Annotated in this window: 93 protein-coding genes, 4 tRNA genes and 1 pseudogene (1 of these 98 cut by a window edge); 60 read left to right on the top strand and 38 right to left on the bottom strand. The window is 47.4% G+C overall.

The window, feature by feature from the left end; all coding sequences use genetic code 11:
• Positions 1–1,069, top strand: partial view of an ABC transporter permease gene (locus tag ACYVB1_RS07605; protein WP_460922328.1) — the end only. Its footprint begins 1,508 nt before the window's first position; the window shows 1,069 of its 2,577 coding nt (coding positions 1,509–2,577); its start codon lies off the left edge, out of view; the stop codon is at positions 1,067–1,069.
• A gap of 237 nt (positions 1,070–1,306) precedes the next feature.
• On the top strand, positions 1,307–2,140 hold the full coding sequence (locus ACYVB1_RS07600) for an SDR family NAD(P)-dependent oxidoreductase (protein ID WP_460922326.1): 834 nt from the start codon (positions 1,307–1,309) through the stop codon (positions 2,138–2,140).
• A gap of 208 nt (positions 2,141–2,348) precedes the next feature.
• Here the strand turns inward: ACYVB1_RS07600 and ACYVB1_RS07595 are convergent, their stop codons facing one another.
• From ACYVB1_RS07595 to ACYVB1_RS07585, 3 genes are all read right to left on the bottom strand, one after another.
• Positions 2,349–2,711: a CoA-binding protein gene (locus ACYVB1_RS07595; protein ID WP_460922324.1), complete on the bottom strand. Its 363-nt coding sequence runs from the start codon at positions 2,709–2,711 to the stop codon at positions 2,349–2,351.
• Positions 2,712–2,840: 129 nt separating this feature from the next.
• Positions 2,841–4,424 (bottom strand): NAD(P)/FAD-dependent oxidoreductase, encoded by a 1,584-nt coding sequence (locus tag ACYVB1_RS07590; protein ID WP_460922322.1) that lies wholly within the window; start codon positions 4,422–4,424, stop codon positions 2,841–2,843.
• 215 nt (positions 4,425–4,639) lie between these two features.
• Positions 4,640–5,605 (bottom strand): tryptophan 2,3-dioxygenase family protein, encoded by a 966-nt coding sequence (locus ACYVB1_RS07585; RefSeq protein ID WP_460922320.1) that lies wholly within the window; start codon positions 5,603–5,605, stop codon positions 4,640–4,642.
• Between the two features lie 380 nt (positions 5,606–5,985).
• Here ACYVB1_RS07585 and sdaAB point away from each other — a divergent pair, with 380 nt between their 5' ends.
• Genes sdaAB through ACYVB1_RS07565 form a run of 4 tightly spaced genes read left to right on the top strand, consistent with a single transcriptional unit; the run spans position 5,986 to position 10,538 of the window.
• Positions 5,986–6,663 carry an L-serine ammonia-lyase, iron-sulfur-dependent subunit beta gene (sdaAB, locus tag ACYVB1_RS07580; RefSeq protein WP_460922317.1) on the top strand — a complete coding sequence of 226 codons (678 nt, stop codon included), beginning with the start codon at positions 5,986–5,988 and terminating at the stop codon, positions 6,661–6,663.
• Positions 6,664–6,675: 12 nt separating this feature from the next.
• On the top strand, positions 6,676–8,139 hold the full coding sequence (locus tag ACYVB1_RS07575; RefSeq protein ID WP_460922315.1) for a TolC family protein: 1,464 nt from the start codon (positions 6,676–6,678) through the stop codon (positions 8,137–8,139).
• Positions 8,140–8,142: 3 nt separating this feature from the next.
• Complete coding sequence (locus ACYVB1_RS07570; protein WP_460922313.1) at positions 8,143–9,528, top strand: efflux RND transporter periplasmic adaptor subunit; 1,386 nt, start codon at positions 8,143–8,145, stop codon at positions 9,526–9,528.
• Between the two features lie 20 nt (positions 9,529–9,548).
• Positions 9,549–10,538 carry an NAD(P)H-dependent glycerol-3-phosphate dehydrogenase gene (locus ACYVB1_RS07565; RefSeq protein WP_460922311.1) on the top strand — a complete coding sequence of 330 codons (990 nt, stop codon included), beginning with the start codon at positions 9,549–9,551 and terminating at the stop codon, positions 10,536–10,538.
• A gap of 51 nt (positions 10,539–10,589) precedes the next feature.
• Here ACYVB1_RS07565 and ACYVB1_RS07560 read toward each other — a convergent pair whose 3' ends face one another.
• Positions 10,590–11,123, bottom strand: a complete 534-nt coding sequence (locus ACYVB1_RS07560; protein WP_460922309.1) for a hypothetical protein — start codon at positions 11,121–11,123, stop codon at positions 10,590–10,592.
• 287 nt (positions 11,124–11,410) lie between these two features.
• Here ACYVB1_RS07560 and ACYVB1_RS07555 point away from each other — a divergent pair, with 287 nt between their 5' ends.
• Together ACYVB1_RS07555 and ACYVB1_RS07550 are read left to right on the top strand one after the other, a co-directional pair.
• Positions 11,411–11,803 carry a (deoxy)nucleoside triphosphate pyrophosphohydrolase gene (locus ACYVB1_RS07555; protein WP_460922307.1) on the top strand — a complete coding sequence of 131 codons (393 nt, stop codon included), beginning with the start codon at positions 11,411–11,413 and terminating at the stop codon, positions 11,801–11,803.
• Positions 11,804–11,861: 58 nt separating this feature from the next.
• A complete protein-coding gene (locus ACYVB1_RS07550; protein WP_460922305.1) occupies positions 11,862–13,259 on the top strand; it encodes a methyltransferase RsmF C-terminal domain-like protein in 1,398 nt (465 codons plus the stop codon).
• 149 nt (positions 13,260–13,408) lie between these two features.
• Here ACYVB1_RS07550 and ACYVB1_RS07545 read toward each other — a convergent pair whose 3' ends face one another.
• The 4 genes from ACYVB1_RS07545 to pdxH are packed head-to-tail and all read right to left on the bottom strand — an operon-like array spanning position 13,409 to position 17,188.
• The gene (locus ACYVB1_RS07545) at positions 13,409–14,593 is read right to left on the bottom strand and encodes a class I SAM-dependent rRNA methyltransferase (protein ID WP_460922303.1); all 1,185 of its coding nucleotides are present in this window, start codon (positions 14,591–14,593) and stop codon (positions 13,409–13,411) included.
• A 55-nt stretch (positions 14,594–14,648) separates the two neighbouring features.
• A complete protein-coding gene (locus tag ACYVB1_RS07540; RefSeq protein ID WP_460922301.1) occupies positions 14,649–15,227 on the bottom strand; it encodes a Maf family nucleotide pyrophosphatase in 579 nt (192 codons plus the stop codon).
• Positions 15,193–16,491, bottom strand: a complete 1,299-nt coding sequence (locus ACYVB1_RS07535) for a DUF1015 domain-containing protein (RefSeq protein WP_460922299.1) — start codon at positions 16,489–16,491, stop codon at positions 15,193–15,195. The genes ACYVB1_RS07540 and ACYVB1_RS07535 overlap by 35 nt, the downstream gene beginning before the upstream one ends.
• 46 nt (positions 16,492–16,537) lie before the next feature.
• On the bottom strand, positions 16,538–17,188 hold the full coding sequence (pdxH, locus tag ACYVB1_RS07530) for a pyridoxamine 5'-phosphate oxidase (protein ID WP_460922297.1): 651 nt from the start codon (positions 17,186–17,188) through the stop codon (positions 16,538–16,540).
• Positions 17,189–17,443: 255 nt separating this feature from the next.
• Between pdxH and ACYVB1_RS07525 the strand changes: the two genes are divergently transcribed.
• The 8 genes from ACYVB1_RS07525 (at position 17,444) to ACYVB1_RS07490 (ending at position 24,734) form a co-directional block, all read left to right on the top strand.
• On the top strand, positions 17,444–18,013 hold the full coding sequence (locus tag ACYVB1_RS07525; protein WP_460922295.1) for a YqgE/AlgH family protein: 570 nt from the start codon (positions 17,444–17,446) through the stop codon (positions 18,011–18,013).
• Positions 18,014–18,044: 31 nt separating this feature from the next.
• Positions 18,045–20,252 carry a DUF349 domain-containing protein gene (locus ACYVB1_RS07520; RefSeq protein WP_460922293.1) on the top strand — a complete coding sequence of 736 codons (2,208 nt, stop codon included), beginning with the start codon at positions 18,045–18,047 and terminating at the stop codon, positions 20,250–20,252.
• Positions 20,253–20,384: 132 nt separating this feature from the next.
• Positions 20,385–20,460: transfer RNA gene (locus tag ACYVB1_RS07515), tRNA-Thr, on the top strand.
• A gap of 56 nt (positions 20,461–20,516) precedes the next feature.
• Positions 20,517–20,589, top strand: a tRNA-Thr gene (locus ACYVB1_RS07510).
• A gap of 493 nt (positions 20,590–21,082) precedes the next feature.
• Positions 21,083–21,529 carry a hypothetical protein gene (locus ACYVB1_RS07505; protein WP_460922291.1) on the top strand — a complete coding sequence of 149 codons (447 nt, stop codon included), beginning with the start codon at positions 21,083–21,085 and terminating at the stop codon, positions 21,527–21,529.
• Complete coding sequence (locus ACYVB1_RS07500) at positions 21,520–21,966, top strand: hypothetical protein (RefSeq protein ID WP_460922289.1); 447 nt, start codon at positions 21,520–21,522, stop codon at positions 21,964–21,966. The genes ACYVB1_RS07505 and ACYVB1_RS07500 overlap by 10 nt, the downstream gene beginning before the upstream one ends.
• Before the next feature lie 162 nt (positions 21,967–22,128).
• On the top strand, positions 22,129–23,316 hold the full coding sequence (locus ACYVB1_RS07495; RefSeq protein WP_460922287.1) for a sensor histidine kinase: 1,188 nt from the start codon (positions 22,129–22,131) through the stop codon (positions 23,314–23,316).
• A gap of 251 nt (positions 23,317–23,567) precedes the next feature.
• A complete protein-coding gene (locus tag ACYVB1_RS07490; protein WP_460922285.1) occupies positions 23,568–24,734 on the top strand; it encodes a hypothetical protein in 1,167 nt (388 codons plus the stop codon).
• Here the strand turns inward: ACYVB1_RS07490 and ACYVB1_RS07485 are convergent.
• Complete coding sequence (locus ACYVB1_RS07485; protein WP_460922283.1) at positions 24,731–25,768, bottom strand: ion channel; 1,038 nt, start codon at positions 25,766–25,768, stop codon at positions 24,731–24,733. The two genes, ACYVB1_RS07490 and ACYVB1_RS07485, sit on opposite strands and share 4 nt — an antisense overlap.
• A 127-nt stretch (positions 25,769–25,895) precedes the next feature.
• Here ACYVB1_RS07485 and ACYVB1_RS07480 point away from each other — a divergent pair, with 127 nt between their 5' ends.
• Positions 25,896–26,918: a metal-dependent hydrolase gene (locus ACYVB1_RS07480; RefSeq protein WP_460922281.1), complete on the top strand. Its 1,023-nt coding sequence runs from the start codon at positions 25,896–25,898 to the stop codon at positions 26,916–26,918.
• Between the two features lie 44 nt (positions 26,919–26,962).
• Here ACYVB1_RS07480 and ACYVB1_RS07475 read toward each other — a convergent pair whose 3' ends face one another.
• Positions 26,963–27,694, bottom strand: coding sequence for a hypothetical protein (locus ACYVB1_RS07475; RefSeq protein ID WP_460922279.1), 732 nt, complete (start codon positions 27,692–27,694; stop codon positions 26,963–26,965).
• Positions 27,695–27,885: 191 nt separating this feature from the next.
• Here ACYVB1_RS07475 and ACYVB1_RS07470 point away from each other — a divergent pair, with 191 nt between their 5' ends.
• From ACYVB1_RS07470 to ACYVB1_RS07455, 4 genes are all read left to right on the top strand, one after another.
• Positions 27,886–28,656, top strand: a complete 771-nt coding sequence (locus tag ACYVB1_RS07470) for an SDR family oxidoreductase (protein ID WP_460922277.1) — start codon at positions 27,886–27,888, stop codon at positions 28,654–28,656.
• Positions 28,657–28,786: 130 nt separating this feature from the next.
• Positions 28,787–29,029 (top strand): hypothetical protein, encoded by a 243-nt coding sequence (locus ACYVB1_RS07465; protein WP_460922275.1) that lies wholly within the window; start codon positions 28,787–28,789, stop codon positions 29,027–29,029.
• Positions 29,030–29,109: 80 nt separating this feature from the next.
• The gene (gene gyrA, locus ACYVB1_RS07460) at positions 29,110–31,680 is read left to right on the top strand and encodes a DNA gyrase subunit A (RefSeq protein WP_460922273.1); all 2,571 of its coding nucleotides are present in this window, start codon (positions 29,110–29,112) and stop codon (positions 31,678–31,680) included.
• Positions 31,681–31,752: 72 nt separating this feature from the next.
• A complete protein-coding gene (locus ACYVB1_RS07455; RefSeq protein WP_460922271.1) occupies positions 31,753–32,886 on the top strand; it encodes a tetratricopeptide repeat protein in 1,134 nt (377 codons plus the stop codon).
• 660 nt (positions 32,887–33,546) lie between these two features.
• On the opposite strand, the gene ACYVB1_RS07450 is transcribed toward ACYVB1_RS07455, so the two are convergent.
• On the bottom strand, positions 33,547–35,196 hold the full coding sequence (locus tag ACYVB1_RS07450; RefSeq protein ID WP_460922269.1) for an NADP-dependent glyceraldehyde-3-phosphate dehydrogenase: 1,650 nt from the start codon (positions 35,194–35,196) through the stop codon (positions 33,547–33,549).
• 323 nt (positions 35,197–35,519) lie between these two features.
• A complete protein-coding gene (locus ACYVB1_RS07445) occupies positions 35,520–35,747 on the bottom strand; it encodes a helix-turn-helix domain-containing protein (RefSeq protein ID WP_460922267.1) in 228 nt (75 codons plus the stop codon).
• Between ACYVB1_RS07445 and ACYVB1_RS07440 the strand changes: the two are divergent.
• The 4 genes and pseudogenes from ACYVB1_RS07440 to ACYVB1_RS07425 form a co-directional block, all read left to right on the top strand.
• A pseudogene (locus tag ACYVB1_RS07440) lies at positions 35,701–36,714 on the top strand (aldehyde dehydrogenase family protein); the annotation flags it as partial. The gene ACYVB1_RS07445 and the pseudogene ACYVB1_RS07440 sit on opposite strands and share 47 nt — an antisense overlap.
• Before the next feature lie 64 nt (positions 36,715–36,778).
• On the top strand, positions 36,779–37,141 hold the full coding sequence (locus tag ACYVB1_RS07435) for a DUF779 domain-containing protein (protein ID WP_460922265.1): 363 nt from the start codon (positions 36,779–36,781) through the stop codon (positions 37,139–37,141).
• Between the two features lie 311 nt (positions 37,142–37,452).
• Entirely contained in the window at positions 37,453–38,190 is a 738-nt protein-coding gene (locus tag ACYVB1_RS07430; RefSeq protein WP_460922263.1) for a DUF421 domain-containing protein, read from the top strand.
• A gap of 30 nt (positions 38,191–38,220) precedes the next feature.
• Entirely contained in the window at positions 38,221–38,913 is a 693-nt protein-coding gene (locus ACYVB1_RS07425) for a YetF domain-containing protein (protein WP_460922261.1), read from the top strand.
• A 278-nt stretch (positions 38,914–39,191) separates the two neighbouring features.
• Here the strand turns inward: ACYVB1_RS07425 and ACYVB1_RS07420 are convergent, their stop codons facing one another.
• Positions 39,192–39,596 carry a phage holin family protein gene (locus ACYVB1_RS07420; protein WP_460922259.1) on the bottom strand — a complete coding sequence of 135 codons (405 nt, stop codon included), beginning with the start codon at positions 39,594–39,596 and terminating at the stop codon, positions 39,192–39,194.
• Between the two features lie 69 nt (positions 39,597–39,665).
• The gene (gene msrA, locus ACYVB1_RS07415; RefSeq protein ID WP_460922257.1) at positions 39,666–40,346 is read right to left on the bottom strand and encodes a peptide-methionine (S)-S-oxide reductase MsrA; all 681 of its coding nucleotides are present in this window, start codon (positions 40,344–40,346) and stop codon (positions 39,666–39,668) included.
• Between the two features lie 114 nt (positions 40,347–40,460).
• On the opposite strand from msrA, the gene ACYVB1_RS07410 reads away from it, so the two are divergent.
• The 5 genes from ACYVB1_RS07410 (at position 40,461) to ACYVB1_RS07390 (ending at position 48,089) form a co-directional block, all read left to right on the top strand.
• A complete protein-coding gene (locus ACYVB1_RS07410) occupies positions 40,461–41,279 on the top strand; it encodes an aminotransferase class IV (RefSeq protein ID WP_460922255.1) in 819 nt (272 codons plus the stop codon).
• A 515-nt stretch (positions 41,280–41,794) separates the two neighbouring features.
• Positions 41,795–44,905: a M4 family metallopeptidase gene (locus tag ACYVB1_RS07405; RefSeq protein WP_460922253.1), complete on the top strand. Its 3,111-nt coding sequence runs from the start codon at positions 41,795–41,797 to the stop codon at positions 44,903–44,905.
• Between the two features lie 377 nt (positions 44,906–45,282).
• Positions 45,283–46,125, top strand: a complete 843-nt coding sequence (locus ACYVB1_RS07400; protein ID WP_460922251.1) for a prephenate dehydrogenase — start codon at positions 45,283–45,285, stop codon at positions 46,123–46,125.
• A 113-nt stretch (positions 46,126–46,238) separates the two neighbouring features.
• Positions 46,239–46,955 carry a 3-ketoacyl-ACP reductase gene (locus ACYVB1_RS07395; protein WP_460922249.1) on the top strand — a complete coding sequence of 239 codons (717 nt, stop codon included), beginning with the start codon at positions 46,239–46,241 and terminating at the stop codon, positions 46,953–46,955.
• Positions 46,956–47,270: 315 nt separating this feature from the next.
• On the top strand, positions 47,271–48,089 hold the full coding sequence (locus ACYVB1_RS07390) for a DUF2382 domain-containing protein (RefSeq protein ID WP_460922247.1): 819 nt from the start codon (positions 47,271–47,273) through the stop codon (positions 48,087–48,089).
• A 108-nt stretch (positions 48,090–48,197) separates the two neighbouring features.
• Here the strand turns inward: ACYVB1_RS07390 and ACYVB1_RS07385 are convergent, their stop codons facing one another.
• Both ACYVB1_RS07385 and ACYVB1_RS07380 read right to left on the bottom strand, forming a co-directional pair.
• Positions 48,198–48,476, bottom strand: a complete 279-nt coding sequence (locus ACYVB1_RS07385; RefSeq protein WP_460922245.1) for an Rdx family protein — start codon at positions 48,474–48,476, stop codon at positions 48,198–48,200.
• Positions 48,477–48,525: 49 nt separating this feature from the next.
• Positions 48,526–51,069: a family 20 glycosylhydrolase gene (locus ACYVB1_RS07380; RefSeq protein ID WP_460922243.1), complete on the bottom strand. Its 2,544-nt coding sequence runs from the start codon at positions 51,067–51,069 to the stop codon at positions 48,526–48,528.
• 405 nt (positions 51,070–51,474) lie between these two features.
• Here ACYVB1_RS07380 and ACYVB1_RS07375 point away from each other — a divergent pair, with 405 nt between their 5' ends.
• Positions 51,475–52,647, top strand: coding sequence for a Gfo/Idh/MocA family protein (locus ACYVB1_RS07375; RefSeq protein WP_460922241.1), 1,173 nt, complete (start codon positions 51,475–51,477; stop codon positions 52,645–52,647).
• A gap of 214 nt (positions 52,648–52,861) precedes the next feature.
• Here the strand turns inward: ACYVB1_RS07375 and ACYVB1_RS07370 are convergent, their stop codons facing one another.
• Positions 52,862–53,539, bottom strand: coding sequence for an MBL fold metallo-hydrolase (locus tag ACYVB1_RS07370; RefSeq protein WP_460922239.1), 678 nt, complete (start codon positions 53,537–53,539; stop codon positions 52,862–52,864).
• A 124-nt stretch (positions 53,540–53,663) separates the two neighbouring features.
• The gene (locus tag ACYVB1_RS07365) at positions 53,664–54,458 is read right to left on the bottom strand and encodes a thymidylate synthase (RefSeq protein ID WP_460922237.1); all 795 of its coding nucleotides are present in this window, start codon (positions 54,456–54,458) and stop codon (positions 53,664–53,666) included.
• Between the two features lie 177 nt (positions 54,459–54,635).
• Here ACYVB1_RS07365 and ACYVB1_RS07360 point away from each other — a divergent pair, with 177 nt between their 5' ends.
• From ACYVB1_RS07360 to ACYVB1_RS07345, 4 genes are all read left to right on the top strand, one after another.
• A complete protein-coding gene (locus ACYVB1_RS07360; RefSeq protein ID WP_460922235.1) occupies positions 54,636–56,891 on the top strand; it encodes an efflux RND transporter permease subunit in 2,256 nt (751 codons plus the stop codon).
• A 63-nt stretch (positions 56,892–56,954) separates the two neighbouring features.
• Positions 56,955–57,527 (top strand): hypothetical protein, encoded by a 573-nt coding sequence (locus ACYVB1_RS07355; RefSeq protein WP_460922233.1) that lies wholly within the window; start codon positions 56,955–56,957, stop codon positions 57,525–57,527.
• A gap of 207 nt (positions 57,528–57,734) precedes the next feature.
• Entirely contained in the window at positions 57,735–59,678 is a 1,944-nt protein-coding gene (locus ACYVB1_RS07350; RefSeq protein ID WP_460922231.1) for an AAA domain-containing protein, read from the top strand.
• 148 nt (positions 59,679–59,826) lie between these two features.
• The gene (locus tag ACYVB1_RS07345; RefSeq protein WP_460922229.1) at positions 59,827–60,339 is read left to right on the top strand and encodes an FKBP-type peptidyl-prolyl cis-trans isomerase; all 513 of its coding nucleotides are present in this window, start codon (positions 59,827–59,829) and stop codon (positions 60,337–60,339) included.
• A gap of 259 nt (positions 60,340–60,598) precedes the next feature.
• Here ACYVB1_RS07345 and ACYVB1_RS07340 read toward each other — a convergent pair whose 3' ends face one another.
• Complete coding sequence (locus ACYVB1_RS07340) at positions 60,599–61,183, bottom strand: acyl carrier protein phosphodiesterase (protein WP_460922227.1); 585 nt, start codon at positions 61,181–61,183, stop codon at positions 60,599–60,601.
• A 143-nt stretch (positions 61,184–61,326) separates the two neighbouring features.
• Between ACYVB1_RS07340 and ACYVB1_RS07335 the strand changes: the two genes are divergently transcribed.
• Together ACYVB1_RS07335 and ACYVB1_RS07330 are read left to right on the top strand one after the other, a co-directional pair.
• Positions 61,327–61,827 carry a pyridoxamine 5'-phosphate oxidase family protein gene (locus ACYVB1_RS07335; RefSeq protein WP_460922225.1) on the top strand — a complete coding sequence of 167 codons (501 nt, stop codon included), beginning with the start codon at positions 61,327–61,329 and terminating at the stop codon, positions 61,825–61,827.
• Positions 61,828–62,008: 181 nt separating this feature from the next.
• A complete protein-coding gene (locus tag ACYVB1_RS07330; protein WP_460922223.1) occupies positions 62,009–62,758 on the top strand; it encodes a DUF3291 domain-containing protein in 750 nt (249 codons plus the stop codon).
• Between the two features lie 39 nt (positions 62,759–62,797).
• On the opposite strand, the gene ACYVB1_RS07325 is transcribed toward ACYVB1_RS07330, so the two are convergent.
• Complete coding sequence (locus ACYVB1_RS07325; protein WP_460922221.1) at positions 62,798–63,454, bottom strand: DsbA family protein; 657 nt, start codon at positions 63,452–63,454, stop codon at positions 62,798–62,800.
• Positions 63,455–63,677: 223 nt separating this feature from the next.
• Between ACYVB1_RS07325 and leuS the strand changes: the two genes are divergently transcribed.
• A complete protein-coding gene (leuS, locus tag ACYVB1_RS07320; protein WP_460922219.1) occupies positions 63,678–66,449 on the top strand; it encodes a leucine--tRNA ligase in 2,772 nt (923 codons plus the stop codon).
• A gap of 165 nt (positions 66,450–66,614) precedes the next feature.
• On the opposite strand, the gene ACYVB1_RS07315 is transcribed toward leuS, so the two are convergent.
• The 3 genes from ACYVB1_RS07315 to ispG all read right to left on the bottom strand — a co-directional run bounded on the left by ACYVB1_RS07315 (position 66,615) and on the right by ispG (position 69,840).
• Positions 66,615–67,124, bottom strand: coding sequence for a MarR family winged helix-turn-helix transcriptional regulator (locus ACYVB1_RS07315; protein ID WP_460922217.1), 510 nt, complete (start codon positions 67,122–67,124; stop codon positions 66,615–66,617).
• A gap of 419 nt (positions 67,125–67,543) precedes the next feature.
• Entirely contained in the window at positions 67,544–67,708 is a 165-nt protein-coding gene (locus ACYVB1_RS07310; protein ID WP_460922215.1) for a DUF6728 family protein, read from the bottom strand.
• 158 nt (positions 67,709–67,866) lie between these two features.
• The gene (gene ispG, locus ACYVB1_RS07305) at positions 67,867–69,840 is read right to left on the bottom strand and encodes a (E)-4-hydroxy-3-methylbut-2-enyl-diphosphate synthase (protein WP_460922213.1); all 1,974 of its coding nucleotides are present in this window, start codon (positions 69,838–69,840) and stop codon (positions 67,867–67,869) included.
• A 325-nt stretch (positions 69,841–70,165) separates the two neighbouring features.
• Between ispG and ACYVB1_RS07300 the strand changes: the two genes are divergently transcribed.
• Entirely contained in the window at positions 70,166–70,546 is a 381-nt protein-coding gene (locus ACYVB1_RS07300; RefSeq protein WP_460922211.1) for a hypothetical protein, read from the top strand.
• Positions 70,547–70,683: 137 nt separating this feature from the next.
• Here the strand turns inward: ACYVB1_RS07300 and ACYVB1_RS07295 are convergent, their stop codons facing one another.
• Entirely contained in the window at positions 70,684–72,876 is a 2,193-nt protein-coding gene (locus ACYVB1_RS07295; protein WP_460922209.1) for a glutamine synthetase III family protein, read from the bottom strand.
• 651 nt (positions 72,877–73,527) lie between these two features.
• Here ACYVB1_RS07295 and mtaB point away from each other — a divergent pair.
• Both mtaB and ACYVB1_RS07285 read left to right on the top strand, forming a co-directional pair.
• Positions 73,528–74,847 (top strand): tRNA (N(6)-L-threonylcarbamoyladenosine(37)-C(2))-methylthiotransferase MtaB, encoded by a 1,320-nt coding sequence (gene mtaB, locus ACYVB1_RS07290; protein WP_460922207.1) that lies wholly within the window; start codon positions 73,528–73,530, stop codon positions 74,845–74,847.
• Positions 74,848–74,915: 68 nt separating this feature from the next.
• Positions 74,916–75,527 (top strand): OmpH/Skp family outer membrane protein, encoded by a 612-nt coding sequence (locus ACYVB1_RS07285; RefSeq protein WP_460922204.1) that lies wholly within the window; start codon positions 74,916–74,918, stop codon positions 75,525–75,527.
• Positions 75,528–75,615: 88 nt separating this feature from the next.
• Here the strand turns inward: ACYVB1_RS07285 and ACYVB1_RS07280 are convergent, their stop codons facing one another.
• Positions 75,616–76,857, bottom strand: coding sequence for an ABC transporter permease (locus ACYVB1_RS07280; RefSeq protein WP_460922202.1), 1,242 nt, complete (start codon positions 76,855–76,857; stop codon positions 75,616–75,618).
• Positions 76,858–76,990: 133 nt separating this feature from the next.
• On the opposite strand from ACYVB1_RS07280, the gene ACYVB1_RS07275 reads away from it, so the two are divergent.
• Positions 76,991–78,256, top strand: coding sequence for an asparagine synthetase B (locus ACYVB1_RS07275; protein WP_460922200.1), 1,266 nt, complete (start codon positions 76,991–76,993; stop codon positions 78,254–78,256).
• Positions 78,257–78,366: 110 nt separating this feature from the next.
• Here ACYVB1_RS07275 and ACYVB1_RS07270 read toward each other — a convergent pair whose 3' ends face one another.
• The 3 genes from ACYVB1_RS07270 to lpxK form a co-directional block, all read right to left on the bottom strand.
• Positions 78,367–78,972 carry a MiaE family protein gene (locus ACYVB1_RS07270; RefSeq protein ID WP_460922198.1) on the bottom strand — a complete coding sequence of 202 codons (606 nt, stop codon included), beginning with the start codon at positions 78,970–78,972 and terminating at the stop codon, positions 78,367–78,369.
• A gap of 41 nt (positions 78,973–79,013) precedes the next feature.
• Entirely contained in the window at positions 79,014–80,969 is a 1,956-nt protein-coding gene (locus ACYVB1_RS07265; protein ID WP_460922196.1) for a putative porin, read from the bottom strand.
• Positions 80,970–81,037: 68 nt separating this feature from the next.
• Complete coding sequence (lpxK, locus tag ACYVB1_RS07260; protein WP_460922194.1) at positions 81,038–82,096, bottom strand: tetraacyldisaccharide 4'-kinase; 1,059 nt, start codon at positions 82,094–82,096, stop codon at positions 81,038–81,040.
• 75 nt (positions 82,097–82,171) lie between these two features.
• Here lpxK and ACYVB1_RS07255 point away from each other — a divergent pair, with 75 nt between their 5' ends.
• The 11 genes from ACYVB1_RS07255 to groL all read left to right on the top strand — a co-directional run bounded on the left by ACYVB1_RS07255 (position 82,172) and on the right by groL (position 94,668).
• Entirely contained in the window at positions 82,172–83,272 is a 1,101-nt protein-coding gene (locus ACYVB1_RS07255) for a Nif3-like dinuclear metal center hexameric protein (RefSeq protein ID WP_460922192.1), read from the top strand.
• 3 nt (positions 83,273–83,275) lie between these two features.
• Positions 83,276–84,007, top strand: a complete 732-nt coding sequence (locus tag ACYVB1_RS07250; RefSeq protein ID WP_460922190.1) for a zinc ribbon domain-containing protein — start codon at positions 83,276–83,278, stop codon at positions 84,005–84,007.
• Between the two features lie 156 nt (positions 84,008–84,163).
• Positions 84,164–85,528, top strand: a complete 1,365-nt coding sequence (locus ACYVB1_RS07245; protein ID WP_460922188.1) for a tetratricopeptide repeat protein — start codon at positions 84,164–84,166, stop codon at positions 85,526–85,528.
• 201 nt (positions 85,529–85,729) lie between these two features.
• Positions 85,730–87,019 carry an anthranilate synthase component I family protein gene (locus ACYVB1_RS07240; RefSeq protein ID WP_460922186.1) on the top strand — a complete coding sequence of 430 codons (1,290 nt, stop codon included), beginning with the start codon at positions 85,730–85,732 and terminating at the stop codon, positions 87,017–87,019.
• A gap of 242 nt (positions 87,020–87,261) precedes the next feature.
• Positions 87,262–88,692, top strand: coding sequence for a tRNA (N6-isopentenyl adenosine(37)-C2)-methylthiotransferase MiaB (gene miaB / locus ACYVB1_RS07235; protein ID WP_460922184.1), 1,431 nt, complete (start codon positions 87,262–87,264; stop codon positions 88,690–88,692).
• 102 nt (positions 88,693–88,794) lie between these two features.
• Positions 88,795–90,090 (top strand): sigma-54 interaction domain-containing protein, encoded by a 1,296-nt coding sequence (locus tag ACYVB1_RS07230; RefSeq protein ID WP_460922182.1) that lies wholly within the window; start codon positions 88,795–88,797, stop codon positions 90,088–90,090.
• Positions 90,074–90,601, top strand: a complete 528-nt coding sequence (gene lptE / locus ACYVB1_RS07225; protein WP_460922180.1) for an LPS assembly lipoprotein LptE — start codon at positions 90,074–90,076, stop codon at positions 90,599–90,601. The genes ACYVB1_RS07230 and lptE overlap by 17 nt, the downstream gene beginning before the upstream one ends.
• A gap of 30 nt (positions 90,602–90,631) precedes the next feature.
• The gene (locus ACYVB1_RS07220; protein WP_460922178.1) at positions 90,632–92,050 is read left to right on the top strand and encodes a hypothetical protein; all 1,419 of its coding nucleotides are present in this window, start codon (positions 90,632–90,634) and stop codon (positions 92,048–92,050) included.
• Position 92,051: 1 nt separating this feature from the next.
• Entirely contained in the window at positions 92,052–92,444 is a 393-nt protein-coding gene (gene secG, locus ACYVB1_RS07215; protein WP_460922176.1) for a preprotein translocase subunit SecG, read from the top strand.
• A gap of 261 nt (positions 92,445–92,705) precedes the next feature.
• Entirely contained in the window at positions 92,706–92,996 is a 291-nt protein-coding gene (gene groES / locus ACYVB1_RS07210) for a co-chaperone GroES (RefSeq protein ID WP_460922174.1), read from the top strand.
• A 37-nt stretch (positions 92,997–93,033) separates the two neighbouring features.
• Positions 93,034–94,668: a chaperonin GroEL gene (groL, locus tag ACYVB1_RS07205; protein ID WP_460922172.1), complete on the top strand. Its 1,635-nt coding sequence runs from the start codon at positions 93,034–93,036 to the stop codon at positions 94,666–94,668.
• 199 nt (positions 94,669–94,867) lie between these two features.
• On the opposite strand, the gene ACYVB1_RS07200 is transcribed toward groL, so the two are convergent.
• Complete coding sequence (locus ACYVB1_RS07200) at positions 94,868–95,458, bottom strand: hypothetical protein (protein WP_460922170.1); 591 nt, start codon at positions 95,456–95,458, stop codon at positions 94,868–94,870.
• 288 nt (positions 95,459–95,746) lie between these two features.
• On the bottom strand, positions 95,747–97,192 hold the full coding sequence (locus ACYVB1_RS07195; RefSeq protein ID WP_460922168.1) for a peptide MFS transporter: 1,446 nt from the start codon (positions 97,190–97,192) through the stop codon (positions 95,747–95,749).
• A 603-nt stretch (positions 97,193–97,795) separates the two neighbouring features.
• Between ACYVB1_RS07195 and pckA the strand changes: the two genes are divergently transcribed.
• The 3 genes from pckA (at position 97,796) to ACYVB1_RS07180 (ending at position 101,133) form a co-directional block, all read left to right on the top strand.
• On the top strand, positions 97,796–99,409 hold the full coding sequence (gene pckA, locus ACYVB1_RS07190; RefSeq protein WP_460922166.1) for a phosphoenolpyruvate carboxykinase (ATP): 1,614 nt from the start codon (positions 97,796–97,798) through the stop codon (positions 99,407–99,409).
• Positions 99,410–99,686: 277 nt separating this feature from the next.
• Positions 99,687–100,403 carry a 16S rRNA (uracil(1498)-N(3))-methyltransferase gene (locus ACYVB1_RS07185; RefSeq protein WP_460922164.1) on the top strand — a complete coding sequence of 239 codons (717 nt, stop codon included), beginning with the start codon at positions 99,687–99,689 and terminating at the stop codon, positions 100,401–100,403.
• Positions 100,404–100,509: 106 nt separating this feature from the next.
• Complete coding sequence (locus ACYVB1_RS07180) at positions 100,510–101,133, top strand: DUF4159 domain-containing protein (RefSeq protein ID WP_460922162.1); 624 nt, start codon at positions 100,510–100,512, stop codon at positions 101,131–101,133.
• A gap of 344 nt (positions 101,134–101,477) precedes the next feature.
• Here the strand turns inward: ACYVB1_RS07180 and ACYVB1_RS07175 are convergent, their stop codons facing one another.
• Positions 101,478–101,996, bottom strand: coding sequence for a hypothetical protein (locus ACYVB1_RS07175; protein ID WP_460922160.1), 519 nt, complete (start codon positions 101,994–101,996; stop codon positions 101,478–101,480).
• Positions 101,997–102,531: 535 nt separating this feature from the next.
• Between ACYVB1_RS07175 and smc the strand changes: the two genes are divergently transcribed.
• Positions 102,532–106,068, top strand: coding sequence for a chromosome segregation protein SMC (gene smc / locus ACYVB1_RS07170; RefSeq protein WP_460922158.1), 3,537 nt, complete (start codon positions 102,532–102,534; stop codon positions 106,066–106,068).
• A gap of 130 nt (positions 106,069–106,198) precedes the next feature.
• Here the strand turns inward: smc and ACYVB1_RS07165 are convergent, their stop codons facing one another.
• From ACYVB1_RS07165 to ACYVB1_RS07145, 5 genes are all read right to left on the bottom strand, one after another.
• Positions 106,199–106,753 (bottom strand): 1-acyl-sn-glycerol-3-phosphate acyltransferase, encoded by a 555-nt coding sequence (locus tag ACYVB1_RS07165; protein ID WP_460922156.1) that lies wholly within the window; start codon positions 106,751–106,753, stop codon positions 106,199–106,201.
• A 100-nt stretch (positions 106,754–106,853) separates the two neighbouring features.
• The gene (locus ACYVB1_RS07160) at positions 106,854–107,480 is read right to left on the bottom strand and encodes a hypothetical protein (RefSeq protein ID WP_460922154.1); all 627 of its coding nucleotides are present in this window, start codon (positions 107,478–107,480) and stop codon (positions 106,854–106,856) included.
• Positions 107,481–107,729: 249 nt separating this feature from the next.
• Positions 107,730–108,494 (bottom strand): patatin-like phospholipase family protein, encoded by a 765-nt coding sequence (locus ACYVB1_RS07155; protein WP_460922152.1) that lies wholly within the window; start codon positions 108,492–108,494, stop codon positions 107,730–107,732.
• A 3-nt stretch (positions 108,495–108,497) separates the two neighbouring features.
• Positions 108,498–109,340, bottom strand: coding sequence for an MBL fold metallo-hydrolase (locus ACYVB1_RS07150; protein WP_460922150.1), 843 nt, complete (start codon positions 109,338–109,340; stop codon positions 108,498–108,500).
• Positions 109,341–109,874: 534 nt separating this feature from the next.
• On the bottom strand, positions 109,875–110,825 hold the full coding sequence (locus ACYVB1_RS07145; RefSeq protein ID WP_460922148.1) for an acetyl-CoA carboxylase carboxyltransferase subunit alpha: 951 nt from the start codon (positions 110,823–110,825) through the stop codon (positions 109,875–109,877).
• A 221-nt stretch (positions 110,826–111,046) separates the two neighbouring features.
• Between ACYVB1_RS07145 and ACYVB1_RS07140 the strand changes: the two genes are divergently transcribed.
• From ACYVB1_RS07140 to ACYVB1_RS07130, 3 genes are all read left to right on the top strand, one after another.
• A tRNA-Asp gene (locus ACYVB1_RS07140) sits at positions 111,047–111,120 on the top strand.
• Between the two features lie 57 nt (positions 111,121–111,177).
• Positions 111,178–111,251 (top strand) — tRNA-Asp (locus ACYVB1_RS07135).
• A gap of 90 nt (positions 111,252–111,341) precedes the next feature.
• Positions 111,342–112,505 carry a glycosyltransferase family protein gene (locus ACYVB1_RS07130; protein ID WP_460922146.1) on the top strand — a complete coding sequence of 388 codons (1,164 nt, stop codon included), beginning with the start codon at positions 111,342–111,344 and terminating at the stop codon, positions 112,503–112,505.
• Between the two features lie 220 nt (positions 112,506–112,725).
• Here ACYVB1_RS07130 and ACYVB1_RS07125 read toward each other — a convergent pair whose 3' ends face one another.
• Both ACYVB1_RS07125 and ACYVB1_RS07120 read right to left on the bottom strand, forming a co-directional pair.
• Complete coding sequence (locus ACYVB1_RS07125; RefSeq protein ID WP_460922144.1) at positions 112,726–113,469, bottom strand: glycosyltransferase family 2 protein; 744 nt, start codon at positions 113,467–113,469, stop codon at positions 112,726–112,728.
• A 67-nt stretch (positions 113,470–113,536) separates the two neighbouring features.
• A complete protein-coding gene (locus ACYVB1_RS07120; RefSeq protein WP_460922142.1) occupies positions 113,537–115,261 on the bottom strand; it encodes a carbamoyltransferase family protein in 1,725 nt (574 codons plus the stop codon).
• Positions 115,262–115,343 lie beyond the last annotated feature (82 nt).

Genomic DNA, 115,343 nt, shown 5'->3' with positions numbered 1-115,343 from the left:
GATTGCAACACTTTTTCTCATGCAGCGGCTATTGTTGAGCGAAGTAGCCATAGCCGGCAGTGAGAATCAGCCAAACCTTGTCTTGTTTGATATCCAGAATGCCCAGAAGGAGCAGGTAACTCAACTGACAAGAGAGCAGGGGCTGCCAATATTGCAATTGGTTCCGGTAGTAACCACGCGTATAGATGAAATAAAGGGTTATTCCGCTGCTGATGTGCGTAAGGACACCACTCTTGGCATATCAGAGCGTGCGTTTACGAACGAGATAAGGGTTACGTACCGCGACACGCTGATTGATTCTGAAAAAGGTGTTGGCGGAGAATGGAAAGGAGTTGCCGCCGCTGGTGAGGCTGTGCCTATTTCTTTAGAAGATCGCTATGCCGACAGGCTGGAAGTGGCGGTAGGGGATACTATCGTGTTTAATGTGCAGGGAGCGATTATTCCGACCGTAGTGGCACACTTGCGTGAAGTAGAGTGGAACCGCGTACAGACTAATTTCAGGGTTGTTTTTCCAAAGGGTGTGCTGGAGGAGGCTCCACAGTTCCATGTTCTCATGACACGCACGCAGTCAGATGAACAGTCTGCGCAGTTTCAGCGGACAATGGTACAGCGCTTCCCCAATGTGTCGGCCATTGACCTGGATTTGATCCTGCGCACCTTAGATGACATCTTAGGGAAAATATCCTTCGTTATCCGCTTCATGGCGCTTTTCAGCATCAGCACCGGCCTCTTGGTTTTGATTGGATCCGTGAACATCAGCAAATTTCAGCGGGTACAGGAGAGTGTGTTGTTGCGTACTCTCGGGGCCAGCCGAAAACAGATATTGTCTATCAATGCGTTTGAGTACCTGCTGTTGGGAGCATTGGCGGCAGGCACAGGTATCATTCTGGCACTAGGCGCGAGCTGGGCGCTTGCTGTATTCAGCTTTGAGGTGCCGTTTGTTCCTGATCTGGCACCACTTCTTCCTATTTTCCTGGGGATAACTGCTCTGACGGTATTTATCGGTATGCTGAACAGCCGTGGTATTTTGAATCGCCCACCCCTCGAAGTGCTGCGCCGGGAAGCATGATTGTGCAGAACCAGTAACAGCTTCGCAGGAAGAGAAAAGTATATAAAGGGAAAGGCCAGGCGGAGATGCTGGCCTTTCCCTTTTTTCGTTCCAGGCTACCCTGCTTTAGAAAAGAGTTAATGCAATTTGATGTGTCAGGTAAGGCAAGGCAACAGGTTTGGCTGAAGGCAACCCATTTGATGTTTCATTGGTAAACATAAGCAACTGCACCTGATGGGCAGAACAAAAACATTAACTATGAAAGCAATGGAAGAAAACAACAAAGGAAAAACAGTATTGATCACAGGGGCCTCCAATGGCTTTGGGATGGAGTTTGCCAGGCTTTTCGCTAAAGATGGCTACAACCTCATACTCGTAGCCCGAAGCACCGACAGGATGAGAAAACTGGCTTACCAGCTACAGGACGAATACCAGCTAGAACATGTGTGCGTAGTTACGTCTGACCTGGCAAGACCGGAATCACCCCGGGAAGTATACCAGGAGGTGAAGAAGAGCGGCATTCAGGTAGATGTTTTGGTCAATAATGCCGGTGCAGGCGTACATGGCTTTTTCTACGAAACGGACCTGGAGCGAGAGGAGGCAATTATTCAATTGAACGTGAACACGCCAGTCACTCTCACTAAACTTTTCCTCCAGGACATGAGAATGCGTGACGAAGGTAAAATTTTAAATGTTTCCTCCATAGTAGGGGAAGTACCATCTCCTCTCATGGCCGTGTACGGTGCAACAAAAGCCTTTTTACTTTCCTTTTCAGAAGCGCTTTCTAATGAACTACAGCATACCAATATAACTGTTACTGCCTTATTGCCGGGTGCCAGCAACACCATGTTTTTCCGCAGAGCAGGTGCTGCTCACACGAATGCTGCGCATGGACCTCTTTCAGAACCGGCAGAAGTGGCACAGGTAGGCTATGAAGCACTGATGAAAGGGGAGACCAAAGTAGTTTCAGGAATGATGAACAAAGCGCAAAGTACGGTATCTAACGTCATACCGGATGATATTACCGCTGCGGGCATGCGCAAGATGATGGAGGAGAGGGAGGACGACGAACAATACCATGTTGAAACCTGATATCCGAGGTTCCAAAAAACAGAAAGCCTGTCCGCAATCAATCCCTGCTGACAGGCTTTTTTATGGCTGTTGCTATAAAACGAAAGAAGGGACCTTGCCTTAAGGTCCCTTCCTTGTAGCATAGACAACAAATGCCATCTGCTATTTTATTCCTTATACGCGCAGGAATACTGCAGGTTGTTCAGTTTTAAAAAATATTTTCGCGAATTTAATAGTTATCTGTGGCCAGCATCACAAGGGTGCAATGGTGCAGCGTTTCTATATTGGCTGCCTCTGCCATCTGCTCAAATTCACGATTCTCTGTACCTGGATTAAAGATAATGCGCTTTGGTTTCAGGTTCAGGATATAATCGTACCAGGATGGCTGGTTCTGCGGTCCCACATACAGCGTCACTGTATCTACATCCTCAATGGGTTCGGATTTATCATGAATGATTTTCTTTCCGCCCACTTCTCCTTTCTTTATACCTACCGGTACCACCTCGTACCCGTGCTGCTGCAGCCTGTGAACGGCTTTGTATGCATAACGAGCCGGGTTATCGGAGGCACCTAATACAACTGTCTTTTTCATATGTAAAACGTTTTAAACCTAGGTTCACAAGTTTCTATACATAGTTTTACCTATCTGTGACCTAAATAGTTGGTGTTTTAAACTGCTTCGACTACTAAACCAAGGGAAAATGCGCTGGCAAAGCCGTGCTTATTTATTCAACCTGACTCCAGCCTTTTGGGCTGCCATTTCGGCACAACGTTCTCCGTCCATAGCAGCAGACACAATGCCTCCCGCATAGCCGGCTCCTTCGCCACAAGGGAACAAGCGCTTTACCTGCACATGCTCCAGCGTTTCCCTGTCTCGCGGAATACGTACAGGGGAGGAGGTACGGCTCTCTACCCCCACAATCTGTGCTTCGTTAGAGAGGTAGCCTCTCATTTTGTTTCCGAAAGCTTTAAACCCTTCGCGCAGGCGATAGCTCATATCCTCGGGGAAAAGCTCGTTCATATCTACCGGCACCAGGCCTGGCTGGTAGGATGTATCCAGCAGGGCACCTCCTGTTTTTCGGCGCGTAAAGTCCTGGAGTAGCTGGGCTGGCGCTGCCTGAGTGCCTCCTGCCATCTGGCAGGCTTTCTGCTCCAGGGCCTGCTGCATACGTAAACCGGCTAATGGGCCATATTTCTCCAGCTCCATATCCTCCAGTTCAATAGCCACTACAATGCCCGAGTTAGAGAAGCGTGAGTCGCGGCGGCTCGGCGACATGCCGTTTACCACTACCTCGCCAGGTGCTGTTGCCGAAGGTACAATAAAGCCACCGGGGCACATACAGAAGGAGAAAATACCGCGCTGTCTGTTGTTATAATGTGTCTGTTGCACCAGCGCATAAGACGAAGCAGGTAAATAAGGGCCCCTATCATCGCACTTATACTGAATGCTGTCGATAAGACTTTGCTGGTGTTCCACCCGCACGCCCATGGCAAATGGCTTGGCCTCTACGGTGATATCCTTCTGTTGCAACAGTTCAAATATGTCGCGGGCGCTGTGTCCTGTCGCCAGAATTACGGACTCGCCTGTATAAGCCTGCCCGTCCTGCGTTACTACGCCCCGCATCTCACCCTGCTCCAGAATGAAATCTGTCACACGCTTGTCAAACAGCACTTCGCCACCGGCATTCCGGATAGTCTCGCGAATGGCTTCAATTATCTTCGGAAGCTTGTTTGTGCCAATGTGTGGATGGGCATCGAACAGAATGTCAGGAGTAGCGCCATGCTGCACCAGTATTTGCAGGATACGCTGCAGGTCGCCACGCTTTTTAGAGCGGGTGTACAGCTTACCGTCAGAATAAGTACCGGCACCCCCTTCGCCAAAGCAGTAGTTAGAATCAGGATTTACAGTGTGTTCTTTGTTGATGGCGGCCAAATCACGGCGGCGGCTGCGCACATCTTTTCCTCGCTCCAGCACAATGGGCTTCAGGCCTAGTTCAATGCAGCGCAAAGCAGCAAATAAACCGGCAGGGCCAGCACCTACTATCACCACAGACTTGGCATTCGTCACATCAGGGTAATGGTACTGGGGCGAGATAATATCAGTGGGAGGATTGTCTAAATATACATCTGCCCGAACGCGTACCTGTACTGCTCGTCCACGCGCATCGATAGAGCGTTTGATGCGGTGCAGAAATTTTACATCTTCAGGCTTAACGCGGGCACTTTTCAGAATTTCGTGCTCTAATTGCTGCGCATCAAACGCAACCTCTGGCGCTAACACCAGATCAAGTTCTTTTTTTCTCATGTAATTTTTGGGTAAGGGATTTATCCTTAAACCGGGTTTATTTGTAGATGAATTATGCTGTGTAAGAACACGGTACCACTGGTTGTAGTTCGTTTTTCTTCGTTACAATCAAGGCAGGTACAGATATTTAGGTAGAAAGGGTTTTTAGATTCAAATATAGTTTAGCAAAAACAACCAGTAACCCCAAAAGGCTACTACAAAAATGGCTGCTTCATTTAAATATCATCCTTCAGCACTTTGTCTACCCATCCTTTGCCCCATTCTTCCACTTCTTGTGGGGACCACAGTTCGGGATAGAAGATGCGCTTCTGGAAGCGGGGTGGCAGGTACTTCATCCAGTTGGTACCTCCTGTAGCCGCTATTATCTCCGGGTCCTTTTGCAGATAACGTACGGCAGACTTGTAGTGCATCAGAGGCCAGTTGACATTCACATTGGTATCGAGGGTGCGCAGGGCATTCGTGATTTTAGGGTTCTGCTGATCTGCCACAGGAAGCCGCTTGTATACTGCCCAAACATTTTTGTGCTCATACTCCTTTGCAAACTGAATGAGCTGAGACGTGTATTTTTCCTCAAAACGGAGCAGTGTCAGGGTTTTACTGCCCGATGCTACCTCTGTGGCGCCTTCTTTCCAGTAAATGCAGCCAATCATTTCTTCCTGGGTGCTTTGTAAGCCCAGCGCCGCCCGTTTTGCTTTGTCCACAAGATTCCGCAGATCGGTTGAGGCAATTTCAATCATGCGGTACTGCACAGACTGGAAACCACTGGCCGGCATCAGGGCCATCCGGAAGTGAAGGAACTGCTGCGGGTCCATGCCCTCCACCATCACATCGAATGAGCTTATCAGGTTATCGAAGTAGCGGTTAATGCGCTTGATGCGGCGCAGGAACCATTCAGCTGTTATTTCCCTATCGTCCCCGATTTGCCTGTATTCCTCCAGGCAGAGCTTAAAGTAAAGCTCCGTAATCTGGTGGTACATGATAAAAATCTTCTCGTCCGGAATATTGGTGCGTGGGTTCTGCAGGCTCAACAAGGAGTCGAGGTGAATATAATCCCAGTAATTCAGGAAGTCGGTGTAATACAGGCCTTCCAGGTAAGCCGCCAGGTTCTGGCCAAGTGGTACGTATTTCTCCTCCAGCCGCTTAAGCTGCTCCAGCACTTCTGGGTCAAAGCTGTGCTCCATTCAAAGCTGATTTGTGGTACGTGATGGTTTAAGAACACAAAGTACGTAAATCTCATCTTTGTCACCCAGCCTGTTTCTAAATTATTTCTGTTAGGCACATACAAATGTTCTAAGGCAGAGGCAACCCAAAGAGGTAAGTTTGCATCTTAGATGTCAGCAGCGTTTGGCACATAGGGCTTATGTTGCTATAAACCTTCCTGGTTCAGACAGCTATCATACATAACAAGGCTCACTCTGTGCTTTGGTGGAGGCTGTTTCAGATTTTGTAGATGGAAAACTGCTGTTGGTAGAATTAAATCTAAATACATGCTTATTTAAAGCAAAATTCTTAGTTTCTTGCTAAATTTGATTTATGCGATATTTTTTACGGTAACACCATTATGGCTGAAAAAAGCAGCGTTTTTGATATGATTGGACCTGTCATGATTGGACCTTCCAGCTCTCATACGGCAGGTGTAGTTCGCATTGCGAGGGCTGCTATCCGTTTGCTTGGTGCCGCCCCGGAAGAGGCAATAATAACCTTTTACAATTCCTTTGCCCGCACATACGAGGGGCACGGCAGCGACCGCGCTATTATAGCTGGTCTGCTTGATTTCAAGACCGACGACAAGCGCATTAAGGATGCTTTTGCACATGCAGAGGAGCGCGGGCTGAAATATACCTTCCGGTCAGTTGGCAATGCCTCCACCATGCACCCTAACACCATCAAGCTCAACCTGAAGGGTAGTGGCCGGGAGGTAGAGGTAATCGGGCAGAGCCGTGGTGGTGGGGTAATAAAGATTGTAGAGGTAGATGGCTTTTCAGCTAATTTTTCGGCCACCCTCCATACGCTGATTATTGATGCTGAGGATGTAACAGGCAGTATTGCTTTTATCGCTTCTGTTCTGGCGCATGACGAATGTAACATTGCCACCATGAGCGTGTCCAGGAAAGGTAAAAATGAACTCGCCCGCCAGTTTATGGAAATGGATTCAGGCATCAAACCCATTACACTGGAATACCTGAGGCAGTTGAACTGGGTAAAGAACGTGATCTATATTCCGAATATCGACCTATAATGAATGTGTACTATGAAAAAAAATTCTAAGAAACTGCTGCTGGTCATTGGCCTGTCCTTGTCGGGCATGGCTGGAGCTATGGCACAGCAGCAGGGCGGAGGAAACGACAACGTCTGGTCGTTAGAGGAGGCTGTGAATTATGCCAAGGCAAACAACCTGCAGGTAAAACGAAGCAAGTTAAATAGGCAGTTTACCCAGGCAGACCTCACCCAGTCAAAATTTGGGCGCCTACCGTCCATCAACGGAGGCTCTTCCTACAATTTTAACTACGGTACCTATGTCGATCCGACTACATCAGAACTTCGCTCTGAGGAAAGCCGGACGAACAACTGGCAGTTAAATGCTAGTGTACCTCTTTTTGCGGGATTCCAGCAGGTAAATGCCATCAAGCAAAATGAGATTGAATTGCGGGCCAGTGAACAGGAAGTGCTTTCAGCACAGAACGACGTTACCCTGCAGATTATTAACTCCTACCTGAACATCCTCTTTGCTGATGAACTTATAAAAATTTCGCAGCAGACAAAAGACTTAACACAGCAGCAACTCGATAGAACCCGGATTCTTTTCAAAGCCGGCAGCGTGGCAGAAAATGCTGTGCTGGACCTCGAATCTCAGTTAGCAGCGGATGATCTGGAATTAATAAATGCGAAGAATCAGCGCGATATCTCCAGGCTCTCGTTAATGCAGGTGTTAAATCTGCCTGCCTCGGAGGATTTCAGTATAGTGGTGCCTGAAATTCCAGAGCCTGACAAAGACCCTGTGCTGGTAAATTCACAGCAGGTATATGAAGTGGCCCTGCAGACGCTGCCAGCCATACAGGGAGCAGATCTTCGGGTGCTAAGCGCTGCAAAAGCCCTCGATATCGCAAGAGGTGCTTACTACCCGCGGCTTTCCATGTTTGCCAGTTACAACACCTTTTATTCCAGTGCCAGGGACTTCCGTTTTCCTGAGGAAGGTGCTTTGCAACCGACACCCATCGGCTTCACAGACTCTGAAGGAACAAATCCTTTTATCATTTATACGCCTACAACTACCTTCAGAAGAGAAACATATGAATACCTGGACCAGCTAAGGGATGGCGTTGGTAAGAACTTTGGCTTCTCACTGCAGGTTCCTATTTTTAACGGACTGCAGGTACGCACAAACGTGCAACGGGCCAAATTACAGCAGCAGGATGCTCAGATCAATGCGGATATTGCCCGCAACAACCTGCGCCAGACCATTGAACAAGCCTATGTAGATGCTGTAGCATCTCAACGCCGGTATGCATCAGCCAGAGAGCAGCTAAGGGCTGCTGAGAAAAACTATAGCAATGCGCAACTAAGGCTAAACAGTGGTGTCATCAATACTGTGGACTTTAACATTATTGCCAACAATTACCGTGCTGCTCAGTCCAATCTTGTACAGGCTAAGTATGAGTACTTTTTCAAATTAAAGGTCCTGGATTTCTATCAAGGAGAAGATATATCTTTCTAAAACATGGCTAAAAAGAAATCGAAGCTAATCCCTATTCTCATTGCAGCGCTGGTATTCGTGCTTGTCGGAATTGTTGTCGCTAAAAAAGCAGGATGGATTGGCAAGGAAGAGGGTACAGAAGTGGTGCTTGCGGAGGCAAAAAGAACTGAAATTGTAGAAAAAGTAAGTGCATCCGGCAAAATTCAGCCGGAAACAGAAGTTAAAATAAGCCCGGACGTGTCGGGTGAGATAATTGAGTTACATGTGGAAGAAGGCGACTCTGTAGTGAAAGGCCAGTTGCTGCTTCGCATCCGCCCTGATAACTACCAGTCGATGGTGGATGCACAGGAAGCTTCTGTGAATACACAGCGTGCGAACCTGGCACAATCAAAAGCCAGGCTGGCGCAGGCAGAGGCCAATCTTGTACAGGTAGAGCAGAATTATGAGCGCAACAAGCCTTTGTTTGATCAGAAAGTCATTTCAGTGTCGGAGTGGCAGCAGATTAAGGCCAACTATGAGTCAGCACGCCAGGAAGTAGCGTCGCTGCGCCAAAGTGTTCGCGCCGCTGAATTTAATGTACAAAATGCCCTGGCTTCCCTGAAAGATGCCCGTGAAAACCTGAACAAGACAACTATCTATGCACCCGTAAGCGGTACGGTGTCGAAATTGAACGTGGAGCAGGGCGAGCGCGTGGTAGGTACATCGCAGATGGCCGGAACAGAAATCATGAGCATCGCAAACCTCAACAACATGGAGGTGCGTGTGAATGTAAACGAGAACGACATCATCCGTGTAGAGCTTGGAGATTCAGTTATAGTGGATGTTGACTCCTACGCCAGCCGTGACGAAAAATTCAAAGGGGTGGTGACAGCTATCGCCAATACTGCCAAGGATGCCACCACCCTGGAGGCTGTAACAGAGTTCGAGGTGCGTATCCGCCTGCTCAATGACTCTTATAGCCACCTTACTGCCCAAACAAGACGTCCTTTCCGCCCTGGCATGACGGCCTCTGTTGACATTATCACAGAACGTAAACCTAATGTTTTATCTGTACCTTTGTCTGCGGTTACCACACGTTCGCCGAATGCACCTAATTCCAATTCTGACGCAGAAGGAGATGATGAGGAAGAGTCACAACAGGAGCAGAACAATGCACCGGCACCACCTGCACAGGTGCAGGAAGTAGTTTTTGTTTATGACAGCAGCACCAACACTGTTCAGTCTGTTAATGTAAAGACCGGCATCAGTGATTTTGAGAATATCGAGATCATCAGTGGTATCGAACCGGGCCAGAAAATAGTCGCAGGTCCTTTCAGGGCAGTGTCGCAGACGCTGAACGACGGAGCCAAAGTAGCAGTGAAAGACGAAAACTCACTGAACAAACAGGCAATTGCCGCAGATACTCAATAGGAATAACCTAAAACATTAACTTGGAAAAAGTAGCAGTATTGGGGGGAGGTAGCTGGGCTACAGCCATTGTAAAGATTCTCTCAGAAAATCAATCACAGGTACACTGGTGGATGCGCAACACAAACGATGTGCAGCACCTGAACAATTACAAACACAATCCACGTTACCTCAGCCAGGTATCGTTTGATTTAGATTATGTAAAGCCTTCTTTAGATATACAGGCAGTGCTTGCTGCCGCTGATTGGGTTGTTCTGGCAGTGCCAGCCGCATTTGTGCGGCTGGCACTTGCTGATTTAGCGGAAGACGCCTTTGAAGGCAAGGTGGTGATATCGGCCATAAAGGGAATGATCCCTGTAGAAAACATTCTGATCACCGATTATGTGGAGCGGCGTTATCATGTGCCCAATTCGCACCAACTGGTCATTGCAGGGCCTTGCCATGCCGAGGAAGTGGCTTTAGAAAAGCAATCCTACCTGACCATCGGTTCCCATGATATGACCACGGCCGAGAAGTTTTGCACGCTGCTCCGTAACCGCTATGTTAAAGCGAACCCGCTCGACGACCTGGATGGGATAGAGTATTGCGCCGTGATGAAAAATATCATCGCCATGGCCTGCGGCATTGCCCGTGGCCTGAACTACGGTGACAATTTCCAGGCGGTGCTGGTATCAAATGCCATGTTTGAGATTGAGCGCTTTCTTGATGCCATCATGCCCATTCACCGCGATTTAAGTGGTTCGGCTTATTTAGGTGATTTACTCGTAACCGCCTATTCGCAGTTTAGCCGCAACCGCACCTTTGGCAACATGATTGGGCGTGGCTATACTGTAAAGTCGGCCCAGGTAGAGATGAACATGGTAGCAGAAGGTTACTATGCCGTGCAGAGTATCTTTGAACTAAACAAAAAGCTGAAGGTGGATATGCCAATCACCAACGCGGTCTACCATGTGCTATATGAGCGTATCGCGCCAGCCATGGAGTTTGAAATCCTGAAAGACAAATTTAAATAGGCAAAGAAAACCATAATTTGAAATTATGGAAGTATAGCTATAGCACCTTCGTTACACTGCGGAGGTGCTTTGACTTTTAGTTTTACCCTGGCGGATTAAAGTATAGTCACCCAACCCCCTGTATACCGACATGACGGTTACCGCCCCTGCCAGCAAAACGGCATGTAAGGAAAAAATAAGAAGGTACTCCTGGTATGGCAACTGCTCTACTTCTCTTAGCCGGAACAGAAACAAGGTGAGGCATGCAACTAAAAGTCCAGCCAAGCCGAGCATAAAAGCCCTGTGAAGGAGATGCTGTGGCAGCCGGTCAACAAGCGTCTGGCTTTTGAGGTGCCAGTGCAGGGGCAGCACCTTTCTTTTTTTCAGGGCTATGTGAGTCAGTTTGGTAGAAATAAGGTTGAGTATAAAGCCCAGTGCAAAGCTGAAGGTTAACAAATCGATAGCCATACTTTTCTGTCCCAAGACAGGTACCACTTCCGCATGATGCTCCAGTACCTTCATCAGCAGCACACTCAGCAGGGCTGTTGCCAAAACTGACCAGCCACCAATGCGAAAAAGAAACCTGTAGTTGATACTGATAGCCATTAGTCATCAATTGCCACTGTTGTCCTGCAATAAAGCTTATCCTGTTCTAAGATAAGTTCTTCTAAGGTAATGACCAACATGATTGTTTCCATAAATTATTTTGCGTGCTGCCCTATCTCTTGTGCATGAAGCATTTTCCCCTCGCTCTCAACATACATGCCTGCTTCAGAAAGGTAGCGTCAGGTAAATAAATCATTTAGTTATGTGGCCGTAAGTGTAGTTGAAAGCTTTATCATCGGGCTTACTATCAGATTCAGTCCATCATATTAATTAGAAATTTTTTTTACATGTTAAAGGTAACTTGTGCCATCATAGAAAAAGGAAACCGGGTGCTGGTAACGCAGCGGAGTGCAGCCATGCGGGAACCACTGCTGTGGGAGTTTCCGGGAGGTAAGGTAGAACCGGGCGAAACAGAGGAAGAATGTCTGGTGCGTGAGATCAGGGAAGAACTGCATTTAGAAGTAAAGCCTTTGCAGCGAATGACTCCTGTGTTGCACCGTACGCCTATTAAAGCTATTGAGCTAATTCCCTACATTTGTACAGTTGAAGGAGGTGAGATACGGTTGCTGGAGCATTGTGCTTTCGAATGGACAGTGTACGATAACCTGCGTATGTATGAATGGTGTTTACCAGACTTGCCTGTTGTAGAAGAGTACCTCCGGCTGAAGAAGGTTAATTGAACACAGTTGCTTATCAAGCCTATTTTCGTCTACATCAAAATAGGCGTACCTTTACCAAATGATGCAGTTACCCATCTCTTTCACAAATCGCATGCAGCGGCTACTGGGCCGTGACTATGATAATTTTGTAGCCGCACTGCAGCAAGCACCGCCTGTAAGCGTACGCCTGAATCCAGCGAAAATCTCTTTCAGACCTGGTTTACCTAAAGTGCCCTGGACTGAACATGGCTATTATTTAGCTGAGCGACCTTCCTTTACATTGGACCCGCTGTTGCATGCCGGCACTTATTATGTGCAGGAGGCTAGCTCTATGTTTCTGGAGCAGGCACTCAAGCAAACAGTAAACCTGGACCAGCCGCTGCATGTCCTGGATTTATGTGGCGCTCCGGGAGGGAAATCAACGCACCTGGCCAGCCTTATTTCCCCTGACAGTTTTCAGGTATCGAATGAAGTTATCAGGAGCCGTGCCTCTATACTGGCAGAAAATGTGGCCAAATGGGGAAGCGGGAATGTACTGGTTACGAGCAACGACCCAAGAGATTTTGGCAGGCTGCCCGGCTTCTTTGATGTAATGGTGGTTGATGCACCGTGCAGCGGTGAAGGCATGTTCCGGAAAGATCCACAGGCAGTAAACGAATGGTCGGAAGAGAATGTGAATTTGTGCGCGCAGCGCCAGCAGCGTATCCTGATGGATGTATGGGATTCCCTGAAGCCGGGCGGCATCCTGATTTACAGCACCTGCACCTGGAATGAGCAGGAAAACGAAGAGAACATTGCCTGGCTTGTAGAGCAGGAACAGGCAGAGACACTGAAGCTGAGGCTGCAGCCAGAGTGGGGCGTAATGCCTACACAGTTAAGGGGAGTAGAAGGTTACCGTTTCTACCCACACCGTATCCAGGGGGAAGGCTTCTTTATGGCGGTTATCCGCAAAGCAGGTGAAGCTGAAGCAGCAGCCCCTCATGGTAAGAAGAAAAAGAATAAGCTGAACCTTGCCGGAAAAAAGGAGCAGGCACTGGTGCAGGACTGGCTCTTAAACCCGGAAGAATTTGCATGGATACAGCACGGGGACATTTTATCTGCTATACCTGCTCACCACATTGAGTCCGCTGATACGGTGCTACAGAACCTGTACGTAATTTATGCAGGTACCGAAATAGCCGAAGTGAAAGGAAAAAAACGGAAGCCACTGCAAGGGCTCGCGCTGTCGCAACACCTGAATAAAACTGCTTTCGGAACGGCTGAACTGGACCTGGAGCAGGCGCTGCGCTACCTCCGCAAAGAAGACATCAGTTTAGGCACCCATGGCAACGACTGGGTGCTGCTCCAGCACAGGAACACACCCCTTGGCTGGGCAAAACAGGTGGGCAACCGCATGAATAACTATTATCCGAAGGAATGGCGCATCCGGATGGAACTGCCGCAGGAACTGCCTGCTTTTCATTTACTAAGGGAGTGATCTGTAACGCCGCACTTACCAATTTGTAATTTAAAACGCAGTAAGGAATCAGTCTTTTTTGCAATTCGGGCAACAGGACAGACTTCTCACTGCGTTCGAAATGACAGGACAGGGTTTGTAGCCTGTTTCGCTTGAAGCTATTATTAACTCTACTCTACAAACAAGACCAGGCCCTTCAGGTACTCACCCTCCGGATGGAAGATGGAGATAGGGTGGTCGGCGGGCTGGGAGAGGTGGTGCATGATTTTAATGTTGCGGCCTGCCTCAATGGCCGCTGCCATCACCGTGTTGTTGAAGAGGTATTTATCCACCACCTGCGAGCAGGAAAAGGTAAAGAGAATACCGCCCGGTTTTATTTTTTTCATTGCCTCCGCATTCAGGCGCTTATAGCCCATCAGGGCATTGTGGCGCACTTTCTGGCTTTTAGCAAAAGCGGGTGGGTCCAGTATAATAACATCATACAGTTCCTCTTTTCCCTTCAGGAACTCAAAAGTATCCACCGCAAAAGCCTCGTGCCGTTCCGGTGCCTGGCTCAGTTCTCCGTTCCTGACAGTTATCTCTATCGCTTTTTTAGACACGTCCACAGAATGAACTTCTTTGGCCCCTGCATTCAGGGCATACACAGAGAAACCGCCGGTATAGCAGAAAGTATTCAGCACCGCTTTGTCTTTTACATAGCGGGCCAATAAATCACGGTTTTCACGCTGGTCAATAAAAAAGCCGGTTTTCTGGCCGCTTTCCCAATCTACAAAAAACTGATTCTCGTTTTCTGTAACCACTACGCCACCTGTAGACGCGCCGTAGAGGTAGCCGTTTTCAGCCGCAACCGGTGCTTTAGCCGGTAGCGATTCAGCACTTTTATCGTAAATGGCCCGCAGCCTGTCGCCATAAATTTCCTGCAGCGCTTTGGCTATATGCTCCCGCACACGGTACATGCCCACTGTGTGGGTCTGAATCACAGCAGTGTCTTTGTAAAAGTCTACTATCAGACCTGATACACCGTCACCTTCAGCATATACCAGGCGGTAAACATCGGTATGTGGATTTTCAACCAAGCCCAGACGAACACGATAATCATAAGCCTGCTGCACTTTTCCTTTCCAGAAGGCAAAATCCGGGTTTACCTGCTCAAAAGAGAAAACACGGACTGCAATAGAGCCGGGTGCGTAATGGCCCATTGCCAGGTACTCATTTTTACTTGAGTACACTTCCACTATATCACCCTCTGCCGGTTCCCCGTCTGCTTTTCTGATAGCCCCTGAAAACACCCATGGGTGCTGGCGCTTTAATGAATGCTCCTTTCCCGGAGCTAAATATAATTTGATAAAAGACATGCTTGAATGTGCTAATGTTGTAATGTGCTAATGCGTTGGCCTTCCAATGTTGGAGCTAAACAATTACTCCTAACGTGCTCAGTTGCTCATATAGTTTCTGTACAGGCAGGCCCACCACGTTAAAGTATGAGCCTTCTATGCGTTCTATGCCCACCATGCCAATCCACTCCTGGATGCCATAGGCACCAGCCTTATCAAAAGGCCTGTAGTTGTTTATATAGTAATCGATTGCTGCCCCGGACAGGGGTTTGAAGTAGACCCTCGTGGTATCATGGAAAACCGTTTTCTGCTCTTTCGTGCTTATACAGACACCCGTAATTACTTCGTGTGAAGTACCTGACAGCGCTTTGAGCATTTCAAAGGCCTCTTCATAATCAGCTGGCTTGTTCAGGATTCGCTCCCCGAGGCAAACAATGGTATCTGCGGTGATAAGCACCTCGTTCTCCAACTCATCCTGGTACGCGTCTGCTTTATGCGAGGCAAGATATTCGGCTACTTCAGCACGCTTCAGGTGTTCCGGGAAATCCTCGTTTACTTCCTTTACTTTTATCTGGAACTCTAATCCAAGTTCTGCCAGCAGTTCTTTGCGGCGGGGAGAATTAGAGGCAAGCAGCAGGGGCCGTGATAAATTCATCTTCTTTGATAGAGCTAAATAAGAAACCACAAATAACCTTTGGGTAGAAAAAAGTAGACTTTTGGGGCATGATGGCACCGCTATGGCAAACACGCTTTACCTGTTCCATAGAAATCTCGTTCGTAATAAGCGCCAGCCTTGCCTCGCCTGTATCCACCTGCCGGATGCAGGAGGTAAAGTTGCGTACGTAGCTTAAGTCCTGAAAGTCGCGTTGTGCTTTCCGGTATATGCCCAGCACTTTCTCGAAGACAAAATAATGCATCACCGTCAGGTCCAGGTCCTTTACTTCCTGCGGAAAGTTCCAGTCAATTTGTTTGTGCACTTCCGGCTTCAGCCTCAGTTTGTAGGCGTTCCCACTCAAAAATAAACCAAAAGCCCATTGCTTGCCGGCAATTACCTCGTTCAGCTCCAGCGGTTCTTCTTTAGGCGTTATAGTAAAATAAGCGCTGAGCTTTTCCAGGAACTCCTCATCCGTCATGTGCAGGTTTTTCAGCACCCGGTGAGTTGGCAGAATGCGTAGGTCGTCGTGCTCTGAATTAGTCAGGTACATGAGGTGGTAGTTGTAAGGCTCCAGCCCGGTATGTGCAGGATTCTGTGCCGTCCTTTTTTTGCGGTATTCTAAGGACCCCTCATAGCGGTGGTGGCCATCGGCAAGCAGAATCTGTTTTTCCTGAAGTGTCTCCACAAAGAGCTTGATAACAGCATGATCATGAATCACGGCCAGTACATCCCTAACTCCCTGGTAATCTTCCGTCTCATAAAGTGGTGTCCGGATGCTTTCATCCATGTAGGGCTCCAATATGAAAGCCTCATCCGAATAAAGCCCGTGCGTGGGACTAGTATGCATTTCTGTTTCCTCCAGCAGCGCAATCCGATCATTCACAGCAGATGGAATCGTGTTTTCGTGGCGCAATAAAACACCTTCTTTCCAATCGTAGGCCTTGATGTTGCAGATAAAACCTTTACGCACGTATTCCTTGTCGCTTCCTGGCAAACGGAAGTACTGGTAGTACACATAGATACCCGGCAGATGGTCCTGCAGCAGTACTCCTTTTTGTTTCCACTGCTGCAGGGTATGTGCCGCCTCCTGCGCCGGGTGCTCGCCAAGCGGTACGGAAAGGTGAATACTGTTGATAGGATTGCGGTACAGGGCCTGCCGCTGTTTTTCAGAAACCACATCAAACAAGGGTGCGGTCAGTTCATCTATGCTGCCGGAAAGGGAATCGTTATAGCGCCAGGCGCGGAAAGGGAGTATTTCAGCCATTCATGAGGTTTTGTTAGGTATAGATGGAGTCAGCATGGTGCTCCTCTCAGGGGGCCAGGCGCTTGATCTGCCAGATTTCTTCCTGCCTTTCATACACAATGCGGTCGTGCAGGCGGTTGGGCCGGCCCTGCCAGAACTCCAGCCGATCCGGCTGCAGCTGATAGCCTCCCCAATGCGGGGGGCGTGGTATCAAATCGGCCGCAGCATACTGCTCTGTATATTTCTTATCTTCTTTCTCTATCACTTCCCGGCTCTCTATTTCTTTGCTTTGTGGGGAGGCCCAGGCACCAATTTGGCTGCCTTTCGGGCGGCTGTGGAAATAGGCATCCGATGTTTCAGGTGCCACTTTCACCACCTTGCCTTCTATCCGCACCTGGCGCTCCAGGGCAGGCCAGAAAAAGGTAACAGCGGCAAAAGGCCTTTCTTTTAATTCCTGTCCTTTACGGCTATCGTAGTTTGTGAAGAAAGTCAATCCCTCTGCAGAAACATCCTTCAGCAGTACGACACGGGCAGATGGGCGTCCGGCAGCACTTACAGTAGAAAGCACCATGGCAGTAGGTTCCTCTACCTTCGACTGAATAGCCTCCTCCAGCCACACCTGAAACTGATCAATCGGGTTCTTTGAAACAGAGCTTTCCGAAAGAGCCTGCCTGGAGTAGTTTGTTCGGATATCTGCAAGGTTTTGTGTCAGCGCCATAGTTTTAGATTGAAATCAAAATTAGAAAATTATCTGCTGCCATCGAATTTAATTGTGCCGCAAGGGCAGCCAGATACCCAAAAGTAGGTATTTACGACACTTTAGGGCACAAATTTACACTCTTCGACATGTTGGTTTATCTGAATTCGACCATATTTGCTGCATTGCGTAAGAATGATAAAAGCCTTACTTTAAAGAAATCAGTGTGGTTGAAAGCCTGATGTACTTTTAGAACTTAACAGCGCAGGATAATTGATGGAAGATAAAAGTTTAATTAAGCCGCAAAACGGCAGCTTACTCATCTCAGAGCCTTTTCTGGGGGATCCGAACTTTGAGCGGACGGTAATTCTTGTGTGCAGCCACGATGAAGTGGAGGGAACATTCGGCCTGGTACTGAACCGTACCTCTAACCTGAAGCTGTCGGATGTGATAGATGTATACAATGATGCTTTTGATGCGGATTTAGGAGTGGGAGGGCCTGTGCAATACAACACCCTGCATTATGTGCACCGCCTGCCTGACCTGCCACAGGCAGTAAAGCTGGATGATGGCCTGTACTGGGGTGGTGACTTTGAGTTGCTCCGCACAATGATTGGAGCCGGACTGGTAAATACGGAAGATATTAAGTTCTTTTTGGGATACTCCGGATGGACGGCAGGCCAGTTGCAGGAAGAAATTGATAAAAATGTTTGGATTGTGAACAATGATGCTGCAAATAAATTATTTAATTTGGATTCTGATACCCTTTGGCGCAGTGTGCTGCGCGAAATGGGAGGAAAATTCAAGGTGCTTTCCAATTACCCTACAGACCCGCGCCTGAACTGACTACGCTTTACTTGTATTAAAGACTGTTGACATGACAACTGAAAATAACCAAATGGACACTACCGGATCAGAAGAAAACAAGCCTGTAAACCAGCAAAACGCCAGCACGCCCAACAGCATTCTGGAACAAAGGCTTGCTGAGATAAACGCCCGCAACAAGAGCCAGCAACAGCCGGAGGAAGCTGCACCGAAAGAAGAGCAGCCGGAGATGAAGCCTAACCTTACATCTGAAGCTGAAGCTGATGAGGTGGAAGGCAGAACAGAAGCTTTTGTAGAAACTATCGCGGGTACAAATGACCCGGCAGATGCAAATGAAGCTGCGGCTATGCAGGAAGTTTCTGCACCGGAAGAACTAAATGCTTCTGCGGAAAAAGACCCTGTGAAGCAATACGCGGGAGAGACCGATGCTACTGCAGAACTTGAAGCAGCTACGCCGGAGTTGCTGGATAAGCCTTCCCCGGCTGGTACTGCAGGTACTAGTGCTACTGATCAGCACCATGACGACGAAGACGAAGAGGAGGGAGAGGCTGCAGATTACAGCCAGTTGTCTTTGGATGAGATCCGGCAGCAGTTGCAAACTGTGCTGAAAAGTGGCGATGCTATGAAGCAAAACAGGGTAATCAACGAGCTGTACCGCCACTATGATCAACGATTCCAGGCAGAGCGTGAAGAAGCTTTGGAAAGGTTCAAAAAAGAGGGAGGCACCGAAGATGACTTCGCATATAATACTTCCAAGGAGCACCAGGACCTGGAAAAGCTTCTTTCCGCTTACCGCGAGGCAAGGTATCAGCAGCGCCAGAACGTAGAAGAGCAGCGCCAGCGTAACTTTGAGCGCAAGGAACAATTACTAAGCCTGTTACGGCAGCTGGTGGAGTCTGCTGAAACCAAGAACAGCAGCGAAGAAGTGAAGAAGCTGCAGGCAGAGTGGAAGTCTATAGGACCAGTGCCAGCCGGCGAAGCCCAGGCACAGTGGGATTCTTACCATGCCCTGCTCGACATATTCTACAACAACCGCAGCATGTTCTTCGAAATGAAGGAGCTGGACCGCAAACGTAACCTGGATGCCAAGTTGCACCTTGTGGAGCGCGCGGAAGCTCTTAAAGATGAACAGTCCATCAACAAGGCGCTGCAGGAGCTACGGCACCTGCACGAAGAATGGAAAAACATAGGCCCGGTGCCAAATGACCAGCGCGAGCCGGTTTGGGAGCGCTTTATACAGGCTTCTGAGCAAGTGCACGAGCGACGCCGTGCTTATCATGGCGAGCGCAACCAGCGGGAGTCGGAAAACCTGGTAAAAAAACGGGCACTGCTGGAGCGCCTGCAGGAGTTTGCGAACTTCAAAACAGAGCGCATCAACGAGTGGCGCGATAAAACAGACGAAATCCAGAAGCTGAAAGAAGAATGGGAGGCTGCAGGCCTCGTGCCGAAGGAGCACGCCGAAGAAGTGAACAAGACGTTCTGGGGCAACTATAAAGCTTTTTTCCAGCATAAAAACCAGTTCTTCAAAGCCTTGGATGAGCAAAAGATGCAGAACCTGCGCCTGAAAACAGAACTGTGCGAAGAAGCCGAAAGCCTGAAGGACAGCACAGACTGGAACACAACAAAAGAGAAACTGATACAGCTGCAGAAAAAGTGGAAGACCATTGGCCGTGTACCGGACAAGCATTCTGATAAAATCTGGCAGCGTTTCCGGTCAGCATGTAATGAGTTCTTTGACAAAAAGCAGGCAACCGAGCAAAGCAAAAACGCTGAACTGGAAAAACTGTCATCTGAAAAGCTTGATCTGTGCGACCGCATTGCAGAAAAACTGGCCACCCCAAATGCCATAGGTTCCGTGGCAGAATATGAGGGGTTTGCGGCAGAGTGGAGAGCCCTAGATACGGATACAAGACGCAGCAGCCCAAAAGTAGAAGAAAAGTTTCTGGCCCTGATGGAAAAGTACCTGGACCGCGTGCCGTCCATAAACCCGGAGGAACGAAACAAACTGCTTGTGAAACTACAGGTAGAGAGAATCAAACATAGTCCGGATGCAGCCCAGAAGCTACAGCAGCGTGAGCAGCACATACGCCGTGAGATAACACACCTGCAAAACGACATACAAACATTGCGCACCAACATCGAGTTTTTTGGCCGTTCCAAAAATGCCGACAAACTGCGCCAGGAGTATGAGGGTAAAATTGCAGATGCACAAAAGCGCATTGATCAGCTGCAGCACCAGTTACAAGCGTTCAGGGGGTAAAAAAATTTCCCTCTGAGGCTCAAAACCTTAACAGTTTCTGAAGATTTTTTTTAGAATAGCTGTTGCATGCTACAAATCTTCGCCATACTTTTGCAACGCTTTAGAACAATAAAGCACAACAAAAAAGTGTAAGCCTCCTTAGCTCAGCTGGTAGAGCAACTGACTTGTAATCAGTAGGTCGCTGGTTCGATCCCGGCAGGGGGCTCCACTCCAAAAAGCAGAAGTTTGTACTTCCTCTGCTTTTTAGTAAAACATAAAGTACAGGCCTCCTTAGCTCAGCTGGTAGAGCAACTGACTTGTAATCAGTAGGTCGCTGGTTCGATCCCGGCAGGGGGCTCTTAATGGAAACCACTTACACTGAAAGGAGTAAGTGGTTTTTTTGTGTCTGATGTATTTTGTAATCACTAGCCCTCCCATATAAAGCAGAAGCAAATCGAGTAGCAACAGATACCTTTCTACTGGATTAATCCCGTTTTAAAGTTCCCCTGTTAACCTTACTGGTTTCGGTTACCGTATGCTGCATAGATAATTTGTTGCCGCATTTATAATTCTTTGCATAAATTTATTTGTATTAAATTTTAATATTATCTTAACCTGTCATTGACTTTGATATAGGTATAAACCTGTTTACAGGCGAAAATACAAAACGAATGCAGCAAGTAGTCCATCCTTGAAAGTACTGTGTTATTGTGTTGCTATGCAGGGGGGGGGCAGTAGAAGGATAACTAAACGATAGAAAAAATTAGTCGTTCTTTTTATAGGCAAAGGAGGAGAAAGGGCAGCGCTAGCTTGAATCTTCTCAATTGTGACGGTATTTAACATGTTGAATAATGAGGTCAGGAATTATCCTTTTGTGTTTCTGCTTCCTTTTTTTTGTAGACCTGCAGGCACAAAAGAAAGATGTTCAGGTTATTCAACTAAAACAGTTCCCCGCAAATGGTGTGTTGCTGGATAGCGGGTGGAAATACAGCCCGGGTGATGCTCCGGAAGGGGCTGACCCAGCCTTCGATGACAGGAACTTGCATCCTGTAGATCCCACAAAGGACATTTTGGGCCTGCCTCAACTCTGGCAAAACAATGTAGTTTGGTTTAGACTGCGTTTTTCTGCGGATAGCTTGCTGCGACAACAGACATTGGCTTTACTGGTGGAGCAGAGAGGTGCTTCAGAAATATATCTTAATGGTAATCTACTTCAACGGCTTGGCCAGTTAAGTCATGTGCCGGAAGAAGTGAAAGCAATTTTAAACCCAGAGGATACCTTCTGGCCTTGCCATTAAGTGAAGATTCTGCGCAGGTATTAGCTGTTCGGTTTGCGCTGCAGAAAAACCTCCCTTACCTGCAGTTTGGAGATGCCATCAACCCGGCACTTCGAATAAGGGTAAATGAAGTTAGTGCAGCAGTTCAAAATTCAAAATCCATAGATTTAACCATTACCCCTTTTGAGTACTTCCGGGCCGGCTTCTTTTTCATTCTGGCTGTGCTTCACTTTGCCTTCTTTTGCTTTTACCCGCCGCAACGCGCCAATTTGTACTTTTTTCTTTATTCGTTTCTTTCCGCTTTGTCATCATCAACAGGCCACCTCGCTTACAACGTGATGAGCATTGAAACGAAAATGCATGTGCTCATTTTTACTTTAGCTGTTGGGCTGGTGCTAAATCATATTTTTTACATAGCAGCCCTTTATCATCTCTTCACATTCAGAAAAGGAACCTAGTTCTGGACGCTGATCTGTGTGCTTGTTTTAGCGTTTCCACTTAGTTTCTGGCTTTACCACCAGGCAGGGCTTATTATGAAGGCGGTCTTTTTCCTTGTTTCCCTGGAGTCCATCAGAATCACAGCTTTAGCAGTTAAAAGAAAAAAGCGTGGGGCCAAAATTATGGCTGTAGGTGCTATCGGTTTTTTTATCTTCTATTCTGCTTTCTCAGCTATAGCTGCAGGATATGTACCTGCCGGCCCGAACTTGCTCTTTGGTATTCTGGCTTTCAACTTGAGCGTTTTAAGCTTTCCTTTGTCCATTTCGTTGTTTTTGGCTTTAGAGTTTGCCTATACCAGTCGCTCACTGGCTACTAAACTGGTGGAAGTGCAGGAATTGTCTGCGAAAACCCTAGCTCAGGAACTCGATAAACAAAAACTGATTACAGCCCAGAACGAAACACTGGAACGGCAGGTAGTTGAACGCACTGCCGAAGTTGTGGCCCAGAAGGAAGAGCTGCACACAACGCTAGAGCATCTAAAAGCCACGCAGTCCCGACTCATTCAGTCCGAAAAGATGGCCAGCTTAGGGGAACTGACTGCGGGCATCGCGCATGAGATCCAGAACCCACTGAACTTTGTAAATAACTTTTCAGAAGTAAGTGCTGATTTGATCCTGGATCTCGAGCAGGAGGTAGACACTGATCACAAGCAAGAGGTATTAGCCATTGCTGCGGACCTTCGACAAAGCCTACAAAGGATACACCTCCACGGTCAGCGAGCCGAGGCCATCGTCAAAAACATGATGCAGCACTCCCATATTTCTACTGGAAGTAAACAAGCCGTTGATTTGAATACGCTTGTGGAAGAATACCTGCGACTGGCTTATTACAACCAGCGGGCAAAAGACCAGAATTTTGAATGCACATTCGATACCTCTCTGGACCAGCAGCTTCCAAAAGTGGTGGTGCCGCAGGAACTGGGGAAAGTACTGCTCATCCTCTTCAACAACGCTTTCTATGCTGTGCAGCAAAAAAAGCGGATTTCTAAGGGCTTTATTCCAAAAGTTAAAACAAGCACCCGCCTGATGGAAGGCAAAGTGGAGATAGTTGTGTGGGACAATGGCACAGGCATCCCTTTTAATGTAAAAAGTAAAATTTTCCAACCCTTCTTCACTACTAAGCCCACTGGCCACGGTACTGGTCTGGGCCTCTCGCTAAGTTATGAATTCATCACCAGGGGGTACGATGGAGGGGAACTTATTGTAGTCACGGAGGAAGGAGAATGGACAGAATTCACCATTAAGCTTCCCAAAGTAACTTTAGCCGAGGAACTGACCTCCACCGGTTCTGCTCCGGCAGAGGCTCTTTAGTAAAATGACTGCTGCTATAGCTGCAACCATTTGAAATAAAGCATATTTAGCATGCAAAGCCTGTGATGCGCTCTTGTCATTGTTCATCCGATTGCTAAGATTCTTTCTGTTTTACTTCAAGTGTATTGTGAGATTACAGTCAAACATGTTATCAGCCTTGCCTCCAGTACTTCTGATGCTATGGCAGGTGCCCTCTTCCTTTTCTTGGAGATAATAGCGTACTTTGCGGTTCTACTCCCAAAGTGAAAGCTATGCAACTGATAGAGGTAACTACCCCTGAACTGGCACAGGAATTTTTAATGGTGCAGGTCAGGCTCTACAAAAAGGATCCAAATTATATCCGCCCGCTAGACAAAGACATCGACAACGTTTTTGACCCGAAGAAAAATAAGCTTCTCCGCCAGGGGGATGCAGTGCGCTGGCTGTTGCAGGATGACAAGGGGAAATACATTGGCCGTGTCGCTGCCTTCATCAACAGGAAAACAGCGAACAAATATGACCAGCCTACCGGTGGTATGGGCTTCTTCGACTGTATAAACGACCAGGCGGCTGCTAACATGCTGTTGGATGCCTGCCGTGATTGGCTGAAGGAGAAAGGCATGGAGGCCATGGATGGCCCTATCAATTTAGGAGAAAGAGACAAGTGGTGGGGAGTGCTGATCGATGGCTTTCATAAGCCCACCTACTGCATGCATTACAATTACCCGTACTACAAAGACCTGCTGGAAAACTATGGCTTTGAGCTCTATTTCCGCCAATATACCTATTACCGCACTGTGGAGGATCCGCTTGCTCCGGAGTATTATGAAAGAGCACAGCGGATTCTGAAAGACGAACGCTACAGCTTCCGGCACCTGGACAAGAAAGACTTAAAGAAATACACAGAGGATTTCCGGAGGGTGTACAACAAGGCTTGGGTAAAGCATGAGGGAGTGAAGGAAATGAGCGAAGCTCAGGCTACTGTCATCATGAACACACTGAAGCCTATCCTGGACGAACGTATCATGTGGTTTGCGTACTTCGAAGAAGAGCCTGTGGGCTTCTTTGTCATTATACCTGAACTGAACCAGTTGTTCCAGTATGTGAACGGGAAGATGGATTTTTGGGGTAAGTTAAAGTTCGTGTTTCACCGCTGGCGTGGAGCCTGCAAGACCATGCACGGCATCGTGTTCGGTATTGCACCTGAACACCAGGCAAAAGGGGTGGAGGCAGCCATTATTGTAGCTGCGGGTAACTTTATCCAGGGTAACCCAAGCATCCCGTACCATGACCTGCAAATGAACTGGATAGGGGACTTTAACCCTAAAATGATGAAGGTGGTGGAGCAGATTGGCGGCCGTATCTACAAAACCCATGCGACTTACCGGTACCTCTTTGACAGAACAAAAGAGTTTAAGCGGATGCCAATCATCCATTAAAGCATAGAAGGTAGGTCCATGTCTTTTCCAAGAACAGGAGCCGATATTTCTTTCCACTCCCAGCCATTGTACTCCACCATGTACTTCAGGGCGCGGCGGCGTTTGCTGAGTTGTTCTAACTTAGTCATATCAGGCTTCAGCAGCGGGAAGTCTGCCTGCTGCAGCTCATCAACATGAATGGCAGGCACATCGCTTTTATCCGGTTTGATATAAAGTGAAGTAAGGGAGCCTATAAAGGTTGTAATGGCTTTGCGTAGCGGAACCAAATACTCATCACCCGGGCGCATGTGCTCTGGAACATAAATCAGGATGAGGGTGATGGCTTCATCGAGCGCTGCCAGGTTGGGCAGGAGAGAAGCCTCCTTGTCCTCGTGCTGGAAGTAGTGCAGTACCGGGTAAGACAAATGCATCTGCCCCTGATGCACAATCTCTTGTGTGAGATTGTGAAACTGATCCTCCAGTTTCTTTAGGTTCTCACCGTTCCAGTTGTTTAACAAAATACGCTGTGGGCTGTTGCCAATGGAGGCAATCTGTATGCTGAGCGCTCTGCGCTGAGTAACAGCTGACAGTACAGGCACCATATAGGTAATGGCGATGGTAATAAACATGAGTCCTGTAAACGATATAAATGCCGTGTAAATACTCCAGCCGTCTGTACCTGCTTTAAAATCACCATTTCCTAAAGTGGAAAGGGTGTAGCCAGTAAAATAAATGCGCTCCATCGTATTAGCTGGAAGCAGGGTAGAGGAAGTGATGACCGAGTCCTTATCAGAAGAATAAATGAGAATGTTCCCCACCCACAGCAGTACCACCCAGGTGATAAGGATGGAAAAGACTATTGCCAGCCCTGCTCCTGTCAGGGGTGCTCTTTTTTTTGTAAAGCGGCCGAAAAAATAAAACGTTCTCCAGACAGCCAGTGTCACGGGTCCACTGATGAAGCTGGCGCCGCGTGGGGCAAAAGTGGTGTAGAGCAAATCGAAAGCAGTACAGCAAATGATGATCACACCAACTAGCAAGTAAATAATTGATATCATGAAGGGGGTGCATTATGTATGACAGCCATGTGGCATTTACTATGGAGTTTATACTTTTGCAGGCTGTTGCGGGTTTCCCAGGAACAGCTGTTGACACTTTTCACGCTTTAGATTGAAATATCTTACCATGGATTCACTGACGCACATAGTAATGGGGGCTTCCGTAGGGGACGTGTTGGCAGGCAGAAAGCTTGGCAACAAGGCTATGATCTGGGGCGCAATTGCCGGCACCATTCCAGATTTGGATACGCTGGCAAACCCCTGGCTGGACACAGTGGAGCAGTTAAGCTTTCACCGTTCTCTGACGCACTCACTGCTATTTGCCATACTTGTGTCACCGCTGCTGGGCTTGCTGCTTCGGCGGATGTACCGGCAACAGGATGTAAGCTTCCGTACCTGGACGCTGCTTTTCTTTTTTGGTATTACCACACACAGCTTGCTTGACAGCTTTACTACCTGGGGTACTCAGGTGCTGTGGCCTTTCAGCAATTATGGTTTTGCTTTCTATAATCTTTTTGTGGTGGATCCCTTCTTCACAGTTCCTTTTCTCTTATGCGTGCTGGCAGCTGCCTTTTATGCACGGCACAAGCCAACCAGGCGACGCCTTGTTTATGCAGGCCTCGGCATCAGCTCTGTTTATATTCTTTTTTCCTTCGTGGCCAAGGCTGCTGCAGACAATATCTTCAGGAAAAGCCTTCAACAGCAACAGATAAGCTATCTTTCTTTTATCAGCAAACCCACTCCGATGAATACCATCTTCTGGTCTGCCACTGCGAAAGATGAAAAAGGGTTTTACAACGGGTTTTACTCGTTGCTGGATGAGGATGAAACAGTAGCGTTTGACTTTGTGCCGCAGCAGGCTGAACTTCTGCAGCCCTATCGTGGCCACCCTACATTGGAGCGACTGCTGGAGATTACGAAGGGCTATTACGCAGTTGTGCCTTCAGATGAGGCAGGAGTACTGATACGGGACCTGCGCTTCGGCAAGTTTGATGGGTGGCGGGAACAGGGAGGGCAGTATGTGTTCGTGTACCATGTGTGGCAGGATGAGCAGGGGCAACTGAAAGTAGAGGAGATAAATAACAGGCCTAAGATAGACGCGGCTTACCTGAAGTCTTACCTGCAGCGCATCAGGGGTATAAAAGGATAAGGCGCCTGTTAAAGCGCCTTATCCTTTATTGTTCATCTTTTTTTCTAGAGCGTCTCATAATAAGCCAGCGCTTTTGCCCATCCTTCCCCGGAATTAAGGTTTAAATTGTTGGAGGCGGCATAATCCTGCACCTTGTCCTTTTTATCTGGCAAGGCCTTCAGCAGGCTTTTCTTATTGAGTTTCACCTTGTTTACAGTCTTATCAGAACCTATCAGGTAAAAGCTTTGGGAATCTACCAGTTCATCGTATGTTTTTCCTGAACTATACGCACCCTTGAAATCTGCTTTTACAAAAGCTTTTTCAGGCACCATCACCAGTTGCACCTTTTCTCCCTCATGAAGTACAACCACAAACTGGCTCAGGAGTTTTACATCCTGAGTAGCTAAAGCAGGAACCTGCTTAAAAGTATATCCCTTCTTCGTTTTACTGTCTGTTAAAACAAAGCTGTCTACTTTAGATGGATTTAAAACAAATTCTTTTTCGTCATCGCTCCGGTACAAGAGCACATTTTCGTAGACATTGTATTTCACATCCACATTACGGTAAACAGTGTTTTTGTTCGTGATGGTGGCTTTGTTCCAGTCCTCACGGAAGAAAGGAGTGCCTTTCACCCCTTCGTACCTGTTGTCATAAGTGCGCACCATGGTCGCATTCATGCCGTTTCCTAATTCTGCTAAATTGCGTTCAGCATCAAGACCAACGGGAGTGGAAGCAGATTGAGCAAAGGCTACCTGAGAGGCCAAAGCCAGGGGGAGGAGGAGCGCAAATTTAGTCATAACAAAACCTGATTAAAGTGGTGAACAAGGGTCAATTCAGAAGATATACATGCTGCAATGGTCCCATTAATTTACTTAAAAATAATCTGGAAATTAAAAAATCAGCAGCAAATTATATCCTTAATTTAGAAAGCGTCATTTCAGTTCAATTTACGTTCTTATAACTATCATTAAACATTTAAAATTTTAATATGGCACAAAACAGATGGTCACTATCTGGTAAAAAAGCAGTTGTTACGGGAGGTTCAAAAGGAATAGGTGCAGCTATTGTAGACGATTTCATTGCCTTGGGGGCAGAAGTATTGGCGGTAGCACGAAAAGAAGAGGACCTGAAGCGCCTGAAAGAGCAGTACCCGGAGCGTCTATACACTTTTTCTGCTGACGTTAGTAGCCCGGAAGGCCGACAGGCACTGGCAGACCAGGTAGCGGCGCAATGGGGAGCACTTGATATACTGGTAAACAATGCAGGCACCAACGTCAGAAAGCCCACCGCGGAATACACTGCAGAGGAGTATGACTACGTCATGAACACGAACCTCCGTTCAGCTTTCGAGTTGAACCGCACCTTATACCCCCTTCTTCAGAAATCCGGGCAAGCCAACATTATACATGTTTCATCGGTGGCAGGTTTAGTGCACGTGCGCACTGGCAGCATTTATGGCATGACAAAAGCAGCCATGAACCAGCTGACGCGGAACCTTGCCGCTGAGTGGGCAAAAGACGGCATAAGGGTGAATGCGGTGGCTCCCTGGTACATCAGCACACCGCTGGCCCAGACCGTACTCCAGAATCAGGACTTTTACGATGCGGTTGTCAGCCGCACCCCCATGCAGCAGGTGGGTAAACCAGAGGATGTTGCCGGTGCTGTTTCTTTTCTTTGCATGCCCGCTGCAGCCTATATTACGGGGCAGACAATGGCAGTAGACGGGGGCTTTACCATCAATGGCTTCCATCCTTTGTAGGCGAAATGCGGCCGTTCCCCTGGCAGAAAGTACATCTATTTTTGCTGGATATTTAAAGCAAAAATGATTACTTTTGTATGATATGGAATTGAGAGCCTGCTGTAGTAGCAGGCTCTTTTAACCTTTACCTATGGCTACAACCAGATTGCTGTTTATTGTCCTTATTGCGTTTTTCTCTGCTACTTTATTTTCCTGTAAACCGGCTTGCCCTATTGCCTCCTGCCAGGTGCGCATGGTGCATCCGCATGGCGAGCAGGAATTCAGAGGGCAGCCTATCTGGAAAAAACAAAACCCCAAAATGGGGCAGAAGCTGCCTAAAACTTCCAAGGAAACAGTTCCTAACAGAAACGATAAAAGCATAAATAAGAATTAGCCTATATAGCTGTTAAGGCATTTTTGCCTAACTTGCCTGAATTTAACAACCAACCTAATTACAAAATTAAGACTTTAGACATGATCGAAGGCGAACGAATAATACCGATCAACATTGAAGACGAAATGCGTGGTGCGTATATCGACTATTCAATGTCTGTTATCATTTCAAGAGCCTTACCTGACGTTCGGGATGGACTGAAGCCTGTGCACCGCCGCGTGCTTTACGGTATGTCCGAACTGGGGGTATCTTATAACAAAGCGTATAAAAAATCGGCTAGGATAGTAGGAGAGGTGTTGGGTAAATACCACCCACACGGAGACTCTTCTGTATATGAAACCATGGTGCGAATGGCCCAGGAATGGTCGTTGCGCTACCCGCTGGTAGATGGCCAGGGTAACTACGGCTCTATAGACGGTGACTCCCCGGCGGCGATGCGTTATACGGAGGCACGCCTGAAGCGTATGGCGGATGAACTGCTCGCCGACCTCGACAAGAACACTGTTGACTTTGTACCCAACTTCGATGACTCCCTGAAAGAGCCATCAGTTATGCCAGCCAAGTTTCCGAACCTGTTGGTAAACGGTACTTCTGGTATTGCGGTAGGTATGGCCACAAACATGGCACCGCACAACCTGACAGAGGTGGTGAACGGCACCATTGCCTACATCGAGAACAAAGACATCACGATAGCTGAACTGATGCAGTACATTACTGCTCCAGACTTCCCGACAGGCGGTATTATCCATGGCTACGATGGTGTTAAATCCGCTTTCGAAACAGGCCGTGGCCGGGTGCTGATGCGTGGGCGTGCCAACTTCGAAACTACACCTTCCGGTAAGGAGCAAATCATTATTACCGAGATACCTTACATGGTAAACAAGGCTTCGTTGATTGAGAAAACGGCAGCGCTTGTTAATGAAAAGAAAATTGAAGGCATTGCGGACTTACGTGACGAGTCTGACCGTGATGGTTTACGCATTGTGTATGACCTGAAGCGTGATGCGATTCCGAATGTGGTGCTAAATAACCTGTACAAGTACACCGCACTGCAGTCTTCTTTTGGTGTAAACAACGTGGCGCTGGTAAAAGGCCGCCCAATGACACTGAACCTGAAGGAGCTGATCCACTACTTTGTGGAGCATCGGCACGAGGTTGTTATTCGCCGCACACAGTATGAACTGGATGAAGCGAAGAAGCGGGCTCACATCCTGGAAGGATTACTCATAGCGCTGGATAACCTGGATGAGGTGATCAACCTGATTCGTTCTTCACGTGATCCGGAGATTGCACGCAATGGTTTGATGGAACGCTTTGGCTTGTCTGAAATACAGGCTCGTGCTATTCTGGACATGCGTCTGCAGCGTTTAACTGGTCTGGAGCGTGACAAGATTCAGCAGGAATACCAGGAAATCATGAAGCTGATCGACCATTTAACAGCCATTCTGAATGATGAAGGCCTGCGTATGCAGATCATCAAAGATGAACTGACAGAGATCAGAGACCGCTACGGAGACGAGCGCCGCACCAGCATTGAGGCCAGCACCGGCGATATCTCATATGAGGACATGATCCCGGAAGAGAACATGGTCATCACCATCTCGCATGAAGGCTATATCAAACGTACCTCTCTGAGCGAGTACCGCAGCCAGAGCCGCGGAGGTGTAGGCTCAAGGGGAGTAGCTGCATCTAAGGAAAATGACTTCACAGAGCACCTGTTTATTGCCAATACGCACCACCACATGCTGTTCTTCACAGAATCTGGCCGTGTGTTTTGGTTAAAAGTATACGAGTTGCCGGAAGGAGGGAAGACCTCTAAGGGCCGTGCTATCCAGAACCTGATCCAGATTGAGAAAGAGGACACAGTACGTGCGGTGCTGAATGTGCGAGACCTTAAAAACGAGGACTATGTGCTCAACCACAACCTGGTGTTCATTACTGAGCAGGGAACAATCAAAAAGACTGCCCTGGAAGCTTATTCACGCCCTCGCACAAACGGTATCAATGCCATCTCCATCAACGACGGTGACCGCCTGCTGGATGTGCAGCTGACAAATGGCAGCAGCGAAATTATTATAGCGCTGGAGTCTGGCAGAGCCATTCGCTTTAATGAAAGCCAGGTTCGTGCTATGGGACGTAACGCTGCTGGCGTTCGCGCCGTAACACTTGGCGGACCGGATGACAAGGTAATTGGTATGGTTTGTGTTACAGATGAGAACACAGAACTGCTGGTTGTCTCGGAAAACGGTTTTGGCAAACGCTCGCTCCTGGATGAGTACCGCATCACAAACCGTGGCGGTAAAGGCGTAAAGGCCATGAATATAACGGACAAAACCGGTAAGTTGATTGCTATCAAAGGGGTGGTGGATACAGACGACCTGATGATTATCAACCGTTCAGGTATCACTATCAGGCTCCGTGTAGCAGATCTCCGTGTTATCGGAAGAGCCACGCAGGGTGTCAGGTTGATCAAGCTCAATGAAAACGACCAGATTTCCTCAGTAGCAAAAGTTGAAATGGAGAATGAGGATGAAATGGTGGAAACTGTATTAGAGCAGTCTGAACTGAATCCGGAAGACTCGCTTCAGCCAGATAAAATGATTGATCCGGTAAGCGAAGACGATGAGCCGGAAAACACCGAAGAAGTTTAAGTTTAGCGTAAACGAACTAATTTCCAATTATTTAACGTTACACAAACAATCACAAACCATTCAAATATAAGTATGAAGAAAGTACTTTTGACAGCCTTAGCAGCCGCAAGCATATCGGTAGCAAGTGCACAAAACTCGGCCGTAAACAGCGCCATCTTGAACCACAAGAACGGTACGCTGGATAAAGCCCAGGAAAGTATCAATCAGGCCATCGAACACAAGAAAACCAAAGACAAAGCTAAAACCTGGTTTTACCGTGGTGTCATTTACCAGGATATGATCGGCAACCCGGTGTATGGTAAATTGGCAGATGACAATACACCAATTGTTGTACTGGAATCTTTTGACAAAACTGTAGAGTTGGATGGTCAAAATGGTGAGTTTGCCAAGCAGGTGCCTGCCCGTAAAGAGCAGTTGTACGGCCAGGTGCTGAACCAGGCGGTAGAGTTCCACAACAACCAGGATTGGGAAAACGCCATTGCAAAATATAAGCTGGCAAGCAAAATAAACCCAACAGATACAACAGCAGTTCTTTATGCTGCTTATGCCTCTACAGCAAACCAGGATTATCCGGCTGCCATTGGTTTCTATGACAACCTGATTCAAATGGGCCACACAACGGAGGATGTTTACAAAAACAAAATTCAGTTGATGCAGGCTACAGAAGCTTCTGATGAAGAAGTAATGAAGGCTCTGGCTGCTGGTTTAGAGAAACAGCCAAACAGCGTTTACCTGATGCAGGAAGAGCTTCGTTATTACCTGAAGAACGACCGTGGCGATGAAGCAATGGAGAAACTTGACAAAGCTATTGCAGCAGACCCTAAAAACGCCAGCCTTTTAGCAGTGAAAGGTAACCTGTTGGAGCGCAAGAAAGATATGGAAGGTGCTACAGCAACTTACAAGAAAGCCCTTGAAATAGAGCCAAACAACTTTGATGCAAACTACAACCTGGGTGTGTTAGAGTTCAACAAAGGTGCTGATGTAAACAACAGAGCGGCTAAAATGGACTATGCTACATACCAGAAGAAAGGTAAAGCCCTTGAAGCTGAAGCAAAGAAGCATTACCAGGCAGCAGTTCCTTATTTTGAGAAGGCGCTTGAAATTCAGCCGAAAGATCAGGCTACAATGCAAAACCTGATTAAGCTGTACACGCGTTTAGAGCGTAAAGCGGATGCTGAGAAAATCAGTGCCAGGATGAACAACTAGTTTCCAATTAGTCTATATGGAAAAAGGAAAGCAGGCATTGCTTTCCTTTTTTTGTTTTTAGCACATCATGTTAATCAAGGAAGGGAAGTATGAAAGCAGCAGCAATACGAAGATAATCCAAGGCCTGTACAGAAGATATTTTACACCTTATTTAACATAATATAAATTATAAGACTTATAATATACGATGTAAAACATCTATTTTAAGTGTCACTCATAATATACTTTATGTTAAGTAGCGACAAGTGTCGCAGGTGCCACAATCAGGAAGTTTGCTTTTGTATAAAGTACAGAATAACAACGATGCTGAGATACAACGTTAGTAAACTTATTTTGATTATCTCGTAAGTTTTCATTCCTGCAAAATCAGAGCAGACAAGCTCTATAATAATTGCAGTAAGCAGAAACAAATAAAGCAGAACTGACGGTAAGGTTATCTTCATGATTCTTAAGTTCTTTTTACAGGAAATTTTTCATATAAGCTGCTCCTTATAAAAACCTTACAAGTTCCCACGGGTAAAGTTGCAGGCAAATACATTTTTCATTAATTTTTTATATCATCCAATGAAACAATATAAGCTTTATTGGTTTATTAAGATAAAAAAGGAGTCGCAGCATACAGCCACGACTCCTTTTTTATTAGGTACTCAACTCTGTTTTTTAGAAGATATACTTTGTACTCAGGAAGTTAGAATTTCCTTCGTTCACAATCTCGTTGATGAGATGCTTGTTGTTCTCATTCAGTTTTGTAGCCACCAAAGACCGGATGGAGAAAGAACGCAGCGCATCCACTACAGACAAAGTACCTTCGGCACTGTCTTTACGGCCGGTGAAAGGGAACTTATCCGGGCCGCGCTGGCACTGGCAGTTAATGTTCACACGGCTCACCTGATTCACCAACGGATCTATCAAAGCGGCTGTCTCAGTGGCATCGTTGCTGAAGATGCTGACCTGCTGCCCATGCGTCGATTCAATCAGGTACTGGATTGGCTCTTCCAGGTCATCAAATGGTACCACCGGAATAACGGGCCCAAACTGCTCTTCGCGGTAAACTTTCATTTTTTGTGTTACCGGGTAAAGAATGGCAGGATAGACAAAGGATTCAAAAGAAACACCTCCTCCTCTATTCACCACAGCCGCACCATGTGCTTCTGCATCATCTATCAGGTCTTTGAGATAGGCTGGTTTGTTAGGCTCTGGCAGTGGCGTCAGGGCCACCCCTTTCTCCCATGGCATACCTATTATTAACTTACCTACCGCTTCAGTTAATTGCCCCAGGAACTGATCTACCTTAGAACGATGCACAAAAATAATCTTGAGGGCCGTACAACGCTGCCCGTTGAAAGAAAGCGCACCCAGCACCGTCTCAGAAACAGCCAGGTTTACATCCGCATTCTCCGTTACAATAGCGGCATTTTTAGCGTCCAGGCCCAGTATGGCTCGCAGCCTGTTTACCTTTGGGTGAAGTTTCTTTAACTCATCAGCCACTTTGCTGGAGCCAATCAATGTTAGCACATTTATTTGCCCCGACTGCATTAAACCCGGTACAATGGCATTACCGCGTCCGTAAATGGTATTCACAACGCCTTTTGGGAAACACGCTTTAAAGGCCTCCAGCAGCGGGTAGTGCAATAGCGTACCATGCTTTGGTGGCTTAAATAGCAGGGTATTACCCATAATAAGAGCCGGAATCAAAGTGGTAAAAGTCTCGTTCAGCGGGTAATTGAAAGGCCCCATACACAGCACCACGCCCAGCGGGGAACGGCGTATCTGCGCCACAATGCCCTGCTCTATCTCGAAGCGGGAAGAATCCCGATCCAGGTCTTTCAGCGCATCGATGGTGGCATAAATATATTCAACGGTTCTGTCAAACTCTTTTACAGAATCCGCCACAGACTTACCGATCTCCCACATGATGAGCTTCACTACAATGTCTTTCTGCTCAATCATTTTATGTGTAAACTGCTCTACACAGCGGATTCGGTCCTGCACACTCATGGTAGGCCATTGCCCCCGCCCATTGTTATAAGCTGCTACTGCAGCATCCAACGACTCCATTGCCTCCTTTTCTGTGCAAATGGGGTAAGTGCCAATAACTTTGCGTTTATAACCTTCAGGTGTTTTCACAGCCACCGGAGAATAGACTGTATGCACAGCACCCTCCCACTGCTTCATTTCTCCGTTGGATAAATATTCACGCTGATGAATTTCCTGTGTCAGCTTAAATTCTTCCGGAATCTGATTTTCCTCAACAAAAATTGATTTTACCTGGTCTTCAGTTGCATTCTCTGCAAAGTCAGTTACACTCATTGCACATTTATTTGGGTTTCGATATTTTGTAAGACAGCTTCCTGTCTCTGGTCCGCATACTTTTAAACTCTTGTGTTACGAGTTCCCGAGTCACCACCTTAGAGCACATAAGACTGCCAAAGCTTTACAAAACTAGTGCATTATTTTAAAAAAATAAAATAAACAGACAATTTCGCTGAAATATTTATAATGATGCAAGTATAACATCATCATTCTGCTAACGAGTGTTCGTTATGCTATATAGCAAAAAGCAAGAAATGTACGGCACAAAATTGAGGAGAGGTGGAATGATTCTTCTTAAGGCAACAAGTCAGAAAAGCGCTTTAGCTTATGCCAGTGTTTTGCAGCTGATAGGCTTTTGGTGTAAGCCCTACCTGGTTTTTGAAGGCCCGGATAAAGTAGTTGAGGTTCTGGAATCCTGCCATGTAGCAGGCTTGCGTAACTGAATTAAGCGGATCTTGCAGATGCTTTTTTGCCAGCCGAATGCGCTCTTTGAGGATGTAGATGGCTACCTGGAAAATGGCTCCGGCGCTGGCTGCCGGATGCTGCATTGTGATGAAGCCGGCGGAGCAAACACCTACCAGCATCATGGTGCTGATGGAGCTTATCAAAGACATCCTACCTGCCGGTGTACTGAACATAGTAACCGGCTTTGGACCCGAAGCAGGCAAACCACTTGCACAGTCTCCGAGAGTTGCCAAAGTAGCCTTTACAGGCGAAACAACTACAGGTCGCCTGATTATGCAGTATGCTTCTGAGAACCTGGTGCCGGTGACGATGGAGTTAGGAGGCAAGTCCCCTAATATCTTTATGCCTAGTATTGCCGATGCAGACGATGAGTTTTTTGATAAATGCGTGGAAGGCGCTGTCATGTTTGCCCTGAACCAGGGGGAGGTCTGCACCTGCCCTTCGCGAATACTCGTGCACGAAAGCATTTACGATCGCTTTATGGAGCGTGTCATTGCGCGCACGGAAGCCATCAAAGTGGGGCATCCTCTTTCTGAAGATACCATGATTGGTGCCCAGGCATCTAACGACCAGTTTGAGAAGATTCTTTCTTATATGGACATAGGCAAGCAGGAAGGTGCCGAAGTGCTGACAGGTGGCGGTGCAGCCGGCCTCAACAGCGGCCTGGAGAATGGCTATTACATTAAACCCACCATATTCAAAGGCAACAATAAGATGCGGGTGTTCCAGGAAGAAATCTTCGGCCCCGTTACCTCTGTCACCACGTTTAAAACAACAGAGGAAGCCATCGAGCTGGCGAACGATACCTTGTATGGCCTGGGTGCCGGCCTCTGGACCCGTGATGCGCACGAGATCTATCAGATTCTGCGTGCCATACAGGCTGGCCGTGTGTGGGTAAACTGCTACCACGCTTATCCGGCACACGCTCCGTTCGGTGGTTATAAAAAGTCCGGCTTTGGCCGTGAGAACCACAAGATGATGCTGAATTATTACCGCCAGATCAAGAACATGCTCATCTCCTATAACAAGAGCAAATTAGGTTTCTTTTAATCGTTTTGTATAACAGAAGCCCTGCAGCAAAACTGCAGGGCTTTCTTTTTTAGACAGAAAAATAATGGAGATAAAACGCGTAGAGGTTACAGATAAAGCCAAAGAAGTAATAGACCAGTTGCGGGACAGGCACGGCCCGCTGATGTTTCACCAGAGCGGCGGTTGCTGTGATGGTTCAACACCCATGTGCTTTGAAGATGGTGAGTTCCGCGTAGGCGAAAGTGATGTGCTGCTCGGAGAGGTACATGGTTGTCCGTTCTACATTGCCCGTGACCAGTATGAGTACTGGAAACATACGCAACTAACCCTTGATGTGACGCCAGGGCGGGGTTCCAGCTTCTCGCTGGAGATACCTCTGGGCCTGCGTTTCCTGATCAGGTCCAGAATGTTCTCAGAAAAAGAAATGGCTGAACTACAGCCTTTGTAACAAGAGACAATTGAGAAAGTGTAGAATTAAGTACCCCCCTGCATCAAATCCTGCACAAAGCGTGCAGGATTTTTTGTTTTCAGAGGCTTAGTAAATCAAGTTGTATAAAAACTTCATATTCTTCAATTCCCTTTGGTTCGCTTTTGCATAAGCCTGAAAAACAAAGCAGTATGAAGTGATTTTACGTGTTTACCTCCAGTGTTTACCGTTTTATATCTTCAACGTTACAACTTTCGTTTCGTAAAAATTCCAGTTGCTGCTGCCTCTCAAAAACAGCAGCAAAAAGTCTACATATACTTTTCCTTAAGTTGATGAAGAAAGAAGAGATTCACTTGTGGGACTGGCAACGGATCCTGATAGGTGATACGCATTGGGAGTTTATGGGGGAAATATTTGTGCGCACCATCCTCATCTATATTATTCTGCTTCTTGTGCTGCGGCTGCTAGGCAAGCGCATGAGCGCTCAACTAAGCATTACAGAAATGTCTGTCATGATTACGCTTGGTGCCATCGTAGCGGTGCCCATGCAAATACCGAATCGTGGTATGTTGCCAGCCATTGTTGTGCTAATCTGCACACTTCTCTTTCAGCGAGGCCTTAACTGGCTAGCTTTTAAATACCGAAAAATTGAGGAGATAACACAAGGGAACATAAGCCTTCTGGTGTCGGAGGGGTGCCTGGAGCTAGACGAAATGAAGAAAGCCTCTGCTTCACGGGAGCAGGTTTTCGCGGTGCTACGCAAAAGTGATATACAGCACCTGGGCCAGGTAAAACGACTTTACCTGGAAGCCAGCGGCAGATTCAGCCTCTTCAGGAACGTGGATCCAAAGCCTGGCCTTAGTGTGTTGCCAAAGCAGGACGAGGAACTATTGGCGAATCAGCCAAAAGACAATTACCAATATGCCTGCAACAGTTGCGGCAAGACAGAGAAAAAAGAGCACACCCCCAACCATGTTTGCGGGCGCTGCGGCGCTGACAGCTGGTCACGCGCTTTTAATACAATTCCTGCCAACCACAATGAATATACATTGAAGGAAGCAGCTGAATAGAAATTTTATTCAAAACAGCAATACAGTAAGATGAAACCAGAAGACATTGACATAACAGATTATATGCGCATTATTCTGGGGGATGTTCCCTGGAGCTTTCTGATTGAGGTCATTTTCCGGATCGGGTTTATATATATCCTGCTCATGGTGTCGATGCGGATAATGGGGAAACGCATGGCTTCTACGCTCAGCAACAACGAACTGGCCTCCTTGGTGTCGTTAGCTGCAGCGGTGGGAGTACCCATGCTGGCTCCGGAAAGAGGCATGCTGCCTGCCCTGATCATTGCAGTGATAGTGGTGGGAATACAGCGGCTGATTGCCTACTACACCTACAAAAGCAGCAAACTGGAGTTTGTGGTTTTAGGCGATATAAGTGTATTGGTAGAAGACGGCAAAATGCTACTCGATGTGATGAAACTGAACCGAGTGACACCAGACAGGCTTTTCGCAGAATTCAGGAATGCGGGTATAACCAACCTGGGAAAAGTGAGGAGATCTTATTTTGAGGCAACGGGAGAATTTACTAATTATATATACGAGAACCCAAGACCCGGCCTGTGCATCCTGCCAGAATGGGACGAAGGGTTCAGAGCAGAACAACAGGAGCCTCAAGGTATCTACGCCTGCAACACCTGCGGCAATATAATAGAAAAAGAGAAGGATAAAGATTGGCCCTGCAGCAATTGTGGCCAGAAGAAATGGATAAATGCTATCGTGAGCTAAACAATCAGAAGTATTACCAGCCTTACAGGCACAGTTGTTTGCTTCTAAAGCTAAAAGTGGTTTTATACCAATGCTATTTGATTCGTGCATCCTCGATTTTACACATCTGAAGCAGATGCATATCTCTTCTGGATGTAGTTTGAAGATTGACTGCAGAACGATTTAATGGGCAGTATTAAATTGGTAATGGAATCGTAGAAATAGGTTAACAGTCAAGAATAAAAAATGTCCTGCACCAGTAAGTGCAGGACATTTTTTTAATTCCTATGCAGCAAATACTATTTAGCTGCCATGTATATTTCTGTTTGCTGTGGTGCTGACTCCAGCATGGCATATTCTTCATTTCCTCCCCTTATCCAGCTAACTGCCGCAATGGCAAGCGCTGTAACAAGCGCAATAATCAGGGCAGGAAGAAAACCATCTACTTTAAAATTACCCACTAATTTGTCTACCAGTTTTATCATCAAGGCCACTACAAACAAACTTACAATGGCTTCGAGTAAGAAAAAGGTAAAAAGGTTTAGTAAGCCGCTCAGCAGCCATCCGAGCGTTGCATTGAAAATTGCAATCAGAAAGGCCACCCATAGTGCTGTCCAGAAACTTTTGACATGTACGCTGGACATTGCATAAGCCAGAATCAGAATGACGCCAGCCGTTACAAACAAGTTTATTATGAATTCCATAGTGTTATTTTATTGTTTAACTATAGAACCCTATTACGGAACCACTGCTGTTTTTGATGGGAAAAAGTATCAGTCGCGGTATTCAGGCTTCAGTCTGTTCCGGTAATTTGCCTCGAACTTTTTTACTTTAGGCCTTGCCACCGACACAACATAAGGGTCTGTAGGATTGATGCGGTAATAGTCCTGGTGGTACTCCTCTGCTTCCCAGAACTTCTTGAAAGGCTGTATTTTTGTGACGATATCATCCCGATACACGCCTGCTTCGTCTAATTCCCGCACATAGTTTTCTACGATGTTCTTTTCTTCGGGAGTGCGGTAAAAAACCACAGAACGGTACTGCTTGCCGTAATCCGGCCCCTGCCGGTTGAGTGTCGTCGGGTCGTGGGTGGCAAAGAAAACCTCCACCAGTTCCTGGTAAGAAATTTGTTCCGGATCGTAGTACACCTGTACTGCCTCCGCATATTCTGTCTCGCCTGCACTTACTTCACTGTAAGTAGGATTTGCTTTTTTGCCACCGGAATAACCAGAAATAACAGCGTTAACCCCCTGCAGGCGTTCAAAATAAGCTTCCGTGCACCAGAAACAGCCGCCGGCAAAAGTAGCTTTTGCCAAGCCTGCGGTGTCTTCCGGCACCAGCGCCTGGTGGGTTTCACTTGCAAAGCTGCTGGCGTAGCGATCGGTGCTGCCTTCAGTACAAGAGGTAAAAATAAAAATGAGGGGTAAGAGGAAGTGAAGTTTGTATACAGTCATAGGGAAAGGCTAGGGTTCAACATTCTTATTTACGACAACACGGTTTCGGCAGATTTAGTTTGTACAGGTGTTCTGGCTACCTATCTTTGGCTGTAAAGATACATCAACTCAAACATGCAACTGCTGTATAACAACCACCTGTTACACGAAAATGATGTAAGGCTGCCGCTTTCCAACAGGGCGTTTCAGTACAATGATGGTTTCTTCGAGACTATCATCATCCGGCAGGGCCGCTTGTGCTTTTGGGAAGATCATGTGCAGCGTATGCAGGAAGCAGCCGCTGCACTACAGCTAGTGCTTCCATCCTTTTTCTCTTCACCTGCCTTCTATGAAAGACTTCTGGAACTGGCAACACTACAGCAGGCGCGGGCGTATGGCCGGCTAAAACTAAAAGTGTGGAGAGCCGGCGCAGGTATTTATACACCCGAAACAAACCAGGCGGACTGGCTGGCAACTGTACAACCGGCCGCACCACTGCCTGAATTGCCCCTGCAGGTAGGCTTGTGCCGGCAGGTACGAACGCAATACTCTCCTCTCTCCCATTTCAAAGGCCCGCATGCGCCTTTATACGTTCTGGCAGCAATAGAGAAAGACAAGCGGAATTTAAATGACATGCTGCTGCTCGACCTTCAAAACAATGTGTCAGAGTTTACTTCCGCCAATTTGTTCTGGGTAAAAGATAATGCGCTCTTCACTCCTGCCCTGGAAACCGGCTGCATTAACGGCGTGTTACGGCGCAACATCCTGCGGTGGTGCCGGCAGCACCACATAAAACTAACAGAAGCATTAGCCGACATCGAACAAGTTTATCATGCAGAAGCTGTTTTTGCTGCTAATGTAACCGGCATCCGGAAAATTGCCAGCATAGAAGATGTTTCCCTGCCCACGCAACACCCTCTTTTAAATAAACTAAGCCAGGCTTTACTAGCGTAAAGTTCCTTCTAATTCTTTCCTTTTGTATCCCTGAATTAAAAAAATACCTGCCAGTCCCATTCAAACAAAATTATTTTTCCGGTTCGCAAAATATTTTTTCATCCCTCCCAAGCATCCCTCCTTCAATAACTAATTCATTATGAATGCCTTAGTTTTAGCTTATACTCTCTATGTAAGTTCCATTTTAGATTAATTTTTATATTCCTTGAATAAATGTAAATAAAGACTTAAAGTTGCAACAAACTTTATTCAACCTGGGGCGTATTAAGCTCACAGGCTATATAACACAACATGAATATTAATCTGCTGTTTCTTTGAATTCAGCGCGGGGAATTTTAATACCGTTGTTTTAGTAACCTTCCTATTCCATCCATACCAGCTGGATCTGTCACCTGCTTAAGGTGATGGCCATGCCTCTTCGCTAAAGGTAGCTTCTAGCTACGCTGTAGTACTCCTATCTAAACACATAACCAATACTGCCTCAGTTTTTATTTTTCATTTTAATACCTATTCGTATGAGGAAATTTTACGTGTTTGCCTCCCTTTTCTGGGGTGGTCTTGTATTTAGCAACGAAGGATTTGCGCAGCAGGAGCGTGTGAAGGAAAGGCTGGAAGATGCCTCTGGGGCTCCTACCTTCATCAAATTCAATCCTAATGGCAGAGAGACTCATCGGGCAGAACAGGCCAGTAAGGTACTGAGTACCTACCTCGACCTGCAGGCTGAAGAGGAAATGAAGCCTGTAAGGCGGGAAACTGACAAAGAAGGTTTTCTGCACCAGCATTTCGAACAGTACTATAAAGGAGTACGGGTGGAGTATGGCAGCTATAACGTGCACAGTAAGAACGGCGTGGTGCAGTCGATCAATGGGGAACTTAAAAAAGTTGAAAAGCTGAACACGAATCCTGCCTTAGCAGAAAAAGCAGCTTTGCAGAAAGCCTTGGCCTTTGTAGGAGCACGTGAGTACATGTGGCAGGACCCGGGACAGGAAGCCTGGATAAAAAAAATGGAGAACAACCCAAAGGCCACTTTCCACCCTAAAGGCGAACTTGTTATCGTCAATAATTACCTCACTACCTCAAAAGAAGAACGTGAGCAGCCGGTGCTGGCCTGGAAGTTTAACATCTATGCCCAGGAGCCACTGAGCCGCGACTACATTTACGTGGATGCGCAGACGGGCGAAGTCGTGCACAAAGATGCCATCATCAAACATGCGGCAACAGCCGCATCGGCAGCTACCCGTTACAGCGGCACACAAACCATTACCACAGACAGCAACAGCGGCAGCTACCGTCTTCGCGACTATTCAAGAGGCAATGGTATTGAGACCTATAACTGCAAAACCAGCACCAGCTACAATACGGCAACCGATTTTACGGATGCAAACAACAACTGGACAGACAGTGAGTACAACAACACCGCCAAAGACAATGCAGCCCTCGATGCACACTGGGCCGCGCAGAAAACATACGACTACTTTAAAAGCCGCCACAACCGCAACAGCTACGACAATGCCGGAGCCAAGATAAAAAGCTACGTGCATTATGATAAGAGCTATGAAAATGCTTTCTGGAATGGCTCTGTGATGACGTACGGCGACGGTGCGACACGCTTTGATGCCCTGACCAGCCTGGACGTAGGTGCGCACGAAATTGGCCATGCCGTTTGCTCCAGCACAGCCAACCTGGTATACAGCAACGAATCCGGTGCCCTGAATGAAGGCTTGTCAGATATCTGGGCTGCAGCGGTAGAGCAATATGCTGCTCCCACTAAAGCTATCTGGTTGATCGGTGAAGACATTGACAAGCAGCGTCCTGCGCTGCGCTCTATGAGCGACCCTAATTCAGAAGGCCAGCCCGATACATACAAAGGCACCCACTGGTACAGCGGTACCGGCGATAACGGCGGGGTGCACACTAACAGCGGAGTGCTTAACCACTGGTTTTACCTGCTGACAGTAGGTAAATCTGGCACAAACGATCATGGCTCCAGCTACAGCGTTTCCGGCATAGGCATGACGGATGCAGCGAGGATAGTGTACCGCATGGAAACAGTTTACCTCACGTCAAACTCCGGCTACACTGATGCGCGTACTTATGCTATACAGTCAGCAGCCGACCTTTTCGGTGAAGGCTCTAACCAGGTGATTCAGACCACGAATGCCTGGCATGCCGTTGGTGTGGGTGGTAAGTACGGTGAAATTGCCTACTGCGCCTCTAAAGGAAACAGCACATCTGATGAATGGATAGCTGGTGTAAAAATAGGTAGCTTCAGTAATACCTCCTCTGCTGCCGGTTACTCCGACTTTACCGGTACAACAATCAGCCTGGCTGCAGGCGGCACTTATGCCCTTACCCTTACCCCTGGTTATTCTGCAAGAGCTTATAATGAGTACTGGAAAATCTGGATAGACTATAACAAAGACGGAGATTTTGATGATGCCGGAGAACTAGCATTCGACGCAGGCAAACTGTACAACACTGCAGTATCCGGAAACCTGGTCATTGCTTCGGCAGCATCCGGAACAACCCGTATGCGTGTATCTATGAAATATAACGGCGCTCAAACAGCCTGCGAGACCTTCAGCTACGGCGAAGTAGAGGATTACACTGTCAGCTTTACAGCACCTGTATCCTGTGCAGTTCCAGGCAGTCTGTCAGCTGCAAATATAAGCGCTACGTCTGCCACCTTATCCTGGGGAGCGGTTTCAGGAGCAGGCAGCTACAACGTACGCTTCAGGGCTACAGGCACCTCTACCTGGACAACTGGAAGCACCAAAGGAACTTCTACCAGTGCAAGCGGCCTTACAGCCAACACGAAATATGAATTCCAGGTCAGCACCGTTTGCTCCGGAAGCAGTTCCGCATATTCTGCATCAGCGACATTTACTACCACAGCGGCCACTGTTACATACTGTGCCTCTAAAGGAAGCAACGCCAGCTACGAGTGGATAGACTTAGTTGAGTTTGGAGGTTTCAAAAATGCTACTGGCAACGATGGGGGCTACAAAGATTTTACCAGCCTTACCGCCAGTGTACCCCGCGGCGCCAGCAGCACTATCTACATCAGCGCAGGCTTTTCTGGCACCGCCTACACCGAGTATTGGAAAGTGTGGGTAGACTTCAACCAGGATGGTGACTTTGAGGATTCCGGTGAACTGGTGGTAAGCGGCTCTTCCTCCAGCAGTGGAACCTTAAGTGCTGCGGTTAATGTGCCTTCCACCGCTTTATTAGGCAAAACCCGCATGCGGGTTTCGATGAAGTATAACGCAGCGCAAACAGCCTGCGAGACCTTCAGCTACGGCGAAGTGGAGGACTACAGCGTGAATATTACAAACACTTTGCTAAGCGCTGTTTCTTCCCAGAGCATAGAGGCAAATACTTTAGGAAACGAAGTAGCACAGGATGTAATCGTGTATCCTAACCCTGCCAGCAGCTACATCCGGGTATCAACACCTGCGAAAGAGGCCAGTATGAGAGTGCTTAATATGACAGGTGCAGCCTTGCTGCACGCGGAGTTAAAGGAAGGCAGAAACCAATTGGATATCTCCACCCTGCCGGCTGGAATATACATGCTGGAAGTATACGATGGGCAGAAGCTACACCACCAGCGCATTGTGAAGCGGTAAATTATTCCTGATTACTTTAAAGCCCCCTGACCAGCGCTGCCGGCCAGGGGGCTTCTTTTTTTATGCAGCACGGGCATGGGTAATTAAATGAAAGCATACGGGGCCTTCTGAAATCATGAAACCTGTGGGGCGCTGCTTAAGAGGCCGTTTATACATCTAAAAAAATTGAAAATGCTACTTTGTTCATCTGCTTTCCTGCTGTTACAATTATTATTTTCGGAAAGATATCAGGCGGATACAGTTCCCTGTTTTTTTCATTTAAACAGAAGAAGCCTACATATCAGAAATCGTTTCTAAATTTGCACCGATCTATATTTGAAAAATAGCTGGCATACTAAAACTACCGCATGTTCTGGTATGCCTTTTACATACACAGCATGATAATTTGCATCATCGGATTGGGCCTCTTAGGTGGCTCGTTTGCCTTAGGCCTGAAAGCCAGGAAACTTCCTGTTACTGTATTGGGTGTTGACAACAACCCCCGGCATGCCAGCCAGGCCCTGGAGCGTGGAATTGCAGATGAAGTATTACCCTTAGAAGATGCTGTCGCTAAAGCAGACCTGGTAGTGTTAGCTACCCCGGTCAACGTTATCCTGCAGCAGCTACCTTCTGTACTGGACTTACTGCCTGAAGGCGCCACTCTCATAGATTTTGGATCTACGAAACAACAGCTTTGCGATGCAGTGGCAAATCATCCTAAACGTGAGCAGTTCGTTGCCACACACCCGATTGCCGGTACAGAGTACTCTGGTCCGGAAGCTGCCTTTGCGGCATTACTGGAAGGTAAAACCATGATTATCTGTGAAAAAGAAAACTCACACCCTGCCTCCCTGGCCATGGTGGAAAAGCTATGCGACTCCCTCACCATGCCTTTGCGTTATATGCCGGCCGCTGAACATGACCTTCACTTTGCTTATGTCTCACACTTAAGCCATATCAGCTCCTTTGCACTTGGTTTAACGGTGCTGGACAAAGAAAAAAACGAGAAAAACATTTTTGATATGGCAGGCAGTGGCTTCTCCTCTACCGTGCGTCTAGCCAAAAGCTCTCCCCAGATGTGGGCTCCTATCTTCAGCCAGAACAGGGAAAACGTTTCAGAGGCACTTGCCGGGTATATCACGAAACTGCAGCAATTTAAAGATGCCATTGATGCCCGGGACGAAGAGCAGACAAAAGCCATGATGGAAAAGGCCAACGACATCAGAAGAATTCTGGGCTAACTCCTGCTGCCCTCTTCCCTTTCAAACACTTCACTTGCTGTTGCTGGTATCAATCTGGGTGTTTTGCCGTATCTTTGTAGCTACAAACATTTACGACATATAAAACAGATACTATGGAATCATTAGCAGGAAAAGTTGCTCTCGTAACAGGCGCAGGCAAAGGCATAGGCCGGGCTATAGCTGTGGCTCTGGCTAAAGAGGGTGTCCACGTAGGCTTACTTGCCCGCACCGAAAGCCAGTTGAAAGAAGTAGCCGACGAAGTGACCGCTGCAGGCGTAAAGGCGTCTGTTGGAACGGCCGATGTAGCAGACATCACGGCTGTTAACGAAGCTGTTGCGAAGGTTAAGCAGGAATTAGGACCTATAGACATTCTGATAAACAATGCTGGCACCGGTACCTTCGGCAAATTCCTGGAATTGGAGCCTGCTGAGTGGGAGAAAATCGTTCAGGTGAACCTGATGGGCGTTTACTATACTACCCGTGCTGTTTTACCGGATATGATAGAGCGCTCCACAGGCGACATCATTAATATTTCGTCTACGGCAGGGCAGCGTGGCGCAGCCGTAACAAGCGCTTACAGTGCCTCAAAATTTGCCGTGATGGGTCTCTCTGAATCCCTGATGCAGGAAGTGCGCAAACATAACATCCGCGTGAGCGCCCTTACACCGAGCACGGTGGTAACGGAGCTGGCAAACAGCAATAACCTGATTACAGGAGACCCGGAACGTGTGATGCACCCGGAAGATCTGGCTGAGTTCATTATCGGCCAATTAAAGCTGAACCGCCGCGTATTTATTAAAGAAGCGGGCTTATGGTCGACTAACCCCTAAACTTCAGACCAGTCTTAAATTTGCTTACATGAAGCCGCTCCCGGTTAGGGGGCGGCTTTATTGTTTGTGGAGGCGATGTTGTGAATGTTGTATATTATCAAGGTTCAAAACAAAATAGCCCTGCATTTGATATCCCACAGACAAAGCTATTATAGCTATATACAGCTTATAAGGTGCTTGTTTTATTAACCAACTATACCTAAACCCTTACGTATTTATAACTAGGTATTTTTAACAAATCAAATAACAGAGCAGGGAAACAACATACACCTTCTTTGTCTGTGGAAACAAACTTAACAATTAAAGAAAGAGACTATGTCACATACAGTAGTAGGGGTGTTCGACACCTCACAGGAAGCACAAACGGCGCTGCAGCAATTGGTCAGCAGTGGCTTTAACAGGGAAAGTATTGATATTGCCCCACACATCAATTCCGACGCAAACAGAGGCGACACCCATGAGAACAATGACAGCATCGGGAATTTTTTCCGGAACCTGTTTGGCAGCGATGATGATCGGTCGGACCGCTATTCCAGTTACGCCCGCACAGGCGCTATCGTGACAGTACATGCCCAATCGGCACAGGATGCGGAACGGGCCGCTGACATTCTGGATGAATACGGTGCCGTCAACCTTGACGAGCGAACCACAGGGCATGCAGGAACATCCACTGCTACACCGGGCACTGCAGATACTACCCGAAAAGACACAACTACTACCGGCACCTCTATCCCGGTGATAGAAGAGGAAATGCAGGTAGGAAAACGTACTGTAGAAACAGGTGGTGTACGCGTGCGCAGCCGCATTATTGAGCGGCCTGTTGAAGAGCACCTGCGCCTGCGCGAAGAACATGTTCAGGTAGAGCGGAACCCTGTAAACCGTGCAGCCACGCCAGGTGACATCAACGCTTTTAAAGAGGGTAACATCGAAATAACAGAGCATGCAGAAGTGCCTATGGTAGACAAAGAAGCCCGCGTGGTAGAAGAAGTAAGAGTAGGCAAAGATGTAAATGAACATGTGGAGGATATCCATGGTACCGTGCGCAAAACCGATGTGGAAATAGAGAACCTCAGTGAAGAAGAATTAAGACGCCGCAGAACGGGTAGCGACACTGACCGCCCCAGCAATGTGTAGCAACTTTATAAGCTAAAACAAAAAGGCGGAGGCTCTTCTGGAGTCTCCGCCTTTTTGTTTTAGAAAAAGCTGTTTCTGGTAAATATCAGGAGATAGCACCTCCCCTTTCTATTTACGGTCGCTGTGGCCTAACGGCCGGTCCGGCGCAATCCGATCCCGCACCAGTTGTTTTAACTCTTTTGACTCGGGAAACCGCCCTTCTGCCTTGCGGGAATAAATTACCTCGCCCTCCAGGCGCACATCAAACACGCCTCCTGTTCCCGGCACCAGTGCCACCTCTCCTAACTCAGTTTCAAAAGTAGTTAGAAGCTCCTGCGCCATCCAGGCAGCACGCATCAGCCAGCGGCATTGGGTACAGTAATTAATTTCAACTCGTGGACTCGCCATCTTTATCTTCCTTTTAAGCGCTGCTAAAATATGTTAAGCAGCCTGTACCTTATTTATTCTCAATTGTAGTAACTCTGCCGCCTCTGCCAGGGGGATCAAAAACCCTAAGCTTAATCGTTCCTTTTTCGATTATGGGCCCGGAATAAGCTTTACTGCTTGCAGTTGGCTCTGCTCCATTGATGGTGTACCGCACCTGCAGGCCCGGCAACTGCACATTGGCGACTACCTTGCCATTTTCTACTTTCGCTCCGGCAGTCGGGATACGGTAATTAAAGCCTCCGGCGTAGTAATTCAGGCGTGGCAGCTCCCGTTTACCCAGCACATTCACAAACTCTGACCAGGCCTGATTATATGCCGTCTCGCTTTTACCAGCATTGGCTTCTGTTGCCCAAGATGGATCAGGTGCCCAGGCTCTTTCCGCCAGGCCAAGCAGCTTTGGCAGCAACATGTACTCCAGCCGCTCCGGTGTCCGGATGGTTTCGCTCCATAACGGGGCCTGCAAGCCCACAATGTTCTTTTTACCTGCCTCGGTCAGGCGCTCTTTATTGGCGAAAGCAGACGGGTTGATGGGCTTGTTATCTGTATCCACTTTCATGTTTTTCATGTAATCGAAGGGGATAAAATAAAACGGCTTGTCTACATCCAGGAAGCCGCCCCAGTTCAAGCCCGGCTCTTCGTAAGCTTTCTGGTAAGCGAGATCGAGGTAAAGGTTGGTTACGTTTGTTAAAACAACTTTATAACCTGCATTTGCAAGGCGATACGCCAGGTCAATGTTGCTTCCCAGGTTGTTCCATACATCCACATGGAAGTTTTCATTAGCAAAGTCAGGGTTGGCAATGTACGTGGTTTTGCCATTCTGCTTTACCTTTCTCATACCGATTTCCTCCCAACCTGACAGGTACAGGTTTCGCTTCTTCAGCATGTCGTTGATGTTGCCGAAGAAGTAATACCAAAGGTCATCTTTGTTTTTTAATTTGTTGTTGCTGGCCATTACCTTTTGCACGGCCGGCGATTTCTCCCACACCCCAGGTGGCACCTCATCTCCTCCATAGTGAATGGTTTCTATGGGCGCGCCTGCTTCTTTATACATCGCCAGAATCTCGTCAGTCACTTTCTCAAGGAAGGCATAGGTAGAGGGCAGGGCAACGTCCATCACGTTGTCGTTCCAGTTCTGCACTGAACGGTAAACTGACTTGTCATTCAGGTCGCGGAGTAAGTACTTTTCAGCTTCCGCCTTTTTTCCCTCCTTCATCAGCCGGGCATAGCGGGCATCCATGGCTTTGATGGCAGCACGGGCATGTCCCGGTGTTTCAATTTCCGGTATAACTTTTATATGGCGATCGCTGGCATAGCGGAGGATGTCTATATAATCAGCTTTAGAATAGTAACCGCTGCCGCTGGAGGCATCTACATCAGGGCCTGACCCTAGAGAAGGCTGCAGGTTTTTACTGTCGTCCAGGGTATGGCCGCGTCTGCTGCCTATTTCCGTCAGTTCCGGCAAAGCAGGTATTTCCAGGCGCCAGCCTTCATCATCATTCAGGTGAAAGTGCAGCACATTCAGCTTGTAAAGTGCCATCAGGTCCAGCACCTTCAGCACTTCTTCCTTTTTCTGGAAGTTTCGGGCTACATCCATCATAAATGCGCGATGCCCGAAGCGTGGTTCATCTTTCACATGAACACCTGTCAGCGACACAGAGCTTTGTTTTGAAGCCAAGGCTGAGGGGGGCATCAGCGTTTTCAGCGACTGCGTGCCATAGAAGATACCAGCTGGAGTTGAGGCGGTGATAATTACTTCCTGTGGCGATACCTGAAGCTCATACGCTTCTTCTCCCATCCCGTTTTTCCTTTGCAACCGGATGGCTTTGCCTGTGCCTGAAGTCTTTACAACCGGCTTCTGTCCAAATACAGTGGAGAGGTAGTCAGCAAGTAGCGTCGCCTCGCGGGTAAAGGCATTGTCGGCAATAACAGGCACGGCAGAGGTCAGCGTAAACGCCTGGCCCGTCTCGCTGTACTGTGCAGGCGTAGGAAAGATTTTTGTTAGCTTTTCAGCCGGAATGTCTTTGATAACTTTATTCTGCTCATAAATCTCGCTGGGTTGTATCCAGCCGATTTTATTTTCCGCAGGCTTTTTATTTACTGCTTCTCCAATGGCATATCCCTTTGCAGTATTGTCATTCCAGACAAGGTAAAATCCCTCCGGTGCTCTTGACTCATTCACCATTTGCCCGGCAGAAACCAGTTCGATGCGGGCAGAAGCTCCGGCAGCAAGGCCGCTGAAGCCGGAGGTCGGCACCATGCGGAGCAGATCCCCGTTAACGTGCTCTATTTTAACAGGAGCACTTTTCTCTCTTGTTTTGAAAGAGGGCGAAGCATGAAAATAAAGACTCCATCCTGTTGCCGGCAATGGTTTCTGGCCTGTGTTCTTAAGGGTGATGGCTGAGAGTGTTTGGTTCTTGTTTTGGTAACCCTCCTCCACTACCTCCCATACCAGGTTGATTTCTTTTGGGTTTACTCTGTTGGCACCTGTCTGTGCCAGCAATGAGCAGCACACAAAAAGCATGCAGCATGCTGTTACTAAAAATTTTCTTGTCATACGAATGCAAAAAGGTTATAGGGTGTGACTAATGCGCCAGCAGCACTGGCCATGGTAAGTTACGTTCATAGATAAAAGGAGGAGGTATCTGCTGGCACTAATCAGCTTCTATACTTTTTGCTAACACCCACAGGCACCTTTACATCTACCTAAATATATAAAAAATTAGGTGATATGAAAAGCGTGCCGTTTACACTGCTTTCATAGAAGCATCTTGCCGCAGCCTTATATAATAATGCCACCTTCGCGAGCTGTTTCACAGTTTATCAGACATATAAATGAAATACTCCTTTCCTGTAAGAGTTACGCTGATACGAAAGCCGTTATTTAAATGTCAGGTCAACCTTTTGCTATAGTTCCCTTATATAGGTTAGAAAATATCTTTCTCTAACAGCTGTCAGATCTATGAAAAATAAAGACATCCCCAGCCAGCACAACCGTCGGAAATTTTTAAGAGGTTTCTCTCTTGCACTTGGTACCACCGCCTTCGGTCTGCCATTGCTATCGCTGAATTCCTGCCAATCGGGCAACTCCGGCGGCCAGGATCAGCCAGAGCAGGCAAACCAGAACGCTACTCAGAACAGGAAAATGGGCATTGCTTTGGTAGGGCTTGGTAACTACAGCAGCAACCAGTTGGCACCAGCCCTTCAGGAAACAGAAAATTGTTACCTCGCCGGTATTGTAACTGGCACCCCTTCGAAGGCGGAAGAGTGGAAGTCGAAATACAACATTCCAGAAAAAAACATTTACAACTACGAAAATTTCGACCAGATAAAAGATAACCAGGACATTGATATTGTCTATGTGGTTTTACCGAATGGCATGCACGCTGAATATACTATCCGGGCAGCCCAGGCCGGCAAACATGTGATTTGTGAAAAGCCAATGGCCACTTCTGTAGAAGATTGCCAGCGCATGATTGACGCCTGCAACCAGAACAACGTAACCCTTTCCATCGGTTACCGCCTGCATTATGAACCACATAACCTCCGGGTAATGGAACTGGGGCAACAGCAGGTGTTCGGCCCAGTGAAAAAAATTGAAACTGCCAACAGCTTTGTGATAAACGACCCTGATGTCTGGCGATTGGACAAAGAGTTATCTGGCGGTGGTCCCTTGATGGATATGGGCATCTATTGTGTACAGGGAGGAGTTTACACCATGGGGGAACCACCTGTGGCTATTACGGCACAATTTGGAAAAGTTACAAAGCCTGAGTTTTTTGATGAAGTAGAAGAAACCATTGACTGGCAGATGCATTTTAGAAATGGAGCCGTAGCACACTGCCGCAGCAGCTATAACGAGCAGGCCGGCAAGCTAAGAGGCGAAGCGGAAAACGGCTGGTGGGAATTGGAACCCTCCTACAGCTACTCCGGCATTGATGGCGAAACTAGTGAGGGTGACATGGATTACCCGCAGGTAAACCAGCAGGCCCGCCAGATGGACGGCCAGGCGCAGAGTGCGAGGGAAAACAGAAAATCAAAAACTCCCGGCGAGATGGGGCTACGGGATGTTAAGATTCTGATGGCGATATACCAAGCTGCCCGGACAGGAAACAAGGAGCAGGTAAATATCTAAAAGGTAAAAGAAAATTTAAGCTGCTAATACAGCATCTTTAGAAGGATAGAAAAGAGGACCGGAATTTACGTTTCGGTCCTCTTTCCTATTGTACTTTCTTTTATAAGCAATCACGCTTTTCCTGCCACTAACCTACTGCGTCGGATACCAGTTTTTCAGCCTTACATCTATTTCCTTATTCTGCTTGCTTACCTGGTTCCTAAATGTCTGCACATCACTCAGGCCGTCCTGTCCCCGGTAGTGATAGGGGTATATCACTTTGGGCTTGAAATCGAGCACAGCACTGGCCGCCTGGAACACATCCATGGTGTAGGGCCATAGACACAAAGGCCACGTCAATATCCTTCAGCGCACGCATTTCGGGTGTACCTTCCGTATCGCCGGAAATGTATACATTTTTGCCCCCCAACCTGAGCACATACCCATTGCCCCTGCCTTTGGTGTGCCTGGCATCCTCGCTTTCCGGCAGATTATACATGGGCACGGCCTTGATAAGAATACCTGCCAGTGTCGTGCTGTCTCCGTTACTGATTACCTTTAGCTGGCTTTTATACTTTCCTGGCAGCTGATCTGCCACCGCCTGCGGCACAACCATCACAGCGCCTTCCGTTTCAATGGCATCCAGTGTTTCTTTATGCAGGTGGTCGCCATGTATGTCCGTAATCAGTATCACATCAGGTTTAGCTATCCCGGAAAAAGCTTCTGCTCCACCTGTAGGGTCCACATATATGGTTTTGTTATTCCAGATCAACACCAGGGTGCCGTGCTGGATTGGCTGAATGGTGAGGGTACCTTTGTCTGTTTTTATCTGGTCTGGTGAATCACGCTGCTGTGCATTGGCCTGCGTTAAAACAAGGACAAAAATCGCTGCTAAGGTGTAAAGTAATTTCATAGTTCCGGGTTTTTATGTAGAACATACGTGAACATCAGAAGTTTAGGCGTCTACTACCCTATACGTTCACTTCTCAACCTATAATAAGCATTATATTCCCTGACCAGCTGTGTAACGGCCGGTTCTACACCGCCACCGGCGCTTTAATGGCTGGATGGGGGTTGTAATTTACCAGCTCAAAATCCTCATAGGTAAAGTCGAAAATGTCTTTCACCTCCGGGTTGAGCTTCATGGTGGGCAGGTCGCGTGGCTCACGGGTTAGCTGTAGCTGGGCCTGCTCCAGGTGGTTGAGGTAAAGGTGGGTGTCCCCACCTGTCCAGATGAACTCGCCCGGCTGCAGGCCTGTTACCTGCGCCATCATCAGCACCAGCAGCGCATAAGAGGCAATGTTGAAAGGCACACCCAGGAAAACGTCTGCAGAACGCTGGTAGAGCTGGCACGACAGCCTGCCTTCGGCAACATAAAACTGGTAGAAGGCGTGGCAAGGGGGCAGTTTCATGTTTTCAATTTCTGCCACATTCCAGGCGCTCACAATGATACGCCGGGAGTCCGGGTTGTGCTTCAACTGGTTTACCACCTGGCTTATCTGGTCGATGTGCCGGCCATCCGGTGTAGGCCAGCTGCGCCACTGAGAGCCGTAGACTGGTCCGAGGTCTCCATTCTCATCTGCCCATTCGTCCCAAATGCTCACTCCGTTCTCCCTGAGGTACTGGATGTTTGTATCTCCTTTCAGAAACCACAGCAGTTCATGCAGGATGGACTTCAGGTGCACCTTCTTTGTAGTGACCATCGGGAAACCATCTGCCAGGTTAAAGCGCATCTGGTAGCCGAACACGCTCAGTGTACCCGTTCCGGTTCTGTCTTCTTTCTTCACCCCATTATCCAGGATGTGTTGCATCAAGTCTAAATATTGTTTCATGGGCTTTTAATGTCAGCTTTCAATTTATTGTCCAGAGTTAAAGATAGAATGAATTGCTGAATTGCGTAACACAAAGTGACAGAAGTTCGCTTTCCGCTCTGAAGCTGAAACAAAAAGTACAACTTGCAGTTGTATCTTTGCAAACATAAATCCTTTTGGTATAGTACCTTTAGTATCTTGAACTACAAAAGATTAAGCTTTCTTGTCCTGCTGCTGATAGCCACCCTGACAGCATGCAGCATTTATTTCGCCAGCCGCCTGCGCTTCGATTATAATTTCGACAATTTCTTCCCGAAAGGAGATCCGGACCTGGCCTATTACTTTAGCTTCCGCGACAAGTTCGGCAACGACAACGATTACCTCCTCATAGGCCTGGATAATGGGAACAGCATTTTCGAACAGGATTTCCTGACACGGGTTGACAGCCTGACAGCCTATATGCAGCGGCAGCCGAATGTAGAGGCTGTGCTCTCTCCCACTACGGTGAGCAGCCCTGTGATTGAGCAGTTCGGCTTTTTCGAGATTCCGTACCTGCACATAGACGAACCGGAGCGTTACTATCAGGATTCCATCAACATTTACAATTCCCGTGAATTGGTTGGCACGCTGTTTTCAGAAGATGCCACTGCTGTCTCGCTGTTTATGCAGACAAAAGACGACCTGGGAAAAGAAGCCAGCGATATCTTAATGGCAGCCCTATATACTAAACTGGAACAACTCGGGCTGACGGAACACCACATTGCAGGGAAGGCATTGGCACAGTCTGTATTTGTGGAGAAGATGAAAATGGAACTGGCAGTGTTTATGTCTGCCTCCATTCTACTGGTTATCGTGTTCCTCTGGATTACTTTCCGGACGGCCTGGGGTGTTATTGTGCCGCTGGTAGTGGTGCTGCTGTCGGTACTGTGGGCCATGGGGGTTATGGGGCTTTTCAACAAACCCCTTGATGTGATGACGATGCTGTTGCCTACCATTCTTTTTGTGGTGGGTATGTCTGATGTCATTCACATTCTGTCGCGCTATTTGACGGAGATTGGACAGGGCAAGGAAAAGGTGCCGGCACTGAAAATTACCATCAAAGAAGTAGGCCTGGCCACTTTCCTCACCTCCCTTACCACAGCCATCGGCTTCCTTACGCTGCTCACCACCGCCATTGTGCCCATCCGGGACTTTGGCCTGTATACTGCGGTAGCTATTTTCCTGGCATTTGTGCTTGCCTTCACGCTGCTCCCGGCTATGCTGCTTTTGCTAAAGAAGCCAAAACCTGTACAAAATAAACGGATAGGGTTCTCCTGGCCATTGCTGCTGCGGAGCATGTTTCGTTACGTGCTCGTACATCCTAAAGCCATTCTTTCTGCCAGTGCGGTAGTTGTTGTGATAAGCCTGGCAGGTATCAGCCAGGTGAAAGTGGATACTACCTTTCTGGAGGATTTAGGTGATGATGATCCTATTCTGCAGGATTTCCAGTATTTTGAAGAGAAGTTCTCAGGGGTTCGCCCCTTTGAGATGCACCTGATAGCAGCAGAAGGCCGTAGCATGTACGACCTGGAAGTGCTGCAGGAAATTGAAGAACTAGAGCAGTATCTCTATAACACCTATGGCCTGAACTTCATCTCTTCGCCCGCTACAGTCGTTAAAACCATTAACAGGGCGCAAAACGGGGGGAGCAGCAATCACTACACTCTGCCTGAAAGCAAACGAGAGATGCAGGCCATCAAACGGCGGTTGCAGGCCTTTCAGGGGCGCAGCGAATTAAGGGGAGTCGTGACAGCCGATGCCAAAGAAGGGCGCCTTTCCGGCAAGATGACAGACATTGGTAGTGCAGGTGCAACCGTGCTGAACGACTCTCTGCGCAGCTTCATGGAAAGGAACACAGATACAGCCTATTTACGCACCCGACTTACCGGCAGTTCCATCCTGCTGGACAAGAACAACGAATACGTGACGGCCAACATGATGCAGGGGCTTCTGATTGCTTTTGGCGTGATAGCCGTCATTGTTGGGCTTATATTCCGTTCCCTACGGATGGTGCTCATCTCGCTGGTGCCAAACATCATCCCTTTGCTCATGATTGGCGGACTCATCGGTTATTTCGGTATTAACCTGAATGTGTCCATCTCTATTATTTTTACCATTGCCTTTGGTATTGCGGTAGATGACACCATTCACTTCCTGAGTAAACTGAAGCTAGAGCTAATGGCAGGTAAGTCGCTCCCCTACGCCATAAAGCGGACCTTCATCTCTGCAGGCAAAGCCATCATCATCACATCCTGTATTCTTGCAGCTGGTTTCCTGACCCTGGTGCTCTCTACCTTTGATGCGACGTTTTACGTGGGGCTCTTCGTGAGCCTGACGCTGGTGTTTGCCGTGATAGCCGACCTTTTCCTTTTGCCGGTTCTTATACTGCTTTTTTACAAGGTTCCACAAAAATAAATTGGCGCTTGTAGCAGAAGGTGGCCATATTTGCGGGTAAATTGTGTGTAAAGTTTAGGAGCGATGATGAAAAGATTAATGGCAATGGCCGTACTCTGCCTCTGGTTTGCAGGTGCACAGGCCCAGAATCAGGATAAGCTGACGGAGCTGATGAGTGAACGGGAACAGCTGGTGCTGGAATACCATTTCTATAATCAGCAAAACAGTAACTTCTGGGGGAAGAAGTCGAAGAATGATCTGCTCAGTATTATTGAGACTCTGAAAAAAATCATCAACAAAGATTCCGAGCTGATTGCCGCCATCAAAGAGGCGAGTATCCGGAAAGTGGCGGAAAGCACCGTAGAGATAAAGCGCGAAGGCAAGATAACGCAACAGGACCAGCGCATAGTCAGTGCGCAGATAGCTGAACTGCAAAGCCAGATCAGAACCCTTGAAACAAACATCAAAAAGCGGGAGCGCACCATAAAAGACCTGGAAGCACAGGTGGCTGAATCTTCAAACCTGCGCTACGGTAAAGACAAAGTAATATCCGTGCTGGCAGTAGCTTCTTTTATTTTGCTGCTGTACGCCCTGTTCCTGCAGGTGCGGCTGAACCGTACGCCTGCAAAACCACGTAAAAAGAAAGCAGCAAAATAAATTTGGGTATCAGTAACTTTAAATTTCTGTCTTTTAACGCATTTGCCCTTTATTCAGGAATTTTTAGAAGTGTTAGTATTGTTATATTCCTGCTGCAGGTAAAGTTGGTACAGCCCGGGCTTGATAGTTCAAATATACAAAGCCTGGTAAAATAAATTTAAAAATACAAAAGGCTGGAGCATAAACACCAGCCTTTTTTTGATATACATGAGCGAAATATTATATGAACTGAAGCAGGTACAGGAACTGCTGAAGATAGAACAGGAAGAGGATCGCCAGCAATACAAAATCAAGAGTATGAAAAGCACCATTGCAGAACGCAAGGAAATGGGCTTTTGCTGGTATCCGGTTACGATAACAAAAGAAGAAATAGGCTTTGGCAATAAGGTCGTGCTGGAACTGGAGCGAACAAAGGATCGCGACCAGTTGCACCTGTTTCAGACAGGTAAGTCTGCGGCTTTGTTCACTAACCAGGGAGAGCGCCAGAGCCTGAATGGGGTGATAGTTGGCCTGAAGCGCAACAAAGTACTTTTGGCCACCAACAAAGAAGATTTACCGGACTGGATAGATGATGGCCGCCTCGGGATAGACCTCACCTTTGATGAGATGAGCTACCGCGAGATGGAAATCGCAATGAAAAAGACAATAGAAGCTTACAAGACCCGTCTGGCTGAGCTGCGTGATATTCTTCTGGGTGAGGCCGCCCCCCGGTTTACCGAAGAGCAGATGCAGGATATTCCTTCTCTGAACCCATCACAGAACGACGCGGTGCGCAAAATTGTGCAGGCAAAGGACGTGGCCATTATACACGGTCCTCCGGGAACGGGTAAAACCACCACCCTGGTGCAGGCTATCCTGAAGACGCTGGAAACACAAAAGCGATTGCTGGTTACTGCTCCCTCTAACACTGCTGTAGACTTGCTGACAGAGAAGCTGGCACTGGAGGGTGTGAATGTTATACGCATTGGTAACCCCTCGCGTGTGTCAGACGTGCTGCTGGAGCATACGCTGGATGCCCAGATTATGGAGCATCGCTCCTATAAGAGCCTGAAAGATTACCGCAAGACCGCTGAAGAATACAAGCGCATGGCTGGCCAGTATAAGCGCAAGTTCGGCTATGAGGAGCGGGCACAACGCCAGTTTTTCAAGTCTGAGAGCAAGCGTCTGCTGGACGAGGCAGATCGCGTGGAAGAGTACATCACAGAAGACCTGCTGAACAGCGTGCAGGTGATAACGTGTACGCTGGTGGGTGCTGCAAACAAGGCCATTCGCCATCTCGAGTACGAAACGGTGTTCATCGATGAGGCCGCACAGGCCCTGGAGCCGGCCTGTTGGATTCCTATTAGCCGGGCAAAGCGGGTAGTATTGGCTGGCGATCACTGCCAGTTACCGCCTACCGTAAAATCGTTTGAAGCAGAAAAAGGAGGCTTGGGTAAATCGCTGTTCGAGAAATGTGTGGAGCGCCAGCCAGAGGTATCGGTCATGCTGAAAACACAGTATCGCATGCACCACAACATCATGGAGTTCTCGAACCAGCAGTTTTACAAGGGAGAACTGGAGGCGCATGAGAGTGTCAGCCACAGCGACCTGCACCAGTTTGACCCGCAATTTCCGGAAGGCATGGCGGTAGAGTTTATAGATACAGCGGGTTGTGGCTACAATGAGGTGGAAACGCCGGAGAGCGCCAGTTCTGCTAACCCCGATGAGGCCAACCTGATGCTTAACCACCTGTCGCTGCTGCTAAAGGATTATGCACCTGCTGAAGATGAAAGCGAGCCTTTGCGCATTGGCGTGATAGCGCCTTACCGTGCCCAGATCAACTACCTGCAGGACCGTGTGGAGCATATGCCGGATTTGCATGAACTGAAGCAGAAGCGGCTATTGTCTGTAGGTACGGTAGATAGTTTCCAGGGGCAGGAACGGGACATCATTTACATCAGCATGACCCGCAGCAACGAAACAGGTGAGATCGGCTTTCTGGCGGATATCCGGCGCATGAACGTAGCGATGACGCGGGCAAAGAAAAAGCTGGTTATTGTAGGCGACAGTGCCACGCTAAGCCAGCACCCGTACTATGCCGCGTTTCTTACGTACGTAGAAAGTATTAACTCCTACCGCAGCGCCTGGGAGCTGACCGAGTGTATGCCTTAGGGCAGAGAAAACAACAAAATTGTTAACAGAAAGGTAAAAGAAGATAGGTATTTTACGGGTTAGGTATTTTATACCTGTTTTTATGGCATTCTAACCCATAAATCTTAACTTTAAGATATTCACTTCGATAACCTTCAAACGATACAGCATGAAGATTGAACAAAACAAAGTGGTCACGCTCACCTACGAGCTCCGGATACTGGACGAGAACGGGGAGCAAAGCCTTATAGAAACAGCCACCGAAGAACAGCCTATGGTGTTTATCTACGGCATGAGTGGTTTACCTGATCAGTTTGAAGATAGCCTGCAAGGACTTAGCAAGGGCGACAGCTTTGACTTTAAACTGGAAACAGAGGACGGTTATGGCGAATACAACCAGGAAGCCGTGGTAGAACTACCTAAAAATGTTTTTGAAGTGGATGGCTCTGTTCCTAACGACATGCTGGAAGAAGGCAATTATATCCCGATGGCAGACAGTGAAGGCAACCAGCTGCAGGGTCGTGTGCAGGAAGTTAAAGAAGATACCGTTACAATGGATTTTAACCATCCTTTGGCTGGCAAAGATTTGTTTTTCAAAGGCAAAGTACAGGATGTACGGGATGCCACACCAGAGGAACTGGACCACGGGCATGTACATGGGCCGGGCGGACACCACCATTAGGAAAAGATAGATCAAGTAGAAAAGGAGCAGCAGAAAGGTTGCTCCTTTTTTTGTTTATGTTTAAATAACAACATGCTGAAGCCAATAATGGAAGTTTGCAGCTCCGCTCCTCCTGGTTTCCAGCTCCTGAGGATATACCCTTTATCGCTCTCCCCGATTTCCCTCCCTTTTACCAACTTCCGGAAAGGCGTATATTAAGCACCATACGGTAGCCTCTGAATAGTTAGTCTGTCTGCAAAAAGCTGTTCCTGCACTACTCTCACAAATTTCCCTTCACCTCCTCCACAAACTGCACCAGCTCCGGGAAAAAAGCATCAAATTCAGCCGCGTAGAAAGTATAATTTTCCTGCAGCTCCTCCCCTGCAGTCTCCATACCCGATTCAAATTTTGCCCGGCGGCTCATACCCGTGAGGGCCTGCGTTATACCTTCCAGCTGCGCATAAGACAAAAGCCAATTTTGCTGCTGCATGTATTTAAAAAGGTGCTGCACGCGGGCAGGCAGCATGCTGTAGTGCTGTTGTATAAGCGTATAAACCTCCTGCGCATAAACCGACAGCGGTTGTTGTGCATACTGCTCGAACTGAGCAGCAAGAAAATGGTCGTAGTATATATCGGCAACAACCGGGGCAAACTTGCGGTACTTTGGCCGTAAACGGGCTTTACTTTCCGCTACGATGGGATGCGTATCTGTATAAGCATCGATCAGCCGGTGCAGCCGGATGCCTTTGGCTATGCCGGGGCTATATAATTCCACCTGCTTTCCCTTTACAGAATCAGCTATAAAGTTGCCTATCAGCAGGGCCTCATCCTCTCCGGATAAATAGATATGTGCTAAAAAATTCAATAGAGAAACTTAGGGCAAATAGAAACAACAAACAGCTGCTCTTAATGTTTTAGCGCCTGACTTGGGCTTCTTCCGGCAGTCTGCATGAATAAACCCTAGGCGCTGCTACCCGTAATCTAAGACTAAACCGAACATGTAAAACTATGAATAACGACTTAAATACAAAGCAAAACCTGGAGAAACTGGTAGATTTAATTAAAGATATCAAAGTAGCCATGATGACGACAATGGACGATGACGGTTGCCTGCGCAGCCGCCCCATGCGCGCCATGGAAACGAAAGCAGACGGTGAAATTTGGTTTTTTACCGGCTATGAGTCAGGTAAGTCCCATGAAATTGCACACGACTCGCATGTGAACTTAAGCTATGCCAAACCGAGTGACGAACTGTATGTATCTGTTTCCGGCACAGCAAGAGTACTGCGTGACAAACAGAAAATTGAGGAACTGTGGAATCCGTTTATGACCACCTGGTTTCCTGAGGGAAAAGACGACCCAAACATCGGCTTGATTAAAGTTACAATAGATAAAGCGGAGTATTGGGATGCTCCTAACAGCGCGGTGGTACACCTTTATGGTGCAGTAAAAGCCGCTATCACAGGAGAAAGACCTGACGCCGGCGAAAACAAAAAGATAAACATGTAAATACAGAAACGCCTCTTTGTTAGAGGCGCTGCAATAAGGTATAAAAAGCACCTGCTGAACATTCTTGTCTGGCAGGTGTTTTTCTTTACATAGCATCCTTCATAATTTTATACTCCGCTACAGCTGAACATCGCGCATAAAAATTTATCTTTAACCCTGTACATCAGATACACCAGGAGCTTTGACCCAAATATCTCATACACCTTCTGCCAGGTTAACCACCCTCACCCTCTTCGGCATCCGGAGTGGACACGGACGCTGGGGCTTAGCGCAAATGGGCACTTCCGGTGCTAAACTGGACAAAGTACCGGGTCTGCGGTTCTACAAACTATTAGGCAGTGGGCAAGGCAAAGGCTTTAGCTTGAAGCCAGATTTCAGGCGCTATGGACTCATGTGTACCTGGGAAAATGAAGTCGCTGCAGACGCCTTTTTACAACACTCAGACCTAATGCAGGAGTACCGGCCACACATAAATGAAAGCTGGACTATCAAACTGCTGCCCTACCAGTCGCACGGCCTGTGGGATGGAAAGGAACCTTTTGCTCCTGCTTTATCAGAAAAATATACAGATGGCCCTGTTGCCGTTCTAACCCGGGCGAGTATCAACCTGCGGCGGCTACCAAACTTTGTTAAATTTGGGTTGCGTACCAGTGCTGCACTGGATCAGGCAGAAGGCCTGCTCTGCTCTATTGGCCTGGGAGAACTGCCCTTTATTCGCCAGGCTACATTTAGTGTCTGGGAGTCGGTGGATGCAATGAGGCAGTATGCTTACAAAGACCCGCAGCACCAGGAGGTTATGCGGCGCACGAGGGCTGAGAAGTGGTATAGCGAAGAACTTTTTGCCCGCTTCAAACCTGTCGGCTCCCTGGGCACCTGGAATGGCACAGATCCGGTGAAAGGAGTTTTACAAGCAGAAAGCCCTTCTTCCTAAGCCAGGTTCTGCCAGCAAACAAGAAAAAGGCATCTCCTGTTATTGCTGGTTTATTTTCTCCAGGGCCTTATTTAAATGGGCAGCCATGCCTTCATAGGTACGGTAGCCACGGCTAAGTAAATGAATGTTAGTGCCGTTAAGCAGGTACAGACTCGGGAATGCGTTTGCCTGTAAATGCCGGGCTATGACGAAATCCTGTTGTGTCTTTTCCTTCATCTCCTCCGAGTTGAATCTTTCAAGAAAATCATCTGCTTCTATATTAAATTTTCCTGCAATAGCAGCCAGCACCTCAGCCTTCGTAATATCCTGGTTCAGGGCATAAAATGCTTTTTGCACTTCTTCCGCCATTTCAAACTCTATTTCCGGCTTTATGTAACGGGCTGTGACTACAGCGCGGCAGCCAGGTTCTGTGTCATACACAAATCCTTCCCGATCAAAAAAGCCATAGTCAATAGGCTGGCCAGATACCTTCTCTACATCCTGCCAATGGTGTTTAATAGATTCCTTCATCTGCTCATCCAGTGGCTGTTCAGTGCCTGGCCTTAAGCCACCCATTACCAGTTTAAACTGCATGTTGTCTTCCTGCTCCTTCACAAGGAGCTTTATAACGGGTGCAAAGCCATAGCACCACGAGCACATCGGGTCCATGACATAAATCAGGTGCAGAATGTCGAGCAGGTCGTGTTTCTTCTCCATCGTCTTCTAAATTTTTACAAAGGTATGCTAATTTGTGAAACGGGTAAACTGCTCTGCAGGTAGTGCAGCATCCAGGTATGACAAGTTAAACAGATACCAATTATGCATTTGGCATAAGATTCCGGACTTACTGCGCAATTAGCAATGCAGCCATTCAACAATTAAGAGATTAAACAATTATCTTAGCAGTTTAATAGAGATCCAACGAACACAGAAATAAACAATGTCAGAGTATAATTTCAATCAAATTGAGAAAAAGTGGCAGCGTTACTGGGAAGAGAACCACACCTTCAAAGCCACTGCCAACAGCAACAAACCAAAGTACTACGCCATGGATATGTTCCCCTATCCGTCTGGTGCCGGTCTGCACGTGGGACACCCACTCGGTTATATTGCCTCTGATATTGTGAGCCGTTACAAGCGCCTGACGGGCCACAATGTGCTGCACCCGATGGGCTTTGACTCCTTTGGCCTTCCGGCGGAGCAATATGCCATCCAAACAGGTCAGCATCCTGCCATCACCACAGAACAGAATATTCAACGGTATGTGGAGCAACTCAAGAACCTGGGCTTTTCTTACGATTGGGATCTGGAGATACGCACCTCTGACCCCAGCTATTATAAATGGACGCAGTGGATATTTATGCAGCTGTTTAACAGCTATTATAACCACAACACCGACAAAGCTGAGCCGATTGAAGAACTAGTTAAAGCGTTTGAGCAGCACGGAAATAAACACGTCAATGCTGCCTGCGATGAAGAAACACCTGCTTTTTCAGCTGAAGAGTGGAAGCAGATGAGCGAGCAGGAACAGTCGGAGATGCTGTTAAGGTACCGGCTGACTTTTGTGGCGGAAGCTGTTGTAAACTGGTGCCCTGCCCTGGGGACAGTACTGGCTAACGATGAGGTAGTGGGTGGTGTATCAGAACGAGGGGGGTACCCGGTTGAGCGCAAGCTTATGCGGCAGTGGATGATGCGTATTACAGCCTATGCTGAGCGGTTGCTGCAGGGCCTGCAAGATATAGACTGGCCGGAGCCTGTGAAAGAAATGCAGCGCAACTGGATAGGTAAGTCTGTTGGAGCCATCATGTCTTTCCCGCTGGAAAACAGCGATAAGAAAATAAAAGTGTTTACCACCCGCCTTGACACTGTTTACGGTGTCACATTTCTGGTGCTGGCTCCTGAGCACGAACTGGTAGATCAGATTACAACGGAAGAGCAGCGCAAAACGGTAGAAGATTATGTGAATGTAGCCAAGAACCGTTCGGAGCGGGAGCGTATGACGGACGTAAAGACTATTTCCGGTGCCTTCACGGGAGCATATGCTGTTAACCCCTACAACAACGAAAAGATACCTGTTTACATTGCTGATTATGTTCTGGCCGGTTATGGCACCGGAGCTGTGATGGCTGTACCGTCCGGTGACCAGCGCGACTGGAACTTCGCCAGGCATTTCGACCTGCCTATTGTGCAGGTTTCAGATGCTCAGAAAGAGCTGGAAACACAGGCTGATGCGACCAAGGAAGGGCGGTATGTTAACTCTGGAATGATTAACGGCATGACGTACCAGGAAGCGCTGCCTGTGCTGGTAAAGTACCTGGAAGACAACGGCATTGGCAAAAGCAAGGTCAACTACAGGATGCGTGATGCTGTGTTCAGCCGCCAGCGTTACTGGGGGGAGCCTGTACCTGTTTATTTCAAAGACGGGGTGCCGCAACTGCTGAAAGAAAGCGATCTGCCGCTAGAGCTGCCAAAGATTGATGCTTACCTTCCAACTGAAACCGGGGAGCCCCCACTAGGTCGTGCCGTAGACTGGAAGTATGAGAACCAGTACCCATACGAACTGAGCACCATGCCGGGCTGGGCTGGTTCCAGCTGGTACTGGTACCGCTACATGGACCCTAAAAACGAGGAGGCGTTTGCCGACAAAGATATCATCAGGTACTGGCGTGATGTAGACCTGTACATAGGTGGATCAGAGCATGCCACCGGCCACCTCCTCTACTCCCGCTTCTGGAATAAGTTCCTGTTCGACATGGGCTTTGTTGTGGAGGAGGAGCCGTTTAAGAAACTGATCAACCAGGGAATGATCCAGGGCCGGTCAAACTTTGTGTACCGTGTTAAAGACAGCAACACCTTTGTGTCGCATGGCTTGAAAGATCAGTATGACACTACTGCCCTGCATGTGGACGTGAATATTGTAGACAACGATGTGCTGGATCTGGATGCATTTAAGAAGTGGCGCTCTGAATACGAAACAGCAGAATTTATACTGGAAGATGGCAAATATGTTTGCGGTGTAGAGATAGAGAAAATGTCGAAGTCGAAGTACAACGTGGTAAACCCGGACGACATTGTAGAGCGCCAGGGTGCAGATACACTGCGGATGTATGAGATGTTTCTGGGGCCGCTGGAGCAGTTTAAGCCCTGGAACACCAATGGCATGGATGGAGTAAATAAGTTCCTGAAGCGTTTCTGGAAGCTCTTCCACGACAACGCCGGCAATTTTGCAGTATCAGATGACGCACCAACTGCTGAGGAGCTGAAGTCGCTACACAAAACCATCCGCAAGGTAGAGGAAGATATTGAGCGCTTCTCTTTTAACACTTCTGTTTCCACCTTCATGATTTGCGTAAATGAACTGACGCAGCTGAAGACGAACAAGCGTGCTATCTTGGAGCCTCTCACCATTACTCTGTCTCCTTATGCACCCCACATCACAGAAGAACTCTGGGAAAAACTGGGACATAGCGAGAGCATCACTTATGAATCGTTCCCACAGTGGAAAGAAGATTACCTGGTGGAAAGCACTTTTGAATACCCGGTATCCATCAATGGTAAAATGCGTGCAAAAATGACTTTTGCGCTGGACACGCCACGGGAAGAAATGGAAAAAGAGGTTGTGAAAGATGAACAGGTACTGAAGTTTATGGAAGGTAAATCTCCAAAGAAAATCATCATTGTGCCAAACAAAATTATCAACGTGGTGGTATAAACATCACCGTTTTACCAACTGATTTTCGAAGCCGTTAAGCTCCCCAGCTTAGCGGCTTTACTTTTTAGATAAGGGTGGTTGCAATGCCTGACTCAAAAACAGCAGAAACAAAAAGGTGTTGTTAGAAGACAACACTTCTAACAACACCTTTGTAGTATGCGTTATTTAAGCTTCTGCGTTAACTTGTTCTGTTGCAGCAGCAATCCTTTCATCCGCTGTTTTCAATGATTCTCTTACTTTGTAAAGCAGTTCTACCAAAGTCTTTGCTTCATCCTCCGTAATCCCTTTCATTAAGTTGTCTAACTGGTGTAAATCTTTATCCATATCTCCTATCACCTTTTGTCCTTCTTCCGAGATTACAATATTAACCAAACGCTTATCTGCAGCGTTTTGCGTTACTTCCACTAAACCCTTCGCGCCAAGCCGGCTCACAAGACGTGAGGCATCTGACATTTTATCCAGCATTTTTTCGCGAAGAAAAGAGGTGGAAACAGGTTTAGGATACTGGTCCCTTAAAATACGAAGCGCATTGTACTGCTGCGTGGTAAGGCCATGACTTTTATGAAAGGTTTCATAGCAATTTGATAGGAAACCATAGGTGTACAGTATGCTGATGCTAGCTTTCTGCCATTCATTCCGAAAGGAGGCGATGCCAATTTCGTTCTCTAAAATCATACGTGTTATCAGGTGAGTTTATCAAGTATAATTAAAAAGTTTGAAAAATCATCCTTTTTTGGGTTCTTCTTTCATAAAAAAATGAAGAATAAGTAGATTATCGCTTCTCCCTTCCCATAAACGCCCGTTTTAGAGATGTACCTACATAAAAAAATATAACACTCTTTTGCTCATCCATTACCGGAACGCAGTAAAAAAAGGAAGGCTGCTTTACAGCGGCCTTCCTCCATATATCTATTGTTAAACCCATCTCTTTCTTTGCCTAACCAGTTAGATTTGCCTAACAAGCTGGCAAGAATCAACTATCCAGCTACGAAGCAACTGGCTCAGGCAGCCCTGCTTCTGGCAATACAGTTTTCCAGTGCAGCTTGATCATGTGATAAACTGGTAATTGGTTCTGAAATCCTCTATATGCACTGTTACCAGTGCGTAATGATGAAGTATATAATACACGCCAGGAACATCAGCATGGAAATCTTGTTGATAGTGTGCATGGCGCGCAGGTTAAAGTTAGACTTGCGGTTCGGATTTTTTTTGCGGAAGAAGTAGGTTGCTACCTCAGAGAAATCAAATAATCCCTTCATGTTTTTATCTCTATAATTGTTAAAAACCAGTAACGCAACTGCTGGTTTATAGTCCCTGCGCTACTATAAAATAAACATAAACCGATGCAAAAAGATTGCTTTGAAACACGAATGAAGCAAACTAATTACACCTGTTTTACTCCTGCTGGTCAGGGGGTTTATTCCTCTAACCGCACAGGTTCTATCCACTTATCATCCTCCCGTATCAGTTCAATAAGTTCATCAACGGCACGATCGGCGGGCACTGCTTTTTTTATCACATTCTGCCCGCGGTAAAGGGCAATTTTATCTTTTCCAACGCCCACATAGCCATAATCTGCATCAGCCATTTCGCCCGGGCCGTTTACAATACAGCCCATAATTCCGATCTTCACACCTTTCAAGTGGTCGGTACGTTTGCGAATCATGGCAGTTGTTTCCTGTAGGTCAAACAAAGTGCGGCCACAGCTTGGGCAGCTGATGTACTCCGTTTTGCTCATGCGGGTACGGGCTGCCTGTAAAATGCCAAAGCTCAGGCTATTGAACTGCCCAATTGTTCTCAGCCACTCCTCTTTTTCCTGCTCAGGGAGTAGTTCAGTGCCGAGCATGATACCATCGCCTAATCCATCTATCAGCAAGCCTCCCACATCTGTAGCAGCATATAACTGGACTTCATCAGCTGTCAGCTGGCCATAGGACCGCTTGATGATGCAGGGGTTTTTGATATCATTGTTCATGAGGCGGAAGAAGCATTTGCGCAGTTCCGGCATGGCATGCTCATTGTCTGTCTGTAGCATCAGCACCGCCGTGGTATCCTCCTTCAATCTATCCAGGACCTCTTTTGTGAGGTCACTGATAGAAAGTAAAACGAAATTTAGTTTAGCATGGCGTTCTGTATTGCTTCTGTATTGTGCTGCCTGCAGCAAGGGATGTCGGTCTTCTCTTTCTTCCGCCGTCAGCCAGGCATCATAATTCACGATTTCCTTCAGGCCATTCGGCAGCATAAAGCTGATGGGACTGTCTCCGGTATAAATAAAGTCTGCCCCAAGGTCATTCATATTAAACTTGTCGAGCAGCATGGAGTACAAATGCCCCACACACTTCAGGTCAGCATACTGTACCGCTGTCAGGCGGCTCAGGTCAGCCACCACGCGGGGCACATTCGTCCCACCCAGGTTCTCGACCTCCGTTGTTTCGCGGCGTTGGTACTGGAAGGGGTTGAAAGGAACATGGCATATCGGTTTCAGCGGTGAAGCTTTCTCCGCACGATGAGTATAGCGGTCAATCAGAGCTTTTGCCACCGGAGCTTCTGCCTCGGGTGCCTCCGTCAACGAAACACGGACAGTGTCACCCAAGCCATCTTCCAGTAAGGTACCTATTCCAACAGCAGATTTGATTCGGCCATCTTCCGCCTCTCCTGCCTCCGTTACGCCCAGGTGAAGCGGGTAAGGCTGCATGTTCTCCTCCTCCAGCTTCTGCACAAGCAAGCGATAAGCCTGCACCATCACCTGTGTGTTGGAAGCTTTCATGGAAATGACAATGTTATAATAGCCCTCGTCTTCGCAGATACGAAGGAACTCCAGTGCACTTTCTACCATGCCCAGCGGGGTATCGCCGTAGCGGCTCAGGATACGGTCAGACAAAGAGCCATGGTTTGTACCGATGCGCATGGCAGTTCCGTGCTCCTTGCAGATACGAACAAGCGGCAAAAAGCGCTCTCTGATTCGGTCCAGTTCTGCCTGGTAGGAAGCATCGTCATATTCAATTACCTGGAACTTCTTTTTATCGGCATAGTTTCCCGGGTTCACACGCACCTTTTCCACGATGCGAGCTGCTACCTCCGCAGCATTAGGTGTAAAGTGTATGTCAGCAATGAGGGGTACATTATAACCCCGCCTGCTCAGCTCCTCTTTGATGTTCTTCAGGTTCTCAGCCTCTTTTATACTTGGCGCTGTAATCCGGATATATTCACAGCCCGCCTCAATCATGCGGATACATTGCTCCACAGAACCCATAGTGTCCATGGTGTCAACGGTTGTCATCGACTGCACCCGGATAGGGTAATCACCACCCATCGGCAGACCGCCAATGTGCACCACGCGGGTTTTTCTGCGTTTATATGTTGTGAGGCTAGGGCAATAAGATTTGTTCATAAAGGAAATGCGTCAGCTTGTCTCTTTAACTAAAGTTATACTTGCTTTGTTCAAAGGCAAATTACGTAAAATTATAAGCATTATCTTTATATCGCACCCGTAACGTCACTAGCTTCAGGAAAAGAGAAGGGCGCGCTCATAATTATGGACAGTGCGCGCTCAAAAGGCGATGCAAAAAAATGTGTGGAGGTTCTGTTTTCCGCTAACTCCGTAATGGTAGAAATCTATATGATTACAGGTAATTACAGGGTTTGCTCTGAGCAGGCACCCAAAAGCGTGCGGCTTTTATAAGAAATAAAATGAAAACACCATTATGCCTAATCAGATGAATATACAGAACATGATACATATGCGTAATTTCCTGCCAAAAGACGCGCCGCAGAAAATGAACGCCCTGCTGGCCTGGAGCAGACTTCGGCAGGAACAGCTAACAGAAGCTGTTTCAGTGACAAAAGACACGGTGTCGGAGTTCCTGAAGCGGCAGATTGAGCGCGGGAACTGGAAAGAGGTACAGGAAGTGCTCCGGGGAAAGCCAATGACAACAGCCGGCAAATTCCTGCTGGAAGAGCTGCGGGATAGTGTTGTTTCCAAACTGATTATACGGCTAGGCCTGCGGAAGGTAATAGCCGCCGGGCTGGTGGTCGTGTTGCTGCCGCTTATTCTTGCCAAAGTAGCAGGGCAACTGGTGCATAAGGTAAAGCAGTAGTTTTAAATCACTAAAGAAGTCAGTGTTACCTTATGCTTACCTACATAGGTACGTGAAGTATGGCTGTTCTTTCATACCGTTAAAACAGCAAAGGCACCCATTAAAGGTGCCTTTGCTGTTTATGAAACAAGAAAATATTATCTGTTGAACATCAGTTCACGGTATTTCACCAGTGGCCAATCCTCATCATCCACCATCAATTCAAGCTTATCAACGCTGTAACGGATTGTGTCAAAATACGGGAATATTGTCTCCTGATAGTAAATAGCACGCTCACGAGCCTCTTCAATCTTGTTGGCTATTTTACGATGTTCAATCATTTCATCCACATTCTTTTGGATAGTGGTGATGTGACGGGACATCTTCTTGATAGCGTCAATCGTAGTGGCGGTATACTCATCTTCCAGGCCAAGTTCTTTCAGACCACGCACGTTGTTGATCAACTTGTTCTGATAAGCAATGGCCGTAGGAATAACGTGGTTAACAGCCAGGTCGCCCAATACGCGAGCTTCAATCTGAATCTTTTTGATGTACTCTTCCAGAAGAATCTCATGACGGGCATTCAGTTCTATCTCTGTTAAGATACCGTTTCTGCTAAATAACTCTTGTACTTCTTTGTTATGGTACACGTCCAGGGCGCGCGGCGTAGTTTTTACGTTTGACAAACCACGGCGCTCAGCCTCTTCTTCCCACTCCTGAGAATATCCGTTACCCTCGAAGCGAACGGCTTTAGAGTCTACCACATACTCACGCAGTACCTGAATAATGGCAATCTCCTTCTTCATGCCCTGACCATCTATCAGTTCATCAACAGACTTTCTGAATTCCAGTAGCTGATCAGCTACAATGGTGTTCAGAACAGTCATTGGATTTGACACGTTGGCAGAAGAACCAACTGCACGGAACTCGAACTTATTACCCGTGAAGGCAAATGGAGAAGTACGGTTACGGTCTGTATTGTCCAGTAGAACCTCAGGGATACGGTCGATACCCAGCTTCAGGTACATATTGTCGCCTTTCTCCATTGGTATTTTGGCAGTACGCTCCAGTTCATCCAGAACTGCCGTCAACTGCTGGCCCACAAAAACAGACATGATAGCCGGAGGAGCCTCATTTGCTCCAAGACGGTGGTCGTTGTTTGCAGAAGCAATGCTGGCACGAAGCAAATCTGCATGCTTATGTACTGCTTTGATAGTGTTGATGAAGAAGGTCAGGAACTGCAGGTTTTCTTTTGGCTTTTTACCTGGGGCAAGAAGGTTCACGCCTGTGTTCGTGCTCATTGCCCAGTTGTTGTGCTTGCCGCTACCATTTACACCTTTAAAAGGCTTCTCGTGCAGTAGCACTTTGAACCCATGACGGTCAGCCACGCGATCCATTATATCCATTAGCAACTGGTTGTGGTCAGCAGCAAGGCTGGCATCCTCAAAAGTTGGAGCACACTCAAACTGTCCTGGAGCTACCTCATTATGGCGCGTACGAAGTGGAATACCCAGTCTGTGTGCTGCTTTCTCGAAATCTACCATGTAGGCATGCACACGGCTCGGGATAGAGCCAAAATAATGATCTTCCAGCTGCTGGCCTTTAGCAGGAGCATGTCCGAACAAAGTCCGGCCCGTCATTACCAGGTCAGGGCGGGCAGCATACAGCGCCTTGTCTACAAGGAAGTACTCCTGCTCAATTCCAAGGGTAGTAATAACTTTATAAACGTCCTTGTCAAAGTACTGGCAAACCGGTACAGCCGCATCATTCAGAAACTTCAGAGACTTCAGCAATGGCGTTTTGTAGTCCAGTGCTTCGCCGGTATAAGAAACGAAGATTGTCGGGATGCACAGTGTTTTAGAGTTTGTACCCTCGATAACGAATGCTGGAGAAGAAGGATCCCAGGCCGTGTAGCCACGGGCCTCAAAAGTGTTTCGGATACCGCCGCTTGGGAAAGAAGAAGCATCCGGCTCCTGCTGTACCAGCGCGCTTCCTTTAAAAGCTTCAATAGCGTCACCATCAGAAGTAAGGTCAAAGAAAGAGTCGTGCTTCTCAGCAGTTGTACCAGTTAGTGGCTGGAACCAGTGTGTATAATGAGTGGCCCCCTTGTTCATGGCCCAGGACTTCATGGCAGCCGCAACAGCGTCTGCCAGGTTGCGGTCCACTTTTTCGCCAGCTTCTATAATGCGGCGCAGGCGTTTGAAATTATCCGACGACATGGTGGCTCGCATAGCATCAAAGCCGAACACATTCTCGCCATAATAAGTGGAAATGTCTTTTGAAGGTAAGGTTACATCACCTGTTTTGCGCTGGTTTACCAGATCCAACGCTTTAAATCGTAGTGTTGCCATGGGTTATGAGAGTAATTTGTTTTTAGGTGCAGCAAATATAGGCAGAAAAAACATTTTCCAAACTTATCTATAAAAAATAAAGGGGGTTTGATGAATTTTGGCCCACAAATCTTCATACCTGCCTTAAATTCGACAGTGATCAGAAAAAAAACTACCATTATTATCGAAAACACCCTTTAAAATACTTAACCCTCCTGTTTTAGAGATGGCTCATAACCTGTTAGATTACATTATTTTATCAAAACAGCTGAAACATTATCCTCTGTTATAACAGATTAACTTCGTCATTAAACGAGTCTCAAAATATCCGCTGTTTGATTGAGAAATTGTTATCAATGCAGCGATACTGTGTTGTATGAGTATCAGTCTAAGGTAGCCTTATCAAAAAGGCCAAAGCAGTAAAAGAAACAGCTATGCAGGTTACCCCTCTGGAAAGAAAGATTATGCGCTTCAACACAGGAGCCCAAATGAGCCACTGCGGCTGAAGAGCATGTCCTGTTGTTAGCGCAATGATTCAAAACTTTAAGAACTACGTCTGCCTTCAACTAACTCAAGTACTCAAACCTTTAGCTTTCAACCTATTACAATCCACACTTTTAGGATTCTGATTGCGGGGATAAGATAGAAAATGATTACCTTTGCAGCCTGATTATGAAAAAAGTAGCATTTTATACCTTAGGTTGTAAGCTTAACTATTCTGAAACCAGCACCATTGGTCGTATTTTCCAGGAGCGCGGTTTTGAGAAGGTGGAATTCACGGATACGCCTGATATCTATGTCATCAACACGTGCTCTGTCACGGACAATGCGGACAAGAAGTGTAGGAAAATTGTGAAGGAGGCGCTGAAGCATTCTCCTAATGCCTTTATTACGATAGTAGGCTGTTATGCGCAGCTGAAACCCAAAGAAATCTCTGAGATTCCCGGCGTGGATGCTGTATTAGGCGCTGCCGAAAAATTTCAGTTAGTAGACATACTCGAGACTTTCGAGAAAAAGGACAAAGCGGAAATCTTTGCCAGTCCCATTTCCGAGGCTAATACCTTTCACAATTCCTACTCTTTTGGAGACCGTACCCGCACCTTCCTGAAGGTTCAGGACGGTTGCGATTATTCCTGCTCCTTCTGTACTATTCCGCTTGCCAGGGGCAACAGCCGCTCTGACAGTATCGCCAATGTAGTTCGCTCGGCCAATGAGATTGCCGAATCGGGGGTAAAGGAGATTGTGCTGACCGGTGTAAATACCGGTGACTTCGGTTTGCAGGATGGCAAGCGGGTAGAAACTTTTTATGAGCTGGTACAGGAACTGGACAAAGTGGAGGGCATAGAGCGTTTTCGCATCTCTTCCATAGAGCCCAACCTGCTAAAAGACGAAATCATCGGGTTTGTGGCGCAGAGCCAGCGCTTTATGCCTCACTTCCATGTGCCGCTGCAGTCTGGATCAAACAAAATACTAAAGCTGATGCGCCGGCGTTACCAGCGTGAGCTATATGCCGACCGCGTTGCTAAAATCAAGAACTTGATGCCGCACTGCTGCATCGGGGTCGATGTGATTGTCGGATTCCCGGGCGAAACAGAGGAAGACTTCCTGGAAACTTATAATTTTCTGAATGAACTGGATGTAAGTTACCTGCACGTATTCCCCTACTCTGAGCGGGAAAATACACTTGCTCCTGAATTGGAGGGAAAGGTAAGCAACAAAGACCGCAACCGCCGGGCTGATATGCTCCGCATCCTTTCTGAGAAAAAGAAGCGTGCTTTCTATGAGCAGAATATAAACAGTGAGTTTAATGTGCTGTTCGAAGACGATGTGAAAGACGGCATGATGGAGGGCTGGACAGAAAACTATGTGCGCGTGGCCGTGAAGTATGACCCGGTACTGGTGAATGAGACGAAACACGTGCGACTGACCCAGCTGAATGCTTCCGGGTTAATGGAGGCCGAAGAAACTTACCAGGAAGTGCTAAAGCATTAGGTAATTGGTTAAGTTTAGTATTATATTTAAACTGATAATTCTTTCAACAAATCAAAACTAAAGAAATAGTGAAAGTTCTAAAGATTTCCTTAGGCTTGGCAATGGCTACTTCCTTCCTGGGAGCCTGCACAGAAGCGCCTAAAGTAGAGGGAGTAAACACAACCGCTACCCGCGAAGCCGGTACTACTCCAGACATCGTGTACGTTAACTCTGATTCGCTTCTAACGAATTACGAGTATTTTAAGGATGTGCGCACCCGCCTGCAAGGCAAAGGCCAGAAAGCGGAGCAGAACCTTCGCTCCCAGGCAGAAGCATTCCAGAAAGAAGTTGAAAGATATCAGCAGACTGGCCAGAACATGAGCGAACAGCAAAGAGCGCAAACAGAGCAGCGCCTGCAGCAAAAGCAGCAGCAACTGCAGCAGTTGCAGCAAACTGCCGGCAACGAACTGGCTGGTGAAGAGTCTGAAGAGATGAAGAAAATCTACGACCGCGTGGAGGAATTCCTCCGCAAGCTCAGTGAAGAAAAAGGCTATGAGATGGTATTAACCTACTCTCGCGGCAACAGCGCTATTCTTTACAGCGACCCTTCCCGTGATATTACCACTGAAGTAGTAAATGCCCTGAACGAGGCTTACACAAACGAGAAAGCAGCAGCTGACACAACTGCCACTAAAAAATAAAAGCACCCATTCTGTTTTCAAAAGAGAAAGCCCGCTGCCTGGTAAAGCAGCGGGCTTTTTTAATGCTATTGGTTGACATCTTTTTTTGCTACTCGTACCGGAGCGACTCTATCGGGTCAAGCTTGGAGGCTTTGAAGGCAGGATAGTATCCGGATACGACTCCCACTATCACACAGATGGCCATCCCCACGAATACCCAAAACCAGGGTACAATAAACCCTCCCTCACCAATCAGGGAAGCAATGCCGTTGCCCATTATAATTCCGAGCATCACGCCCACAAAGCCGCCCAATATACAGATCACGACAGCTTCTATCAGAAACTGCTGGCGTATCTGAAAAGCGGTAGCCCCCAAAGCCTTCCGCACGCCAATTTCACGGGTACGCTCGTTTACCGACACCATCATGATGTTCATCAACCCGACAGAGGCACCCAGCAGTGTAATAAAGCCAATCAGGAACCCTCCTATTTTCAGGTAACCGGAAATTTCATCAAGGCGCTGCACCAGCGAGTCACTTCTCCTGATCTCAAAAGAATCCTCCTGCCCCAGTGCATCCTGCCTGATCTTTCGCATTAAGCCGGTTGCCTCTCCCATCACGTAATTTAGTTCATCCGCTCTGTAGATGGCGGTTTTAATGTTATAGTTTAGTGTCTCCTGCCCTGCACGCGGAATCTGGCGGCCCGTCTCCAGCGGAATAATGATACGGCGGTCTCCACTGCCCCCCATACTGCTTCCCTCCTTCTCCAGTTGCCCCACAATCTTAAAACGCCGCCCCAGGAAAGTGATATCCTGGCCAATAGCTTCCCTGTTTTTAAACAAGGTGCTTACAATTTCATCCCCCACTATCGCTACATTCACGCCCTGCTCATGCTCAAACATTGAAAAATCACGGCCCTTCGCCAGGTTCAAATTATTGTTGAGCATGTAGTTTTCGTCGCCGGCCACAATGTTGATGTTCGGATTCGTTTTCTCTGTGGCGCTTTTTACCACCGTTGCCCCGGAAATATGGGCCGAAAGGCTGACACGGGCATCTGCCGGCATCTGCTCCTTGTACATGACAGCCTGTTGGTAGGTAATAGCCGGATACACTTTCTCTGTGCGTCCCTGGTGTCTGCCCCTGTTGTTCATGCCGGCACGGCGAATATCAAAAGAATTTGCGCCCAGGTTCGAAAAGGTCTGCGTCAGAGAGTGTTTCATGCTGTCTACAGCCGTTAAGATTCCAACTAGAGACATGATACCGATGGCGATGATCAGGCCGGTTAAAATTGTCCGAAGCAGGTTGCCCTGTATCGACCGGAGGCCTTCCATTATATTTTCTATCAGATTCATGTGCTTGGAAGATGTGCGCTTTGTTACTATTTTACGTTATGTATATTTATAAAGGCGCTGCTTCTAAGTTAGTGTCATTTTATGAAATAAAAGACACAATTATACATTAAGCCATTTTTTAAAGACGAACCGCATGTTTTTCCGTATTACCACGCTTATTCTGTCGCTTTTTTTACTTTCTTTTTCTTCTATCGCCAGCACAATTCTGCTGCCGATGGATGAGACCCAGAAAGACCACCTAAAATCGTACGGCGTTGCCTATTGGGCCTTAGGTAAAAACGTTTCTGTTGATTGGTTATTGAATTACCGTGGCGGCAGCTTTGCCTTTCAGCATGCGCCGGCGCTTGAGAACGAGCTGATTGTGCGGGGCGTTAGCTACAAGGTTATTTCTGATGCGCAATACAACAGCATCCTGACAGAAATCAGCAACCCAGAGGCAAACATGGACATCATGAAGCTGGAAAAGGTGCCTAAAATTGCGGTATATTCCCCAAAGTCTAAAATGCCCTGGGATGATGCCGTTACACTGGTGCTGACTTATGCCGAAATTCCTTACGACGTGATTTATGACGAAGAAATTCTGAATGGTGAACTGCCGAAGTATGACTGGCTGCACCTGCACCACGAAGACTTTACCGGCCAGTATGGTAAGTTTTATGCCAGTTACCGCCACTATCCCTGGTATCAGGAGCAGCAGCGTGAGCTAGAGGAATCAGCTGCCAAGCTAGGCTACAAAAAAGTATCAGAAATGAAGCTGGGAGTGGTGAAGCGCATCAAAGAATTCTGTGCCGGAGGTGGATTCCTATTTGCCATGTGCTCCGCCACCGATACCTACGATATCGCCCTGGCAGCTGAAGGGGTGGATATAGTAGAAGCGATGTTTGATGGCGACGCAGCAGACCCACAGGCACAGCAGAAACTGGACTTTGAAAAAACACTCGCCTTCCGTGACTTCCGGATCTCGCGCAACCCTTTGGAATATGAGTACTCCAACATCGACGTACAGCCGCAGGAACGGCCGGTGACGGAGGCGAACGATTACTTCCAGTTATTTACCTTCTCGGCCAAGTGGGACCCGATTCCAACGATGCTGACGCAAAACCATGCCAAAACCATCAAAGGGTTTATGGGGCAGACAACAGCATTCAGAAAGAAACTGGTAAAGCCGGAAGTAATTGTGATGGGAGAAAACAGCGAGCTGTCAGAAATCAGGTATATGCATGGTACCTACGCCCGCGGCACCTGGACCTTTTACGGCGGCCATGATCCGGAGGATTACCAGCACCTGGTAGGAGAAGATCCTACCGACCTGGCGTTGCACCCGAACTCCCCCGGCTACCGCCTTATCCTGAACAACATCCTCTTCCCGGCTGCCAAAAAGAAAAAGCAGAAGACGTGATATCATGTATCAATAAGTAGTTGTTGTGCCTGCTTTGATGCAAAAGAGGATCGGCTGAAAGTAAATCTTCAGCCGATCCTCTTTTTGTTAAATGAAAAATGTTGATTGAACTAGTGCATCCGGTCGTGTCGGGGTTTCAGGCTACGGATAATGTCGGCTTCTATCGCCAGCAGTTCTTTGAGGCGGGCGTCTACAACATCGGCAGGCATGTATTCTTTGGCCAGCTTCACAAAGCTGACATAATGCCCCGCCTCTGACACCATCAGCTCATAATAAAACTGCTGCAGGCCTTCGTCGGCTATATTTTTCCAGAGGAGTTTAAAGCGTTCACAGCTGCGGGCTTCTATCAGGGCATTCACCAGCAAGTGGTCCATCAACTGGCGCTCGCGTTTATCGCCTTTCCGGATATGCTTGCTTAGCTGCACCACGTACTCATCAGGCCGGTTGCGGCCAAGGCTGTATCCCCTTTTTTTGAGCTCCGCCAGTACGCGCTCAAAGTGGCTCCACTCCTCTGCCACCAGGTCTGTCATCTCTTCCACCAGCTTTTCTTTGTCAGGGTATTTCACGATGAGCGATATACCAGACGTGGCGGCCTTCTGTTCGCAATAGGCGTGGTCAACCAGTATCTCTTCTATGTTCTTCTCCGCTATGTTCACCCAACGCGGATCAGTAGGCAGTTCTAAGCGAAGTATGGTTTTAGTGGGTTGGGTAGACATAAAATGAAGGTATTACAGGTAATTTGAGGTGTAAATATAAATCAATCAAAAAACAGCCACTTCAGACCGAAAGTAAAGCTGCGACGCATCCCCGGATAATAGGGTGTTACAAAATAAACCGGCTCCAGTATATCATAATTAAGATGGCTCATCTTCAGGAAGAAGTTAACCGTTTTGATATCACCGTTCAGAAAGACATCCACCACCGGGTAGCCTTGTACCAGGAAGTTGTTTTGGTTGTAAAACTGCTGCGTAACGGGCATATAGGCATCAGCATAATAGCTTGAGGTGTAGGTAGTCTGCACACCCAACTGGCCAAAAAGTGCCTGCTTAAATATGTAACCCTCGATGTAGGCAGTTGACTCCAGCAAAAAACCCGGCACCCTTACTTTGTCTGCTTCATCTGTGTTGGTATAGGCCAGAATGTTTTTGAAATGAACCGGTCCGAACCGAATGTGATGCGACAGGTCAGCACCCCACAGGCGTTGGTTACCATTTAGCTGCTGTGGCACGGCCCTTTCATTGTAGAAAATGTGGCGCTTGATGTTGGTGTAGTGGGCATTGAGCTTCACGAATTGCCGGGCTCCAAATGCGCCTTCATACCCTAAGCCGATTCTATCCGTCACGGATGTTTCAAAATCATTGTTCCACCTGAAATGGTTGCTCAGCATATATTCCTGTACACGCGAAGGTGAAAACAAGGTACGTTCAAGGGTAGCAGTAGCTCCTTTGATGCGAGCCCTTCCTTTTATGCGGTAATCTGACCCGATCTGGTACTCTGCCTCTCCGGAAAGTTCGGCTAGATTTTTATAGATTAGCCGGATATCGCCTCCAACTAACACCTGGTTGAAGGCATCCTGATGACTTATGGTGCCAAATTGGGATGAATCTGTAGCAAGCGGTGCCTCCACGCTGTACGCCATGGTGGCATTTCGCAACTTGGCGTAAGCATTGTAGGAAGACAGCTTATAGTTACCTGTTACGCCGAACGTGTTTTGAAGCTCCTTGTAATTGGTGATGTCATTCGTCCGACTGCTGGTAAAGTAATAGTTCGGGTAAAGGTTGAACACGGCATCCAGTTTTCCATTGTTGGATTGCACGTAAGAGGCCAGCGCCGTTCTGTAAGTAGCAGGATTGGTATCTTCGTACCTGTTTTCCTGTCTCCTCCAGTCCAGAACATGGTAAACCTTCAGGTTCTCCCTGGCCAGCCTGTAAATTTGCAGCACATGAAAATTGCTGCGGCTTTCCTGGTTCAGCGCTGTCGTGAGCTGCACCGGAGCCTCCTCATATCGTTCTAAGATGGCAGGACGTGTATTTCCAGGCTGCACAGCAGTATCCGGCACAATACCCCCGGTTTCCACCTGCTCCACCCCCATGAAAGTATAATTGAAAAACAGGCTGTAGTTCTCATTTTCAGAGCGGTAGTGCGTGAAAACCTTTATCGCCTGGTTATCCAGGAAGCTTCTCGCTCTTCTGTCTCCGGCTGCCGGGCCAATCTGCTGGTTGGCTGTTATAATCTGGTAAGCCGCACCGGCATTCCAGCGGGGAGAAATATTACGGGTATGCAGCCCCTCAAATACCTGTTCTCCCCGTGCCCCCTGCACATAATAGAGGTGCGTATAAGGGGAACGGGTATTGAAATAGTTAATTCTTTCCGGGTTGTAGGCATAGCGGTCAAAGACGTTCTTCCCCAGCCTCACCCCTATTTTTTGTGGCGGATGGTAAAAAAGTGGCTGCGCAGCAGTCCCCGTGTTGCCCAGATGCTGGTAAAAAGAGGTGTCGTTGTACCAGTAACGTTCATTCTGAATATTGTTCAGCAAAGTATCAATTGGCTGCTCTATGTACCGGCCTCTCAGCACATCCTGCTCGTAGAGTTGCAGGGTCGTTTTCGGGCTATAGAAAAGCTTGGTAGTATCATCTATAATCTGAGAATACGCCACCTGGCTTAAGAGAAGCAAACCAAGAAAAGGAAGAAGGGCAATTATCTTTTTTTTCACGTCGCAAAATTAGCGAATTAATATTATTTCTGATGCTACCACATTATCTGGGAACAGAACTGCATTTTTTACCTTCCAGGTTGCTTCTGAAACTGCCTCACATGCGTAAGTACCAACTCATCAAATACTTCCTGCTCACTCAGTAACTTTACAACAATGGGAATGTAGAAAACCGGCAGCTGCCTGGTAAGTTGCCCTAATCCAGGGCCTGCCAGTTTAACGGCGTCTTTACGGGTAGTTAGTATAGTTGCCCCCGAAAATTGAGGCTGCAGCAGCATTTGCTTCAGCTTTTGCAGGTCCTGCACACTGTATTGGTGGTGGTCCGGGTAAGCCAGGTGCTGCACCACCTCAAATCCCGCCGCCTCCAGGTAATCCTTTAAAGGCTGCGCATTAGCTATTCCCGTTACCAGCACAACCTTATCCGAAGGCACAACGGGCAATCCGATGCCAACAGGTGCTCCATATACAAAGGTGGAGAAAAAAACAGGTGTGTCCGGCGCTGTATATTTTTGTACCTGCTTTTCTATTTTGCTTTGCTCCTGCAAGGTGAGCTTCTGGGGGCATTTGCTCACAATCACGGCATCTGCCCTTGCCGCCCCCTGCCTGGGCTCCCGTAACAAGCCGGCCGGTAGCACAAAGTCATGATAGAAAGGCCGGAGATAGTCTGTGATAAGGAGATTCAGGGAAGGTTGCACCGGTCTGTGCTGCATAGCATCATCGAGCACCACTACCGCTACATCAGGCACCAGTTGCTGCAGCTTCTGAATTCCCGCTACCCGATCTTCAGAAACAGCCACAGCCACCCCGGGAAAATCGCGGTGGTACTGGAACGGTTCATCTCCTAACACCGCTGCCGTGCTTTGTTTGTCTGCAAGTATAAACCCTTTGCTCCGGCGCTTATACCCCCGGCTGAGGGTGGCCACTTTATAGTCTTGCAACAGGCGGAGCAAATACTCTACATGTGGGGTTTTGCCCGTGCCGCCGACTGTCAGGTTTCCTACGGCAATAACAGGAAGTTCAAAGCTGGTGGAGGCCAGGGTGCCTTTGTCGTACAAATAGTTTCGCGCTACTGTTATCCCACTGTAAAGGAGTGAAAAAGGCCAGAGCAGCAATTTCAAATGTTTCATTGTTATGATGTAGCGGAGTAAAATTAGAATTAATTTTAAAGCCAAGGCGCTAAAGCAGGAACGAAAGACGAAACGATGACAAAAATAAAGGATATAACGAACCTACTCGAAAACCTGGCTCCCCTCCGATACCAGGAAAGCTACGACAATGCAGGTCTGCAGGCAGGTGATGCCAACGCAGAGGTAAAAGGCGTCCTCCTCACACTGGATTGCACCGAAGAAGTGATTGACGAAGCGCTGGCTAAAGGCTGCAACCTGGTTGTGGCCCACCACCCGGTTATCTTTAAAGGGCTAAAGCAGCTTACAGGGCGCAACTATGTAGAGCGCACCATCATAAAAGCGATTCAAAACAACATCGCTATTTACGCCAGCCACACCAACCTCGACAATGTGCTGCACGGGGTAAACACCAAAATAGCCGACAAGCTGGAACTGCAGCAGCAGCGGATACTGGTGAATAAGCCCCAAACGCTGATGCAGCTCGTCACCTTTGTGCCGGTTGAGAATACGGAAGAAGTATTGCAGGCCCTGCACAAGGCGGGTGCCGGCAATATAGGGGAATACAGCAACTGCAGCTTCCAGGTGAGCGGCACCGGCCGCTTTATGCCCTCTGAAAATGCCAATCCTGCTATCGGAAAGGCTGGCAAGGCAGAAGAGGTGCAGGAAGACCGGATAGAACTTATTTTCCCGGCCTACCTCCAGGGCAGCATTATGGCAGCCCTGAAAAAAGCACACCCTTACGAGGAGGTGGCTCATTTCCTTTACAGCCTCGAAAACCAGAACCAGGAAGTTGGTATTGGCATGCTTGGAGAGTTGGAAGATGAAATGACAGAGGAAAGTTTCCTGACATACCTTAAGCAGAAAATGCAGCTGCAGGGCCTGCGTTACACCCCTATAAGCGGCAGGAAGATTAAGCGGGTAGCAGTATGTGGCGGAGCAGGCAGCTTCCTTATAAAAGACGCTGTCCGGCAGGGCGCCGATGCCCTTGTAACGGGCGATGTGAAATACCATGAGTTTTTTGATGCCGAAGGCCAGCTAATGATTGCCGACATCGGGCACTATGAAAGTGAGGTATTTACAAAGGAGATTTTTTATGACACAATTTCAAAAATATTCTCTAATTTTGCAGTCTTAATATCAGAAGTAAACACAAACCCTGTCAGATACACCTTTTAATACATGGAAAGTACTGTAGCCAGCAAACTGGAAGCACTTTTAAAGCTTCAGACCATCGATTCACAGCTTGATGAAATCAAAAGAGTAAGAGGAGATCTCCCTGAAGAGGTTCAGGACCTTGAAGACGAAATTGAAGGGTATGCGGTGCGGGTACGTAAGTTTGATGATGAAGTAGCTTTCCTGAACGACTCTATTGCACAGCGTAAGCAGGCAACGAAAGATGCTGAAGGCCTGATTCGCAAGTATGAGGAGCAGCAGCAAAACGTGCGCAACAACCGTGAGTACGACGCTATCACAAAAGAGATAGAACTTCAGAAACTGGAAATCCAGATCAACGAGAAGAAAATCAGGGAAGCGCACTACCAGATTGAGCAGAAGATCAACGAGATAGAAGGCACGAAGCACCGCCTGGAAGAGCGTCGCAAAGACCTCGAAAATAAGAAGAAAGAGCTGGACCAAATTGTTGGCGAAAGCGAAGAAGAAGAAACACAGCTGGAAAAAGAGCGAAACAAAGCGGCTACGAACATCGAAGACCGCCTGCTAAGCGCTTATACCCGTATCCGCGGCAACGTGCGCAACGGCCTGGCAGTTGTTACTGTAAAGCGTGATGCCTGTGGTGGCTGCTTCAACACAGTACCGCCTCAGCGCCAGGCTGACATCGCAGCTCAGAAAAAAGTTATTGTATGCGAGCACTGCGGCCGTATTCTGGCTGGCGTAGAGCAGCGTGTGTTCTAATTTTAATTGACCTTGGGCGATAAGCACTTGTACATAATCTTAAAAAGGATGGCTAAACCCCATCCTTTTTTTTTGTTGCTGAGCTTTCTTCTGGGTTTTAGTGCCGTATCAGCCACTTCTGTTTTTACCCCGGCCACAAACAAAGCCTATCAGCAAATGCTAAAGCTCCGGGTAGGCAGCGGTCGTGCTTTGCTCCAGCCTGAGCTTCAGAAAGATGCCGATAACGCAGCAGCATTGTTGGTGGCTAACTATGCTGACTTTTTGGAGATCTGCGTACAGCAAGACCAGGTAAGGTATGATCAGCTACTCCAGGCCCAGGAGCAAAGGCTGGAAAGGCTGGAGAATAAGCGCAACCGCAGTGCCTGGGACGGATATGCTGCAGCTGAAGTAAGGATGCACCTGGCCATGACGAAACTCTTGTTTGGCAACCGTTTAGCTGCCGCCTGGGACTTCAGGAAAGCGTATTTGCATTACGCAGAAAACGCCAGACGCTGGCCCGGCTTTGTACCTAACAGGAAGAACCTGGGTGTGTTGCAAATCCTGCTCGGATCTGTGCCAGATCAATACAAGTGGTTCCTGAACATCATCGGGCTGAAAGGGAATGTAAAAGAAGGCATGGCGAACCTGGAAGCTGCTGCCAACCAGCCAAGTGTTTTCAGGGAGGAGGCCCAGTTGCTGCATGCCCTGGTGCTGCACTTGCTCGAGCAGGAAGAACCCGAACAGGCAGTAGCACAGGTCACCAGCCTCGCCAGGGCACAGCCTGACAACCTGCTTTTTCAGTTTACAGCCATGCACCTGCTAAAGAAAACAAAACAGAGCGACGCAGCCCTGGAGTTTTATAGCAACAGGCCCACAGGTAAAAAATACCTTCACTTCCCTTACATGCACCACATGGCAGCCGACCTTTACCTTTTCCGGGGGGACTATGACAAATCCATTCAGAAGAACCTGCTATTTCTGAAGCAGCACAAGGGGCAGCATTATTTGAAAGCTGTGCATTTCAAGTTATATCTGGCTTATTTACTGGACAATCAGCCTGCACAGGCAAAGTGGTACTTTAGCAGAATTCCGGAAATAGGTATAGCCGACACGGAGGAAGACCGATACGCCGCCCGCTATGCAGAAGGTCCTGAGTCTCCTGTAGTGCCCCTGCTACAGGCACGCCTGCACGCAGACGGAGGCTATTACCAGGAAGCACTGCAGGACCTGAAACAGATGAAGATAACGACGGCCACCCCTTTGCCTGTACGCGCCGAATACCTGTACCGGCAGGCAAGAATATACCACGGCCTCGAGGACATGCAGGATGCCATCACCTTTTACAAAAAAACAATTGACCTCTCTGGTGCTACAGATTTATACTTTGCTCCAAACGCTGCGCTGCAGCTAGGCTATATTTACCAGGAAGCAAAGCAACCCACGTTGGCTAAAGCATATTTCAGGCAAGCCATGAACTACAAAGGGCATCCCTATAAAAACAGCATCGACACAAAAGCAAAGCTGGCGCTTTCAGCGTTATGAGAAAGATACAGGTGCCTGTGCCTGTACGCTACATCACCTGACTGCCCTTAGCGCACACATCTTTCCCGCACGGTAAGAACATGCTACAAGGGCAAATGCTTACCTGAGTGCTTTGTTTAAGCCAGTATTTGAAAAGAAAGTCCGTATTGGCAAAGCAGAATCACTTAAATTTGCCGCGTTGATACCGACTGCTAACACTAAATGTATACTGCAGAAATAAAGGCCGCTGATTTACCTGTATCTCTGGAGGAGTTCAGGTTAAAGGCATTGGTATGGGCCAATCAGCATCCGCATGCAGCCTACTACAACCCGAACAGCATCCCTTACCCGCACGATGGCTTTGAGCATCTGCTGGCAGTGTCTTATGGTGCGGCTTTAAAACTTAATTCCGGGAAGGCTTTTGAGAGTTTAAGGCAGGAACTACAGCAGGAGCACTCCCTTCTCTGCGGTTTCCTGACGTATGATTTGAAAAACCAGATCGAGAAACTGCAAAGCCAGCATCCGGATTATATTAATTTCCCGCTCCTGCACTTTTTCTCTCCTGATATCTACATCTACTTTAAGCAGGAAAGCTTAAGTATCTATAGTAAAGAAGAAAGCATCACAACAGTTATAGCTGAAGTTATAGCTGCGCCCACTCCTGTTCCTGCCTCACCCAAAGGAGTTACCATTAAGCAGCGGGTGACAAAGAAAAGCTATGTGGAAGCCGTGGAGCATATCCGACAACATATACTGGAGGGTGATGTGTATGAGCTAAACTACTGCATCGAGTTTTTTGCAGAGCTTGTGACACTGCAGCCGTTGCCCCTCTACCTGGCGCTGAATGAGGCTTCCCCCACTCCTTTCTCCGGTTATTTAAAGTGCCACGACAAGTACCTGCTGTGTGCTTCGCCGGAGCGGTTCCTGAAGAAAGAGCATCAGAAATTAATCTCACAGCCCATCAAGGGAACCATACGCCGTGGCGAAACACCAGAAGAAGACGCCCTCCTGCAGCACCAGTTGCGCCACAATGAAAAGGAACTGGCCGAAAATATGATGATTGTGGATCTGGTGCGAAACGATTTGAGTCATTCCTGTGCCACCGGAACTGTGCAGGTAGAGGAAATGTTCGGCATTTACGGCTTCCGGCAGGTGTCGCAGATGATTTCTACCATTGTTGGGGAACTGCGGCCTGGAAAAGACTTGGTAGATGCTCTGAAAGGAGCCTTCCCCATGGGCAGTATGACGGGAGCACCTAAAATTAGCGCCATGCAACTCATTGAAGAACTTGAAGCGACCAGGAGAGGCTTATACTCTGGTGCGTTCGGGTTCATAAAACCCGACAACGACTGCGACTTCAATGTAGTCATCCGAAGTATACAGTACAACGCCAGCAACAAGTACCTGTCCTTCATGGTCGGAAGTGCCATCACCTATGATTCCGACCCGGAGCAGGAATACGCGGAATGCCTTTTGAAAGCACAAGCGATGTTTAAGGTGCTGGCGGGTTAAAAAGTAGTCTGAGATTTAGAATTTTAAAGAATTGGGAATATAAGGGTGGCTGCGACTGTTGCGGCGTTTTAATGCAGGATAGTAGCCTGTTCTTCAGAACCTGAAACTGAATGCCGGTCCACGTTGGGGTATCTTGATTTTCCAATCTTTGGTTCTTTAAGTCGTCAAATCAATTTCCTCCTGTCATTCTGTCACGTTTTTAGAGGAGATTATAGTATATTTGCAGTTGTAACAGTTTTAGCATGGATCCGATAGTAGATTTAGATTTTATAGACAACCGTACACCTGAGCAAGCTGCGGCCTGTGATACCAAAATATCAGCAGAAACAAACACTGGAAAAGGGCGGAAGCTTTACATCGAGAGCTACGGCTGCCAGATGAACTTTTCTGACAGCGAAATCGTGTCTTCCATTATGTTTGAGCAGGGTTTTGACACCACTTCTGACATTGCACAGGCTGACCTGGTATTCCTGAATACCTGCTCCATTCGTGAAAAGGCAGAGCAGACGGTTCGAAACCGCCTGGGCCAGATCAATTATTATAAGAAGAAGAAGCCGTCCATGATGGTGGGTGTATTGGGCTGTATGGCCGAGCGCCTAAAGAAATCATTGCTGGAAGAAGAAAAGATAGTGGACCTGGTGGTGGGCCCGGACGCCTACCGCGACCTGCCGAACCTGATAAATGAGGTAGATGGCGGGCAGAAAGCTGTCAACGTGCTGCTGTCACGTGAGGAAACCTATGCTGACATCAACCCTATCCGCTTAAACAGCAATGGGGTAAGTGCCTACATTTCTATTATGCGGGGCTGCGACAACATGTGTTCTTTCTGCGTGGTGCCGTTCACCCGTGGCCGTGAGCGTAGCCGCGATGCTTCCTCCATTGTACGGGAGGCGCAGGCGCTGATAGATCAGGGCTACAAAGAAGTGACGCTACTCGGCCAGAACGTGGACTCTTACAAATGGGCCTCTGAGGATGGAACTGAGAAGGTAAACTTTGCACAGCTGCTGGAGAAAGTGGCCGTATTGGATGCCAACCTGCGCGTCAGGTTCTCTACCTCGCATCCAAAAGACATCACAGATGAAGTGTTGTACACCATGAAAAAGTACGACAACATCTGCAAATACATTCACCTGCCGGCTCAAAGTGGTAACTCCCGTGTGCTCGAACTGATGAACCGTACCTACGACAGGGAATGGTACCTGAACCGTGTAGATGCCATCCGCAGGATTCTTGGCCAGGAGTGCGGTATCTCGTCGGATATGATTGCCGGTTTCTGCACAGAGACAGAGGAAGAGCACCAGGACACACTTTCCCTGATGGATTATGTGCAGTACGATTACTCCTATATGTTCTTCTACTCTGAACGGCCGGGCACACTTGCTGCCCGCAAGCTGGAAGACGATATTCCGCTGGAAGTGAAGAAACGCCGCCTGGCAGAGATCATAGAGAAGCAGCGTGAAACTTCCCTGAACCGCAACAAGCTGGATGTGGGCAGGGTGCATAAAGTTTTGGTGGAAGGCTTCTCTAAAAAGTCAGAAGAACAGCTGAGTGGCCGCAACGATCAGAACAAAGTGGTCATCTTCGACAGGAAGCACTATAAAAAAGGCGACTACGTGAACGTGTTCGTGCACGACTGTAGCGTAGGCACCCTTTTCGGGCAAGCCGTGGATTAGATTTGGAGATTAGAAAATTTGAGGATTTGAAAATGGTGCTTCACTGAACTTTTTCAAACCCATTTTCAAATCTGCACATCTTCAAATTTACAAATCAAAAGAATGCGCAATATTGATATACAGAGTATAAAACAGCGTTTCGGTATCATAGGCAATTCTCATCTGCTTAATTATGCCATCCAGGTGGCGGTGCAGGTGGCGCCAACTGACATGACGGTGCTGATTACGGGCGAAAGCGGCAGTGGTAAAGAATCTTTTTCTAAAATTATCCACCAGCTCAGCCCACGGAAGCATGGACAGTTCATTGCCATTAACTGTGGTGCCATACCAGAGGGAACAATAGACTCGGAACTTTTCGGACACGAAAAGGGCTCTTTTACAGGAGCTCAGGAAGCCCGAAAAGGTTATTTCGAGGTAACCGATGGCGGCACCATTTTCCTGGATGAGATCGGGGAAATGCCACTGGGTACGCAGGCACGCCTGTTACGGGTACTGGAAAACGGGGAGTTTATTAAAGTAGGATCCTCTAAGGTGCAAAAGACTGATGTGCGTGTAGTGGCTGCCACAAACGTGAACCTGATAAAAGCGGTGGAGAGTGGCCGGTTCAGGGAAGACCTGTATTACCGCCTGAACACGGTGCCTATCACAGTTCCACCTTTGCGTGAACGAGGAGATGATATCTATTTGTTATTCCGAAAGTTCGCAGCAGATTTCTCTGAGAAATACAAGGTAAAGCCTATCACGCTTACCCCGGATGCCGTGCAGGAGCTGATACGGTTTCCCTTCCCTGGAAACATCCGCCAGCTGAAAAACATGGTGGAGCAGATATCGGTGCTGGAATATGACCGGGAAGTAGACGCACCAAAACTGCGCCAGTACCTGCCGCAGGAGCAGATACACAGCAGCCTTCCGGCCGTGCTGGCAAAAGAGCAGTCTGGTGAGCAGAGCTTTTCTGAACGCGACCTGCTGTACAAGGTGCTGTTCGACATGCGCCGCGATGTCTCGGAATTGAAAAAGCTGGTGTTTGAAATGATCACGCACCAGCCCAATGATGAGGAACTGTTAAAGGAGCACAGCCACCTGTTCGAGAATATTGAACAATTTAATGGTAATGGCCGCAGCTATCAGCAGCAGGAGGCGGCAGTACACAAGGAGCCGTTTTACCTGCCCGTGAACCACCACCACCGGCCACAGGTGCAGGACTATGAAGAGCATAAAGTGGAGGATATTCCGCACGAGTATGAAGAAGAAAGCCTTTCCCTGGAAAACAAGGAGAAAGAACTTATCCTGAAAGCACTGAAGAAACATAATAACAAGCGGAAGTATGCAGCCCAGGATCTGGGAATATCGGAGCGTACCCTTTACCGCAAATTAAAACAGTATGACATTGAAGATTAACCTGCACACTGTAAGCTTTGCTTTAACACTGCTCCTCCTGGTATGCAGTGGCTGTGGCATTTATTCTTTTACCGGCACCACCATACCTCCGGATGTAAAGAGCATTTCTATCCAGAATTTCGAAAACCTGACAGGAGAAGGTCCTGCCAACCTGACACAGGTAGTAACAAACAACTTTACAGACTATTACCGCCGCAACACGAACCTGATTGTAAAACAGACGGAAGGCGACTTGCAATTGGAGGGGCAAATAGTTTCTTTTAACTACTCCCCGGCCGCCATCCAGCGGGAAGGCCAGAATGATATTGCCGGGTTGAACCGCCTGACCTTAAGTGTGCAGGTTCGGTTTGTAAATACAAAACAACCGGAAAAGGATTTCGACAGAGCTTTCACTATTTCACAGGACTTTCCGCAGGACCTGGACATCACGCAGCTGTCGACGGCGCAGATTGAGCAGCTGACGGAACGCCTGGTAACAGATGTTTTCAACAAAACAGTGGCAGATTGGTAATGCCCCGATTATTTGAGTAGCTTAGCCAGCATGAACAAGTCAGCATTTCTAGAACTGATCCAACAGGCAGCGAACATCTCTGACCAGCAGACTGAGGAGCTGGAAAAGATGGCCGCAACTTTCCCGTATTGCCAGACGGCTCATTTACTACTGGCAAAATCGGCGTACGACAAAGGCAGCATGCTCTCCACGCAGCGCCTGCGCCGGGCATCAGCCTATGCCACAAACCGGCAGGTACTGAAACGTATCATCTACACCTCTCCTGCCTTTGCCCCTGTTTTCGATGAACCGGTAGTAGAGGAACAGCAGGCATCCGCCCCTGAAACTCCTGTCACTGTAGCTGAATCAGCAGAACAGCAGCAGGAGGCTCTGACAGTACAACCTGTTGCCGGTAATGTTGTGCAGTCGGAAACTTTACCTGAGGTGGCTTTCGAGGACGAAGCAGTGTTAGAAGACTACGCCTCTGAAGAAGCACCTGCAGAGGAGGCCTATTACGAAGAGGAAGCTTCAGGCGAAGCTGAAGTAGCAGCAGCATCCCAGGATGATGTTTATCCTGTTCATGCATCGGCTGAAGAAGAGCCGGCGACAACACCAAACGCCGAAGAAGTAATACCTTTTGAACTGGCGCAGTTACTGACTATCAATAGCCTGAACAGCACCTTTACCGATCTTCTGGCACAAAAGCCGGATAATCAGGTTCCTGAGGCAATAGCTGAAGACGAGGCCCAGCCTAAACACCTTACTTTTCCCGATAATTTCAGGGAGGCGGATGACGAACTGGCGCAGCTTATAGCAGAAGAAAGCCCTGTTGCAGCACACGGGGTGTATGTGCTGGAAGAAAGTACCCCTGCTCCTGCTGTTGAGGCCGCTTTTTCAGATGCAGAAGATGAGGATGCTGCAACTGTTGCCGGCAATGATGCAGAACCTGCTGTAGCAGCACCCGAGAAACCTGAGAACGCGCCGGTTAACTTTGCTTTCAGCGAAATAGACCGCATGTATGCCGAAGACACTATTGGATACTGGATGTCGTCGAGCCGCATGGGAGAAGTACTGCAGTTAAAAGATGAAGTTACCCGGCAGCGTCCGGAAGGTTTTCACCCGGAACTGATACTGGAGTACACGAAGACACATGAACTGGAGGAAAAACCGGAGGAGCCAAAAGCACCTTCCCTGCACCATCAACTCAATATCATTGACCAGTTCCTGAAGCTGAACCCGCGCCTAAAAACCATGAATAACATCAAAATGAAGCAGGAGCCGCAGGAAGATTTGTCTTTAAGGAACTCTAAGATCAAAAAAGGCATTGCTTCAGAGAGCCTTGCTACTATCTTCCTGAACCAAGGAAAGGTAAAAAAGGCCATCAAAATATATGAGCAACTCATTTTGAAAAATCCGGAAAAAAAGAGTTACTTTGTCGAACAGATAGAAAAATTACAAAACTTAAACTAAGATGTATATCGCCCTTATCAGTATCATTATCTTTATTTGCGTACTGCTGATATTAGTTGTACTTGCTCAAAACCCTAAGGGAGGCGGACTATCAAGCCAGTTCGGCGGTGGTGGTGCCAGCCAGTTGATGGGTGTGAAACGCACCGGAGACCTGTTAGAAAAACTGACATGGGGCTTTGCTATCGGACTGGTTGTACTCACACTAGGTACGCACATGATGGTTGACACTGCCGGTGATTCTACTGTAAACAGAAGCGTGAACGAAGAGCGTGCGCGTCAGTCGCAGCTTCCTGGTCCTGCCGCTTTCCCTGGTACTGCTGGTGAAGACAGCACCGCGGTTATTCCGGATGCAGCTGACATTCCGGAAATGATAGACACAGCCAACGCGCAGTAAGCGTTGCCTATATATCCCATCATAACTTAAGAGCCGATCATACCAGATCGGCTTTTTTGTTTACACCGGTGCCATTCTTGTCAGCTATTTCAAAAAAAGTTCCCTACTTGTGGCAGAATCTGCCAAACATGACAGAAAAAATGAAGCTGGAGGCTGAAAAAATGGCTTAATATGGCAGTTTTCGAGTCTTGGCACAGGAAATGTTAGAGCAGTAGTGTTATTAACTAATTTTAAAACAATATAACCTAATAACAAAAACATATGTCAATCAGCATTAAACCATTAGCAGACAGAGTAATCGTAGCTCCTGCTGCAGCAGAAGAGAAAACAAAATCAGGCATCATCATTCCTGACACTGCCAAAGAGAAGCCACAGCGTGGCGAGGTAGTAGCCGTAGGCGAAGGCAAAACTTCTGAGCAGGGCGCCCTGCTGAAGCCACAGGTACAAGTTGGCGACCAAGTGTTGTATGGCAAGTATGCAGGAACTGAGATCTCCGTAGACGGGAACGACTACCTCATCATGCGCGAGTCTGACATCCTGGCTGTCCTTTAATCACAAAATTTAAATCTAATCCAAATTAAGATAAACTATGGCTAAGAACATCAATTTTGATACAGACGCCCGCACTAAAATCAAGTCAGGCGTTGACAAATTAGCAAATGCAGTAAAGGTGACACTGGGTCCTAAAGGCCGTAACGTGATCATCGACAAGAAATTCGGTGCCCCTACCATCACAAAAGACGGTGTTTCAGTTGCAAAAGAAATTGAGCTGAAAGACCCTATCGAGAACATGGGCGCGCAGCTTGTAAAAGAAGTTGCCTCTAAAACAGCAGACCAGGCTGGTGACGGTACTACAACTGCTACTGTGCTGGCGCAGGCTATCTACACTGCCGGTATTAAGAACGTGGCAGCTGGTGCTAACCCAATGGATCTGAAGCGTGGTATCGACAAAGCCGTTCATGCGGTAGTGGAGAACCTTCGTTCTCAGTCTAAGAAAATCGAAAACTCATCTGAAATCTCCCAGGTAGGTACTATCTCTGCCAACAACGACGCTGAAATCGGTAAAATGATTGCCGACGCGATGGACAAAGTTGGTAAAGACGGTGTGATCACTGTAGAAGAGGCAAAAGGTACTGAAACTGAGGTGAAAACTGTAGAAGGTATGCAGTTCGACCGCGGTTACCTGTCTCCATACTTCGTGACGAACCCAGAGAAAATGGAAGCGGAGTTTGACAACCCTTACATCCTGATCTACGACAAGAAAGTGTCTACTATGAAAGAACTGCTTCCAGTATTGGAGCAAGTGGTTCAGACTGGTAAAGGCCTTGTAATTGTTTCTGAGGATGTAGACGGTGAAGCTCTTGCGACACTGGTAGTAAACAAACTGCGTGGCTCCCTGAAAATTGCTGCTGTTAAAGCTCCTGGCTTCGGCGACAGAAGAAAAGCAATGCTGGAAGATATCGCCATCCTGACAGGTGGTACTGTTATCTCTGAAGAGCGTGGCTACAAACTGGAGAATGCCACTATCGACTATTTAGGTCAGGCTGAGAAAGTAATCATCGACAAAGACAACACTACGATTGTTAACGGTGCTGGTCAGAAAGATGATATCGTAGCGCGCGTGAACCAGATCAAGTCTCAGATGGAGTCTACTACATCTGACTATGACAGAGAGAAACTGCAGGAGCGTCTTGCGAAGCTTTCTGGTGGTGTAGCTATCCTTTACATCGGTGCTTCTACTGAAGTAGAGATGAAAGAGAAGAAAGACCGCGTAGACGATGCGCTGCACGCTACCCGTGCTGCCGTTGAAGAAGGTATCGTAGCAGGTGGTGGCGTTGCCCTTATCCGTGCGATTGATGCCCTGAACAACATCGATGTGTACAATGCTGATGAGCAGACAGGTGTGCAGATCATCAAAACTGCGCTGGAAGCTCCGCTTAGAACTATCGTATACAACGCTGGTGGCGAAGGTTCAGTAGTAGTACAGGCTGTTCGCGAAGGCAAGACTGACTACGGTTACAACGCCCGCGACGACAAGTACGAGAACATGTTCCAGGCTGGTATCATTGACCCAACTAAAGTAACGCGTCTGGCCCTTGAGAACGCTGCTTCTATCGCTGGTCTTCTGTTAACTACCGAGTGTGTGGTTTCTGAAGATGCGGAAGAAGAGAAAGGTGCTCCAGCTATGCCAGGTGGCATGGGCGGCATGGGCGGCATGATGTAATCATTCCCATAGTTAAAAAGAAATCCCTGGGTCATAACGGCTCAGGGATTTTTTTTTAACGGCTCTCCTGTGGCTAATCAGTTTCTGTAAACTGATTCAGGCTGATTCTGGTTCGGCATAACATCAATTTCTGTTTTTCACACAACCCTTTGTTTAAGCAGGTAAAAGGAAAGTTAAGGCCGCTTAGGAAATTGATCAGCTAAAGTAGTTCCTGCAGGACGATGGTAATGTCGTGCGGGGCTACTTCATCTCCTCCGAAGTATGGATACAGCTGATACCCCTTACCTATGCCACTACAGGCTCTTGGTAAGCTGACTGACTTCCCGTCCAGCGTTAAAACATAAGCCTGCTCCTCCAGGCTAATCTCGCAGACAGATGGTTTACCTATTGTTACGAGGCCAATAAAACCGGCTTGCAAGGTCTTGTTATAGTAATTATAGCCATGGATTTCCAGCCTGTTTTTATACCAGCGCCATCCAAAACGCACGCTGTTGGAGTGGTGGCTGGTATTGCAATCGGCAAGGCCATAGAGTTTGTTCATGTCTCTCTGGTTAGCAGTATCCTGGAAGGCATAAACAGCAGTACTGTCGAAGGTAACGGAAAAGCGAAGTTTGCTCGTGCTCCGCTGCCTGAAAGCATTATAATCCGCATAATGAGAACCTTTCCGGATAGTATAAGTGGTGGAAGGTGATACTACCTGTACCTGCTCATCTGGTTTCAGGGACTCCGGAACAATATGGCAGGATGGAAGGGCAAAGCAAAAGATAAAAGCTGCTGCAAGACAGCGCATCTTAGTAAAAAGCAACATCTGCAAAATAAGACAGTTTGTATAAAAGTAAAATAAGGATATTACTATATAATCCCTTAACAGGCTTAAAGGGGCAACCTGCTATAGAAAGGCAATATCATAAATAGAACTATACAAACAAAAGCACCTTAGCCAAATAAGCAAAACCCTTGGAACATTACAAATTTGTGCTGCTATAGAAATATCCGGCAGCAGTGTATTTGCCTTCCAGAAACAAAAAGGCCACAGAACTTATCCTGTGGCCTTCCTTTACATTTAATTGAATCCTTATTAAGTAGCTGACTTCTCGAGTAGCTGTCCTGTTTGCGCTTCTTCTTCGTCCTGTTTCTGTTCTTCCAGGCCATGTGTAAGCTTGTTGATTTTGCGCGTAAGCAGCATCAGGATAATCCCCAGCACAATCGTGAAACCGGCAATAGACATGAAAATCTCCAGCTCACCCAGGCGTTGTGCCCAGATACCAATCCACGCGGCTACGTAGTTACCAGCTCCTGTTACTGCAAAGTACAAGCCCATCATAGAAGCTACAATGCGCTTCGGGGCTACCTTGGTGATAAAGGAAAGCGACACAGGCGACAGCGCCAGCTCACCAATTGTATGAAAGAGGTAAGCGAATACAAGCCAATGCAGAGAAGATAAACCATCGGCAGAGGCATTGCGCTGCAGCGAGGCGAACACCATAAAGATAAAGCCTATACCAAGTATAGCAGTACCAAGCCCCATCTTGAATATGGAAGGTGGGTTTTTGCCATGTTTTGCCAGCGCCACCCAGATAGCAGCCACCACACCACCAAGCGTAATAATAAAGAAAGCGTTCAGTCCCTGTAGCCAGCTGGCTGGCACTTCCCATCCAAACACATAGCGGTCGGTGTACTGGAGCGCGTACAGGTTCATCAGACCGCCTGCCTGCTCAAAGGAAGCCCAGAATACCAGTACAATAATGAAAGAAATAAGGATAACGATAATCCTGTCCCACTCCTGCTTGTTGAAGCCAAGGAAACCACGATGAGAAGGCGCTGGTTCAGATTTTGTAAATATCCTGTCCTCGCTCTTTTCTGTTGTAGTCAGGTTACCTACCCCTTTCAGGAACTTGCGCCCCCAGATAAAGACAATTTGACCCAGCACCATTCCAAAGCCGGCAAGGCTAAAGCCGTAGTGCCAGCCATACGTCTCGCCAACGTACCCGACGATGAGGGAAGCCAGCAAAGCACCCAGGTTGATACCCATATAAAAAATGGTAAAGCCTGAATCGCGTCGGTTGTCATTCTCCCGGTACAGGCCACCTACCATGGTTGAAATGTTTGGTTTCAGGAGTCCGGTACCAGCCACTATAAGGCACAAGGCCGTGTAAAAAGCCCATACAGGTGGATAAGCCATCAGCAGGTGACCAGCCACCAGTGTGAATCCACCAATGATAACCGCTTTCTTCTGGCCAAGGAATTTATCGGCCAGAATACCGCCCGGAATCGACATCAGGTATACTAAAGCGGTGTAGGTACCATAAAGCTCCAGGGCCTCTTCATTTGACCAGCCATAGCCTCCGTTTGTGGTAGACACCAGAAACAGCACAAGGATACCCCGCATGCCGTAATAGCTGAAGCGTTCCCACATTTCTGTAAAGAACAATACCATCAATCCTTTGGGATGCCCGAAAAGGTTGCCTTGTGTATCTACAAAGCTTGGTGCCCTCCCACCGGAAATATTTTGTGATGTTGACATATAAAATGGTTTATTTAACTAAAAGGGTTGCGCAAATATCATTAAAAATACGATTCTGTATCCTCTAAAACAAATTTTCAATTGCACCCCTAAGGCACCTGAGAGTACTTCCTGTTGAATATTTCAGCATGTTTAGTTGCAGCATGTTTGAACTCAGGCAGATATATTCCAGAACAGAACTACGGTGACATAACACGGTACTCAGATAGAATTCACAGCCGCCTGTATAAAGAGACCTGCCATCGCTTCAGTTGCCGAAAGTTTCTTTCTCCGATTCACGCCCCCTCCTCCAACTCTAAACCCTGCTATTTATTAAGGTGGAAAAAGCTTTATGCATGATAAAGCGATAATACAATTCCGAAAAGCGCTGTCAGTGTTTCATTCAAGGCTATTCATTGTAAACAGCATATACAAGCTTTAGTACATCACGTACACTATATATGGCGCTGACAACAGCACTATTGCCAATATCATAATATCAGATAAAATTTTGGTTTTCATATTATGAGATTGGTAATAATTAGCTACTTTTGAACCGAGAAAGTAACCACTCACTTAAATTGTATAATCTAACTACATAATCACGCTATATAAATAAAGCTCATGAAAGAATCTGGAGAAAAACCAAATACAGCAGGCCTTGCATCCTTAGGTATAACAGCGGCAAAAGAAATCCTGTGGAACCTGAGTCCGGCAGAATTAGTGGAAGAAGCTCTTAAAAATAAAGAGGGAGTTTTAACCGATACAGGGGCTCTGATGTGTGATACAGGTAAATTTACCGGTCGCTCGCCTGAGGACCGGTTTATTGTGAAAGACGCCAAAACAGAGGATGCTGTCTGGTGGGGGGACATCAATATCCCATTTGCTCCAGAGAAGTTCGACCACCTGCAGCGCAGGATGGTGGAACACCTGAAAGATCAGAAGCTGTATGTGCGGGATGCTTACGCAGGCGCCCATCCGGATCACCGCCTGAACCTGCGCATCATCAATACGCAGGCATGGCACAATCTCTTCTGCCACAACATGTTCTTAAGATTGCCGGAAGAAGAACTTGAAAACCACACTCCTGCCTTTACCATTATCTGTGCCCCCGAATTTGAAGCTGATCCTGCAACTGACGGAACACGCCAAAAAAACTTTGCCATCATCAACTTCACGAAAGGCATCATCCTGATTGGCGGCACAGGCTATGCCGGGGAAATGAAGAAAGGAATTTTCTCTGTGTTGAACTTCCTGCTTCCCCACGAAAAGAACATCCTGTCGATGCACTGCTCCGCCAATGTTGGCAAAGAAGGAGATACCGCTATTTTCTTTGGCCTTTCGGGAACAGGCAAAACAACGCTCTCCGCTGACGCCAACAGAGGGCTGATTGGTGATGATGAGCATGGCTGGACAGCTGACAGTGTTTTTAATTTTGAGGGCGGCTGCTATGCCAAAGTAGTAGATTTAACCCGCGAGAAGGAACCGGAGATTTGGGATGCAATTAAGTTCTGCGCCATTGTAGAGAACACCCGCTTTTACAAAGGAACCCGAAGAGTGGACTACACCAACAGAACAGTAACGCAAAACACACGCACCGCCTATCCCATCTATCACATAGAGAATGCCATTACCCCTTCTGTGGCAGACATACCAAAAAACATCTTTTTCCTGACAGCAGATGCCTTCGGAGTTTTCCCTCCTATCTCCAGGTTAAATAAAAGCCAGGCCATGTACCACTTCATCTCAGGCTACACGGCGAAGGTAGCAGGAACGGAAGTGGGCGTAACAGAACCGGTAACCACATTCTCAGCGTGCTTTGGTGCTGCCTTTTTACCGCTGCACCCAACCAAATATGCCGAGATGTTCGGCAGGAAGATGGAGAAAGGCAACGTAAACGTATGGCTGGTTAATACCGGCTGGACAGGTGGTCCTTACGGCGTAGGTTCCCGCATGAAGTTGCAATATACACGCGCCATGGTGACTGCAGCGCTGAACGGGCAGTTAAATGATGTGGCATACACACAGCACCCTGTTTTTGGAGTTGAAATACCGGCCTCCTGCCCCGGCGCGCCATCCGAAATACTGGATCCGCGCAATACTTGGGAGCATAAGGAAGAATATGATGCGAAAGCCACTACACTGGCTTCAAGGTTTGTTACCAACTTCCAGAAGTATGCAGACTTCGCCAATGAGGAAATCCTGGCGGGGGCCCCCCTTGTAGAAGAAACTGCATGATAAAGTTTTACCCTTTTTCAGCCTCTCTGCCACCCCGCAGAGAGGCTTTTTATTTTATAGCTTCCGGAATAGGCGCAAAATGTATAGTTTCGTATGTAAAGGGTGGCACGGTGTTGTCTGTACCAGCCTCAGCCAAAACAAACAGCCTTTGTTGTGTGTATTATCTGCAGCTGGCCCATGTGTTATAACATGCACCATTGCAGTAGTTTAACCTGCTAAAACAGAAAATACCTTTAAGCATTAAATCATTTCAGTTGATCATAAAAGAAATTAGAAAGTGCATTTATTTTACACACCTGACGTTAACTCGGATTTCTACATTCTAAGTGAAGAGGAGTCAAAACACTGTACCCGGGTCCTTCGCCTGGGGCAGGGCGACACTGTGTATCTGGTAGATGGAGTTGGAGGAATGTATACGGCCATTATTCAGGATGCTAACCAGAAAAAGTGTCAGCTCCAGGTTATCGACAAGCAAATAGAGTATGGCAAATTACCCTACTCCACGCATATTGCGGTGGCTCCTACCAAAAACATGGACCGGATGGAATGGTTTATAGAGAAAGCCGTTGAAATTGGGGTGAGTGAAATCACGTTCCTGCTCTGTGAGCATTCTGAGCGCCGGCAGCTTCGGCTGGACAGGTTGGAGAAAATAGCAGTGAGTGCCATGAAGCAGTCGCAGAAAGGATACCTTCCGCTACTGAACGAACTGACACCTTACCACCGTTTTATACAAAAGTCACTCCCGGAGCATACGTTTATTGCGCATTTGGAAGACGATGCAACGAAGAGCATAAAGGAATACTATCAGCATGGCAAGCCACATTGCATCCTGATCGGACCGGAGGGAGATTTTTCTGCCGCAGAAATTTCCGCCGCCTATGAAGCAGGCATTCGCCCGGTTACGCTCGGCAAAAGCAGGCTGCGCACCGAAACGGCAGCTTTAGTGGCATGCCATACGCTGAATGTACTACACGATATCTACACGCCGTTCTAAGTACGGTAATGAAAAGAAGACCAGTAAAACATTAGACACAGGACGGAAGATGCACCAAAACAAATTGAAATATTTCCTGCTCGCAATAACATGCATGCTCTTCAGCATGAATGGGTTAAAAGCACAGGGACATAGCTTTAGGCTTGCCAAGTTAAAGTATAACGGAGGTGGAGACTGGTATGCCAACAAGACCTCCTTACCTAACCTGATCCGGTTCTGTAACCAGAACCTGAACATGAACATCGCGAGTGAGGAAGCTGTGGTGGAAGTAGGCAGCCCGGAGTTGTTCACCTATCCTTTTGTGCACATGACAGGTCATGGCAACGTAGTATTTTCAGATGCAGAGGCTCAAAACCTCCGCAACTACCTCCTCAGCGGAGGCTTCCTGCACATCGATGACAATTACGGGCTTGATCAGTACATCCGGAAAGAAATGAAAAAGGTGTTCCCGGAGTATGAGTTTGTAGAACTGCCGTTTGATCACCCCATCTACAGGCAGAAGTTCACTTTCACCAACGGACTTCCTAAAGTGCATGAGCACGATAACAGGCCCCCGCAGGGCTTCGGCATCATACACGAAGGCCGGCTGGTATGCTTCTACTCCTATGAAACAGATTTAGGTAATGGCTGGGAAGATCAGGTAATATATAATGATCCGGAGCCAATCAGGCAGCAGGCACTGCGAATGGGCGCCAATATTGTCACCTTCGCTTTGACGCAGCCCATATGAGAGCCTGAGGAATTCGTAATAAGGCTGGTCGAGATAAGTTTTAGCCTTCCGCTCTTGATGTTGCCATTAAGGCGGTCGTTTAGCAGCTCAACCTTGTTTGTTCGCCGTTGTTGGTGAAAACACCAACAACGGCGAACAAACCGCGGAAAATAGAGGGGCCTTTCCCCCAAGTGCTACAACCCAAAGACTGGAAAGACTTTCACTCTATGCCTACAAATAGAAAAGAATATGGCTTTATGAGGTACTTTCACTCCATTTGTTATCACTAGTAATGAATAAAAAGCAAGTTACCAAGTACTTTTACGACATTCTGTTATTTAGAATTCAGTTATTCAAAACTGAATTTAGTCGTATTTCCGCTTAAAGATCTCTGTCAGGACAAAAGCTTCGCGAGCAGCGTTAGGGTTTCGCAAAAGTTTGGCGTATTTAGTTTCCTTTGCCTGCTCTGCTTCCGCCTGAAATAGCCGCTTTCGTACCTCTTCCGACTGCCGTGCGGCTTGTCTTTCCTCGGCTTTCTTCTCCCACGACATGAATTTGGGTGCTTCCGTTTCGTAGTTCCTGTACTTCGGAACCGCTTCAGTTGCCGGAGGAGCTATTGGGCCTGTTACTTGCCTGGCCTGCTCCTTTGCATTCTCTACAACAGATTTGCCTTTTTCCCCTGCGCGCTCCATCTTCGGCTGCAGCTCGCGCAGAATATCTTCAAAAGAAGTCGCTGGCCTATTAGGCGACTGTGGCCGTCCCTCCTGCTTAGGCACGTCTACATCAGCATCTTCGCTAGGCGAATTAAAAGCTTTACGCCACTGCATATAGATAAAGTAAACTACGGCAGCCAGCGCATAGAGGATAATCATGTAATCTTCCATGGCGTCTCTTTGTAATCAAATATAAGGAAATTTTATTCTTTGCCGGAATGCAGCCGCGAAGAAGCTTCAAACAACCGAAGCTATCCATTCATCAACAGGGAGTGGCCTGACTAGCTTTCCTCGTAGAACCCTCTCTATGTACGGTATCACACCATATACTTCCATCCTACAATCCTGCCAATCCCTTAGATCCTGAATTAGAATTCCAGGTAGATGCATCTGTATGCTCAGAAAGGACACTATATATATTCATCCTGCAATCCTGCCAATCATTTTCAATCCTAGAAATCCTGATTCAGACAAATTCGCTGCCCATCTATGCGAAAAGCCCCCATAACAGTAGAATAAAATTCCGGCATAAACACATCCTTTTCTTCAGCTGCTACAAAAACCAATAGAACAGCAGCTTATAAAAACACCTCGTTTATTTGCATTTCTGAATTCTTCTGTCACTCCACTTATATACCTGTGCAAAATACGATGATATCAAAAAACGTCTTATTTTTGAGTTTAGTTAGAATTTCCGCACACGCGAATGCAGGTATCAAAATTAGAAATCAAAGGTTTTAAGAGTTTTGGCGATAGGGTCGTTATAAACTTCGATGATGGCATTACAGGTATTGTGGGGCCGAATGGTTGTGGGAAGTCCAATATTGTGGATGCCATACGTTGGGTGCTGGGCGAGCAGAAAACACGTAACCTCCGCTCCGACAAAATGGAGAACGTGATTTTCAACGGCTCCAAAACCAGAAAACCAGTACAATTGGCGGAGGTGTCCATCACCTTCGACAACAACAAAGGCATTTTGCCAACAGAGTACTCCCAGGTAACTGTTACCCGCAAGTACTACCGCAACGGCGACAGCGAGTATATGCTGAACGGCGTGCCATGTCGCTTAAAAGACATCAACGAACTCTTCCTGGATACAGGTATCGGCTCAGACTCCTATGCCATTATTGAGCTGAAGATGGTGGACGAGATCCTGAACGACAAGGAAAATTCCCGCCGCCTCCTGTTCGAAGAAGCTGCCGGTATTTCCAAGTTCAAGGTACGTAAGAAGCAAACCCTCAAAAAGCTGGAAGAAACAGATGCCGACCTGGAGCGCCTGGAGGATGTACTCCACGAAATCGGCAAGAACATGAAGACGTTGGAGCGACAGGCAAAACAGGCCATTAAGTACTTCCAGTTAAAGGAAGACTATAAGAAGCACAGCCTCGCCTTTGCCCGCCGCAATATCTCCCAGTACCAGAATACCCTGGAGCGCCTGGAGCAGGATGTGCAGCAGGAGAACAACCTGAAAGAGCAGTATGTTGCGACTGTAACAGAAGCCGAAGACGCCATTGCCGACCAGAAGGAAGAGCTGAACGTGACGCAGGAAAAGCTGGCCGAGATGCAGAAAACCATGCAGGTGCAAACAGCCAAACTGCGCCAGCTGGAAAGCGAGATAAAAATGAAGGCCGAGCGCAGCGCCTACCTGAAGGAGCGCATGCAGCAGTTGCGCCAGCAGATAAGCCAGGACACCGCCAATGTGGAGCACACGCAGGAAAGCATCCTGGCGCTCCGGGATGAGTTGCTGGAGGTGCAGGACCAGTTTGCCAGCGCCGAAGAGCAGGTAGGTGAGCTGAAAGAGCAGCTGCAGGAAGCCAACGAGCAGAAGGCAACGCTGCAGGATACCTTCCAGGACCTGACACAAAAGCAAAAGGCAAAGCAGAACGAAGTGTACCAGCTGAGCAAATCGCTGGAGATAAGCCAGGTCCAGATTCAGAACATCAACCAGGAACTTGAGCGCCTGCATCAGCAGCAACAGACAGCCGACGAAGATGGCCGTGTGCTGCAGGAGCAGTTGCAGGAGGCACAGGTAGCGCTTGAGGAAAGCACTGCCGAACTGGTACGCCTGCAGGCAAAAGAAGAAACGCTGCAGCAGAACATAGAAGCCACCGAGGCGAACATCGAGGAGCTGAAAACACAGCGGGTAGAGCTGAACCGTGCCCTGGATGCCAAAAAAAACCAGTACAACCTCACCAAATCTTTGGTGGAGAACATGGAGGGATTTCCGGAGGCTATCAAATACCTGAGCAAGTCTGACAGCTGGAAAAAGCCTGCTCCTCTCCTGTCCGACATCCTGATCTGTGAGCCTGACTACAAGCCGCTTATCGAAAGTTACCTCGAGCCCTACATGAACTTCTTTGTGGTGGACGAACTGCAGGATGCCGTGGAAGCGATTAGCCTGCTGAAGAGCGAAAACAAAGGACGTGCAAACTTCATTATCCTTTCGGAGATAGAGGAACTAGAGCCAACCGCTACCTACAGCGAGGGCAACCTGAAGGCCGGTTACGAAGTGGTATCAGCGGAGAAAAAGTACAGCAGCCTGATGAAGTACATGCTGCGTAACGTGTACATCTCCGACGACAGCGGAGAAGAACTCTACGGCAGCGACTATAAAACCATCATCCTCAAAGACGGCAGCGCCATCCGCAAGCCGCTGAGCCTTTCAGGAGGTTCGGTAGGTTTGTTCGACGGCAACCGCCTGGGCCGCAAGCAAAGCCTGGAGAAACTGGCGGAGGAAGTGGAGGAACTGACAAAGCAGGTGGACCTGATGCAGGGCCGCGTAAACACGCAAAACCAGATTCTGCAGAACCACAAAAATGAGTCTCAGAAAGACACCATCAAGCAACTGGAAAAAGAGGTAGCAAAGCTGCAGCAAGATTTACTAACTGTGCGGATCAAACACGAGCAGCACCAGCAGAACCTCCGCAACTTCGACCAGAAGAAAGACGAGCTGCAGGAAAGGCTATTGGCTTTGCGGGAGCAAAGCGAGGAGGTATCGCCACAGGCAGCCGCCGACCAGCAGGAGCTGAAGCGTCTGGAGGAGGAATTGGCCGTGCATACGTCCTACATAGAGCGCCAGCAGGAACAGATCGCCATTATCTCCGGCAGGTATAACCAGGAAAACATCCAGTTTCACCAGCTGAAGAACCGCTTCGCCAGCTTGCAGCAGGAAATCAGCTATAAGCAGAAAACGGTAGAGACAAACCAGGAGCGCATTACGCAGCTGAAGCAGGAACTGGTAAAGGCAGAGGAAGAAATCGCCTCGGCAGATAATTTTGTAGAGGAGAACGAGGCGGTGGTGGAAACCATGAACGAAGCCCGCAGAGCTTTCAGCCAGGAACTGGAGGAAATCGAGAAAAAATACTTCAGCCTGCGCGGAGAACTGGATGAGAAAGAGAAGACCATACGCGAACTACAGCGCAAGCGCCAAAACTCAGACGAGCTCCTGATGCGCATGCAGCAGGCCAAAAACGATACGCAGCTCAAATTGGTAGCCATCAAAGAGCGGTTGGCGGCAGAGTTCAGCATTTCGGATGAAGACTTCGCCACACCTGTTCCGGAAGAGGATTTACTAATACCGCTTTCTGCTGATGAACTGAGCCAGCATATCTCTACTGTAAAGGGGCAGCTGGACAAGATGGGACCGGTGAATGCCATGGCCGCCGACGCCTATGCTGAAATCGAAGAACGCAATACCTTCATCACAGAGCAGCGCAACGACCTCATCAACGCCAAAAACATGCTCATCGACACCATCAACGAAATCGATACGGTGGCGAAGGAGAAGTTTATGGATGCCTTTAACCAGATCAAGGACAACTTCAAACTGGTGTTCCGCAGCCTGTTTACAGAAGAAGACAACTGCGACCTGGTGATTTCAGATCCGAAGAACCCGCTGGAGTCGAAGATTGAGATCATGGCGCAGCCAAAAGGCAAGCGGCCTTTAACCATCAACCAGCTTTCAGGGGGAGAAAAAACACTGACAGCCATCTCGCTGCTGTTCTCTATTTACCTGCTGAAGCCTGCGCCGTTCTGTATCTTCGATGAGGTAGACGCGCCGCTCGATGATGCGAACATAGACAAGTTCAACAACATCATCCGCAAGTTCTCCAACGATTCGCAGTTTATCGTCGTGACGCACAACAAGCGCACCATGGCCTCTACAGACGTGATGTACGGAATCACCATGATAGAAGCCGGCATCTCCAGGGTCATCCCGGTAGACCTGCGCCAGATAGCGTAAGGGAATTACGAATGAGGTAAAAAGTCAAAGGCGGCTGCATCTTTATGATACAGCCGCCTTTCGCTTATAAGATGAAGATTGAAATACTTCCTCTAACCCGAACAAGAAAAAATTCGGAATTCGTAACTAACTACCGTACTCCCTGCTCCGGGTATTTGCCTGTTTTAGTTCGGTAGAAGGCCAGGATTTTCTCCAGGTCTGCTTCTATGTCGCCGGAGGGATAAATGGTAGGGCCGATACCGGCTTCCTTTTTAGCATAGTCCAGGTATCCCAGCACAATGGGCACACCTGCTCCCATGGCTACATGGTAAAAGCCCCTCCTCCAGCGCGGCTGGTACTTGCGGGTACCTTCCGGTGTCACCATCACGCACATATCCCCTGGCGTCTCCTTTATAATCCGAATCATGGCATCCACCATCTTCGTGTTTTTAGAGCGGTCAACAGGTAAGGCACCCATTCTTTTTACAAGACCACCCACAATCGGGTAATCTAAAAACTCTTTCTTGATGGTGAGGCGGATAGGGGCATCCATCAGGTAGAAGGCGGCACGGGCATATACAAAATCCCAGTTGCTGGTATGCGGTGCCGCAATCATCACGCAGCGGCGGTTTTCAGGTGTCAGGTTCCCTTTCAGTTTCCAACCTGAAACGGCAAAAAGGGCTTTGGCAAGAAGTTTGGCTATCATCTAAGAAAAATTGCGAAAGCTGCAGGCAGGCAGCATAAAACTACCCGTGGTATAGGTTCGCAGCGTTTGAAGCCACATAAATACACACAAATATCCGCTTTTACAAGGCTTCCTTGATTACGTGGGCACGCTTACGCCAGATATAGGCCTGTACACCAAAGCCCAGCATAGGGCCGAAGGTCACATTAGCCAATCCATCTTTAAATTCCCGGAAATAGCGGAAGGTCAGGAGGGGCTCGAGGGCAATTCTTTGGTTAATGAAATGGGCATAGCCTATGCCAATGCCTCCTTCTAAAAGGTTAGATTTCTGCCCCGTGGAAAAGTTCAGCAAACCAACCTCTGCCGATAATTCTCCGAAAATGCCGTTGTCCAGGTAGTAGCGTGCAAAAGGGCCGAACATCAACCTTGTTCTCCTGAATTTCCTTTCTTCCTCTTCCGTGACAGAGCGGAAATTATCATGTTCCAGTGTTACGCCAAGGCCAACAGCAATATCATGATCAATAAAGTAGCCGTTTTTGGCTCTAAGGTTTACCAGGATGTTTGTGCCTTCTTCCGCACCCAGAGGTAAGTTGAACTGATTGGTGGTTTTATAAGCTGAGGCGCTGAGCGTTCCTCCGAGTAAGATAGAACCGTGCTTTACTTTGGCAGGAACCATCCAGCTTTGGTTTTCCTGAGCAGAAACTGAAAAAGAAAAAAGCAGAAAGGCAACTAGTAAAAGTCGTCGCATAAGGGTTAGGGTTTAGGTTAGGTTTAAGGGCTCGCTGCCGTTATACGTATAAACGACTAAAGGTATCGTGAAATTATAAAAAAATATACAATCCTTTATAAACCAGAGGCATAATTTTAGAATAACGTACCACAGCGTTCTATGAGGCAGGAAATGAACAGTGATACTTCCGCCAGTTGGCTCCCACATAAAGAACAGTAGGTCCAGGAGGTTTCTTTTACGCGACTGCTCGTCTTTTATGGTCACTTACTACTTGTTTATCAGATTCCGCAGATGCTTTTTCATATGCATCGTGTATTCATAGCCCACGTTGAAAATTTCATCTGCCTTCCTGAAGTTGGTAAGCCGGTAATAGCGTAACTCCTGTGGCTCCAGGAACAGGTCGCACAAGGGCAGGCGGAGCTTGATGTTATTGTTGATGGCCAGCAGTACCGTGCGCTCTATCATACCACGCAAACTTGTGACCTGTGCCTGGTGGTTGATTGGATTCACATGCACGGCAATCTTAACATCGCAGTTATTGTGGAGCGGTTCTACAGGCAGGTTGTTCAGCAGGCCACCATCGTTAAGTAGCTTTCCCTTGTACTCTACCGGCTTATACAGTATCGGTACCGCAGAAGTGGCAATCAAGGGTTTGATAAGCTCTCCAGAGGAAAAGTAGACATTGATACCTTCGTTCATGTCCGTAGTGCCTATCACGACCGGAATCTTTAAATCCTCAAAGCAGGCATTTTGTCCAAGATGGCTCCGATACAGCTTCTCTACTTCCTCCAGGTGCAGCAAGCCCGCATTTCCGAAAGTAGGACGCATAATCTTAAAGATGCTGAGCTCTTTTATCATTTTCAGGATTTCATCCGGGCTATAGCCATAAGCATACAGCACACCGGCAATTGCCCCGGAACTCACACCTGAGATCATGCTTATTTTGATGCCCAGTTCATCCAGCGCCTTCAACACACCCAGATGCGCAATACCACGGGCACCGCCACCCGACAAAGCCAAGCCTATCCGCATACCTTATACTGCTGCTAAGGTAAAGGTGTCCGCCAGCCGTACGCCCTTTTCCGTATGCTGTACCGTACAGCACTCGTTCACCGGGTCGTGCTCCAGGAACAGCACATAATTTTCATCCGCCGCTTTATTCAGAAAAGCCGCCTTCTCATCCAGCGTCAGCAAAGGGCGCGTGTCATAGCCCATCACGTAAGGCAAGGGAATATGGCCCGTGGATGGCAACAGGTCGGCCATGTAAGCCAGTTTGCGCCCCTTGTACGGGATGATAGGCACCATCATCTTATCGGTGTGGCCATCGGCATAAAAGATATCAAACTGCGGGAAAGGAGACGGCGCAGAAGGGTCAATAAGCTGCAGGTTTCCACTCTCCTGCATGGGCAGGATGTTCTCTTTTAAAAAAGAGGCTTTCTCCCGTGCATTGGGTTTAGTGGCCCACTCCCAGTGGTCGGCGTTAGACCAATAGGTGGCATTCGGAAAGGTCAGTTCCAGTGCCCCGTCGCTGTTTTTATACTTCACGCCTCCGCCGCAATGGTCGAAGTGCAGGTGTGTCAGGAAAACATCGGTTACATCCTGGTGTGAGAAGCCTGCCGCATGCAACGATTTCTCCAGCGTTGCGTCCCCATGCAGGTAATAGTGGCTGAAGAACTTCGCGTCCTGCTTGTCGCCGAGGCCATTGTCAATCAGGATCAGCCTGTCACCATCTTCAATCAAGAGGCAGCGCATCGCCCACGTACAAAGGTTATTTTCATCGGCCGGATTGGTGCGTTGCCAAAGCGACTTCGGCACCACGCCAAACATAGCGCCGCCATCTAATTTGAAAAAACCTGTATCAATTACGTGTAGCTTCATGTGTTTTATTTTTCTGTTGTGTGAGTAACGGATGTTCTACTTGTTTGTTTTTGTCCTCTTAATAGAATCGACAATCATTTGTCCCCCTTTTAAGGGGGCCGGGGGATGAATCAAACCTACGGAAAACTACTTAAAGGTAGCTGTTCAAAAAAAGCCGCTGATGCGATTTAGTAGCTTTTACCATATTCTCATTAGCACAGGAATGTAAAGAGTCACCCTGAAGTAGCCACTTTAAGCTATTTTATTTAACAAGAAGAATGAAAGTACGAGCTATAAGCTCGCACTAGCGAAGCGCTGCCGTCAAATAAGAACAATACTGCCTTTGTTGTGTGTTTTCACCAACAAAAGCTCGCTGGTCAAGAGACACGGCAAGGGCGTAGGGAGGTAGTAGCAGCAAACATTTTCTTAAGCTGACGACATTGGAAGTAGGTTCCTTTATTTCCATTGCATCCTCCAGAAACGCAAAATGAACTGGAAATACAGAAGGAACTCTGTATTTCCAGTTCATTTTGCTGAAATGTAATGAATAGAAGATTACCCTTCCAGTACCACACCCATGTTAGAGAATTTCTCTATTCGCTGCATAATACGCTCTTCCGCATCCACAGTTTCCAGTTCATCCAATAGCTTGATGATTTCCTTCTTCAGCGTTCGCATCATCTTCTCAGGGTCCAGGTGCGCACCTCCAAGCGGTTCCTTGATGATGCCATCAATCAGCTTGTTCTGCAGCATGTCTTTGGCGGTAAGCTTTAGGGCTTCTGCAGCTTGCTCCTTGTAGTTCCAGCTTCTCCACAGAATAGAGGAGCAGGATTCCGGTGAGATAACAGAATACCAGGTGTTTTCCAGCATCATCACCCTGTCGCCGATGGCAATACCCAGGGCACCACCAGAGGCCCCCTCTCCTATTATGATACAGATCACCGGCACCTTCAGCATGAACATTTCTTTCAGGTTACGGGCAATCGCCTCTCCCTGTCCGCGCTCTTCTGCCTCCAGTCCCGGAAAAGCACCCGGTGTGTCAATCAGCGTCACGATTGGGCGACCGAACTTCTCCGCCATCTTCATCAGGCGAAGTGCTTTGCGGTACCCCTCCGGGTTCGCCATACCGAAGTTGCGCAGCTGGCGCTGTTTGGTGTTGCGCCCCTTCTGCTGCCCGATGAACATGATGCTGCGGCTATCTACTTCACCAAAGCCGCCTACCATGGCTTTGTCGTCGCTCACGGTGCGGTCGCCATGCAGCTCCACGAACTTATCCGTTATGCCCTGGATATAATCGAGGGTATACGGGCGCTCCGGGTGACGTGACAACTGTACCCGCTGCCAGCGGGTCAGGTTGGCGTAGGTCTCCTTTTTAAGGTTCTTGATTTTCTCTTCCAGGGCCTTTACTGCCTCCGAAACATCTACCTGGCTCTCATCTGCCAGCTTCTTCATTTCTTTTAGTTTGCCCTCGAGGGCAGCAATGGGCTGTTCGAAATCTAAAAGCATAGGTTCTTCCTTGTTTAGGTTACAAATTTAAGAGAATCTGCTCATGATAGGTAAGAAGAAAGAAAATTCTGTGTCCTTGAAAAATAATCTTCTTGTAAATGAACCTTTTAAAGCTATTCACGCAAAATATAGAGGCAAAAAGATGCTCCAGGCTTGCACATTCCAAATTAACGCTATACATTTGCATCACTTTAACGGACGAAGTTAAAGGAAAACAAAACGGTCTGGTAGTTCAGTTGGTTAGAATGCCGCCCTGTCACGGCGGAGGTCGCGGGTTCGAGTCCCGTCCAGACCGCAGGTAATACTGCGGTACACGCAAAAGAGCAAAGACTCTGCATTTAGTTAAATTATTGGTCTGGTAGTTCAGTTGGTTAGAATGCCGCCCTGTCACGGCGGAGGTCGCGGGTTCGAGTCCCGTCCAGACCGCAAAAGCCTGAGGTGAAAACCTCAGGCTTTTTTTATGCAAGTAGCTTTATGTTTTTGGTTTGAAGGATCTATTTTCTGCAGTACATACCTATGTTATTCAAAAAAGGCTTTGATTTTTACTTTAAAGCTTTCCTTAATAAGGCTTTTCCTGTTCTTTTTTCGATTTGGCTAATAGTACAAGTAGCGTTGTATTTCAAATATGGTATCAAAATAGTGTATGACAGTCATCGCTATCTGGCATATGCTTATTCATTTGCAGAGGGAACTGGCCTCTGGTATGAAAGTAGTAGTATTCTATATTCCTCATATACACTAGTTATCTTCCTTTTTCTGTATAGCCTGAATTTAGCACCTTTTACTATTATATTGTTCCAGATTATTATTTCTGGTCTTGCTGCCATTTGTCTATATAAGTCAACATTTTTGATTACAAATAGTCAAAAAGCTGCTTTTGTCTCCACCCTTCTTTTTGTTTTGTGGCCGGATTTACAGCAATGGAACCTGTACATTCATACAGAATCGCTTTTTATAAGTACTACTATCTTCTTGTTGTATTTCATGGTGCGTTACTACAGGTGCAAGAAAAGTCCTTTTAGTTTAGCTGTTTTGGCTCTCTTGTTTATAGTGACCTTTCTACGCCCAAACGGTTTTTTCCTTCTTATAGCCTATGTATTATCTGTCCTATTAAGTCATGTAACAGGATACGTCGCTGGTAAGAACAAATACCTCATACTGCTTTGTGCCTTTCCAGTCCTGTTATTATTGATAATCATAGCCTCACAAATTCTTGAAGTGTTTTCCCCTGTGCAGTATCTTCTTCAAGGGCAGATAATACAAGGATATACAAAATTTACTGTATCTATTGATACTCCACCAGCAGCCACTACGAAACAACCTGTGATCCTGCAAATACTCAACATCTCTTTGCATCAGCCCTTTGCTTATCTCAGGCTCTTACTACTTAGGTTCCTGTTCTTTTGGGGGCAATTTCGACCCTACTACTCCACCCTTCATAATATCTTAATTGTACTCTTCTTTTTACCAGTCTATTTCATGGCTCTGAGAGGTATGAATCAATTCAAGATACCTTTTCCTATAGTTACTTTTATTGCTACCTTTTTATTTTTACAGACTTTTATGGCCATGTTTATTTCTGTAGACTGGGATAACCGCTTTGTTGTACCCTTGTTACCTCTTGTTTTTATGTTGTCTGCAACCGGATTAGCTTTAAAAACAACTAAAGTTCAGGAATAGAAATGAGTATTAATATATGGCAATAGGTAAAGAAATTTTGGAGAAAAAATAAGATCCTCTTTTGCCTCACAATGGTTAGTAGTGCAGAAATTTCTGTTTTAATAAAAGACGGTTTTTGCGCGGAAAGCCTACAGCCAAAGAATAAGGTTCATACAAGAAACAGTGTTTTTTAAAAAACTCTATATAAAAGTAGCGTTTCAAAATACACGTAAAACTAACATTACAGAAACTGCGTCAGCTTCCGGAGTGGTTTTAAGTAGCGGGTATAAAAACGAGGCCTTAAGCCGTTGATCTGCCAAGCTGTATAATCCTCTTTGTTCGCCCTGATTCTGTTTTTGAGGGTCACATTGCTCTTCCCGCCCACACGCATCCGTACCAGGCACTCCGGTACGTACGCCGTGCTGATACCGTGCTTGTACAGGTAACGCAACATCAGCTCATAATCGGCAGCACTCCTGAACTGCGTATTATATAATCCTAAGCGCTCGTATACCTCCCGCTTCACATAGAAAGTAGGATGTGGCGGCATCCAACCATAGATAAAACTATTTCGCTTATAGCTACCAGACTTCCAGTTGCGGATAACTCTCTCCGGCTTCTCCCGATCCACATACACCAGGTCAGCGTAAACACTGTCGCTACCACAGATTTTAAATGCACCTGCCACGGCTGTAATGACATCTTTGGAATAAAAGATGTCATCAGAATGTAGCAGCCCAATCACATCGCCAGTTGCCATCTGAATGCCTTTATTGATGGCATCATACAATCCACCGTCTTTGCCTGAGACAAACTTTGAGATGCGATCACCATACCCTTGCACGATATCCACAGTACCATCTGTAGATAAACCATCTACCACAATGTATTCTATGTCAGGATAAGATTGGCCCAGCACCGAATCGATAGCATCGGCTATAGTTGCGCGGTTGTTGTAAACGATGGTGATGATGGAGACTTTCATGAGAAATAAGCAGTCAGTTCTGCTACGAAAACAGTACTGACTGCTTGAATAAAATATATACTATTGATTACCGCTCTACAACTATATTTTCAAGTACGAGCATATCCATCTTCGTCCTTAAGAAGCAATCAAGCGCCTCTTTCGGAGTATTTACGATCGGCTCATTTTCATTAAAAGAAGTATTTAACAAGATAGGAACATTCGTCTTTTCTCCAAATGCTTTAATCAAATTATAATAGCGTGGATTATTTTCTTTATCGACTGTCTGTAAGCGTCCAGTACCATCTACGTGGGTAACAGCAGGAATAACAGCATGCTTCTCTTTCCTAATAGGAAACACTTTCTCCATAAAAGGGACATTATCTGTAATCTCGAAAAATTCAGAAACATGTTCTTTTAGTATAGAAGGTGCAAAAGGCCGGAAGCTTTCTCTTCTTTTTATTTTAGCATTTAGTAATTCTTTCGCATCAGCTCTACGAGGGTCAACAATAATAGAGCGGTGACCTAGTGCTCTGGGGCCAAATTCGGCTCTACCCTGAAACCATCCTATAACCCCGGCATCCAATAACTTTTCCGTTACCTTTTCATACAGCTCCTCATCGCTAAGACGGGTATAACTGATGTTTTGTTCATTCAGGAAAAATTCTATTTCTTCATTGCTAAAGCGGCTACCAGTGGAGGCGTAATAGACTGGTTCAATACGAGGTTGTTCTAGTATGTGATTATACAAATAGAGTGCTGATCCAAAAGCTGTTCCTGCGTCATGCCCTGCAGATGGAATATAGACCTCTTCGAAGGTTGTGTTCATAAGGATCTTTCCGTTAGCAACAGAATTCTGCGCAACACCACCTGCTAAGCATAGCCTCTTAAGGCCTGTCCTCTTCTGCAGGTGATTCAGTATATGAAAGATAAGTTCTTCTGTAATGCGCTGTACGGAAGCAGCCAGATCTTTATGATATTGTGTCAACTCATCTGCCTTTTGCTTCGCAGGGCCAAACTTTTCTACCATATAGCCAGAGAACACTGGTCCGATGTTAGGCTCTCCTCCCTCCCAGCTCATCTGCACCCCTTCCTTCACATGATTGAAGTACTTCGTATTTAATTCGAACAAGCCATTGTCCTTAAAGATAAGTACATCACGCAGTTGGTCCACCATGGTCGGAGAACCATAAGGTGCCAGCCCCATTACCTTATATTCATCACCATATTTGTCAAAACCAAGATATTGCGTAAAAGCCGTATAAAATACACCAACGGAGTGTGGATAAATTACTGCATCCAAAACCTCTATTTTTTTTCCTTTGCCCACACCAATCATGGTGGAGGTAAAGTCGCCAAATCCGTCAATGGAAAGAATAGCTGCCTCTTCAAATGGAGAAGCAAAAAAAGCACTGGCCATATGGCTGCGGTGGTGCTCTATGTTTTTAACTTCTGCCTTGATCTCGCCTATAGGAACATTCACCGCATTAGCTAACTCTTCTTTTACATTGGCTACTTTTTTTGTGTTAGCCAGGCGGTCCATCAGACTTTTAGCACTTACCAGGTTTTTGGCAGCATGCAGCAGCTTCTTATGAACATTGGCAGAGGGATCACGTGAAATAGTAACATAATCAACGTCTTGGATAGAGATACCGGCTTCATTTAAGCAGAATTTTATTGCCTCACTTGGGAAGCCCGCCCAATGCTTAATTCTTCTGAAGCGTTCCTCTTCTGAGGCAGCAATTAACTGCCCGTCTTTCATTATACTGGCTGATGAATCTCCGTGATATGCGTTGAGTCCTAGTATGTACATAATCTAAGAATTGACAATATATTATATAATGGTATTTTGATTTATAAGAAGCACGAATTTAGACAATAAAGTTGAATAGGCT

It is taken from the genome of Pontibacter brevis (assembly GCF_054779655.1).
This window is presented reverse-complemented; position numbering and strand designations above follow the sequence as displayed.

Excerpts from the sequence above, each read along its gene's own strand:
- lptE (WP_460922180.1), top strand. The coding sequence starts at position 90,074 with ATGACATTGAAGATTAACCTGCACACTGTAAGCTTTGCTTTAACACTG.
- ACYVB1_RS07430 (WP_460922263.1), top strand. The coding sequence starts at position 37,453 with ATGAAGAAAGAAGAGATTCACTTGTGGGACTGGCAACGGATCCTGATA.
- ACYVB1_RS07485 (WP_460922283.1), bottom strand. The coding sequence starts at position 25,768 with ATGATATCAATTATTTACTTGCTAGTTGGTGTGATCATCATTTGCTGT.
- ACYVB1_RS07155 (WP_460922152.1), bottom strand. The coding sequence starts at position 108,494 with ATGCGGATAGGCTTGGCTTTGTCGGGTGGCGGTGCCCGTGGTATTGCG.
- ACYVB1_RS07590 (WP_460922322.1), bottom strand. The coding sequence starts at position 4,424 with ATGAGAAAAAAAGAACTTGATCTGGTGTTAGCGCCAGAGGTTGCGTTT.
- ACYVB1_RS07525 (WP_460922295.1), top strand. The coding sequence starts at position 17,444 with ATGGAAGATAAAAGTTTAATTAAGCCGCAAAACGGCAGCTTACTCATC.
- ACYVB1_RS07295 (WP_460922209.1), bottom strand. The coding sequence starts at position 72,876 with ATGGCAACACTACGATTTAAAGCGTTGGATCTGGTAAACCAGCGCAAA.
- ACYVB1_RS07395 (WP_460922249.1), top strand. The coding sequence starts at position 46,239 with ATGGAATCATTAGCAGGAAAAGTTGCTCTCGTAACAGGCGCAGGCAAA.
- miaB (WP_460922184.1), top strand. The coding sequence starts at position 87,262 with ATGGATCCGATAGTAGATTTAGATTTTATAGACAACCGTACACCTGAG.
- ACYVB1_RS07425 (WP_460922261.1), top strand. The coding sequence starts at position 38,221 with ATGAAACCAGAAGACATTGACATAACAGATTATATGCGCATTATTCTG.
- ACYVB1_RS07120 (WP_460922142.1), bottom strand. The coding sequence starts at position 115,261 with ATGTACATACTAGGACTCAACGCATATCACGGAGATTCATCAGCCAGT.
- ACYVB1_RS07300 (WP_460922211.1), top strand. The coding sequence starts at position 70,166 with ATGAATATACAGAACATGATACATATGCGTAATTTCCTGCCAAAAGAC.
- lpxK (WP_460922194.1), bottom strand. The coding sequence starts at position 82,096 with ATGAAACATTTGAAATTGCTGCTCTGGCCTTTTTCACTCCTTTACAGT.
- ACYVB1_RS07195 (WP_460922168.1), bottom strand. The coding sequence starts at position 97,192 with ATGTCAACATCACAAAATATTTCCGGTGGGAGGGCACCAAGCTTTGTA.
- ACYVB1_RS07270 (WP_460922198.1), bottom strand. The coding sequence starts at position 78,972 with ATGTCTACCCAACCCACTAAAACCATACTTCGCTTAGAACTGCCTACT.
- ACYVB1_RS07145 (WP_460922148.1), bottom strand. The coding sequence starts at position 110,825 with ATGCTTTTAGATTTCGAACAGCCCATTGCTGCCCTCGAGGGCAAACTA.
- ACYVB1_RS07335 (WP_460922225.1), top strand. The coding sequence starts at position 61,327 with ATGAATAACGACTTAAATACAAAGCAAAACCTGGAGAAACTGGTAGAT.
- ACYVB1_RS07435 (WP_460922265.1), top strand. The coding sequence starts at position 36,779 with ATGGAGATAAAACGCGTAGAGGTTACAGATAAAGCCAAAGAAGTAATA.
- ACYVB1_RS07455 (WP_460922271.1), top strand. The coding sequence starts at position 31,753 with ATGAAGAAAGTACTTTTGACAGCCTTAGCAGCCGCAAGCATATCGGTA.
- ACYVB1_RS07220 (WP_460922178.1), top strand. The coding sequence starts at position 90,632 with ATGAACAAGTCAGCATTTCTAGAACTGATCCAACAGGCAGCGAACATC.
- ACYVB1_RS07400 (WP_460922251.1), top strand. The coding sequence starts at position 45,283 with ATGATAATTTGCATCATCGGATTGGGCCTCTTAGGTGGCTCGTTTGCC.
- ACYVB1_RS07520 (WP_460922293.1), top strand. The coding sequence starts at position 18,045 with ATGACAACTGAAAATAACCAAATGGACACTACCGGATCAGAAGAAAAC.
- ACYVB1_RS07480 (WP_460922281.1), top strand. The coding sequence starts at position 25,896 with ATGGATTCACTGACGCACATAGTAATGGGGGCTTCCGTAGGGGACGTG.
- ACYVB1_RS07240 (WP_460922186.1), top strand. The coding sequence starts at position 85,730 with ATGTATACTGCAGAAATAAAGGCCGCTGATTTACCTGTATCTCTGGAG.
- sdaAB (WP_460922317.1), top strand. The coding sequence starts at position 5,986 with ATGGCTGAAAAAAGCAGCGTTTTTGATATGATTGGACCTGTCATGATT.
- ACYVB1_RS07125 (WP_460922144.1), bottom strand. The coding sequence starts at position 113,469 with ATGAAAGTCTCCATCATCACCATCGTTTACAACAACCGCGCAACTATA.
- ACYVB1_RS07390 (WP_460922247.1), top strand. The coding sequence starts at position 47,271 with ATGTCACATACAGTAGTAGGGGTGTTCGACACCTCACAGGAAGCACAA.
- ACYVB1_RS07410 (WP_460922255.1), top strand. The coding sequence starts at position 40,461 with ATGCAACTGCTGTATAACAACCACCTGTTACACGAAAATGATGTAAGG.
- groES (WP_460922174.1), top strand. The coding sequence starts at position 92,706 with ATGTCAATCAGCATTAAACCATTAGCAGACAGAGTAATCGTAGCTCCT.
- ACYVB1_RS07560 (WP_460922309.1), bottom strand. The coding sequence starts at position 11,123 with ATGGCTATCAGTATCAACTACAGGTTTCTTTTTCGCATTGGTGGCTGG.
- ACYVB1_RS07310 (WP_460922215.1), bottom strand. The coding sequence starts at position 67,708 with ATGAAGGGATTATTTGATTTCTCTGAGGTAGCAACCTACTTCTTCCGC.
- ACYVB1_RS07585 (WP_460922320.1), bottom strand. The coding sequence starts at position 5,605 with ATGGAGCACAGCTTTGACCCAGAAGTGCTGGAGCAGCTTAAGCGGCTG.
- ACYVB1_RS07245 (WP_460922188.1), top strand. The coding sequence starts at position 84,164 with ATGCTAAAGCTCCGGGTAGGCAGCGGTCGTGCTTTGCTCCAGCCTGAG.
- ACYVB1_RS07280 (WP_460922202.1), bottom strand. The coding sequence starts at position 76,857 with ATGAATCTGATAGAAAATATAATGGAAGGCCTCCGGTCGATACAGGGC.
- groL (WP_460922172.1), top strand. The coding sequence starts at position 93,034 with ATGGCTAAGAACATCAATTTTGATACAGACGCCCGCACTAAAATCAAG.
- ACYVB1_RS07160 (WP_460922154.1), bottom strand. The coding sequence starts at position 107,480 with ATGCGACGACTTTTACTAGTTGCCTTTCTGCTTTTTTCTTTTTCAGTT.
- ACYVB1_RS07575 (WP_460922315.1), top strand. The coding sequence starts at position 6,676 with ATGAAAAAAAATTCTAAGAAACTGCTGCTGGTCATTGGCCTGTCCTTG.
- ACYVB1_RS07490 (WP_460922285.1), top strand. The coding sequence starts at position 23,568 with ATGCAACTGATAGAGGTAACTACCCCTGAACTGGCACAGGAATTTTTA.
- ACYVB1_RS07345 (WP_460922229.1), top strand. The coding sequence starts at position 59,827 with ATGAAGATTGAACAAAACAAAGTGGTCACGCTCACCTACGAGCTCCGG.
- pckA (WP_460922166.1), top strand. The coding sequence starts at position 97,796 with ATGAAAGAATCTGGAGAAAAACCAAATACAGCAGGCCTTGCATCCTTA.
- ACYVB1_RS07465 (WP_460922275.1), top strand. The coding sequence starts at position 28,787 with ATGGCTACAACCAGATTGCTGTTTATTGTCCTTATTGCGTTTTTCTCT.
- secG (WP_460922176.1), top strand. The coding sequence starts at position 92,052 with ATGTATATCGCCCTTATCAGTATCATTATCTTTATTTGCGTACTGCTG.
- ACYVB1_RS07315 (WP_460922217.1), bottom strand. The coding sequence starts at position 67,124 with ATGATTTTAGAGAACGAAATTGGCATCGCCTCCTTTCGGAATGAATGG.
- smc (WP_460922158.1), top strand. The coding sequence starts at position 102,532 with ATGCAGGTATCAAAATTAGAAATCAAAGGTTTTAAGAGTTTTGGCGAT.
- ACYVB1_RS07165 (WP_460922156.1), bottom strand. The coding sequence starts at position 106,753 with ATGATAGCCAAACTTCTTGCCAAAGCCCTTTTTGCCGTTTCAGGTTGG.
- ACYVB1_RS07325 (WP_460922221.1), bottom strand. The coding sequence starts at position 63,454 with ATGGAGAAGAAACACGACCTGCTCGACATTCTGCACCTGATTTATGTC.
- ACYVB1_RS07355 (WP_460922233.1), top strand. The coding sequence starts at position 56,955 with ATGATGAAAAGATTAATGGCAATGGCCGTACTCTGCCTCTGGTTTGCA.
- ACYVB1_RS07150 (WP_460922150.1), bottom strand. The coding sequence starts at position 109,340 with ATGAAGCTACACGTAATTGATACAGGTTTTTTCAAATTAGATGGCGGC.
- ACYVB1_RS07365 (WP_460922237.1), bottom strand. The coding sequence starts at position 54,458 with ATGAAACAATATTTAGACTTGATGCAACACATCCTGGATAATGGGGTG.
- ACYVB1_RS07555 (WP_460922307.1), top strand. The coding sequence starts at position 11,411 with ATGTTAAAGGTAACTTGTGCCATCATAGAAAAAGGAAACCGGGTGCTG.
- ACYVB1_RS07275 (WP_460922200.1), top strand. The coding sequence starts at position 76,991 with ATGTTTTTCCGTATTACCACGCTTATTCTGTCGCTTTTTTTACTTTCT.
- ACYVB1_RS07540 (WP_460922301.1), bottom strand. The coding sequence starts at position 15,227 with ATGAATTTATCACGGCCCCTGCTGCTTGCCTCTAATTCTCCCCGCCGC.
- mtaB (WP_460922207.1), top strand. The coding sequence starts at position 73,528 with ATGAAAAAAGTAGCATTTTATACCTTAGGTTGTAAGCTTAACTATTCT.
- ACYVB1_RS07350 (WP_460922231.1), top strand. The coding sequence starts at position 57,735 with ATGAGCGAAATATTATATGAACTGAAGCAGGTACAGGAACTGCTGAAG.
- ACYVB1_RS07130 (WP_460922146.1), top strand. The coding sequence starts at position 111,342 with ATGTTATTCAAAAAAGGCTTTGATTTTTACTTTAAAGCTTTCCTTAAT.
- ACYVB1_RS07535 (WP_460922299.1), bottom strand. The coding sequence starts at position 16,491 with ATGGCTGAAATACTCCCTTTCCGCGCCTGGCGCTATAACGATTCCCTT.
- ACYVB1_RS07550 (WP_460922305.1), top strand. The coding sequence starts at position 11,862 with ATGATGCAGTTACCCATCTCTTTCACAAATCGCATGCAGCGGCTACTG.
- ACYVB1_RS07255 (WP_460922192.1), top strand. The coding sequence starts at position 82,172 with ATGACAAAAATAAAGGATATAACGAACCTACTCGAAAACCTGGCTCCC.
- msrA (WP_460922257.1), bottom strand. The coding sequence starts at position 40,346 with ATGACTGTATACAAACTTCACTTCCTCTTACCCCTCATTTTTATTTTT.
- ACYVB1_RS07175 (WP_460922160.1), bottom strand. The coding sequence starts at position 101,996 with ATGGAAGATTACATGATTATCCTCTATGCGCTGGCTGCCGTAGTTTAC.
- ACYVB1_RS07370 (WP_460922239.1), bottom strand. The coding sequence starts at position 53,539 with ATGAAATTACTTTACACCTTAGCAGCGATTTTTGTCCTTGTTTTAACG.
- ACYVB1_RS07600 (WP_460922326.1), top strand. The coding sequence starts at position 1,307 with ATGAAAGCAATGGAAGAAAACAACAAAGGAAAAACAGTATTGATCACA.
- ACYVB1_RS07495 (WP_460922287.1), top strand. The coding sequence starts at position 22,129 with ATGGCTGTAGGTGCTATCGGTTTTTTTATCTTCTATTCTGCTTTCTCA.
- ACYVB1_RS07385 (WP_460922245.1), bottom strand. The coding sequence starts at position 48,476 with ATGGCGAGTCCACGAGTTGAAATTAATTACTGTACCCAATGCCGCTGG.
- ACYVB1_RS07250 (WP_460922190.1), top strand. The coding sequence starts at position 83,276 with ATGGAAAGTACTGTAGCCAGCAAACTGGAAGCACTTTTAAAGCTTCAG.
- pdxH (WP_460922297.1), bottom strand. The coding sequence starts at position 17,188 with ATGGCGCTGACACAAAACCTTGCAGATATCCGAACAAACTACTCCAGG.
- ACYVB1_RS07595 (WP_460922324.1), bottom strand. The coding sequence starts at position 2,711 with ATGAAAAAGACAGTTGTATTAGGTGCCTCCGATAACCCGGCTCGTTAT.
- ACYVB1_RS07450 (WP_460922269.1), bottom strand. The coding sequence starts at position 35,196 with ATGAGTGTAACTGACTTTGCAGAGAATGCAACTGAAGACCAGGTAAAA.
- ACYVB1_RS07420 (WP_460922259.1), bottom strand. The coding sequence starts at position 39,596 with ATGGAATTCATAATAAACTTGTTTGTAACGGCTGGCGTCATTCTGATT.
- ispG (WP_460922213.1), bottom strand. The coding sequence starts at position 69,840 with ATGAACAAATCTTATTGCCCTAGCCTCACAACATATAAACGCAGAAAA.
- ACYVB1_RS07180 (WP_460922162.1), top strand. The coding sequence starts at position 100,510 with ATGAATGGGTTAAAAGCACAGGGACATAGCTTTAGGCTTGCCAAGTTA.
- ACYVB1_RS07505 (WP_460922291.1), top strand. The coding sequence starts at position 21,083 with ATGAGGTCAGGAATTATCCTTTTGTGTTTCTGCTTCCTTTTTTTTGTA.
- ACYVB1_RS07545 (WP_460922303.1), bottom strand. The coding sequence starts at position 14,593 with ATGTCTTTTATCAAATTATATTTAGCTCCGGGAAAGGAGCATTCATTA.
- leuS (WP_460922219.1), top strand. The coding sequence starts at position 63,678 with ATGTCAGAGTATAATTTCAATCAAATTGAGAAAAAGTGGCAGCGTTAC.
- ACYVB1_RS07475 (WP_460922279.1), bottom strand. The coding sequence starts at position 27,694 with ATGACTAAATTTGCGCTCCTCCTCCCCCTGGCTTTGGCCTCTCAGGTA.
- ACYVB1_RS07380 (WP_460922243.1), bottom strand. The coding sequence starts at position 51,069 with ATGACAAGAAAATTTTTAGTAACAGCATGCTGCATGCTTTTTGTGTGC.
- gyrA (WP_460922273.1), top strand. The coding sequence starts at position 29,110 with ATGATCGAAGGCGAACGAATAATACCGATCAACATTGAAGACGAAATG.
- ACYVB1_RS07405 (WP_460922253.1), top strand. The coding sequence starts at position 41,795 with ATGAGGAAATTTTACGTGTTTGCCTCCCTTTTCTGGGGTGGTCTTGTA.
- ACYVB1_RS07230 (WP_460922182.1), top strand. The coding sequence starts at position 88,795 with ATGCGCAATATTGATATACAGAGTATAAAACAGCGTTTCGGTATCATA.
- ACYVB1_RS07375 (WP_460922241.1), top strand. The coding sequence starts at position 51,475 with ATGAAAAATAAAGACATCCCCAGCCAGCACAACCGTCGGAAATTTTTA.
- ACYVB1_RS07200 (WP_460922170.1), bottom strand. The coding sequence starts at position 95,458 with ATGCGCTGTCTTGCAGCAGCTTTTATCTTTTGCTTTGCCCTTCCATCC.
- ACYVB1_RS07470 (WP_460922277.1), top strand. The coding sequence starts at position 27,886 with ATGGCACAAAACAGATGGTCACTATCTGGTAAAAAAGCAGTTGTTACG.
- ACYVB1_RS07570 (WP_460922313.1), top strand. The coding sequence starts at position 8,143 with ATGGCTAAAAAGAAATCGAAGCTAATCCCTATTCTCATTGCAGCGCTG.
- ACYVB1_RS07445 (WP_460922267.1), bottom strand. The coding sequence starts at position 35,747 with ATGCAGCATCCGGCAGCCAGCGCCGGAGCCATTTTCCAGGTAGCCATC.